General features: G+C 43.3%; 99 protein-coding genes, 2 tRNA genes, 1 other RNA gene and 1 pseudogene (1 of these 103 running past the window's edge). 84 read left to right on the top strand and 19 right to left on the bottom strand.

All coding sequences use genetic code 11. The features are described 5' to 3' along the window. Together N746_RS0107170 and N746_RS0107165 are read right to left on the bottom strand one after the other, a co-directional pair. On the bottom strand, nucleotides 1-2,146 hold the 5' portion of the coding sequence (locus tag N746_RS0107170; protein ID WP_029935262.1) for an efflux RND transporter permease subunit. The gene continues 1,004 nt to the left of window position 1, outside the view; 2,146 of the gene's 3,150 nt are visible here — the first part of the coding sequence; its start codon is at nucleotides 2,144-2,146; its stop codon lies off the left edge, out of view. An 11-nt stretch (nucleotides 2,147-2,157) separates the two neighbouring features. Beyond that, nucleotides 2,158-3,288: an efflux RND transporter periplasmic adaptor subunit gene (locus N746_RS0107165; protein WP_029935260.1), complete on the bottom strand. Its 1,131-nt coding sequence runs from the start codon at nucleotides 3,286-3,288 to the stop codon at nucleotides 2,158-2,160. A 124-nt stretch (nucleotides 3,289-3,412) separates the two neighbouring features. Here N746_RS0107165 and N746_RS0107160 point away from each other — a divergent pair, with 124 nt between their 5' ends. From N746_RS0107160 to N746_RS0107135, 6 genes are all read left to right on the top strand, one after another. Next, nucleotides 3,413-3,661 carry a TetR/AcrR family transcriptional regulator gene (locus N746_RS0107160; protein WP_029935257.1) on the top strand — a complete coding sequence of 83 codons (249 nt, stop codon included), beginning with the start codon at nucleotides 3,413-3,415 and terminating at the stop codon, nucleotides 3,659-3,661. Then, entirely contained in the window at nucleotides 3,646-4,011 is a 366-nt protein-coding gene (locus N746_RS0107155) for a TetR/AcrR family transcriptional regulator C-terminal domain-containing protein (RefSeq protein ID WP_029935255.1), read from the top strand. Before N746_RS0107160 ends, N746_RS0107155 begins: the two co-directional genes overlap by 16 nt. Nucleotides 4,012-4,042: 31 nt before the next feature. After that, nucleotides 4,043-5,440 carry a YcjX family protein gene (locus N746_RS0107150; protein ID WP_051678570.1) on the top strand — a complete coding sequence of 466 codons (1,398 nt, stop codon included), beginning with the start codon at nucleotides 4,043-4,045 and terminating at the stop codon, nucleotides 5,438-5,440. Continuing rightward, nucleotides 5,437-6,345 carry a DUF697 domain-containing protein gene (locus N746_RS0107145; RefSeq protein WP_029935250.1) on the top strand — a complete coding sequence of 303 codons (909 nt, stop codon included), beginning with the start codon at nucleotides 5,437-5,439 and terminating at the stop codon, nucleotides 6,343-6,345. Before N746_RS0107150 ends, N746_RS0107145 begins: the two co-directional genes overlap by 4 nt. Before the next feature lie 85 nt (nucleotides 6,346-6,430). Further along, nucleotides 6,431-6,516: transfer RNA gene (locus N746_RS0107140), tRNA-Leu, on the top strand. A gap of 22 nt (nucleotides 6,517-6,538) precedes the next feature. Continuing rightward, nucleotides 6,539-6,615 (top strand) — tRNA-Val (locus N746_RS0107135). 27 nt (nucleotides 6,616-6,642) lie between these two features. On the opposite strand, the gene N746_RS0107130 is transcribed toward N746_RS0107135, so the two are convergent. Further along, nucleotides 6,643-7,830 (bottom strand): HD-GYP domain-containing protein, encoded by a 1,188-nt coding sequence (locus N746_RS0107130; protein ID WP_051678569.1) that lies wholly within the window; start codon nucleotides 7,828-7,830, stop codon nucleotides 6,643-6,645. Between the two features lie 458 nt (nucleotides 7,831-8,288). Here N746_RS0107130 and N746_RS0107125 point away from each other — a divergent pair, with 458 nt between their 5' ends. From N746_RS0107125 to N746_RS0107110, 4 genes are read left to right on the top strand one after another with little or no spacing between them, the layout of a single operon-like run. After that, on the top strand, nucleotides 8,289-10,481 hold the full coding sequence (locus N746_RS0107125; RefSeq protein ID WP_029935246.1) for an HAD family hydrolase: 2,193 nt from the start codon (nucleotides 8,289-8,291) through the stop codon (nucleotides 10,479-10,481). A gap of 2 nt (nucleotides 10,482-10,483) precedes the next feature. Continuing rightward, nucleotides 10,484-11,320 (top strand): HAD-IIB family hydrolase, encoded by an 837-nt coding sequence (locus tag N746_RS0107120; protein WP_029935244.1) that lies wholly within the window; start codon nucleotides 10,484-10,486, stop codon nucleotides 11,318-11,320. Nucleotides 11,321-11,329: 9 nt separating this feature from the next. Continuing rightward, the gene (locus N746_RS0107115) at nucleotides 11,330-12,220 is read left to right on the top strand and encodes a PfkB family carbohydrate kinase (protein ID WP_029935242.1); all 891 of its coding nucleotides are present in this window, start codon (nucleotides 11,330-11,332) and stop codon (nucleotides 12,218-12,220) included. Between the two features lie 29 nt (nucleotides 12,221-12,249). Further along, nucleotides 12,250-14,205, top strand: a complete 1,956-nt coding sequence (locus N746_RS0107110) for an alpha-amylase family glycosyl hydrolase (RefSeq protein ID WP_029935240.1) — start codon at nucleotides 12,250-12,252, stop codon at nucleotides 14,203-14,205. Between the two features lie 91 nt (nucleotides 14,206-14,296). On the opposite strand, the gene N746_RS0107105 is transcribed toward N746_RS0107110, so the two are convergent. Continuing rightward, a complete protein-coding gene (locus N746_RS0107105; RefSeq protein ID WP_029935238.1) occupies nucleotides 14,297-14,812 on the bottom strand; it encodes a peroxiredoxin in 516 nt (171 codons plus the stop codon). Nucleotides 14,813-14,905: 93 nt separating this feature from the next. Continuing rightward, nucleotides 14,906-16,003 (bottom strand): PQQ-dependent sugar dehydrogenase, encoded by a 1,098-nt coding sequence (locus tag N746_RS0107100; RefSeq protein ID WP_029935236.1) that lies wholly within the window; start codon nucleotides 16,001-16,003, stop codon nucleotides 14,906-14,908. Between the two features lie 482 nt (nucleotides 16,004-16,485). Between N746_RS0107100 and N746_RS0107095 the strand changes: the two genes are divergently transcribed. Both N746_RS0107095 and N746_RS0107090 read left to right on the top strand, forming a co-directional pair. Continuing rightward, the gene (locus N746_RS0107095; RefSeq protein ID WP_029935234.1) at nucleotides 16,486-17,097 is read left to right on the top strand and encodes a 5-formyltetrahydrofolate cyclo-ligase; all 612 of its coding nucleotides are present in this window, start codon (nucleotides 16,486-16,488) and stop codon (nucleotides 17,095-17,097) included. 235 nt (nucleotides 17,098-17,332) lie between these two features. Continuing rightward, entirely contained in the window at nucleotides 17,333-19,528 is a 2,196-nt protein-coding gene (locus tag N746_RS0107090; protein WP_029935232.1) for a methyl-accepting chemotaxis protein, read from the top strand. Between the two features lie 20 nt (nucleotides 19,529-19,548). On the opposite strand, the gene N746_RS0107085 is transcribed toward N746_RS0107090, so the two are convergent. The 3 genes from N746_RS0107085 to N746_RS0107075 are packed head-to-tail and all read right to left on the bottom strand — an operon-like array spanning nucleotide 19,549 to nucleotide 25,308. Next, the gene (locus N746_RS0107085; RefSeq protein ID WP_081835996.1) at nucleotides 19,549-23,232 is read right to left on the bottom strand and encodes a translocation/assembly module TamB domain-containing protein; all 3,684 of its coding nucleotides are present in this window, start codon (nucleotides 23,230-23,232) and stop codon (nucleotides 19,549-19,551) included. Continuing rightward, complete coding sequence (locus N746_RS0107080; protein ID WP_051678568.1) at nucleotides 23,229-25,037, bottom strand: autotransporter assembly complex protein TamA; 1,809 nt, start codon at nucleotides 25,035-25,037, stop codon at nucleotides 23,229-23,231. The genes N746_RS0107085 and N746_RS0107080 overlap by 4 nt, the downstream gene beginning before the upstream one ends. A gap of 1 nt (nucleotide 25,038) precedes the next feature. After that, nucleotides 25,039-25,308 carry a cell division protein ZapA gene (locus N746_RS0107075; protein ID WP_029935226.1) on the bottom strand — a complete coding sequence of 90 codons (270 nt, stop codon included), beginning with the start codon at nucleotides 25,306-25,308 and terminating at the stop codon, nucleotides 25,039-25,041. Between the two features lie 126 nt (nucleotides 25,309-25,434). Here N746_RS0107075 and N746_RS0107070 point away from each other — a divergent pair, with 126 nt between their 5' ends. The 6 genes from N746_RS0107070 (at nucleotide 25,435) to N746_RS0107045 (ending at nucleotide 31,512) form a co-directional block, all read left to right on the top strand. Next, nucleotides 25,435-26,007, top strand: coding sequence for a UPF0149 family protein (locus tag N746_RS0107070; protein WP_029935223.1), 573 nt, complete (start codon nucleotides 25,435-25,437; stop codon nucleotides 26,005-26,007). Nucleotides 26,008-26,036: 29 nt separating this feature from the next. Next, nucleotides 26,037-27,380, top strand: coding sequence for a Xaa-Pro aminopeptidase (gene pepP, locus N746_RS0107065; RefSeq protein ID WP_029935221.1), 1,344 nt, complete (start codon nucleotides 26,037-26,039; stop codon nucleotides 27,378-27,380). Further along, nucleotides 27,356-28,585 (top strand): FAD-dependent monooxygenase, encoded by a 1,230-nt coding sequence (locus N746_RS0107060; protein ID WP_051678567.1) that lies wholly within the window; start codon nucleotides 27,356-27,358, stop codon nucleotides 28,583-28,585. The genes pepP and N746_RS0107060 overlap by 25 nt, the downstream gene beginning before the upstream one ends. Next, nucleotides 28,585-29,826, top strand: coding sequence for an FAD-dependent oxidoreductase (locus N746_RS0107055; protein WP_029935217.1), 1,242 nt, complete (start codon nucleotides 28,585-28,587; stop codon nucleotides 29,824-29,826). Before N746_RS0107060 ends, N746_RS0107055 begins: the two co-directional genes overlap by 1 nt. Before the next feature lie 188 nt (nucleotides 29,827-30,014). Then, nucleotides 30,015-30,977, top strand: coding sequence for a LysR family transcriptional regulator (locus N746_RS0107050; RefSeq protein WP_029935215.1), 963 nt, complete (start codon nucleotides 30,015-30,017; stop codon nucleotides 30,975-30,977). A gap of 253 nt (nucleotides 30,978-31,230) precedes the next feature. Next, the gene (locus tag N746_RS0107045) at nucleotides 31,231-31,512 is read left to right on the top strand and encodes a ComEA family DNA-binding protein (protein WP_029935213.1); all 282 of its coding nucleotides are present in this window, start codon (nucleotides 31,231-31,233) and stop codon (nucleotides 31,510-31,512) included. A 70-nt stretch (nucleotides 31,513-31,582) separates the two neighbouring features. On the opposite strand, the gene N746_RS0107040 is transcribed toward N746_RS0107045, so the two are convergent. The 3 genes from N746_RS0107040 to N746_RS0107030 are packed head-to-tail and all read right to left on the bottom strand — an operon-like array spanning nucleotide 31,583 to nucleotide 34,983. Then, nucleotides 31,583-32,542 carry an LpxL/LpxP family acyltransferase gene (locus N746_RS0107040; RefSeq protein WP_029935212.1) on the bottom strand — a complete coding sequence of 320 codons (960 nt, stop codon included), beginning with the start codon at nucleotides 32,540-32,542 and terminating at the stop codon, nucleotides 31,583-31,585. Beyond that, on the bottom strand, nucleotides 32,520-34,283 hold the full coding sequence (gene msbA, locus N746_RS0107035; protein WP_029935210.1) for a lipid A export permease/ATP-binding protein MsbA: 1,764 nt from the start codon (nucleotides 34,281-34,283) through the stop codon (nucleotides 32,520-32,522). Before msbA ends, N746_RS0107040 begins: the two co-directional genes overlap by 23 nt. Nucleotides 34,284-34,320: 37 nt before the next feature. Next, complete coding sequence (locus N746_RS0107030) at nucleotides 34,321-34,983, bottom strand: fused DSP-PTPase phosphatase/NAD kinase-like protein (protein WP_029935209.1); 663 nt, start codon at nucleotides 34,981-34,983, stop codon at nucleotides 34,321-34,323. A 116-nt stretch (nucleotides 34,984-35,099) separates the two neighbouring features. On the opposite strand from N746_RS0107030, the gene N746_RS0107025 reads away from it, so the two are divergent. The 52 genes and pseudogenes from N746_RS0107025 (at nucleotide 35,100) to N746_RS0106775 (ending at nucleotide 88,428) form a co-directional block, all read left to right on the top strand. After that, nucleotides 35,100-36,716: a phosphoethanolamine transferase gene (locus tag N746_RS0107025; protein WP_029935207.1), complete on the top strand. Its 1,617-nt coding sequence runs from the start codon at nucleotides 35,100-35,102 to the stop codon at nucleotides 36,714-36,716. Further along, nucleotides 36,713-37,096 (top strand): diacylglycerol kinase, encoded by a 384-nt coding sequence (locus tag N746_RS0107020; protein ID WP_029935205.1) that lies wholly within the window; start codon nucleotides 36,713-36,715, stop codon nucleotides 37,094-37,096. The genes N746_RS0107025 and N746_RS0107020 overlap by 4 nt, the downstream gene beginning before the upstream one ends. Nucleotides 37,097-37,150: 54 nt before the next feature. Continuing rightward, entirely contained in the window at nucleotides 37,151-38,119 is a 969-nt protein-coding gene (gene rfaD / locus N746_RS0107015) for an ADP-glyceromanno-heptose 6-epimerase (protein ID WP_029935203.1), read from the top strand. 5 nt (nucleotides 38,120-38,124) lie between these two features. After that, entirely contained in the window at nucleotides 38,125-39,141 is a 1,017-nt protein-coding gene (waaC, locus tag N746_RS0107010) for a lipopolysaccharide heptosyltransferase I (protein ID WP_029935202.1), read from the top strand. Further along, nucleotides 39,134-40,201, top strand: coding sequence for a polysialyltransferase family glycosyltransferase (locus tag N746_RS0107005; protein WP_029935200.1), 1,068 nt, complete (start codon nucleotides 39,134-39,136; stop codon nucleotides 40,199-40,201). The genes waaC and N746_RS0107005 overlap by 8 nt, the downstream gene beginning before the upstream one ends. Before the next feature lie 363 nt (nucleotides 40,202-40,564). Next, nucleotides 40,565-41,407, top strand: coding sequence for a hypothetical protein (locus N746_RS0107000; RefSeq protein ID WP_156018290.1), 843 nt, complete (start codon nucleotides 40,565-40,567; stop codon nucleotides 41,405-41,407). Further along, a complete protein-coding gene (locus tag N746_RS0106995) occupies nucleotides 41,408-42,586 on the top strand; it encodes a dTDP-glucose 4,6-dehydratase (protein WP_029935197.1) in 1,179 nt (392 codons plus the stop codon). It abuts the gene before it with no gap. Continuing rightward, the gene (gene rfbA / locus N746_RS0106990; protein ID WP_029935196.1) at nucleotides 42,583-43,452 is read left to right on the top strand and encodes a glucose-1-phosphate thymidylyltransferase RfbA; all 870 of its coding nucleotides are present in this window, start codon (nucleotides 42,583-42,585) and stop codon (nucleotides 43,450-43,452) included. The genes N746_RS0106995 and rfbA (N746_RS0106990) overlap by 4 nt, the downstream gene beginning before the upstream one ends. A gap of 51 nt (nucleotides 43,453-43,503) precedes the next feature. After that, the gene (locus N746_RS0106985; protein ID WP_029935194.1) at nucleotides 43,504-44,547 is read left to right on the top strand and encodes a TDP-N-acetylfucosamine:lipid II N-acetylfucosaminyltransferase family protein; all 1,044 of its coding nucleotides are present in this window, start codon (nucleotides 43,504-43,506) and stop codon (nucleotides 44,545-44,547) included. Further along, the gene (locus N746_RS0106980; protein ID WP_029935193.1) at nucleotides 44,547-45,116 is read left to right on the top strand and encodes an acyltransferase; all 570 of its coding nucleotides are present in this window, start codon (nucleotides 44,547-44,549) and stop codon (nucleotides 45,114-45,116) included. The genes N746_RS0106985 and N746_RS0106980 overlap by 1 nt, the downstream gene beginning before the upstream one ends. After that, complete coding sequence (rffA, locus tag N746_RS0106975; protein ID WP_029935192.1) at nucleotides 45,103-46,242, top strand: dTDP-4-amino-4,6-dideoxygalactose transaminase; 1,140 nt, start codon at nucleotides 45,103-45,105, stop codon at nucleotides 46,240-46,242. The genes N746_RS0106980 and rffA overlap by 14 nt, the downstream gene beginning before the upstream one ends. A gap of 2 nt (nucleotides 46,243-46,244) precedes the next feature. Next, nucleotides 46,245-47,186, top strand: coding sequence for a glycosyltransferase family 2 protein (locus tag N746_RS10685; RefSeq protein ID WP_051678566.1), 942 nt, complete (start codon nucleotides 46,245-46,247; stop codon nucleotides 47,184-47,186). After that, the gene (locus N746_RS0106965) at nucleotides 47,186-48,100 is read left to right on the top strand and encodes a glycosyltransferase (protein ID WP_051678565.1); all 915 of its coding nucleotides are present in this window, start codon (nucleotides 47,186-47,188) and stop codon (nucleotides 48,098-48,100) included. The genes N746_RS10685 and N746_RS0106965 overlap by 1 nt, the downstream gene beginning before the upstream one ends. A gap of 28 nt (nucleotides 48,101-48,128) precedes the next feature. Beyond that, nucleotides 48,129-49,460, top strand: coding sequence for an O-antigen ligase family protein (locus tag N746_RS0106960; protein ID WP_029935189.1), 1,332 nt, complete (start codon nucleotides 48,129-48,131; stop codon nucleotides 49,458-49,460). A gap of 74 nt (nucleotides 49,461-49,534) precedes the next feature. Further along, nucleotides 49,535-50,377 carry a glycosyltransferase family 2 protein gene (locus N746_RS0106955; RefSeq protein ID WP_081836038.1) on the top strand — a complete coding sequence of 281 codons (843 nt, stop codon included), beginning with the start codon at nucleotides 49,535-49,537 and terminating at the stop codon, nucleotides 50,375-50,377. A 3-nt stretch (nucleotides 50,378-50,380) separates the two neighbouring features. Continuing rightward, entirely contained in the window at nucleotides 50,381-51,562 is a 1,182-nt protein-coding gene (locus N746_RS0106950; protein ID WP_029935186.1) for a nucleotide sugar dehydrogenase, read from the top strand. 140 nt (nucleotides 51,563-51,702) lie between these two features. Continuing rightward, a pseudogene (locus tag N746_RS10780) lies at nucleotides 51,703-51,867 on the top strand (four helix bundle protein). Between the two features lie 115 nt (nucleotides 51,868-51,982). After that, on the top strand, nucleotides 51,983-53,074 hold the full coding sequence (locus N746_RS0106945) for an NAD-dependent epimerase (RefSeq protein ID WP_029935185.1): 1,092 nt from the start codon (nucleotides 51,983-51,985) through the stop codon (nucleotides 53,072-53,074). A gap of 48 nt (nucleotides 53,075-53,122) precedes the next feature. Next, nucleotides 53,123-53,722, top strand: coding sequence for a Wzz/FepE/Etk N-terminal domain-containing protein (locus N746_RS0106940; RefSeq protein WP_029935184.1), 600 nt, complete (start codon nucleotides 53,123-53,125; stop codon nucleotides 53,720-53,722). A 289-nt stretch (nucleotides 53,723-54,011) separates the two neighbouring features. After that, nucleotides 54,012-54,332 carry a MarR family EPS-associated transcriptional regulator gene (locus N746_RS0106935; RefSeq protein WP_029935182.1) on the top strand — a complete coding sequence of 107 codons (321 nt, stop codon included), beginning with the start codon at nucleotides 54,012-54,014 and terminating at the stop codon, nucleotides 54,330-54,332. After that, the gene (locus N746_RS0106930; protein WP_029935180.1) at nucleotides 54,322-55,536 is read left to right on the top strand and encodes a dTDP-glucose 4,6-dehydratase; all 1,215 of its coding nucleotides are present in this window, start codon (nucleotides 54,322-54,324) and stop codon (nucleotides 55,534-55,536) included. Before N746_RS0106935 ends, N746_RS0106930 begins: the two co-directional genes overlap by 11 nt. Then, on the top strand, nucleotides 55,533-56,396 hold the full coding sequence (rfbA, locus tag N746_RS0106925) for a glucose-1-phosphate thymidylyltransferase RfbA (RefSeq protein WP_029935179.1): 864 nt from the start codon (nucleotides 55,533-55,535) through the stop codon (nucleotides 56,394-56,396). The genes N746_RS0106930 and rfbA (N746_RS0106925) overlap by 4 nt, the downstream gene beginning before the upstream one ends. Before the next feature lie 4 nt (nucleotides 56,397-56,400). Beyond that, on the top strand, nucleotides 56,401-56,943 hold the full coding sequence (rfbC, locus tag N746_RS0106920) for a dTDP-4-dehydrorhamnose 3,5-epimerase (protein ID WP_029935177.1): 543 nt from the start codon (nucleotides 56,401-56,403) through the stop codon (nucleotides 56,941-56,943). Nucleotides 56,944-56,964: 21 nt separating this feature from the next. Then, complete coding sequence (locus N746_RS0106915; protein ID WP_029935175.1) at nucleotides 56,965-58,386, top strand: NDP-hexose 2,3-dehydratase family protein; 1,422 nt, start codon at nucleotides 56,965-56,967, stop codon at nucleotides 58,384-58,386. After that, the gene (locus N746_RS0106910) at nucleotides 58,373-59,341 is read left to right on the top strand and encodes a Gfo/Idh/MocA family protein (RefSeq protein WP_029935173.1); all 969 of its coding nucleotides are present in this window, start codon (nucleotides 58,373-58,375) and stop codon (nucleotides 59,339-59,341) included. Before N746_RS0106915 ends, N746_RS0106910 begins: the two co-directional genes overlap by 14 nt. After that, entirely contained in the window at nucleotides 59,325-60,413 is a 1,089-nt protein-coding gene (locus N746_RS0106905; protein ID WP_051678564.1) for a DegT/DnrJ/EryC1/StrS family aminotransferase, read from the top strand. Before N746_RS0106910 ends, N746_RS0106905 begins: the two co-directional genes overlap by 17 nt. Next, entirely contained in the window at nucleotides 60,410-60,559 is a 150-nt protein-coding gene (locus N746_RS10845; protein WP_245603344.1) for a DegT/DnrJ/EryC1/StrS family aminotransferase, read from the top strand. The genes N746_RS0106905 and N746_RS10845 overlap by 4 nt, the downstream gene beginning before the upstream one ends. Further along, a complete protein-coding gene (locus N746_RS0106895) occupies nucleotides 60,556-61,179 on the top strand; it encodes an acetyltransferase (protein WP_029935169.1) in 624 nt (207 codons plus the stop codon). The genes N746_RS10845 and N746_RS0106895 overlap by 4 nt, the downstream gene beginning before the upstream one ends. Nucleotide 61,180: 1 nt before the next feature. After that, on the top strand, nucleotides 61,181-61,600 hold the full coding sequence (locus tag N746_RS0106890; RefSeq protein WP_029935168.1) for a MaoC family dehydratase: 420 nt from the start codon (nucleotides 61,181-61,183) through the stop codon (nucleotides 61,598-61,600). A 68-nt stretch (nucleotides 61,601-61,668) separates the two neighbouring features. Then, nucleotides 61,669-62,430 (top strand): DUF2971 domain-containing protein, encoded by a 762-nt coding sequence (locus N746_RS10680; RefSeq protein WP_029935166.1) that lies wholly within the window; start codon nucleotides 61,669-61,671, stop codon nucleotides 62,428-62,430. Between the two features lie 41 nt (nucleotides 62,431-62,471). Next, nucleotides 62,472-63,002, top strand: coding sequence for a hypothetical protein (locus N746_RS0106880; RefSeq protein ID WP_029935164.1), 531 nt, complete (start codon nucleotides 62,472-62,474; stop codon nucleotides 63,000-63,002). Beyond that, the gene (locus N746_RS0106875) at nucleotides 62,999-64,174 is read left to right on the top strand and encodes a TDP-N-acetylfucosamine:lipid II N-acetylfucosaminyltransferase family protein (RefSeq protein ID WP_029935163.1); all 1,176 of its coding nucleotides are present in this window, start codon (nucleotides 62,999-63,001) and stop codon (nucleotides 64,172-64,174) included. Before N746_RS0106880 ends, N746_RS0106875 begins: the two co-directional genes overlap by 4 nt. Then, nucleotides 64,171-65,595 carry a lipopolysaccharide biosynthesis protein gene (locus N746_RS0106870; RefSeq protein WP_029935162.1) on the top strand — a complete coding sequence of 475 codons (1,425 nt, stop codon included), beginning with the start codon at nucleotides 64,171-64,173 and terminating at the stop codon, nucleotides 65,593-65,595. Before N746_RS0106875 ends, N746_RS0106870 begins: the two co-directional genes overlap by 4 nt. Further along, a complete protein-coding gene (locus tag N746_RS0106865) occupies nucleotides 65,592-66,377 on the top strand; it encodes a hypothetical protein (protein WP_029935160.1) in 786 nt (261 codons plus the stop codon). The genes N746_RS0106870 and N746_RS0106865 overlap by 4 nt, the downstream gene beginning before the upstream one ends. 334 nt (nucleotides 66,378-66,711) lie before the next feature. Then, nucleotides 66,712-68,238, top strand: a complete 1,527-nt coding sequence (locus N746_RS0106860) for a hypothetical protein (protein ID WP_029935158.1) — start codon at nucleotides 66,712-66,714, stop codon at nucleotides 68,236-68,238. 451 nt (nucleotides 68,239-68,689) lie between these two features. Continuing rightward, nucleotides 68,690-69,565 (top strand): glycosyltransferase family 2 protein, encoded by an 876-nt coding sequence (locus N746_RS0106855; protein ID WP_029935156.1) that lies wholly within the window; start codon nucleotides 68,690-68,692, stop codon nucleotides 69,563-69,565. A 33-nt stretch (nucleotides 69,566-69,598) separates the two neighbouring features. Then, nucleotides 69,599-70,645, top strand: coding sequence for an EpsG family protein (locus N746_RS0106850; RefSeq protein WP_029935154.1), 1,047 nt, complete (start codon nucleotides 69,599-69,601; stop codon nucleotides 70,643-70,645). Nucleotides 70,646-70,661: 16 nt separating this feature from the next. After that, the gene (locus tag N746_RS0106845) at nucleotides 70,662-71,831 is read left to right on the top strand and encodes a glycosyltransferase (protein WP_029935152.1); all 1,170 of its coding nucleotides are present in this window, start codon (nucleotides 70,662-70,664) and stop codon (nucleotides 71,829-71,831) included. Nucleotides 71,832-71,833: 2 nt separating this feature from the next. Continuing rightward, complete coding sequence (locus N746_RS0106840) at nucleotides 71,834-72,868, top strand: polysaccharide biosynthesis protein (protein ID WP_029935151.1); 1,035 nt, start codon at nucleotides 71,834-71,836, stop codon at nucleotides 72,866-72,868. 2 nt (nucleotides 72,869-72,870) lie between these two features. Next, a complete protein-coding gene (wbjC, locus tag N746_RS0106835) occupies nucleotides 72,871-73,977 on the top strand; it encodes a UDP-2-acetamido-2,6-beta-L-arabino-hexul-4-ose reductase (protein WP_029935148.1) in 1,107 nt (368 codons plus the stop codon). Nucleotides 73,978-73,989: 12 nt separating this feature from the next. After that, complete coding sequence (wecB, locus tag N746_RS0106830; protein ID WP_029935147.1) at nucleotides 73,990-75,120, top strand: non-hydrolyzing UDP-N-acetylglucosamine 2-epimerase; 1,131 nt, start codon at nucleotides 73,990-73,992, stop codon at nucleotides 75,118-75,120. Continuing rightward, nucleotides 75,120-76,274 (top strand): glycosyltransferase family protein, encoded by a 1,155-nt coding sequence (locus tag N746_RS0106825; RefSeq protein ID WP_029935145.1) that lies wholly within the window; start codon nucleotides 75,120-75,122, stop codon nucleotides 76,272-76,274. Before wecB ends, N746_RS0106825 begins: the two co-directional genes overlap by 1 nt. A gap of 6 nt (nucleotides 76,275-76,280) precedes the next feature. Further along, the gene (locus N746_RS0106820) at nucleotides 76,281-76,874 is read left to right on the top strand and encodes a sugar transferase (RefSeq protein WP_029935143.1); all 594 of its coding nucleotides are present in this window, start codon (nucleotides 76,281-76,283) and stop codon (nucleotides 76,872-76,874) included. After that, complete coding sequence (locus N746_RS0106815) at nucleotides 76,871-77,542, top strand: acetyltransferase (RefSeq protein ID WP_029935142.1); 672 nt, start codon at nucleotides 76,871-76,873, stop codon at nucleotides 77,540-77,542. Before N746_RS0106820 ends, N746_RS0106815 begins: the two co-directional genes overlap by 4 nt. Beyond that, entirely contained in the window at nucleotides 77,539-77,970 is a 432-nt protein-coding gene (locus N746_RS0106810) for a MaoC family dehydratase (protein ID WP_029935140.1), read from the top strand. Before N746_RS0106815 ends, N746_RS0106810 begins: the two co-directional genes overlap by 4 nt. 133 nt (nucleotides 77,971-78,103) lie before the next feature. Then, nucleotides 78,104-79,279: a DegT/DnrJ/EryC1/StrS family aminotransferase gene (locus N746_RS0106805; protein ID WP_029935138.1), complete on the top strand. Its 1,176-nt coding sequence runs from the start codon at nucleotides 78,104-78,106 to the stop codon at nucleotides 79,277-79,279. 68 nt (nucleotides 79,280-79,347) lie between these two features. Further along, complete coding sequence (locus N746_RS0106800) at nucleotides 79,348-81,267, top strand: polysaccharide biosynthesis protein (RefSeq protein ID WP_029935135.1); 1,920 nt, start codon at nucleotides 79,348-79,350, stop codon at nucleotides 81,265-81,267. Nucleotides 81,268-81,290: 23 nt separating this feature from the next. Further along, complete coding sequence (gene rfbC / locus N746_RS0106795) at nucleotides 81,291-81,842, top strand: dTDP-4-dehydrorhamnose 3,5-epimerase (RefSeq protein WP_029935134.1); 552 nt, start codon at nucleotides 81,291-81,293, stop codon at nucleotides 81,840-81,842. Next, the gene (gene rfbD, locus N746_RS0106790) at nucleotides 81,839-82,747 is read left to right on the top strand and encodes a dTDP-4-dehydrorhamnose reductase (protein WP_029935132.1); all 909 of its coding nucleotides are present in this window, start codon (nucleotides 81,839-81,841) and stop codon (nucleotides 82,745-82,747) included. Before rfbC (N746_RS0106795) ends, rfbD begins: the two co-directional genes overlap by 4 nt. Nucleotides 82,748-82,775: 28 nt before the next feature. Beyond that, nucleotides 82,776-84,128, top strand: a complete 1,353-nt coding sequence (locus N746_RS0106785; RefSeq protein WP_029935131.1) for an anti-phage deoxyguanosine triphosphatase — start codon at nucleotides 82,776-82,778, stop codon at nucleotides 84,126-84,128. A gap of 296 nt (nucleotides 84,129-84,424) precedes the next feature. Further along, nucleotides 84,425-85,981, top strand: coding sequence for an NADH-quinone oxidoreductase subunit L (locus tag N746_RS0106780; protein ID WP_029935129.1), 1,557 nt, complete (start codon nucleotides 84,425-84,427; stop codon nucleotides 85,979-85,981). Further along, nucleotides 85,978-88,428 (top strand): YbcC family protein, encoded by a 2,451-nt coding sequence (locus tag N746_RS0106775; RefSeq protein ID WP_051678563.1) that lies wholly within the window; start codon nucleotides 85,978-85,980, stop codon nucleotides 88,426-88,428. The genes N746_RS0106780 and N746_RS0106775 overlap by 4 nt, the downstream gene beginning before the upstream one ends. Before the next feature lie 130 nt (nucleotides 88,429-88,558). On the opposite strand, the gene ssrA is transcribed toward N746_RS0106775, so the two are convergent. After that, nucleotides 88,559-88,915, bottom strand: a transfer-messenger RNA (tmRNA) gene (gene ssrA, locus N746_RS10775). 273 nt (nucleotides 88,916-89,188) lie between these two features. Then, on the bottom strand, nucleotides 89,189-89,668 hold the full coding sequence (gene smpB / locus N746_RS0106770; RefSeq protein WP_029935124.1) for an SsrA-binding protein SmpB: 480 nt from the start codon (nucleotides 89,666-89,668) through the stop codon (nucleotides 89,189-89,191). A gap of 80 nt (nucleotides 89,669-89,748) precedes the next feature. Here smpB and N746_RS0106765 point away from each other — a divergent pair, with 80 nt between their 5' ends. Continuing rightward, nucleotides 89,749-90,189, top strand: coding sequence for a type II toxin-antitoxin system RatA family toxin (locus N746_RS0106765; RefSeq protein ID WP_029935122.1), 441 nt, complete (start codon nucleotides 89,749-89,751; stop codon nucleotides 90,187-90,189). Next, the gene (locus N746_RS0106760) at nucleotides 90,186-90,482 is read left to right on the top strand and encodes an RnfH family protein (protein WP_029935120.1); all 297 of its coding nucleotides are present in this window, start codon (nucleotides 90,186-90,188) and stop codon (nucleotides 90,480-90,482) included. Before N746_RS0106765 ends, N746_RS0106760 begins: the two co-directional genes overlap by 4 nt. 11 nt (nucleotides 90,483-90,493) lie before the next feature. Here the strand turns inward: N746_RS0106760 and N746_RS0106755 are convergent, their stop codons facing one another. Further along, nucleotides 90,494-90,823: an outer membrane protein assembly factor BamE gene (locus N746_RS0106755; protein ID WP_029935119.1), complete on the bottom strand. Its 330-nt coding sequence runs from the start codon at nucleotides 90,821-90,823 to the stop codon at nucleotides 90,494-90,496. A gap of 171 nt (nucleotides 90,824-90,994) precedes the next feature. On the opposite strand from N746_RS0106755, the gene fur reads away from it, so the two are divergent. After that, a complete protein-coding gene (fur, locus tag N746_RS0106745) occupies nucleotides 90,995-91,405 on the top strand; it encodes a ferric iron uptake transcriptional regulator (RefSeq protein ID WP_029935117.1) in 411 nt (136 codons plus the stop codon). 90 nt (nucleotides 91,406-91,495) lie between these two features. Here the strand turns inward: fur and recN are convergent, their stop codons facing one another. Further along, entirely contained in the window at nucleotides 91,496-93,166 is a 1,671-nt protein-coding gene (recN, locus tag N746_RS0106740; RefSeq protein WP_029935114.1) for a DNA repair protein RecN, read from the bottom strand. Between the two features lie 23 nt (nucleotides 93,167-93,189). Further along, a complete protein-coding gene (locus N746_RS0106735) occupies nucleotides 93,190-94,065 on the bottom strand; it encodes an NAD(+) kinase (RefSeq protein WP_029935113.1) in 876 nt (291 codons plus the stop codon). Nucleotides 94,066-94,236: 171 nt separating this feature from the next. Here N746_RS0106735 and grpE point away from each other — a divergent pair, with 171 nt between their 5' ends. The 7 genes from grpE (at nucleotide 94,237) to greA (ending at nucleotide 104,180) form a co-directional block, all read left to right on the top strand. Next, nucleotides 94,237-94,806 carry a nucleotide exchange factor GrpE gene (gene grpE, locus N746_RS0106730; RefSeq protein WP_029935111.1) on the top strand — a complete coding sequence of 190 codons (570 nt, stop codon included), beginning with the start codon at nucleotides 94,237-94,239 and terminating at the stop codon, nucleotides 94,804-94,806. 112 nt (nucleotides 94,807-94,918) lie between these two features. Next, entirely contained in the window at nucleotides 94,919-96,832 is a 1,914-nt protein-coding gene (gene dnaK, locus N746_RS0106725; RefSeq protein ID WP_029935110.1) for a molecular chaperone DnaK, read from the top strand. 157 nt (nucleotides 96,833-96,989) lie between these two features. Next, nucleotides 96,990-98,135, top strand: coding sequence for a molecular chaperone DnaJ (dnaJ, locus tag N746_RS0106720; RefSeq protein ID WP_029935107.1), 1,146 nt, complete (start codon nucleotides 96,990-96,992; stop codon nucleotides 98,133-98,135). Nucleotides 98,136-98,150: 15 nt separating this feature from the next. Then, nucleotides 98,151-98,972, top strand: coding sequence for a 4-hydroxy-tetrahydrodipicolinate reductase (gene dapB, locus N746_RS0106715; protein ID WP_029935106.1), 822 nt, complete (start codon nucleotides 98,151-98,153; stop codon nucleotides 98,970-98,972). A 236-nt stretch (nucleotides 98,973-99,208) separates the two neighbouring features. Beyond that, on the top strand, nucleotides 99,209-100,354 hold the full coding sequence (gene carA, locus N746_RS0106710; protein ID WP_029935103.1) for a glutamine-hydrolyzing carbamoyl-phosphate synthase small subunit: 1,146 nt from the start codon (nucleotides 99,209-99,211) through the stop codon (nucleotides 100,352-100,354). Between the two features lie 25 nt (nucleotides 100,355-100,379). Further along, entirely contained in the window at nucleotides 100,380-103,601 is a 3,222-nt protein-coding gene (carB, locus tag N746_RS0106705) for a carbamoyl-phosphate synthase large subunit (RefSeq protein ID WP_029935102.1), read from the top strand. A gap of 102 nt (nucleotides 103,602-103,703) precedes the next feature. Beyond that, entirely contained in the window at nucleotides 103,704-104,180 is a 477-nt protein-coding gene (greA, locus tag N746_RS0106700) for a transcription elongation factor GreA (protein WP_029935099.1), read from the top strand. Between the two features lie 94 nt (nucleotides 104,181-104,274). On the opposite strand, the gene N746_RS10675 is transcribed toward greA, so the two are convergent. The 3 genes from N746_RS10675 to N746_RS0106685 all read right to left on the bottom strand — a co-directional run bounded on the left by N746_RS10675 (nucleotide 104,275) and on the right by N746_RS0106685 (nucleotide 106,986). Continuing rightward, a complete protein-coding gene (locus tag N746_RS10675) occupies nucleotides 104,275-104,883 on the bottom strand; it encodes a prepilin-type N-terminal cleavage/methylation domain-containing protein (protein WP_029935097.1) in 609 nt (202 codons plus the stop codon). Between the two features lie 192 nt (nucleotides 104,884-105,075). Then, nucleotides 105,076-106,497 carry a PhoH family protein gene (locus N746_RS0106690; protein ID WP_029935096.1) on the bottom strand — a complete coding sequence of 474 codons (1,422 nt, stop codon included), beginning with the start codon at nucleotides 106,495-106,497 and terminating at the stop codon, nucleotides 105,076-105,078. 24 nt (nucleotides 106,498-106,521) lie between these two features. Then, nucleotides 106,522-106,986, bottom strand: a complete 465-nt coding sequence (locus N746_RS0106685; protein ID WP_029935094.1) for a peroxiredoxin — start codon at nucleotides 106,984-106,986, stop codon at nucleotides 106,522-106,524. Nucleotides 106,987-107,212: 226 nt separating this feature from the next. Between N746_RS0106685 and dapA the strand changes: the two genes are divergently transcribed. From dapA to N746_RS0106665, 4 genes are all read left to right on the top strand, one after another. Next, nucleotides 107,213-108,091: a 4-hydroxy-tetrahydrodipicolinate synthase gene (gene dapA / locus N746_RS0106680; RefSeq protein ID WP_038125916.1), complete on the top strand. Its 879-nt coding sequence runs from the start codon at nucleotides 107,213-107,215 to the stop codon at nucleotides 108,089-108,091. Continuing rightward, nucleotides 108,091-109,161, top strand: a complete 1,071-nt coding sequence (locus N746_RS0106675) for an outer membrane protein assembly factor BamC (protein ID WP_051678562.1) — start codon at nucleotides 108,091-108,093, stop codon at nucleotides 109,159-109,161. Before dapA ends, N746_RS0106675 begins: the two co-directional genes overlap by 1 nt. A 93-nt stretch (nucleotides 109,162-109,254) precedes the next feature. Continuing rightward, complete coding sequence (gene purL, locus N746_RS0106670; protein ID WP_029935090.1) at nucleotides 109,255-113,124, top strand: phosphoribosylformylglycinamidine synthase; 3,870 nt, start codon at nucleotides 109,255-109,257, stop codon at nucleotides 113,122-113,124. 176 nt (nucleotides 113,125-113,300) lie between these two features. After that, nucleotides 113,301-115,202, top strand: a complete 1,902-nt coding sequence (locus tag N746_RS0106665; RefSeq protein ID WP_029935089.1) for a 5'-nucleotidase C-terminal domain-containing protein — start codon at nucleotides 113,301-113,303, stop codon at nucleotides 115,200-115,202. Nucleotides 115,203-115,343: the final 141 nt, after the last annotated feature.

Genomic DNA, 115,343 nt, shown 5'->3' with positions numbered 1-115,343 from the left:
GTAATTCTGGGCGGGCATTCGCCGCGCCGACAATTTTGTCCATCAGCTCACTTAAATCCGAGGTACTGGCACCCATCCGGTTTTGAATATAACCTTCAACCCCACCAGTCATGCTCATGCCCGTAATGGTTGGCATCGCAATTGGCATGGTAAAGGCTTCATCGTGCCCCATAAATTGACCAAACAATTGACCCACTACCGCGTCAATTTTCATATCATCCGACTGGCGCTCATCCCAAGGTTTTAGGCCGACAAAGCCCGCCGCCGAATCGGTTTTAAGCGCAAAGGTTTGGATATCAAAACCGGCAAATAGCGTCGCGTATTCAACGGCAGGGTGTGCCATTAACTGGTCGTTAATTTGATCACGCACTTCTTCAGTTCTTGACAGAGACGAGGCAGGCGGTAGATAGCTCACGACTAAAATGCTGCCTTTGTCTTCTTGTGGTACTAAACTTTTTGGCAAGCTTTGCAATTGTTGAACCGCTAAAGCCCCCAACACTACAAATAACAGCAGGCTTAATAAGCTATAACGCATAACCTTGGCGACACCGGTGCTGAATTTGTTGGTTAACCAATCAAAGCTTCGGTTAAACCAGCCAAACCAGCGGTGGGGTGTATGCTCTTCGTCTTTAAGTAAGGTGGCACATAAAGCTGGGGTTAAGGTTAAAGCCACCAGGCCTGATATCGCGACCGATACGACAATGGTAATAGCAAACTGCTTATACATCTCACCACTGAAGCCACCAATGAAGGCTACCGGTATAAATACCGCCGATAACACCAATACAATCGCAATCAGCGGGCTGGTGAGTTCTTTCATCGCTTTGATGGTGGCTTCTTTGGGGCGAAGTTTATCTTGGCGCATAATACGCTCGACGTTTTCGACCACGATAATCGCATCATCGACCACGATACCGATCGCCAAAATCATACCGAAAAGGGTGAGTTGGTTGATCGAAAAGCCCAGTAATTCAAACCCAATAAAGGTGCCGATAATCGAAAAGGTGCCGATAATCGAAACCGGAATCGCAATCAGCGGAATCAAGGTAGCGCGCGCATTCTGTAAGAACAAAAACACGATAAACGACACCAATACCAAGGCTTCAATGAAGGTGTAAATAACCTGCTCAATCGACACCTTTACAAACTTAGTGGTGTCATAAGGCACTTCGTAGTCAATGCCTTGTGGGAAACGTTCAGCGAGTTGTGCTAGTTTTTCATCCACCAATTTTGATACTTCAAGTGCATTCGCATCGGTTTGCAAGAAGATCCCAATCGGCACGGTCGGTTTACCATTAAAGGTGGCATCAAAGTTATAGCGTTCCGAACCTAAATCAACCCGTGCGATGTCTTTAATTTTCAACATCGAACCGTCTTGGTTGGCACGCAATACAATATTGCCAAAGGCTTCTGCAGTATTTAGGCGGCCTTCGGTAATGACGGTGTAGGTAAAATCTTGCTCGTTATAAAGCGGTTCTTGACCGATCTGACCGGCGGCAAATTGAGAGTTCTGATCACGAATCGCCACTGATACGTCGTTCGGGGTCACGCCATATTTGGCCATGCGGTTGGGATCTAACCAAATTCGCATCGAATAATCTTTCGAGCCAAATTGACGCACTTCGCCCACGCCTGGAATACGTTTGAGTTCGTCTACCACGTTAATTAAGCCGTAGTTAGCGACAAACACGGTATCTCGACTTTCATCACCGGAGTAGAGTGCAATCACCTTTAGAATGCTAGGCGAACGCTTATTAACCTGCACCCCAACGCGTTGAACCTCTTGGGGCAAACGGTTAATCGCCGCTTGCACCTTGTTGTTCACGTTCATTACGGCTTCGTTAATATTGGTGCCGACTTCAAAGGTTAAACTAACACTGACACTACCCGCCGAGGAGGCGACCGAGTTAATGTAAAGCATGTTTTCGATGCCGTTTAACTCTTGCTCCAGCGGCGCCGCAACCGTATCGGCAATGGTTTCTGCACTCGCACCCGCATACATGGTGCTCACGGTGACCTGCGGTGGGACAATTTCTGGATACTCGGCGACTGGCAAACCACGCATGGTTAGTAAGCCGACCAGCACAATCACGATCGACATGACGCTGGCAAAGACCGGGCGTTCGATAAAGAATTTAGAGAACATGCAGGGGCTCCTTATTGCGCCGCTTTTTCAGCGTCGTCAGATTGAATGGCCACGGGTGCGTTAGGGCGTAATTTAACCAGGTTATTGGTAATTAATTGATCTCCCGGCTCAAGTCCTTTCTTAATTAACCAGCTATTGCCGACTTGAGTTTGAAGGTCGACTGGTAGCATTGTGGCTTTATCGTCTTTGACGACATACACAAATGACTGTGTCCCGATTTGTAATACGGCTTTTTGTGGGATCTGAATCACATTTACCGCTTCAATTCCGGTTAAATCGACATGCACAAACGCACCCGGTAATAAGCTTTTGTTTGGGTTGTCAAAGCGGGCACGTAGCTTAACGCTGCCAGTAGCCGTTTCTACTTGGTGACCACGATAGTCGAGTTGCCCCTTAACAGTTTCTCCTAAATGGGTGACCGAAACAGTTGGGGATGCGCCATTTTGGTAACGAATTTGACCTTGCTGAATTTGCGTTTCGCGTTCAACAAACTCTTTTTCAACAATTGAAAAATGCACTTCAATTGGATCTAACTGTGTGATGTTGGTTAAATGGGTTGCGCCATAATCGCGCCCAACTAAATCACCCACGCTATGCATTCTTTGTCCAGTTAAACCTTGGGTTGGTGCAGTCACTTGGGTGTAATCCAAGTTAAGCTGAGCTTCTTGTAGCGCGGCTTGCGCACCCACCAGGCCTGCTTGAGCTAACTCGTAAGCCGAAATAGCTTGGTCGCGCTCTTGCTCACTCACCGCTTTTTCACGATACAAGCCTTCCACTCGTTTTTTCTCACGTTCAGCTTGGCGCAATTTAGCTTGCTCCATTAAAACTTGGGCTTTAGCACGGTTAACTGTCGCTTGATAAGGCTTGGGGTCAATTGTATAAAGCAGGTCGCCGGCTTTGACCTGCTCGCCATCCTGATAATGCTTTTCTAATAATAAGCCACTCACACGTGCATGAATTTCAATTTGACTGGCACTTTGGACTCTAGCTGGGTAGGTATAAGACAAAGGCACATTTGTTTTTTCTATGGTCAAAGTTTTGACAGGCAAGGGCGGCGGGGTCTGCGCAAAAACCGAGCTTGAGAACGCAAAAAGGCCTGAAATTAAAGAAGTTTTCAGGAGTGATTGAATAGAGTGTTTCATGGTTCAGCTCTTCCATGTTGATTAAAATTGTTAATAGTGTAGCATACATTACACTTTGGTCAAGCGCATAAACTATATGGTTATAGACTATAATGAATGTAATAAAAGGTTTAATGGAAAGTTTATGGAACAGTGTCAAACCCCCTTAACTAAACGTGGTTATGAACGTCACGAACGAATTTTAGAGGCGGCTGGTGAGGTGTTTGCCGAGCAGGGTTATGCTGGAGCTAGTATTAATGAAATTGTACGTCGATCCGGTGGTTCGCTGGGCACGGTATATAAGTTTTTCGGCAATAAACTGGGTTTGTTTGAGGCTTATTTTCGCAATTCCACGCCGATGAGTTTTGGACGGATAGTTTGCAAGATTCCTTAACTAAATTTGGCCGTGAGATGCAGGAGCTGATGTTTCAGCCGGATGCATTATTAATATATCGACTCGTATTGAACGATAACAGTGGCGATCAAGCTGAAGTTCAGCGCATTTTCCTCGAAAATGGTCCACATAAAATCACGCGGGTGTTATCGAATTATTTACGTAACCAATCGGCTAAGCACGCTTTGCAGATTGAGGATTATGACCTTGCGGCTTATCAATTTATTGAGATGATAAAGGGGCCGATGTATTTTAAAGCTTTGTTTGGCGATGCGGTTTGTAAACAGGAGCGTGAGCAAGCTTTAGCTCAAGCCACGCGTATTTTTTTGAAAGGCATTATGCCTTGTTAGGTTTTTCACTATTGAACGGACAAAACTAGATTTGAATCCAACGACTAAAACTACTCGACTCAATCGCTGGCTATATAAAGCCGAAGCTCGATTGGGTGCTTGGTTCGATCAGCTGGATCGGATTCAAGATCGCGAACACCATATTGTGATTACCGGCTTAAGCCGTAGTGGTAAGTCCATGCTGTTTACCGCCTTAATTGCGCAGCTCAATCAACGAGTCAGTAGTGCGCATGACCCGTTGCCCTTATTAAATGCCATACCACGTGATCGCATTGAAAAAGTGGATTTGCGCACTGAGTTTTCGGGCGTATCGACTTTTCCGTTTGCCGAAAATTTGATGAAACTGCAAAAGCGAGAGTGGCCTAAAGCGACCGATCAAGTGAGCGCATTTCGTTTAACCTTGTGGCTGAAGCAGTCAAATGCCATCAAGCAAAAACTGCTTGGCTCAAAGCGATTGAGTTTGTTTTTTTACGATTACCCGGGTGAATGGTTGATGGACTTGCCGTTGCAACAACTTAGTTACGCACAGTGGAGTGCCCAAGTCTTTGCCCAGTTAGCGAGCGATCCGCAGTCGGCCTTGTCGCAAGACTGGTTAGCTGAGCTGCGTAATTTTGATTTTGACCAAATGCCAAATGATATGGCGTTTGCTAGTTTGGTACAGGCTTATCAAACTTATCTAACCAAAGCTAAGGCAAAAGGTGTGTCGTTATTGCAGCCGGGTGCGTTAATTTTGCCACCACCTGGCCTTGATTGGATGAATCAAACATTTTGTCCTTTGCCCAACAAAGTATTAAGTGATCCATCCCATCCTTGGACGCAAAAAATGACGCAGAACTATACACGTTTTGTTGAAGGTTGGGTGAAACCCTTTCGCCAGGATTTCTTTAACCAAGCTGACAAACAAGTGGTCTTGGTGGACGTTCTGGAAGGCTTAAGCTTTGGGCGCGATTACCTAGAAGAAATGAAAGAGGCAATGAGTCATTTATCGAGCAGTTTTGTTTACGGAAAACGCAAATGGTACCAGCGTTTAGGTCGAAAAAATAAGATTACTCAGGTGGGCTTTGTCGCCACCAAGTCAGACTTGATTCCGGTGCAAGAACGCGCCAATTTATTGCGTTTACTGCAAGCTTTAACCCAAGGCATACGTACGCGTTTAAGCGATTTACCAGAAGTCAGTTTTGAACATTTTCTAATCGCATCGCTGATTTCAACCCAGCCGGAAGATCAAACCGTCATATATAAAGATGCCGAAGGTCAAACCCTGCGTCAGCACTTCGAACCTATCCCAGCTCAGCTACAAGATTTGCCATTAGGTGATTTTTATCCACGTATTCAAGCTTTGCCACCTAAGCTCGAATCGGTACAAGATTGGCAAAGCATGGGGTTAGATCAGTTAATGGATTATTTTCTAAAAGGTGCTTTAACATGACCCAGCGTTCACGTACTAAAACCGAGTCACTCAACCAAGATTTGGATGATTTGGTAACGCGGCCTGAGCCCACATCCGGCATGCCCGCACCGCTTAAAGACGAGACCGTCAATTCGAGAATCGGAATGGGCTTTTGGTTAATCAGTTTTGGTTTATTGGCTTTGCTCAGCTTTATGGCGTTTGATGTGTATTTGACTTTGCAGCAGGCCTGGTTGGTGCACCCGGTTTTATCAGCGGCGTTAGGGTTGGTTAGTTTGGTGTTTTTTGGCTTATTGCTGGGTTTAATAACACGCGAGGTGGCGGGTTACTGGCGCATGGGGCATATTCAGCAGATTGCGGAGAAGTGGCAACAAGCAATAGAACAAGACGATGTTAAACAAGCCAAAAGTCTATTGAATTATTTATTAAGTTTGCATGCCAAAAGCCCAACGGCTAATTCATTGGCGCAGGCCTACAAAAACACAATCAAACCGCACCACGATATCGAACAACAATGGTTTATTTACGACACCATGGTAGCCAAGCCATTATTAGCGCAAGCCAAAGCGATTATTAATAAAGAAGCCCTGCAAGCCGGTGGCGTGGGTTTATTAAGCCCGAATAACATGATCGAAACCTTGATGTTGATGTGGCGTAGCGCGCGCGTGGTCAAACGTATAGCCAACCTCTACGGTTATCGACCAGGCCTAGTGGGTAACATGAAACTACTGCGTATGAGTTTGGAAAACGTGATAATTCAACAAGCAACGGATATGTTGATTGAAGAGGGCGTTAGTGTACTGGGTAAAGGGTTGTTAAGTGGCTTAAGCCAGCAAGCCGGTAAAGCCGCCAGCACTGGAGTACTGGTTAAACGCATTGGTAAGTCAGCCTTACTGCTACTCAACCCCTTTAACGCACCGAAATAACCGCAAAAGAATTTTCACAAACTTAAGCCTGCTAGCTTGACAAGTTGGGGGCGCGTTCCTATAATGCGCTCACGTTTCAAAACATGCCAGTGTGGTGAAATTGGTAGACACGTCGGATTCAAAATCCGATGCCTAATAAGCGTGGCGGTTCGAGTCCGCCCACTGGTACCAAATTCTGCAAGTCCTACTATATACAACCGTAGCTCAGTTGGTTAGAGCACTACCTTGACATGGTAGGGGTCGGTGGTTCGAATCCACTCGGTTGTACCAATTATCTCTTACATCTTTTTTCTGTGACTATCTGTATTGATTTCTTAACGCCGTAAACCGGTCGAAGTTTTGAAGGAAAAGTTCACTCAAGACTGGATCAAACTGAACGCCTTTTTGTTGTTCGAAGAAATCACGAATTCTTGCATCTTCCCAGGCCGGTTTGTACACGCGCTCAAACGATAATGCATCAAATACATCTGCGATAGCGACAATGCGGCCATAAATATGAATTTGTTCACCGGATGTTTGATTCGGATACCCCTGACCATTCCACCATTCATGATGATCTCTCGCAATAGTGGCGGCGGCTTGGAGTAGTGGCTGTTTTGAGGTGCTAAGCAGGTCGTAACCTATTTGGGCATGTTGGCGCATAATCGAGTATTCATACTCGTTGTATTTTCCCGGTTTATTTAATATTGAATCTTCAATAGCCACCTTGCCAACATCGTGAAGTGGTGCGGCATCATGGATAATATCGATATCTTTTTCATCCAGTCCAGCGAGTTGAGCGAGATAACGACTATACTCAGATACTCTTTGCACGTGTTGGCCAGTTTCTTTTGAGCGCACTTCACAAATTTCGCCCAACCTCAGAACCACATCTCGCTGAGAAGCTTCTAGCTGGTCATTCAGTTTTGATATGGTGTTGGTAGCCTGTTCAACGCGGCTTTCCAGTTGTTTTTGAAAGCCGATTTGAGCTTGTTGTAGTTGAAGTTTAAAGCGGAAATTAAACCAGGCAATTAAGCTGATAAAACTGGTCGCAAAGATTAAGTTACTCACGATAAGAGGCGTGTACTCTATATGGTCAGGCGCGATGATGGTTAATCCCATTACGGCGACAAGTCCAAAGATGAAGCTTAGGTGCCAGCCTAGTAGTTGGCGTTGCTCTTCTAGAACAAAGGCCGCCATCGCAGGGAAGAGTGTTAGCCACAATACATCATAGGTTTGAGCGTCACCGACCCAGAAAAAACTGAAGAAGTACACCCACATTACGGCAAGATAGGTTTGTTGTATCTGCTCGATTTTAAACTTATAGGTGCTGATTAGGATCAGTGTAAGTGCGATAAACGCAATAGAGTGAGCTATTAGCAACGGCCAGCGCGCGAGAAAAAAATTAGCGAAAATGGCTAATAGCACGAACACCAAATTTACCCATAGCAACCGGGTCAGGGTATCACGCCACATAACAGGTTTTTGAAAGGTAGAGTAGGGCATAACTATCCGGCTTGTAAATCTTTTAAATCGTTCATGACTTGTTTTACATGCCTATCTAGATCGACATCCTTTAGTGGTGAAGTCAAACTTGGCTACCTAAATATAGATGTTAAATCTATATCATATCAAAGATGACAAAAACCAGACCGATATTTTCAGTTGAATTCAGACTCGAATCCGCTACAGCTTCTAGTGGGGCAGAGAACACTTAAAATACTAGCTGTTTTAGTTTCGCGGTGGCTCGCCTTCAAAATTTTGGTGATAGTGGCACTACAAAACTTTGCGCATTGTATTTATGAATCTGGTATCTTTCTTATAGGGTCAGTTGGCGCAATTATGTCATCTTTGGCGGTAGAGTGTTTTGTGAGGTAACGATCTTTGGGACATTGACCGCCAATTCTAAAATTTTCAAGTGTTGCATTATTTTCTGAATTCACGCAGTTAAAAAGCGAGCAAGTATGAACGAAAAGCAAGCTGATTTTTACATAGCTCTTATTAGTGTTCATGGTCTTATTCGAGGAAACAACCTGGAGTTAGGTCGAGATGCTGATACAGGCGGTCAAACTCTTTATGTCCTTGAGCTCGCTCAGGCATTATCAGAAAGGCCTGAAGTGGGGAAGGTCGAGCTTTTTACGCGCCTAGTTAAAGATAAGGCTTGTGATTCTGAGTATGCACAACCGATTGAAAAGCTAAACGATAAGCTCTCTATAATCAGAATAGAAGCAGGCCCAGAAGAGTATATTTTTAAAGAGCAGTTATGGGACTACCTTGATACTTTTGCTGATAATATGATGGGGTATTTCCGTCATCAAAACCATTACCCAGACATTATTCATAGCCATTATGCTGACGCAGGTTATGTGGGTAGTCAATTAGCGAATCAATTATCAATCCCCCTTATTCATACAGGTCATTCGTTAGGACGTATTAAGCGAGCACGACTCTTTGCAAACGGTGTTCCGTCAAAAGAGATTGAAGAACAGTACAACATGTCCAGACGGATTAACGCCGAAGAGCATGTTTTGGCCACAGCCGAAAGGGTGATTGCCAGTACACACCAAGAAATTGAAGAGCAGTATGAAATATATGATTTCTATCAGCCAGATCAAATGCGGGTTATTCCTCCTGGCACCAATTTAGATCAATTTCAGCCGCCGCGAGGTGATGAATTAAGTTCAGAGCTTTATCAGCAGTTAACCTATTCGCTCACCGACCCAGGCAAACCGATCGTTCTTGCGCTGTCCAGACCAGACCCACGTAAAAATATTGCCGCTTTGGTTGAAGCTTTTGGCCAATCACCTGAACTACAAGAAAAAGCCAACTTAGTGATTATCGCGGGTAACCGAGATGATGTGGATGACTTGGAATCTGGAGCACAACAAGTGTTTCATGAAATCTGGTTAATGATTGATCGCTATGACTTGTATGGAAAAGTGTCTTTGCCAAAACATCATTGTCGTAATGACGTGGCCTTTATCTATCGAATCGCGGCCGCATCGGGCGGCGTTTTTGTTAATCCAGCCTTAACAGAGCCGTTTGGTTTAACCTTAATTGAGGCATCTGCATCGGGCTTGCCAATTGTGGCAACCGAAGACGGTGGGCCAAATGATATTATTGCGAATTGTCAAAATGGAATTCTTATAGACCCATTAGAGCCACAAACCATTACCCAAGCCTTGCTTGATATGTTTAATCAGCCAAAGCAGAAAAATCAAATGATTAAGCATGGGTTAAGTGGTGTGAAGCAACACTATGCATGGAAAGCCCACGCAGAACGTTATTTAGATTTAATAACCCCAATTGTGAAAAACTCAGAACGATTGCCAAGAACACCTATTTCAAGACGCTCGGAACTGTATAGGGATAGAGCCTTGGTAACAAGCCTAGATCACAACTTAGTAGGCAATCCAGAAGCCTTAGCCGAGCTCATCGCATTGTTGAAAAAACACCGTAAATCGACTTTGTTTGTTATTGCGACTAATAGAAGGCTGGATTCAGCTCTGCGTATGCTCAAACATTACAAAATTCCAGAGCCAGACACCTTAATCACCAGTTCCGGTACTGAAATATACTATGCGCCCAAGCTTAATCAAGACCAGTATTGGGCAAAACACATCGATTTTCATTGGGTAAGACATAAAATCAAAGATATTATGGATGGTCACCCGGGCTTAAATATTCAACCAAAGGCTGAGCAAACGCCTTTTAAAATTAGTTATTATCTTAATAAGGATGTAACCGACCTTGATTATATTAACGCCATACTTCATCAAGAAGACCTGTCGGCAAATACACAGCTTTCATTTGATAATTACCTAGACATATTGCCTATGCGTGCATCCAAAGGGATGGCTTTGCGCTATGTGGCTGATCGTTGGCAAATACCAATAGAACATATTCTGGTTGCAGGTGGCTCTGGTGCCGATGAGGATATGATGCGGGGGAATACGCTCGCGGTCGTGGTTGCTAACCGTCATAAAGAGGATCTTTCTCAAATTCAAGAATTTAAGAGGATTTATTATGCAAAGCAAAGCTACGAAGCAGGCATTTTAGAGGCTATTGAACACTATGATTTTTTTGGTAAATGCCGTCCACCAGAAGTGCAAGCAGAAATAGACAGTAGTGACGCCATAGAAGGCAAGGATGTTTAGAGATGAAGTTAATGCTTTGTACAGATATGGATCGCACGGTTATACCGAATGGCATGCAAAAAGAAGCCAAAGATGCACGGAAAAAATTTACTGATTTTTGCCGTTTGCCAAACGTCAGTTTGGTTTACGTGACAGGTCGTCATTTGACATTGATGTGCCAAGCGATTGAAGAATACCAATTGCCTCAAGCCGACTATGCCATTACCGATGTTGGTACTCGTATTTATCATCACAAGCATAATCAATGGCATCCCATAGCCGCTTGGGAAAAAGAGATCGATCAAGATTGGCACAAGGTGGAACCAAAACAAATCCATGGCTTACTCGGTTCGATACTCGGTCTTTCATTGCAAGAAGTTGAAAAACAGAATCCACATAAAATTAGTTTTTATATCGATCTTCAACAACTGGATGAGCAGCAATGTTTAAGTGAAGTAAAAAAGCAACTAGCCCCTTTAAACATACCAACCAATTTGATTTGGAGTGTTGATGAAACCAGTAACACGGGTTTGCTCGATATTTTGCCATCTAGAGCCAATAAACGGCACGCTATTGAATTTCTACAACAATACTTAGGCTATCAAGCTGAAGAGATTATTTTTGCTGGAGACAGTGGGAATGATTTGGAAGTATTAATCAGTCCCATTCAATCCGTTTTGGTCGCTAATGCAACAACGGAGCTTAAAAAACAAGCGTTAGCATTCGCTGACCAACAAGGAACAAAGCAGCAGTTTTATCAAGCCACAAACACCAATCATGATAACGGAAATTACAGTGCAGGTGTATTACAAGGCGTTGTGCACTTTCTCCCAAAATTCAAGCCATACCTAAAGGATTAGAGTGACAAAATGAGTGAATCTCCTGAAACACAAATCACACTGTTTGGCGAAGTTCTGTTTGACTGTTTTAGTCATAAAGAGTTTGAGGAGCAAGTGCTTGGTGGCGCGCCGTTTAATATCTGTTTTCACCTTCAAGCATTGGGAGATAACCCTGTTTTTATATCACGAGTGGGTAGGGACGTTCTTGGCGAAAAAATCATTCAGCAGGCTAAGGACTGGGGCATTTCAACATCAAATATACAAATCGATGAAGAGCATCCAACGGGTAAGGTGCAAGTCACTTTTAAAGATGATGAGCCACACTATGATATAAAAACTGATTGTGCTTATGATTATATCAACACCTCCGAAACGAGGTTGCCTACTAACTCAAAAGGCATTCTTTATCATGGTTCTCTTGCGTTGAGAAGCCGTTATGCAAAAACACAGTTTAAAAAACTGGTTGATTCTAGAGATTGGGATATTTTTTTAGATGTTAATTTAAGAGCCCCTTGGTGGGATCAACAAAGCTTATTTCAATGGATTAAACAAGCAAAATGGGTCAAGCTGAATATTGATGAATTACGTGCGTTAGGATTTCAGCAATCCAATCTTAAAACGGCAATAAAAGCCTTTCAAGATGAATTTAGTTGTGAACAGGTGATCGTGACTCAAGGTGCCGATGGTGTTACTGTGCTGACCCCAGAAGGTTTTTTTAAAGAAATACCTGGCAAAATAAATCAATTTGTTGATTCAGTGGGGGCGGGTGATGCCTTTACTGCAGTTTATATACATGGTTTAATCAATAGCTGGTCGGTTCAAAAAACCCTCACAGCAGCTCAGTCGCTAGCCAGCAAGATTATTGGGATTCGTGGTGCCACGCCAAATAATAAAACCTTTTACCAGTCATTGCTTTCCTGATGATTCAATACAAAAATAGTTAAGAGCCTATGTACGAAGAAGTTTCCCATTCATTACTGAACGACATCCTCAATCAAATCAAACCCGATATCTACCAAAAAGATTTACGCCATTTTTATACTCGTCTTGGTGCTAATTTTTATGCGATTCATGGTTTATTTTCAAAACTCTATGGAAATAGACCTGATTTTGAGCAGCAGACTTTCAAATTGGTAGAGGTCATGGCTCGAAAATACATCAAACGTTCGGACGAGTTGAAGCAACAAGATATAGAGCGTGAGCGTGACTATAACTGGTTCCTCCACCAAAAGTGGGTGGGAATGGCGCTTTATTCAAATGGTTTTGCCAAAAACCTAAAAGATATGCAAGGACATTTGAGTTATCTGCAAGAACTAGGGGTCAACCTGGTGCATATTATGCCAATTATGAAATGCCCAGCAGGGCATAGTGATGGCGGTTATGCAGTCAGTGACTTTCGTGAAATTGATGATCGCGTTGGTTCACTTGAAGACTTAAATAATCTTTCGAAAGAGATGCGTGAGCGCGATATGCTGTTGGCATTAGATGTTGTTTTAAACCACACATCGGACGAACACGAATGGGCAGAAAAAGCACGCGAAGGTGATCCCGTATACCTTGATTACTACTACACGTTTGAGTCTCGTAATATCCCGGATATGTTTGAACAAGGTATGCTGGAGGTTTTTCCAGAAACCGCGCCCGGTAATTTCACTTGGGACGAAAAGATGCAACGCTGGGTAATGACCGTGTTCAATAATTATCAGTGGGATTTAAATTACAATAATCCGGATGTCTTCATTGAAATGCTTGACGTCATACTCTATTGGGCTAACCAAGGGGCTGATATCCTGCGCTTAGATGCGGTCGCATTTCTATGGAAAAAAATCGGTAGCACCTGTCAAAACGAACATGAAGCTCATTTGATACTACAGTTATTAAAAGACTGTTGTCAGGTGACTGCACCTGGGGTTCTGTTTATTGCTGAGGCGATTGTGGCTCCGTCAGAAGTGACTAAATATTTTGGTGAAGATGCCGTAGTTGCTAAAGAATGTGAAATTGCCTATAACGCGACATATATGGCGTTGATGTGGGATGCTGTCGCAACCAAAAATGCCAAATTATTAACCCAAGGGATTAAAAGTCTGCCTAGCAAACTAGAGCGTGCAACTTGGTTAAACTACATTCGCTGTCATGATGATATTGGCTTAGGGTTTGATGATAAAGATATTATCCAAGCAGGCTATGAACCACACTCACACCGCCGCTTTTTAATCAATTACCTGACAGGCCGTTATGAGGGATCTCATGCCCGTGGGCTCCCTTTTGCCGAGAACATTAAGACCGGAGATTCACGTATTTCTGGCTCGATGGCCTCATTGATTGGCTTGCAATACGCGGTTGATTCTGGCGATATTGAAGCCCAACAAAATGCAGTCAAACAGATTTTGCTTTTAAATAGTATGATTCTGTCATTTGGTGGGATTCCATTACTCTATTATGGAGATGAAATTGGGACCTTAAATGATGACTCCTACCTCGATGACCCGAGCAGAGTAGGTGATAATCGTTGGGTACATCGCCCATATATCGACTGGAAAAAGGCCGAAAAACGTCACTCTACAGGAACCATTGAGTATGAAATTTTTAATGGAATTAAAAAGATGATTTCGGTTCGTAAAGAAGTCGGTGTATTTGCTGATTTCAATAACCGTGAATTAATAGATGTGGGCAACCCAAATTTATTTGTCTTTAGTCGGTTTAACTCACAAAAGGCAAGTGATCGAGTTTTAGTCGTAGCAAATTTTAACACCCAACCCCAAAAGTTAGACCTAGAAGATGTCAACAGTTGGGGGAGTTATGATCAGGGCCAATTGTTTGACTTACAAAGCCGGCAAAAACCAGAAATTTATAATAATTCATTGGTCATTCCGGGTTTTGGTTTCTACTGGCTTAGAGAGATGTAAATAGGCTTAAAGCGATCGTTTAAAGTCTTTATTGCGAACTTTAAAGGCGCTAAGCGATTATTACGGATTGATTAGAATGCCTTTTCCATGGTTAATTAGCTTGCAGGGCTTTTAAGTCAGCCATCACCTCTCTAACATGGTTATCTGGGTTTACATCTCGGTAGATTTTTGCAATGCCGCCATCGGGCGCAATAATAAAACTATGGCGTTTAGCAAACTTAATCAATCCCAAGTTAAGCAGGGCGCCATAGTTAGCTGCTACCTCTGCTTTCGGATCGGACAATAAGCTAAAAGGTAAATTGTATTTTTCGGCAAAAGCTTTATGGCTTTCGGCATTATCCACACTGACCCCTAAGACCACGGCTTGCTGAGCAATCAACGCATTAATATTGTCTCGAAAGCTACAAGCTTCGGTGGTACATCCTGGGGTATCGTTTTTGGGGTAGAAATACAAAACTACCCACTGACCACGATAGTCGGACAGTGATATGGTTTCTTCATGTTGGTTGATGAGTTTAAAGTCTGGCGCTTTATCCCCGACTGCTAAATTATTTGCCTGAGCTAATAAGGGTAGAAAGCTGAGAATAGACCAAATAAAAAAGCGCACTTTAGATCTCCTTACACGAGTAGTGTAGAATTAATGTATAAATATTGTACATTAAGGTTAAGCAACATGTATCAAAAGTTGTGAGTTTGTCATTTAAGGTCTTAAGCGCATTATTTTGCCACTGTCGGTTGAGAGGTAGATATAGCCGTTTGTGTCCTGAGTTAATGCCCGAATCCGCTCATTTAAATCTTCCAATAATCGCTTCTCACCTATGACGTCACCTGCTTCATTCAATTCGATCAGATTTAAATGGCGCAACACCAAGGCACCAGCGAAAAGCTGACCTCGCCAGCTGGGAAAAGCATCGCCTTGATAAAGCATAAGGCTACTGGGTGCGATAGAAGGAATGTAGACTTTCACTGGATCAATCATGCCGGGTTTTTGGCGAACACCCACCGCAACCGGCCCCCAATATTCTTTGCCTTGAGACACTTCTGGCCAGCCATAGTTTTGACCTTTATGAACAATATTGAGTTCATCGCCGCCGCGAGGACCATGCTCTATTTCCCATAGGATGTCGCGTTTCGAATCGTAAACAAGGCCTTGTGGGTTTCGATGGCCCACGCTCCAAATTTCATCTAAGTAGTTTGGATTTCCAACGAATGGATTATCTTTGGACAGACTACCGTCAAGCTTTAAACGAATAATACTGGCGGCGTGATTAGTGAAGATTTGACCATTGTCGCGTTGGCCGCGATCACCGATGCCGAAAAATACATGGCCTTGATTATCAAACGCAATCCGGCTACCAAAATGTTGAGTTGACTGGCTGGCGGATTGAGTGATGAGCAGATCTTGCCAATCCGTTAGTTCTGATCCCTTAAATTTTGCACGCGCTAAAGTGGTCGAAGCTTCGTCAGCTTTATCTGCTAGAGGGCGCGAATAAGTAAAATATAACCAACTATCTTGGTCAAAGTTCGGGCCGGTTTGAACGTCTAGTAAACCGCCTTGACCTTGAGCATGTACCTTCGGTAATCCGCTCAACCATCGGATTTTTTTATTATTAAGGTTGAACACACCGGCGCGGCCAGATCGTTCGGTAAACACGAGTTCATTATTGCTAATAAATGTCATACCCCATACCACACCTAAACCTTCGGCCAGTGTATCGAGCTTAAAATCAGTTTGGGCATGGGCACTAGGTAATAAAATACAAAACACTAAACTTAAAGCTAGATTAAATCGGCGCATTCATAACTCCTAAATAAGGAAACGGGTAATTAATCATAGCATGATGAGTAAGTGACCCTAAAGTCGAATAAGTTACCCTGCAAAATAGTATCACCAGGCCTGGTGATATTGCTTATTTGATAGCCTTTTGTTAATGAAATGAATAAAAATATTCAATGAAACCGGCCTATAGTTCGGCTTGTGTTTCTATATAATAGAGCTTGCGGGATGGGGTGATGAGACCCTCGAGCCGATAAGTAAAACTTTGGGGCCAGACGCATTTAATGGTGAGCATCTCGCTTAATTGCCCGAGAAGCCTAAATTTCTTGCGAAGGCCGCCACCTGAACCCTCGGGTTCAGGGACCGTCGCTCCATTCCGTTCCTATTTCCAGCCTTTGTGAGCTTATTAGCTTACAGAGGCTTTTTTGTTTGGGCTGGTATTTTAGCGACGATCGCCTACAATCTTGGATATTGTTCACACTCAGATTAACAGGAATAACTGAATGACACAGGTTCATGTACTTGAGGTCTCTAAAAACCTAAACCAAACTCGGCGCGAATTGCGCGCAAGGCGTAAGGCGTTAAGTGTTTTTCAACAGCGCCATCACGAAAAAGCCGCCAGCCAAGCTTTGTTACGAAGTGCTTGGTTGCAACGCCCTAAACGTATTGCGGTGTTTCTAGACCAAGATGGCGAACTCGCCACTAAAACGTTAATCCAAGCATTGTGGCAACGACATCACCAGGTTTACTTACCCATTATTCAACCTAAGACCGGCCATTTAAGCTTTGGTGTCTATCAACCTGACACGCGACTTGAGCCCAATCGTTTTGGCATAAGTGAGCCGGTTGTTCAACGCGCATCGGATTTGGTAAAAGCACAACAGTTGGATTTAATTATCATGCCGTTGGTTGGTTTTGATTTAGAAGGCCGGCGTTTAGGTATGGGCGGTGGCTTTTACGATAAAACTCTGGAATTTAAACTTAAACAGCCAAAACGCAAACCGCGCTTAATTGGATGGGCGCATGCTTGTCAGCAGGTTAACGGCTTAACTCCTCAACCCTGGGATGTGCCGTTGAATGCATTGGTGACAGAAGCTAAGTTGCATCTGTTTTAGTTTACACATTTGATTCTTTTCTATATATCCCTTCTTTAAGTACGTGTTATTAATATGTTTTGTGTAAATATCAATTTTTTTAGTTGATCTAGGTCAATTATAGTTACAAAAATCTTAATTTTTGCACTATTCTGTTAAAAAAGGCTAAGTAGTTTGAATCTGCGAATACGGCCTTTTTCTTTTTTTAAATTAATAATATAAATATATTAATAATATAAAAAGAATGAGGATACGTATGACACAAAAAATTACACAAAAAGAGTACCAATTACCAGATGACATGATCATCCTATCTACAGCCGATTTAAAAGGGAATATTGTTGATTACAATACCGCTTTTAGAGAGGCGTCTGGCTATGCAGATTCCGAACTAATAGGCAAGCCGCACAACATCCTGCGTCATCCGGATATGCCTAAGCAAGCCTTTAAAGACTTTTGGGATACTATTCAACAAGGTCGTCCCTGGTTTGGCATTGTAAAAAATAAACGCAAAAATGGTGATCATTACTGGGTAGCGGCGAATGCCAGTCCAATAATAGAGCAGGGTAAAATAACCGGCTATTTATCAGTACGTTACCCGGCGAGTCGTAATCAAATTACTGTGGCTGAGACGCTATATGCCAATGTGATCGCGGGTCGAGCCAAGTTTCCCGTCACTAAACTCAAGTCCAGTTATGTTAAGCCCGCATTGGCTTTAGCCTCGTTGCTAGTGATTATTCCTCAGTTAGTGTGGCTTTTATGGGGGATGGGAAATCCCTGGTTTGCGTTTGCAAGTGCTTTATTTGGGGTGGGGATTTTAGGTTACCAGTCATGGTCAAATTCGAGCATTAGTTCAGTATTAAAGCGTGGCAGTGAGGCTATTTCCAACGGAGAGTTCCACGAAAAGATTAATGATGATTCAGAGTGGGGGTTCATGCTGAATATGATTCGCTCACGAGTCGGTGAATCGGCTGCACGCAGTTATGATGCCCTTCGGGCGGCACAAATCATGACCACCGCATTGGATACCGCCAGTACAAACATCATGATTGCGGACCAAAACTTTAACATTATTAGAACGAATCAAAGTCTCAAAAAGATGTTTGATAAAAACCAGGCCAAAATTCAAGAGGTTTTGCCAGACTTTGTTGCTAAGGATGTCGTGGGTTCAAATATGGATGTGTTTCATCGTGATCCAAGTCATCAACGCCAAATGGTGGCGGCTTTGCAAAATACACATCAAACCGAAATTAAGCTTGGTAAATTGGTCCTGCGCCTCACTGTGACGCCGATTGAATACAAGCATGAACGTTTAGGTTATGTCGTCGAATGGTTGGATCGTACGATTGAAGCGCATATCGTTGAAGATATAGGTTTGGTTGTAGAAGGTATGAAATCTGGTCTATTAAGTCACCGGGTTAAAGCTGAAGCAGAGGGAGCGTTCGAGCAAATTAAACATGACATAAACCAAGCAATGGATATTATGGAAGACTTTATGATGGATGTAAAAACCATCAGTTTAGCCCAGTCTGAAGGAGATTTAACTCCTCGTTTAACAGCCGATTATAAAGGCGTCTTTTTTGATGTGAAACAGGCTATAAATAATTCGTTAGAGAACCTAAATGAAACAGTAGCAATGGCCATGCTGTCAGCGGATACGGTGACCGCATCGGCACGAGAAGTTGCACAAGGTTCAGCGGATTTAAGTCAGCGTGTACAACAACAAGCCGCAGCGGTCGAACAAAGCTCTGCAACGATGGAAGAGCTCAGTGAAACGATAATGCATAATGCCGAGAATTCACAGGAAGAGTCGAAGGTTGAGCATGAGGTTGAGGCGAAAGCTAAGTTAGCCGCGGAGGTCATGCATAAAACCATTGAAGCGATGAGCCAGATTCAAGAATCGAGTCACAAAATCTCAGATATCGTCACCTTAATTGATAGCATTGCGTTTCAAACCAACTTGCTTGCTTTAAATGCGGCCGTCGAAGCGGCTAGAGCCGGTGATCATGGAAGGGGGTTTGCGGTCGTGGCCGGCGAAGTTCGTGCTTTGGCTCAAAAATCGGCCGAAGCTGCAAAAGATATTAAAGATTTAATTAATGAGAGTGTTACACGAATAGACCAGGGTACTAAGTTGGCTCAAGATTCGGGTGAATCAATCAGTGATATAACTAACTCAATTGAACAAGTGGCCAAAATGAGTGAAGAAATTTCACAGGCATCACAAGAGCAAGCGCAAGGGATTGGTCAACTTAAGGCCGCTTTGTCACAGATTGACAGTGTCACCCAGCAAAATGCGGCGTTAGTTGAGCAAACGTCCGCGGCGGCCGAAAGTTTAAATGACAACGCATTTGAGCTTAAACAAAAAATGGCCTTTTTTAAAACCCGTCAGCACTCAGTCAAACTCGATAAGCCTGCGTTGGCACTCATGGAAGATAGTGAGAAAAAAGTCTAAGTGCACCTAGCCGTGTGGGCTTATTCAGTTTCCTTTCGAAAGATTAAGTCCACCGAGCTACTACTGTCTCGACTATCGCTTTTTAGTAGCCAGTTGGGGGTCAGCTGGTAGAAAATCTGTACGGCATTATTTTGTTGGCCGGATAAATCACGTGCATAACGCACATATAAATCATCCGTTAAGGCTCGGCCTAATAACAAACTACTAACCTGTTGATCTTGCACGTCAAAATAAATATCTTCAATTCCCAATGTCCGCGTCAGTTGGTTTAAAACCGGTGTATTGTTTTGAATCCCCAGTTTATAGAAGGCCGACAAAATTTGCGATTCGTAATTAGGTTCGGTTTCCAAGTCGCCTGCGCGTCCAAATACCAGCAGATTAATAATGCGCGCTTGAGACAAGGACGGGGTGGAGTAGAACACAAAACCGGGTTGGCTGGTGCTACCAGTAATGTTTAGGCGTGCGGTAGTTTGGTCTACCGTACGAAATAGATTAACGTTTAAAGCTGGGTTGGCAATGACGCCGGTAAAGTTGAAGCTGGAACGGTCAATTTGAACTCGATTACGATGGTCCAAGTTGATATAACCTTCGCGCAACAAGACTTCGCCAAAGGCGCGCATATTTCGGTCTTGCTCAGTTTGCACTAAACGCAATTCACCGCCCAAGTATGCCTGAGCATCGAGTAGATTAATTTTGACTTGCTCCCCAAGCCCCACAGTTAAGTCTAAGTCTAAAGTCAGGTTAGACTCATCTTGTCCGATAGGCTGGTTTTGCTCATTTATGATGATTTCATCACTGTGTGGACGTGCTTGTTGATGTAATGGCATCGAATCCAGATTGAAATAACTGTCATGCAGCTTTACGCCACCGCTCAGCCGAGCCCGACCGTTTGTTAGGCTAAAAGCTATTCCGGCTTGTGTATTCAAATGGGCGAAATTGGTTTTAAGCAATTCAATAGAATCACTGGTTAGCTCAATCTCTATGCGCGGTACAGTTTGTAAACCCGTTAAGTTAAGGCTTAATTCGGCTTGGCGTTTATCCGGTTGTTGCCAGAGACCATGCGCGTTAATTGCTTGCTCGGCCACCTGTGCTTGTAAGTTAATAGATTGCTCCGCCAGGCCTAATATTGGTAAATCAAAATCCATTGCCATGCGCGCGCGCGTATCGTGTGCAATTTCATTAAGCTGCCCAAATAACGCGGTTTCTAAGTTTAGTTGAGTTTTATGTAACGTGATCAGTTCGGCTAAGCGTTCCCCAATTTGCCATTCATTAAGCTGCAAACGTAAATTGCCATCCAGTTCAGCTTGTGACCAGGCCTGCTGGTTGCGTAACGTGATTTTGGCACTAAAACCGCCGCTGTCATTTAAGCCCGCATGACTGGTTAAATCCGCTTGTTGATTGGAGAGATTAAACTCGGTTTGCCAATCGGTTACAGTCAGCGGCCACTCAAAACCTTGTTGCATAAGTCGCACATCTAGTTGTAGCACACTGAGGGTTTGATGTGCTCTGATATCGCTTTGCCAGTTGATTTGGCCTTGCCCATTTAAGCGGCCATCCACTTGTAAATCATTCGGCAACCAAGGCCTAACCCAATCAAAAATCGGTAAGGCATTAAATTGCCAGTTAGCCTCGGGCGCATCGACCTCAAAGCACAGTTGTGCGAGTGGGTCCTGATCTGAATGCAAGCAGGTTTGGGGTAAACGCACCAGATTTGGGGCTTGCCAGTTTAAGTCGGTTGTCTGGTTTAACTGCCAATTACCCGTCGCCTCGTTACTGATTTCTAACCAGTTTAAACGCAGCGTTTGCTCACGCCAGCTCGGGTTGGTTTCAAACCATTGTGCTTCTAGCATGAGTTGCGGATGTTGCCATTGTAAATCTGTGGTTAAACCGGCTTCGGATGGTTGACGTGTTAGATTGAGTTGCTCAATTAACAAGGTGCTGATTTCTGTCTCCGCACTATATTGATTCAGTTGATTTAATTGTAAATCCAGATCCGCCCACTGCGGCTTGTTTAATGGAACGCGCGCGTTGAGTTGTGCTTGATTCAACCTAAAATCTTCAAAACGTAGTTGGTTGAAATCCACTTTCAAATCCGCCCAGCCTTGGGTGAATGCCAGGGTTTCGCTTTGATTGTCGCGTTGTCCTTTTGATTGCAGAGTTAAATTGGCTTGACCACTTAACTCCTTGGCGAGTTGGTTAAGTTGGTTGAGTTGAGCACTTAGGGTTAAATCAAAGCTTTCAGCCCAGCGGCCATTTAGTTGGATTTGGTTATCGCCTAATTGAACCTGAGCGTGCTTGATCTTAATGTCGGATAAATCCGAAGTCGTATTGACGTTAGCGTTAACTCTTCCGCTGTGGGTGCCATAAGTTAAGTCGAGCTTCTGAATCGTGAACGCATAGTCGGTATCGTTAATCAGTTGGCTATCGATTTGGCCACTTATTTGCAGTCGCTCGGGTAAACCTGTTAAATCGAAGGACGTTACAGTCAATTGACTGTCGCGCTCAACCAAATCGTGCAATTGATAATGCAATTGCGTATTGAGCTGATAGTCTAGGTTTGGGCGTAACCAGTCGAGACGGAAATCTTGTGTCGTTAGCTTGATATCTGAGCTGGCGAGCGATAAAAGGGTGTGTCCATTGAGTCGAATTGATCCCATCTGTTCGGATTGGGCTAGCAGATCGAACTGAAGTTGTTGTGTTTTATCTAACTCGGCTTGCCAAGTCAGTTTTGTGCTGGGCAGGTCATTGAATGCCAAACCCAGGTTGGCTTGGCTGTCGAGTTGGTTGGATTCGAGTTGATAGTGAAGCTGGCTTTGACCGCTTAATTGATGCAGTTTCCATTCCGGTGTCAGTTGCGCATCCAACGATAACCAATCCGAGTTGAGGGTAAATTGATCCGAATTTCGCTGAAGGTGATGGTGTGATTCAAGCTGATAGGGGTGAGTGATATTCAAGTCCACACTTAAATCGTCTAATGAGCCTTGCCATTGCGCCTGCCAAACTAAAGTTGGATTGTCTGGATTGAGCTGATCCAAACCAGTCAGCCCTTGTAAGGCCAGATTCATTTCACCCGCAAACTCGCGAGCGGTTTTAAAGTTAATCAAAGCGTCACCCGATAGCTGGTGGGGCGCATAATCTATGTTTAGTTTGCTCAACTGAAGTTGACGATCACGCCATGCTAGCGCGGTCGAAAGATTCGGCAAATTTTGGCTAGGTTGTTGTTCTAACTGCAGGAATGCTTGATCTACACTCAGCTCGTCCACTTGCAGAGCGAAGCCCAAGGCATCAACAAACGCAAACGGCTCGGTGTTTGGCGTATCAAGTTTTGGTGGTTTAGTTGAGCTAACCTGCACTTGCGCCTGTCTAATCGCTAGTCGATTAACATGCAGCTTCGACTTTAATAAAGCCAAAAGCTGCCATTCAAATTCTAGCTGTTCTACTTGAACCTTAGCCTGTGGTGTTTGAATGCGCAGGCCTTGAATTTGCAGTCCATTTATCAGTCGACCCTGGCTGGATTCGACCTGGACTTGGCCATATGTTAGATCGTTGAGATAAGGCCAAATTTGATTGGGTGCTTGTGGCGAAACTATCAACCAACTCAATAAGCCCATTACAGTTAAAGTAGCCAGCCCCAATAGGCCTAATAAGCTGATTAGGCACCATTTGAGTAAGGCATAGCTTAGAGTTTTTAGTCGATTCATCATAAATCCAACCCAATTGAAAAGTGCAATCGCCAATCCGATTGGTCTTCTGAGATCGGCCAAGCGACATCCAGTTTAGCGGTACCAACCGGCGTAAATCCACGTAAGCCTAAGCCTGCGCCGACTTTGAATTCGTTCGGTTGATCGTCAAATACTTGGCCAGCATCACTAAACGCGCCCACCCCTAAGTATTTAGAGAAACGATAGTCAGTTTCAATGCTGCCTAACATCATATTTTTTGCACCCACCAGGCCTGTATCTGTTTCAATCCCGATGGTTTCAAAGCCATAGCCACGCAAATTTTCACCACCCAATAGATAACGATAGGTCGCCGGTAGTGTTTCGGGCGCATTGGTGGCGGTTATTACCGTTCTAACCCGAGCGTGGAATCGCCAAAAATCAATCGGTGAGACAACGCCACGTGCGCCAAGTTCGAGCTGCAAAAACTCCGTGTCCGATAAAACCTGTTTGCTAGCGATTCTAAGCCCACTGTCTAAGCGATAGCCTGAAGACGGGTAGGCTTCATCATTGACCCAGCGCTTTTGGATATTGACGCCTGATAGTAAAGTTTGGCTGGTTTCATCTGGTTGTTCTTGGTAACGATAGGTTTCCGTTTCCAGCGAAATAAACGGGTTGAGGCGCCAAAAACGGTCGATTTGATAAACATATTCGGGCATAAAGGCCGTACGGTATCGTTTCAAGTTGCTGGATTGGGTGGCTTCCCAACCCAGGCCGATGTTCCAACTTTGTTTGCTTGGGCGTTGCCCCGGAATTCGGTAGTTAATGTCAAAAGACTGGGCACGTTCGCCAATCACGCTTTCAATTTGGTAATTGTGCCCTTGTTGATTAACTCGCCGATTTTCAAACCCAAATAACAAACGCGCGCCGGTATCACTGCCAAAACCACCACCCATGTTATAGCGATGGCGCAAATTATCTTCCAGCTCGACTTGAATCGGAATCGCACCATCTTGTTCGTCCGCAAACTGCGGTTCAATTCGCACCAAACCAAAATAGCCGCTGTCAATTAAGCTTTTTTGCAGATCGGATAGAGCGTCACGCTGGTAGCTTTCTCCTGGCTGAAACTCAACAAATTTGGCGAGGAAATCATCATCAAGCGCTTGGTTACCTATAAAGTTGACTTCGCCAAATTGGTAGGGCATGTCAGTATTTAAATGAATTTGAATGTCGACCGCTTTTTCGTGCGGATAAACCCGAAATACGCGCTGCTCAAAATCGGCATCCATATAACCTTGGTCTAAGGCTAAATTGGTTAGATCTCGTAAGGTGGCTCTGTAGTCTTGATGTTTAAATACCTGGCCAACTTTCAAACGCAGATCAAATTGACGGTATTGTTGCCAGATTCTTAAATCACTTCCCGGGCCGAGGATCTGCAAATCAAGCTTACGAATTTTAACTGTGGAACCCAAGTCGATTTCAAACTTGGCTCGCGTCACTTCTTCTAAGCGCTCAAGTTCACTTTGAATTTGAGCTTGATAGTAGCCTTGGGTTTTTAATGTATTCAGCAACTCGGTTTCGCCACGCTCAAACAGAAAGTTGGTCTGAGCCGGATAGGCGTCATTTTTGAGATGCGAAATGGATAAGTTGGCACTCAATTCATTTAATAACTCGGTTTTATTGGAGGCGTTGTGTTTGATTTGCACTTCAATATTTGGCTGCGCGGAAACCGAACTAGCGCACAGAGTCAAGCTCACCCAGTAAACTGACAACCCAATTAATCGAGTGAATCGTCGTAATCGGCGGTTAGTAAGAATGAGAAGGGATAAAGTTAGGCGAAAAAGCCACATGTTAGTTCGTCGTAGACTCTTCGACTAAGCTTTGCATCAAGCCTTCAAGCTGTTTTTCCAAATGGTCGGAATACTGCATAGTATCGCGCTTCATTTGTACATAGTCGTAACATAGGTTGAGAGCAACCATTAGAATCTTGTTTTCGCCTTTTAAGTGCGTAACTTGATCTAGCTTATCTTCGAGCAAAGTAGCAGCTTCAACCAGCGCTTCACGTTCGCTATCCTCACAAGGGACTTCAAAGTGATGGTTCATCAGTGTGAGGTGTAGCATTTTGCGGGCTCCTTAAGAGTCGTGCTGTCATAAATCGCGGGCTAGTTTTGGCGCGGCCAGATAGGCTTTTGCTAAATGCCTATGATATGATTGCGCCTTAATTATTGTAGCAAAAGACTGTTTCAGATGAACACAAAGTTAAGTTTTAACGAATACGCGGACGCGTTTGCGCCTTATTCGCAATTAGAGTCGGCCTCATTTGTACAGGGGATGCTGGTGGGGCAGCTTTCTAGCACACCCAGTATGACCGAGGCGCAATGGATTAAACGTCTGGTTGATGAAGGTGGAATGGGGGCGATTAAAGAGTCTTTTTTGGTCGCATTACACCAGCTTTATATGGATACTTTGGCCGGCTTAAACAGCGCGGAATGTGATTTTGAGATGCTACTGCCAGCTGATGATGATCCTTTAGCTCAACGAGGAAGGCATTTGGCTGAGTGGTGTGAGGGATTCTTATATGGCATGGGCTTAGGCAGTTTAGGCGAGTTGTCGCGCGAAGTGAGTGAGTTGCTGAATGATTTTGGCGAAATATCCTTGTTAGAAGTGCCGGAAGAACCGGATGACAAAGCCGATGATAATTTAACTGAATTAGTTGAATTTGTGCGCATGGGGGCGATTATGGTGTATGACGAACTCAATCCGGTGCCACAACAACCTATTCCAATTCCAGACGAAGATAAAAAACCCACTTTGCATTAAACCGCAACGTCTATTCACGGAAATCGATTATGAACTTTGCTCAACGTCGTCAAGATTTGCTCGAAAAATTGCCTGCCGGTAGTGTCGCCTTAATCCATTCCGGCGAAGAGCAAATTCGTAATCGGGATGTGGAATACCCATTTCGAGCCGACAGTGATTTTATCTATCTCACCGGTTTTACCGAACCGGATTCAGTGTTGGTACTGGTTCGCACTGAAGTATTAGCCGATACGGATTATGAACAACCCCACCACCAGGCCTGGTTATTCTGTCGTCCTAAAGATCCTGAACAAGAAACCTGGCAGGGTAAACGCTTAGGTGTGGAAGATGCCCCGGCTCAGTTAAATATTGACCAGGCCTGGTCGATTGATGATTTGGATGAAATCGCGCCACAATTCTTAACCCATGCCAAGCAGGTTTATTTCAGTTTTGGCCATTTGGCGGAATGGAGTGGCCGCATGGCAGATTGGTTATCCGAGCTTAAAACCCAAGTGCGTAAAGGCGTGACGGTGCCGACTAGCTTGAATGATTTAGATACGGTGTTGCATGAACAACGTCTATTTAAGTCGCCGCAAGAAATTGAGGTTATGCGTCAAGCCGCGCAAATTTCTGTCGCCGGTCATTTAGCGGCGATGCGTGCCACCAGGCCTGGTGCTTACGAATATCAAATTCAAAGTGCGATTGAACACGAATTCCGCCTAGCCGGTTCGCCGCGTGTCGCGTTTAACACGATTGCGGCGGCGGGCGAAAACGCCTGTATTTTGCACTACACCGAAAATCAAACTCAATTACAAGATGGCGATTTGATTTTGCTGGATGCGGGCGCTGAATGGCAAGGCTATGCGGGCGATATCAGCCATACCTATCCGATCAACGGACGTTTTAGCGAACCACAAAAACACTTGTATAACCTGGTGCTTAAAGCCCAGCAAGCGGCGATCAACGCGGTGCAACCCGGGCAGCCTTATAATCTAATGCACCAGGCCAGCGCTGAGGTCATCACCATCGGTTTAATTGAGCTGGAGATTTTGCACGGCGAATTAGATGAATTGTTAGAAAAAGAAGCGTTTAAACGCTTTTTTATGCACGGCACTGGACATTGGTTAGGTTTGGATGTGCACGATGTTGGGCGTTATAAAATCAACGGCGAATGGCGTAGTTTTGAACCGGGTATGGTCGTGACGGTGGAGCCTGGCTTGTATATTCCAAAAGGCTTAAAAGATATTGAAACGCAATGGCAGGGTATCGGCATTCGAATTGAAGATGATGTACTGGTTACCGAAAACGGTCACGAGATATTAACCCAAGGCGCGCTGCGATTGCCGCGCACGGTGGAGGAGATAGAGCAGTGGATGCAAACCAACCGGATTTGAACGCATCATCTAACGCGCAATATGATTGTGACCTCGTGATTGCGGGCGGTGGCCCAGTGGGCTTAACGCTGGCATTAGGGATGGCGCAACGCGGCGCGCAGGTAGATTTAATTGAAGTTTTTGCACCCGACTCCGGTCAGCCCAATTCGTTTGATGGGCGTGTGTTGGCTTTATCTGAAGGTTCGCGCTTAATTTTACAAGACCTGAATGTTTGGGCAGATCTACAGCCTTATGTGACTGAAATTCACCATGTTCATGTGTCGCAACAAGGTTATTTGGGCTTGACCCTGATGCACTCGGATGAGTTAGATGTGCCGGCTTTAGGTTATAGCATTCGCGCCAGCGATTTAGGGCGTGTGTTGTGGCAAAAAGTTCAAGCCAACTCGGAGATTCGTTTGCATTGTCCTGCTAAGATTTTAAGTTTTAAAGAGTTGGCCGACGGCGTGGAAGTGAGTTTGCAGCAGGGTGAGCAAGTTATTGAACGTCGCGCTCGTTTAGTGGTGGGCGCGGATGGCACCGACTCTCAAGTTCGCCAAACTATGGGCTTAACCTTACAGCAGAAAAACTATGGCGCTTGGGCAATTTTAGCGCAGGTCGACACTGAAAAACCGCATCAAAACTGGGCATTTGAACGTTTTACCAATGAAGGGCCGGTGGCGTTATTGCCGCTTAATACGGCGACGCACAAGCTGGTATATGTGGCGTCAGATGCCAATTACCAATCGCTACTGAGTTTATCGGATGCTGAGTTCCTTCAAGCCTTCAGTCAAAAAATGGGTGAGCGTTTTGGCGCCTATCAAAACCTAAGTCCTAGAGTCGCCTACCCGCTGAAAGAAACCTATGTAAAGGGTGTGGTAAAAGGTCATGCGGTGCTGATGGGCAATGCATCACACACTCAGCATCCCGTCGCCGCGCAAGGTTTAAACTTGGGGCTGCGCGATGTCGATGATTTTTTACAAGGCTTGCAACCAGGCCTGGTGAATCTAACCGAGCCATCATTTTTAGCGCATTATGAGCAACAACGCCAAACCGATCATCAAAAGGTGATGGGCTTAACCGACAGCCTGATTCGGATTTTTGAACACTCGTCGCCCTTGGTGGGACATGCGCGTGGTTTAGCCATGATGACCTTGCAAGCCCTACCCAAGCTCAAACGACGCTTAGCCCGGTTTTCGATGCAAGGCGCAAAGCAGGGAGCTAAATAATGACTCAAAACACCGATGCACAAATGGCCCCGTTAAAGTTTGATGTCGTGATTGTGGGCGGCGGCATGGTGGGCGCGGCCACGGCGCTGGGGTTGGCACAAGGCGGTGTAAACGTAGCCTTGTTGGAGCGCAACGAACCCGATCTGAGCTGGTCGGATAACAAACCCTATCAAGCACGAGTGAGTGCGTTAACACGCGCGTCAGAAAATATTTTGCGCCACCTGAATGCTTGGCAAGGCATTGAGCGGCGCCGAGCGCATGCGTTTATTGCGATGCGCATTTGGGAGGACGCTACGGATGCTGAAATCAGTTTTGATGCCGCCTCGTTAAACGAACCGAATTTGGGTTATGTCGTCGAAAACCAAGTGATTCAAGCGGCCTTATGGGAGCAGTTGGAACCGGCCGGTGTGCAGGTGTTTTGCGGTCACAGTTTGCAAAATCTGCGGTTCGATAATCACCAGGCCTGGTTATCAGTGGAAGGCTTGGCCGAGATGCAAACGTCCTTATTAATCGGGGCGGACGGCGCCTTTTCGCAAGTTAGAAGCCTCGCCGGCATTGGGTTGGATCAACACGATTATGCACAATGTGCTGTGGTGGGTTGTGTGCGGACTCAAGCACCGCACCAAGATACCTGTTGGCAACGTTATCAAGCCGATGGCCCGTTTGCATATTTGGCAATGGATGACAATGTCAGCTCGATTGCTTGGTATCTGCCAGTCGAAAAAATGCAATGGGCGCTGGATTTATCTGAAGAAGATTATCGTGCTGAGTTGTTTAAAGCCTCAGATGGGCGTTTAGGCGAAATAACTCAAACCTGGACACGTGCCGCGTTTCCGCTCACGCGTCGTCATGCACAACAGTATGTTAAGCCGAATCTAGCCTTGGTGGGAGATGCAGCACACACGATTCATCCACAAGCCGGTCAAGGCGTGAATTTGGGCTTGTTGGATGCCGCAACCTTGGTAGATGTGCTGTTGCAGGCCAAGCGAGCGGGCGAGTACTTAGGTGACCAAGCTGTGCTACGTCGTTACGAACGTTGGCGCAAAGGAGATAACCTGATTGTACAACGCGCAATGGAAGGCTTTGATTGGTTGTTTAAATCGGATCACGGAATGAAAGATCAATTACGCCAACGTTTATTGCCTTTAGCCAATGTAGCGAAACCTTTAAAAAATTGGTTAATCCAACAGGCTTTATATGGCCGTGACCCATTACCAAACCTGGCTAAAAAGTCACATTAATAAGTTGGTTCAATTTAAGCGGTGGCATGGTGTCGCAAGTCTTGTATAAAGCGGGTGGTATAAAGAAGACACTGAGGCTTGGTAATAGCTAAAAACTAAGTTTACTTTGACATTTTTGTCATTAACGCCTATATTCCTACGATCAATATATTTTATGAAAAACCTATCTAATAGTAAGGGCAAACGCAATGGCCGATAGACGTCTCCAAGTGTTTCATACTGTAGCCAAAGTCATGAGTTTCACCAAAGCGGCAGAAACTTTGCACATGACTCAGCCTGCGGTCACTTTTCAGGTTAAACAACTCGAAGATTTCTTTAATACACGCTTATTTGACCGAACGCACAACAAAATTACGCTGACTGACGCTGGTCGCGTGGTGTACGAGTTTTCAGACAATATTTTAGAGCTGTGTGAAAAAATGAACTCGCAGGTGCGTGACCTAACCGGTGAGGTTTCAGGAAGTTTGGTAATTGGCGCGAGTACGACGATTGCGGAATACATGTTGCCTTGTTTATTGGGTGCGTTTAAAAAACAGTTTAAAGACGTCAATATTCGTCTACAGGTTGGTAACACCGATGCAATTGTATCGATGGTTGAAAACAATATGATTGACCTGGGATTGGTCGAAGCGCCAGTAAACAATAAAAACCTAGAAGTGGAAGTCTGCCGCATTGACGAAATGCAAGTCATTTGCCCAATGGATCACCCGTTGGCAAAACGCACCGAAGTGACAATTGAAGATGTACGTAAGTATCCCTTTATTAACCGTGAAGAAGGTTCGGGTTCGCGTTCTGTGATTGACAGTTACGTACGCGAACAAGGTTTGAGCATGAGCGACTTTAATATCGTGATGGAGTTAGGTGCACCTGAATCGGTCAAAATGGCGGTTGAAGCCGATGTTGGTCTGGCCATTGTGTCACGTACGACTTTGATGAAAGAGCTGAAGCTCGGCACCCTAAAAGCGTTGCCATTGAATCCACCATTACGCCGTCCGTTCTCACATGTGCGTCAGAAGCACAAGTTCCGTCACCGCGCCGTGGGTGAGTTGCTTGATTTCGCGGTGGCTTATTGTAAAGAAAAAGCGGTTGAACAAGGCTTTGAAGTGCCTGATAAGACAGAGCAAAAGCGCTACAGCACGCATTACGACTAAACGCGCGCTTTTTATATAGAGTTTAGCTATCATATTGTTTGAGCGGAAGTCATCTTTCCGTTCAAACTTTCATTTATTTTAGTCGTTCCTCCCTTCAAAAATTGATCGAGATCAATTAAATAGTAAACTATTTACCATCTCTTTTGAATTCATACCGACTTCGTACTTTTCATGAGTGCTGTTTTTTAGTTTGGCTAAGTCTTAGACTTTTAACGAGTTTTTAAGGCTAATCAATAATATAAGGAGCGGTAGGATGAAGAATAAACAAATCAGTAAGTTGTTATTGGGTTTAGCTGGTCTGGTGTTTTCGATCAGTGTTTGGGCGGCACCCGTTAATGTTAACCAAGCGGACGCGCAAAAAATTGCCAGTTCACTGAACGGTGTTGGCATGGTGAAAGCCCAAGCGATTGTTGAATACCGTGAACAACACGGTAATTTTGGAAGTCTAGAGGATCTTGGAAAAGTAAAAGGTATTGGTCCTAAGACGCTAGAAAAAAATGCTGATGATATAAAGCTGGAAGGAAATCTACCTTAGTAGACTGAGTTTGAATCATAAAAAAACCGTCCAAGTGACGGTTTTTTTATGAACTGAGTTTTAGAATTATTTAAGGTTTGCGTGAAATAATCTCACCTTTTCTGTTTAACTTTAAATCCCAGCGATTGTGAACCCATAAATACTGGGTTGGGTTGTTCTTAATAGCCTGCTCATAAATCGCGTGTAAACGTAAGGTATCTTGTTCGGCACTATCGGATGGAAAATTTTCCAGTGCTGGTAAAAACGTCACTATGTAGCGGTTATCTGTTGTGCGTTCGGTTAAGCAAGGCACAACTGCACAATTGGTTAGTTTGGCAATTTTTGAGGTGGCTGGGTTACTACGCGTCATGTGACCAAAAAACGGTACTTTTACATGACCTCGTGCTCGATAACGCTGGTCGGGCAGGATTACCATGCTTTCACCTTTGCGCAAAACCTTTAACATGCTACGAGTGTTGTGATTCGCAATTGGATGCGCGCAACGTCCATCAGCCAATGGGATTGAGCGGCCTTTAGCAATCAAATAGTCCATCAGTGGATTATCATGTGGCCGATAAATCGCGTTAAAGTGAGTTAGAAATGACACAAACAATCCTGTCATTTCGAGCGTGGTAAAGTGCGGGGCAAGGATCAGTACACCTTTGCCACGGGCTTGAGCTTTCTTAAGGTTCTCTATGCCTTCATAATGCACTAGGTTGCGCTCAAATCCCTTATTGGGATGCTTACGATAGTCCCCCCACCAAACAATCGCAGTTTCCATTAAGCTGATGCCTAAAGATGCAAAATGATCTTTTAGCAATTGTTCAGTCTGAGTATCGGAATGATTAGGAAACGCTAAGCGGATATTCTGCCGTGCTAGTTTGCGTCGTCCGCCGGATAGCCAATACATGACACGCCCTAAAGCCGGACCTAGGGAAAATTTAGTTTGGTAGGGCAGAAAACTCAGCAGGCGTAGCAAACCGACACCCAACCAAATTCCCCAATAACGAGGGCATAAAAATTGTTTCTTAAATTGAATGGCTTGAGACATGCGTTGTTTCCTCAAGTGCACCTTGTTGATATAAGCCGGCATACATTCCGTTAAGGGCTAACAGTTGTTGATGGCTTCCTAATTCTTTGAGTTCGCCGTGCTCCATTACTACGATCTGATCCGCATTTTCAATCGTGCTTAAACGGTGAGCGATGATGATCACGGTTCGATCACGACGTAATTTATCCATCGCAATCTGAATCATGGTTTCGCTTTGATTATCCAAGGCTGAGGTGGCCTCATCTAGAATTAGAATCGGCGCATTTTTCAAAAAGGCACGTGCAATCGCCAAACGCTGGCGTTGTCCACCGGATAAAAGCGCGCCATTATCCCCAATGGTTGTATCCAAACCTTGTGGTAGCTTTTCAATAAACTCCCAGGCATGCGCATCTTTAGCGGCCTGAATGATGGCTTGTTCATCATATTCAGTATGACCATAAGCAATATTGGCGCGCACCGAGTCATTAAACAACACTACGTTCTGGCTAACAAATGCAATTTGTTGGCGCAGATAGTTCAGATCAAACGCGTTTAAAGGCGTGTCATCTAATAAAATCTCACCATCGCTGGGTAAATAAAAGCGTGCGATCAAATTGACCAAGGTGGTTTTTCCGCTGCCAGATTGGCCGACTAAAGCGGTAGTTTTGTAGGGCGGAAAATCTAAACTGAAGTTTTTTAATGCCAAATTATCACTATTGAGATATTGAAAGTTGACATTTTTAAATTCAATTTTACCTTGAATAGCGGGGCGTAGTTGCCCTGGGTTGGCTTCTTCTGGCTGATCCAGCATCTCAAAAATACTTTCAGAAGCCGCCATACCTTTTTGTATCACAAGGTTCACATTGGTCAATCGACGAATTGGCTCAAAAGTTAACGCCATCGCGGTAATGTAGGACAAGAGTTCACCGGGCGTAAAAGCATCTTGCGCGGATAGTTGCATCGCGATGTAAATCACACCAGATAGGGCGAGGGCGGCTAAAACTTGTACCAAGGGCACATTTAACGCCGCTACTTTTGTAACCCGAAGGGTGTGTTTAAACAGTTCGTTGGCCGTGTAGTGGAAACGGGCTTGTTCATAACTTTCAGCGCCATACATTTTAATATCACGATGGCCAACTAGGCCTTCTTCTAGCTGGTGGGTGAGTTGACCCATGTTACTTTGCATGTGTTTACTTGACTGGCGCATCAACTTACTGGCTTTATTAATAATCCAGGCCACGACTGGGCCAACTAGCAGCATCAGTAAAGTCAACTCCCAAGAAATATAAAGCATGTAGCCGAATAGAGCTAACACAATCAAAGAATCACGAATAATCACAATCCAGGCCTCGGATAGGGCGTTACTGGTTTGGGCAACATCATAGGTAATCTTCGACATTAAGGTACCAGTCGAATACTGTTGAAAGATCGGTAATGGCAAAAACTGCATTTTGCGATGCATATCAGCTCGAATTTGCAGAATCGCTTTTTGCGCAATCCATTGGCTCGCCACTTTACTGAAGTATTCAGCGACACCCTTAACAATAAATACCCCAGCAAGCATTAACGGCAAAATTAAAAAACTATCTGGGTCTTTTTCAATCAAGCTTCGATCCACCAGGTCTTTTAAAATAGCGGCAGTCGCTGGTTCCATGGCTGCAATGGTTACCAACATAAATAATGTAAGCGCAATCATGCCTTTATAAGACTTGATGTAGCCTAATAACCGACGGTAGAGAGTGAGGGTGTGTTTATCAAACATATAAGTTGGAGCGTTGCCTTTTTAGTTTTAGGTGGATTTATTCACGCTTTAGAATTTTATTGACCACAATGTTGGCCCAGCCGGCACTTTTAAATTGTGCATTCAACCTGGGTTTATCATAGACCGTTTGTAGCCAAGTTAAAAAATCGATTTCAGGATGGATGGCTTGGTAGGCGAAAAAACTATCAAAGAAGAAATCTAGTTTGCCTGTGTCCGCCCAGCGAAAATGCCCGTATTTCATGCTCAATTGTTTTACCGCTAGCTCAAGTGGTTCTTTTTCAATAAAGTGTTTGTAAAAAACACTCAATAATCCGGCGCGGTCTGCGCCTGATTTACAATGGATTAAAATCGGGTATTGGGCGGTTTCTAAAATCTGTTTAGCCGCTAATACTTTATCTACGTCGGGTAAACTTCTTGATGACATAGGATGATTTATTAAGGTTATACCTAGTCGATCACAAGCCTCTTTCTCTAATAAATAGGGCCCAGATTGGTCGGCTCGACGTAAACTGATAATGGTTTTTAGGCCGTGTTTTTTTTGAAGCTTAGCGATAAAAGCGGCAGAGGGATGATTGCTACGAAAGGCTTGGTCAGATAAGGCGTAAAAGTTCCGATAAATCATGCGTAAAATTTCATGATCGACAAACCATGCGTCTAAATAAGCTTTTAGTCTTCCCCAGCGGGTGTTTAACCTGTCCATTCGAAAATATGACCCTACAAAATGACGCTATTTTACCTTTTTTAAAGGATAAGTTAGAGGAAATGTTAGAATGCTGTTTTTGACTCAGTGTATCAATAAATCTGTGGAACAATTTTATGTCTAAATTTCTTGCGTCACACTGGTGGGCGACCTTTTTTATATTGTTTTTTCCTTTAGCGGTTATGTACGGCTATGTCGACTTTATTCGAGAGTCGGAAGTTAATGCAAGGATCGGTTGGTTGCTTCTCATTGGTGGGATGGCGTATATATTTCGCCATACTATTTTGCAAAAGTTTTTTCTTGCCATATTAATTGCATTTGTTGTGTCCGGAGCGTTAGATGTTTTATATGCCGTGACCTTTGGTGGGGTTTTTCAAAGTGCTTCGTTAGAGGCGTTAATTTATACTGACTCATCAGAGAGTTGGGAGTTTCTCATGGCCTACATAAGCCTTGAAAACACATTGTTGTTTTTAGCTTATGTCATTCTCTCCTATGTCTCTTTACGCCAGGTCGTTTTTCAATCCGCTATCACGAAATATCAGAAATTCTTAGTTTTAATAGGCGTTGTCATGCTGGTATTCGCCGTCCAGCAAATAAATGATCGCGGCCGCTACTTTGACGTGATTCCCGGCTTTGTTGGCGTGGCACTGGATTACTCCGGTGGACGTGAATCCTTAGAGGAAGTGACTTTACTTAGAAAGAAGCTTTACGAGGAGAGCACGTTTGTTTCTGAAAAACGATCAGAAACCCCTCAAACCTATGTGGTGGTAATTGGTGAATCGCTGAACAGAAATCACATGTCGTTGTATGGTTATGAACGCAATACCACACCTAACTTAACCAGGCTGGCACCACAAAGCATTGTCTTTACGGATGCCGTATCTGCATTTGCACAAACGCGACCTTCATTAAGTGTCAGTTTGACTCAGGTAGCGAGTAATAAACTTGAGCAAACCCATTCGGCCATGAGTTTAATGGAGGTATTTAAACGAGCCGGTTTTGAAACCTGGTGGATTTCAAACCAACAGCCGTTGCGTTACCCAACCTCAGCCATTGCATCGCTTTCAGATCACGAGCACTTTATTAGTCATGATTTTTATGGTGTAGAAAACTATCGTTACGATGGTTATATGACACCCTATTATGAAAAGGCCTTAGCGTCTGATGCCAAGCACAAGGTGATATTTGTGCATATGATGGGCAGTCACCTTCATTATGAGAGTCGTTACCCCATAGAGGAACATGAAATTTTTAAAGATGAAAAAGGAATTAAAGCTTATACCGATGATCTGTCTGGCGGTCAGATAAGTGATATCAATAATTACGATAACTCTGTGCATTACACGGATAGCTTGCTAGGAAGTTGGGTCGATAAACTTGACCAACTTGAAGGTGTTTCGGGGTTATTGTTCTTTGCCGATCACGGTGAAGAGGTGTTTGATGTCAGGGACTTTAAGGGGCATGGGCCAGATGGGGTCACACATAATATGGTGGATATCCCATTGATTTTTTGGCGTAACCAAGCTTATCAAGCTGAGTTTCCACAGGTTGATCGTCATCTACAAAAAAGTACAGGTAGTCCGTTTATGCTTGATGAATTATTCCACTTAACCATTTGTCTAACCCAGGTAAATACGGAGCTTTATGATCCAGCTCGATCTTTATGCAGTTTAGACTACAAGCCTAAACAGCGTATAATTTACGGGCAGGCTTATGAGGATCTTATTCGATGAAGTCGCCCCACACTGGTTTAAAACGAATTGTTTATGCCGGCCTTTATTCATGGAAAGGTTTTGCAGCCACATGGCGTGAAGAAGCGGCGTTTCGTCAAGAAGTGATCCTGGTTTTGATTATGATGCCATTGGCACTCTGGCTTGGTGAAACGGCCTTTGAGCAAACAATTTTAATTAGCGTACTATTTATTGTATTGATAGTTGAGTTGTTAAATTCGAGTATAGAAACGGTGGTGGATCGGATCAGTGAAGATTATCATCCACTATCCGGTCGAGCAAAAGACCAAGCATCAGCGGCGGTTTTTTTAAGTTTTGCTGTCGCGATTATAGTTTGGTGTGGTTTTTTAATATCAAAGTTTGCGAGTTACTTAAATGCCTAAGAGTTTGGCAGAATAGAAAATTAATACTTAGTAAATAACAAGTTGGAGAAAGTTGTGATCGTCGTAACCGGTGGAGCAGGATTTATAGGCAGTAATATCGTCAAGGCCCTTAATGCACAAGGTCGCACCGACATTTTGGTGGTGGATAATTTAAAAAACGGTAAAAAGTTTATCAATATAGCCGATTGCGATATTGCAGACTATCTAGACAAAGAAGATTTTCAAGCGCGTATTTTTGCCGAAGAAGGCTTGCCGGATATTGATTGTGTGTTTCATGAAGGCGCGTGTTCGGCCACCACGGAGTGGGATGGCAAATATGTCATGGACAATAATTACGAATACTCCAAAGACCTACTGCATTTTTGTCTCAACAAGAATATTCCGTTTTTGTATGCCTCGTCGGCCGCCACTTATGGCGATGGCCCTGTGTTTATTGAAGAGCGCCAATACGAAAAGCCTTTAAACGTGTATGGTTACTCAAAGTTTCAGTTTGACCAATATGTTCGCAGCATTTTGCCGAAAGCCAAGAGTCAGGTTGTTGGGTTTCGTTATTTTAACGTCTATGGCCCACGCGAGCAGCATAAGGGCGATATGGCGAGTGTCGCGTTTAAGTTGCATAACCAAATCCTTCGTGGCGATAAACTCAAACTATTTGGTGCTTATGACGGTTATGAAGCCGGTATGCAAACGCGCGATTTTGTGTATATCGAAGACGTGGTTAAAGTCAATCTTTGGTTTATGCAGCATCCAGATAAGTCCGGTATTTTTAACCTAGGTCCCGCCGCGGCCGAACCGTTTAAACATATTGCCGAAGCCGTTATTAAATTTCATGCAAAAGGCGAGATTGAGTATATTCCGTTCCCGGATCATCTAAAAGGCGCCTATCAAAGCTTTACCCAAGCGGATAACAGTCGTTTACGCCAAGCGGGTTATGCTGAAAAGTTCCACACAGTAGCGCAAGGGGTTGAAAAGTATCTAAGCTGGTTGACAGAAAATAAACACTTTTTAGATTTTACTAAATAAAGCCCGTGCGAATTCTCATCATCAAAATGTCGTCAATGGGGGATGTGTTTCATACATTCCCAGCCTTAACCGATTTAATGCAGGCTAAACCAGGTCTGGTGGTCGATTGGGTGGTGGAAGAGGCGTTTGCTGAAATCCCGGCTTGGCATCCACTGGTGGAGCGAGTGTTGCCGATTGCTTTGCGACGTTGGCGTAAACAACCGTTTTCCCAGCAAACGCGCCAACAAAAAATTGATTTTTTTGCGCGGTTGAATGAACAAAAGTACGACATGGTATTAGATGCGCAAGGTTTGTTAAAAAGCGTTTGGGTAGCTCGACAAATTGACGCACCTAAGGTGGGGTTAGATTGGCCATCTGCCCGAGAAAAACTCGCCAGTTTATTTTATGACCGCAAAATTCACGTCGCTAAAGATCAGCATGCGATTAGTCGTCTGCGAGAATTATTCGCTAAAGCGTTAGACTATCCTGTTCCAAGTACACCGATAGACTATGGGCTAACTCACCAGGCCTGGTCATCACTTACAGAGCTGAAACAACAAGCTTATGTAGTGTGTTTGCATGCAACTACTTGGGAAACTAAATACTGGCCGGAAGAGCACTGGCAAGAGCTCATTAGTAAACTGAACCAACAAGGCCTGAAGGTTGTATTGCCCTGGGGCAATCTGGAAGAAAAAGCACGCTCAGAGCGATTAGCCGGCAACCGCCAGGCCTGGTGCCCGGATCAACAACTCAAACTGACGGATATGGCACGCTTACTTAAACACGCCCAAGCTGTCGTTTCGGTGGATACAGGCTTATCTCATGTGGCCGCCGCCTTAGATGTACCCATGGTGGTGTTGTATCGCGTTACAGACCCCAGATTGGTCGGTGCGCTTGGTCAAAAAGTAGTGCACTTATGCTCACCCTTGGCGCCCAATTACATTAAAAAATTTAAATCTGGTCAAGCTCAGCAATCCTTACAGGGTTTATCGGTAGACGATGTTTTGCAAACACTCACAGCGCAAGGCATTGACCATGGCTAAAGTTCTTTATATGCCCTCCACGCCACTCAATGTGCTGGTCTGCGCGGCGCTAGCAAATTCGCGACGCGAAACTGATCAAGCTGAGCTTTGGTTGATTGACCAAAAGCAGCTGGATGATAACCCTTATTTACAAGCTCTACAAAACTGGCCGCATAGTCCGTTTAAGAAAATAAAAGTTTTGCCAGGAAAAGCAAAAGGGCGGGGCAAGCTCTTAGAGCGTAAAGCTAACTTTGGCGTGATCCGCCAAGGTTTAAAGCTTTTCCAGCCCGATGTGATTGCAGTAGGCAGTGACCGACGAATCGAATTTCAATACGCTATGCACCAGTTAACAAGGCATCAATCAACTACTCAAGGTTGGTATTTAGATGACGGTCTGTACTCTTATGCGGGTCGTCCATACCATCCTATTAAAGATAGTATTAATCGTTGGTTGAAAAAGCTTACTTATGGTTTTTGGTGGGATGAACCGAAAACCGTGGGCGCTTCTCACTGGATTAACCAGGCCTGGTTGTTCCAGCCGGAGCAAGCTCACCCATTATTGAAAAATAAAACGATGGATAGATTGCAGTCTAAATGGATCTCAGGCTCAGTGACTCAAGAATTTAGTCGATTGGTTACGGATCAATTTGATTTTGATGGACAAGTTCTCGCTTCTGTTGATGTTGTAATTATTATCCCGCACCCGAATAATCAGCTAAAAATGAAGGATTACGCATCGCGCATCCATGCGTTTGTTGAGCAATTAACTGCGCAAGGCAAACGCATTGCGTTAAAATACCACCCGCGTCAACAAGGTGAAGACGCACTGGGCTTAGCGCAATCCGATTTGGTAAGTGTCATTCCAACGGCATTAGCATTTGAGTTTGTACTTCCGTTATTGCCTAACGGCGCCAAGGTGATTGGTGATGTAGGAACCGTGCTTCTGACTACGAAATGGTTGCGTGAAGACTTAAAACCTATAGCCGTATTGAATAAACAAGACGAGTTCCAGCAAAGATTTGTGCCGATGTTCGAAGAACATGGCATCACAGTTTTTGAGGGTTTTAATTTTGATCTATAACTTAGATAAGATTTAAGAGCTAAATAGCGGCCTAAAGCTACAATTCCAAAGGAATGGATGATGACATCAGCTTCAAAAAAGTCATTTTTAATTTTTGCATCGCTCGTTTCACTAGTGATGTTCATCATCGGGTATTACATAGCCCCAACCCATGATTATTTAGGTTATTTCAAACACTGGGATCTTGTTCTATCCGGTGGTGATCCTTGGGCACGAATTCATGGTGCCAACGCCTACGGCCCAGCCCATAATCTGTTCGCTTTTATTTATGCCATTAATATTCAAGGGCCTAAACTCATTTTTATCGCCAGCTGGCTGTTTATTGGTTGGTATACCCTATATAAGTTGATTGAAAAGTCGAATATGCAGCGGTTTGAAATAGGCTTGTTGTTTTTTATTTGGTTTCTAAACCCGCTATTCTTAGTCGGAATGCTTGCCTACGGCTTTAACGATGCATTTGTTGCGCTTTTGATGTTTTGGGGGTTGATATTGGCAACCCAAGCTCCGCAAAAGATGAAGCAGGGGGTTAGCTTATTGGCCATTGCCTTCGTCACCAAGCTTTATCCATTATTCTTATTGCCGTTTTTAACGCGAGAAAAGCGAACAATTAAAAACAATGTATTGTTATTTTTGGGTGTAGTGGTCTCTGTATATTTAGTCGCGTATCTGATTTGGGGGAGCTCAGTTTTTTACCCCTTTGGTAAAGCAAACGGCCGAGATCCTGCAATGTTCTCGTTGATGGCGTTTGTATTCAATAGCTATTTTCCTTTTGGTCAAGTTACTGCAGAGATCGTTATCTTATTAGGCAATTTATTTATTTTAGTTTCTATGGGATATGTCTTTTACCAGCTATTAAAAGGCCGGTTTGCTGTTCATACTGCGTTATTGTTAGGCTTTACTTTTTTGTTCATGTTTTACAAAGTCGGTAATTTCCAATTCTACATTTCCTATTTCGCGGTATTTCTTTTTTGGGTATTGTTAGAGTTTCAATCTGATACACCTAATCGTAAAGCGTTCTATGCTGTGGTTTTATTTGCCTTGTGGTTCGGAGTCATGGCCGGATTGGTTTATCCGCTGACGGGTAGAATGCAAGGCGAATATGAATGGTTGCGAGAAGTGATCGGTCTTCCGACCTTTGTATTCCAGTTAATTATCGTTGTTTTTTTGATTAAAAACAGTACGATAAAAGCGAAAATAGAGGCTTAAATGTTCAAGATTCTCGTAACTGGCGGTGCCGGTTTTATAGGCTCTGCAGTGGTGCGGCACATTATTAACGATACTGACGACTCAGTCGTCAATGTCGATAAACTCAGCTATGCGGGCAATCTTGAGTCACTTGTAAGCGTCAGTGATAACCCGCGCTATGCATTTGAACAAGTTGATATTTGCGATGCACCTGAACTCAAGCGGGTGTTTAACGAACACCAACCAGACCTAGTCATGCACCTTGCCGCAGAATCGCATGTGGATCGTTCGATTGACGGTCCGGGTGAGTTTATCCAAACCAACATAGTTGGTACATATACTTTATTGGAACAAGCTCGCGCCTACTGGGATCAGTTAGAAGGCGACAAAAAAACCAACTTCCGCTTTCATCATATTTCAACTGACGAAGTTTATGGCGATCTACCGCATCCTGATGAAACAACACTTGGTCATCCTGAACAAAGCGAAGGATCTCCAACAGATGCCCATAATTCAAAATTAAACATTCAAAATTTAATATTGCCTCTATTCACCGAAACTACGCCTTATGCACCCAGCTCCCCCTATAGTGCGTCTAAAGCGGCCTCTGATCACCTCGTGCGGGCTTGGCAAAGAACCTATGGGTTACCAACGTTAGTTACCAATTGCTCAAACAACTATGGTCCGTATCACTTTCCGGAAAAACTCATCCCGTTAATGATTCTTAATGCCCTAGAAGGCAAACCACTCCCTGTGTACGGAAAAGGTAATCAAATCCGTGATTGGTTGTATGTAGAAGATCACGCTAGAGCGCTCGTGTTAGTGGCAACAAACGGTAAGGTAGGTCAAACCTACAATATCGGCGGCCACAACGAAAAACAAAACATCGAAGTCGTGGATAAAATCTGTGAGATTCTCGATGAACTTGCCCCAATTGCGCAAAACGAAACCATTAAAAATTCAACATTAAAAATTAATCATTACAAAGACCTAAAGGTCTTTGTAACTGACCGCCCCGGACACGACATGCGCTACGCCATCGACGCGAGCAAAATCGAACATGAACTCGGTTGGACACCACAAGAAACCTTTGAATCGGGCATCCGTAAAACCGTACAGTGGTATCTCGACAACCAGGTCTGGTGCCAACATGTGCAAGACGGCAGTTACCAAAGAGAACGATTAGGAAGCAAACAATGAAAGGTATCATCCTCGCTGGCGGTTCCGGCACACGTTTATACCCGATAACACGCGGCGTATCCAAACAGTTGTTACCGGTTTACGACAAACCGATGATCTATTACCCGCTATCCGTGTTGATGCTCGCGGGCATACAAGACATAATGATCATCACCACGCCAGAAGACCAAGCCGGTTTTCAAAGAATGCTCGGCGATGGCAAAGATTTTGGCGTCAACCTAACCTATGCCATTCAACCCAGCCCAGACGGCCTTGCCCAAGCTTTTATCATTGGCGAAGAGTTTATTGGCAACGATAGCGTATGTTTAGTGCTAGGAGATAACATATTCTGGGGACAAGGCTTCTCACCGATTCTAAAGCGCGCCGCCGCCAGGCCTGCTGGAGCCACCGTATTCGGTTATCAAGTAAAAGACCCCGAACGTTTTGGTGTGGTCGAATTTGACCAAAACCAAAAAGCCATCAGCCTAGAAGAAAAACCAGAAAACCCAAAATCCAATTTTGCCGTCACCGGCCTATATTTCTACGACAATGATGTCATTGATATTGCCAAACAAGTTAAACCTAGCCACCGAGGTGAACTCGAAATCACCACCATCAACCAAATGTATATGGAGCGGGGCGACCTTAATGTCGAATTGCTAGGTCGAGGTTTTGCCTGGCTCGACACAGGCACCCACGAAAGCCTGTTAGAAGCGGCTATGTTTGTGGAAACTATCGAGAAACGCCAAGGCTATAAAATTGCCTGTTTAGAAGAAATCGCCTGGCGCAATGGGTGGTTAAGTAATGAACAAGTTATGCAAACCGCTAGAGCTTTATCCAAAAATACCTATGGGCAATATTTGAAAGAGATCGTTGAAGGTAAATGACAGTATTTTATTTAACTTATACATGTTTCAAATTTAATATAAGGCTATAAAGTGGGTAGTAAGATTTTACATATTGGTCACTTAGATAAGTTTATTTCAGATTTTATTAATGTTGTTGAGGATGATTTTGACATATCTCAGCATGAGTACCGTTTTTTTGGAAAAAAAGAAAAGTATTCTATAAAAACTAGGTCACGTGTTTATATTGAACATGATTTATCATGGTTTAATCTAGTCGTGATGTTCAATTTAGTTCGTGCAATGGTGAAGGCCGATAAAATTATTGTGCATGGTTTGGTTAGTAATGATTTAGTGAAATTGCTGTGGTTAATGCCCTGGATTTTAAAAAAAACTTATTGGGTAATACTTGGATTAGATTTATATCGATATCAAAAAAGGAATACAAACTTTTCCTCAAAGTTTAAAGAGTTTTTTCGTCGGCCTGTGATTAAAAATATGGGGCATTTGGTTACCTATATCAAAGGCGATTATGAGCTGGCCCAACAATGGTATGGTACAAAAGGGCAATACCATGAATGCTTTATGTATCCCAGTAACCTTTATAAAGAATATGATGTACCGAAAAAACAACACACAGGCATCAATATTTTGGTTGGTAACTCTGCCGACCCGAGCAATAACCATTTAGATGTGTTTGATAAACTTGAAGCCTTTAAAGCTCAAGATATAAAAATCTATGCGCCTTTGACTTACGGCAATCCAGATTATGCGAAAACGATTATTGAACAAGGAAAACAGCGCTTTGGTGATAAGTTCGATGCATTCATTGAACACATGCCGTTTAATCAATATCTTGATGTCCTTGGCAAAATTGATATAGCTATATTTAACCATAAACGACAACAGGCGATGGGTAATACTATTACGTTGTTGGGCTTGGGAAAGAAAGTGTTTATGCGCAGTGATGTTACTCAGTGGGAGTTTTTTAAAAGCCATGACATTGTCGTTTATGACATCGAATATTTTGAAATTAGCCAGTTTGATCAATCAATACTAGATAGAAATAAAGAAACCGTCAAACAATTTTTTTCATATGAAAATTATATTGTTCAATTACACGAATTATTTAACTAATGGCATATTTAACAGAATTACAATTGGCTGACCTGGGTTTTAAATCGCTGGGAAAAAATGTCAAAATCAGTGATCGGGCCAGCATTTATAATGCCGACCAAATAGAAATTGGTGACTATTCACGAATTGATGATTTTTGCGTTATTTCAGGCAATATAAAAATTGGACGAAATGTGCATATAACACCTCAATGTTTAGTTGCTGGTGGAGAGCTTGGTTTAGTTATAGAGGATTTTGTGGCGCTAGCTTATGGAGTTAAAATTTTTACTCAATCAGATGATTACTCTGGTGTGACGATGACAAACTCGACAATTCCAAAAGATTTTAAAAATGAAATTATGTTGCCGGTAAAAATTGGTAAACACTCCATCATTGGTGCCGGATCAATAATTATGCCGGGTGTTGAAGTTGGGGATGGTGGTTCAATTGGTGCAAATTCATTAGTTTTAAAATCAACAGAAGTTTGGTCAATTTATGTAGGTTCACCAGCTAAGAAAATTAAAGACCGTAAAAAAGATTTGCTTGAATTAGAGAAGAAGTATTTAGAGAGTGAACATGATTCCATTTAATAAGCCGCCTTTAACCGGTAATGAGCAGCAATATGTTTTACAGGCGATGCAGAGCAATAAAATTTCGGGAGATGGATTTTTTGGTAAAAAGTGTCAGGCCTGGTTTGAAGAAAAGTTGGGTTGCCCCAAAACCTTGCTTACCCCTTCTTGCACAGCGGCGTTGGAAATGGCAGCGATTTTGATTGATATTCAGCCGGGCGATGAAGTCATTATGCCCAGCTATACCTTTGTCAGTACTGCCAATGCATTTGTATTGCGTGGCGCAAAGATTACGTTTGTGGATATTCGCCCCGATACCCTGAATATCGATGAAACCAAAATTGAAGCCGCGATTACTAACAAAACCAAAGCGATTGTGCCTGTACATTATGCAGGTGTGGGGTGCGAAATGGATACAATTATGAGCATCGCTAATCGTCATGAGTTGTTTGTGGTGGAAGATGCTGCACAGGGCATGATGAGCCAATACAAAGGTAAGCCACTGGGAACGATTGGACATCTGGGGGTGTTTAGTTTTCACGAAACCAAAAACTACACCAGCGGCGGTGAGGGCGGGTTGTTATTAATTAACGATGAACGTTTTTTACAACGCTCCGAAGTGATTCGTGAAAAAGGTACTAACCGTAGCCAATTTTTTAGAGGGCAGGTAGACAAATATACCTGGGTGGACCTAGGAAGTAGTTATCTGCCTAGTGAGTTACAAGCCGCTTATCTTTGGGGGCAATTAGAAAAGGCCAATGAAATTAACCAAAATCGTTTGGCGACGTGGAATGCATACCACGAAGCTTTTAAGCCACTACAGCAAGCAAGCCTTGTGGATTTACCAATCATTGCAGAATATTGTCAGCATAATGCGCATATGTATTATCTAAAGTTAAAAGACCTGGAACAGCGCACAGCCTTTATCGACTACCTAAAAGCCAAGGATATAATGGCGGTATTCCACTACATTCCACTCCATTCGGCTCCTGCGGGTATAAAGTTTGGCCTATTTAATGGTCGAGACCGTTTTACAACTAATGACAGTGAGCGATTAGTTAGATTGCCGATGTATTTCGGGATGCAAGGTTTTGAGTCTGCAAGAGTTATAAGTAGTGTAATTCAATTTTTTAGTCAGGTTGAATAAATATGTTTTTTTCGATTGTAATCCCTGTTTATAACAAAGGGCCTCATATTGCTAGGGCGCTTAATTCCGTTTTTTCGCAGAAATTTGACGATTTTGAAGTCATCGTAGTTTGTGACCCCTCAACGGATAATAGCAATACTGAAGTTGAAAAGTTTCAAGACCCCCGCATTAAGGTGTTTTATCGAAATCAACCAGGGCCGGGAGGTTATGCGGCACGTAACTTAGGAATTGAAAAGGCTCAGGGTGAGTGGATTGCGTTTTTAGATGCAGATGATGAGTGGTTACCTTGTCATTTAGAAAAAATGCATGCGTTAAGTCAGAAATTTCCTGGTGCAATGATGTTGGGAGCGGGTTGGGAGTCGAGAAGTGCTAAAAAAAGCTCAATCGATAAATATAGCCGACAGCACCCAAATGCTGCTTCTCATTTGGTTACACTTTCGGAATATTTACAGAAAGGATTGCATGGTTCTCGGCCAATTCACACTAGTGTGGCATGTGTAAAAAGATCATCTCCATTGCTGAGTGAGCTGTTTATTATTCACCCAGAAGTAAAACGAGGTGGGGATTTATTTGCGTGGCTAAAGATGCTGTGTTTTCACAAGCAAATGGCGTGGAGTAACCACATTGGTAGTTTATACTATACCGATGCGTTAAATATGGTCACTAAATCAGCACCATCAACGGGTTATTTAATGAGTGAAGATGTTTTTAAATCTTTGGCATTATCGTTGAAAACAGATGAAAAATTATTGTTACAAAAGTATTTTAATCGTTGGCTGCGAAATGATTGGAAGTCGAATATTCATCGCGGTTGTCAAAATTTCAATTTAGCCGCTAAGCTATATTGGCGCGGTGATTTTCTATATGCACTTGTTTTGTATATAACAACTGTTTGGCCGCAGAACGTAAGAAAACTATTTGGTTTTAGTGGGCGGAAATATTAATGTCAGAGCATGAACCTATAAAAAAAGTAGAAACTATATCTATGCTTAAAGTATCGGTAATTATCCCAACCTATAAAGATTGGAATCGGGTTGCGGTATGCTTGGACGCCTTAAGTAGACAAACGTTTCCAGAAAACGATTTTGAAGTCATTGTCGTGAATAATAATCCAAAAGATAATAATCCAAAAATGGATTTATCACCAAATGTGATGGTTATAGAAGAAGCTCAACCTGGTTCTTACGCGGCTCGTAATACTGGTATAAGTCATGCAAGTGGTGATGTTTTGGTTTTTACCGATGCTGACTGTATACCCGATGTTAATTGGTTAACAGAGGGTTTACAGGTGATTGAAAAGGGAGCTGATAGGGTGGCAGGGCATATAATTTTGGAGCAGAGTCCTAAAAATAAGCAAACGGTAGCTGAAATTTACTCAAAGGCCTTTGTTTTTGACCAGTTTAAGCGAGTGAAGAAAGGCGTAGCGGTAACGGCTAATTTGTTTGTTAAGAAAGAATTATTTGAAAAAGTTGGATTGTTTAACGAACAATTAATGTCGGGTGGTGATTTTGAATGGAATGAGAGAGCAACCAAATTGGGTTGTAATATTGTTTATGCTCCAAGTGCAAAAGTTACACATCCTTCTTTAAAGACCATTCGTGAATTACTGAAAAAAGAACGACGGATTGCGGGCGGTGTAATTACACTTAAGAAAATGCGAGGTGAAGGGATTTCATTTTTCTCACTGATTCGAAACTTACTTCCGCCAGTTAAGGTTTTGTTTAGGTTATTAAAAAGAAAAGATTTAACAGCTTACGAAGCAGTCTTAGCATTTTCGATTCATTACTTTCTCAATGGTTATAAGCAATACAGTAAATTTTTGATATATAGCGGATTGCGTGGTGTGACGAGGTGCTAAAAATTATAAAGCACATGGAAAAAACTGTATGACTATTAACTCCCTAAAACCAATGCTAAGTGAGTTGACTAAAATATTTATTATTTCAGTTTCATTTTGGTCAATTTTTCTATCGAAGCTGATTTCATTCGAAGCCATTTTTACACTATTACTCGGTTTAGCTATTTTGGTCTATAGAAGACCTTTAAGAGAAGCGTTAATTTTGCCTTGGCAATGGTTATTTGTATTAGTGAGCTGTTTTATTTTCCTCGCCCTTGCTCCCATGGTTTGGTTTTTACCGTTAGGAGAGTCATCGTTAAATCTAGTCAATGCAAGATTTACTGCACTTTTAGTCTTTATTTATATTTGGGTTATGTTCTGGCAATTACGACCTTCGGAGGATGTGATTTGGTGGGGGATAATCGGTGGTTCGTTTGCTATCATTTTTGCGCTGGGTTATGAGCTTTATTTATTGGGTGATTTTGCAAAGTTATTTACACACCGATTTGGTTCGGCGGCGACTCCTCATGTATTGCGCTTTGGCATCTATAGCAATTTATTTTTAGTTGTGTTGTTAGGTGGTTTTATTTGGGCGATCAAAAAAGGCAGTTTAACGACCCTAATACTGATTTTTTCTATATTTGTGGCGCTTAGTGCTGTAATTCTTTCGAACACGCGTTCAGCTTGGGCAGGACTAATTGAGGCATTAATTGTCTGGGCCGTATTTTATTGGCTCCACTTTAAACAAAATAAGCCAAAAAATACAAAAAAAACCTTAATAATGATGTTATTTATTGCAGCTAGCTTAATGACTATTGTGACTCAATTTGGTGATCGATTTGAAAAACGATGGGATGCAATGGTTGTGGATTTTAACAATTACCTTAGTGGAAGTGGTACGGGCGGAAGCGTTGGGTTGAGATTGGTGATGTACGAAGTAGGTATAAAAGGCTTTTTAGAGAATCCGTTAACGGGTGTTGGGGTTGATAATGCTGAACAAAAACAGCAAGAACTCTCGGCCCCAATTATGCAAAGAATCTATGGTTCGCCAAGAGCCTTTTCAAAAACGCACTTACATAATCAGTTTATTCAGGAGGCCTATACCCGAGGGGTTCTTGGTTTGTTATCTTTTGTTATCACACTTGGTTTTCTGCTGGTGTTTTTTGGGAAAAATTTAAAACATCGCGTTAAACAAAATAGTAATTTAAATTCTCCTTGGGCATTAATTGGACTGCTGTTTGTTGTCAGTTCATCTATTTCAATGCTTACTGAGGCTTGGTTGCATTTACGCTCAGGCGTGGTGTTCTTTATATTTTTCGCGACCTTTTTTGTGTTTTTAGTTCAGCAAAAAAATGCAACGCGCTTGACTGCAGATTCATAGGGAGCTATTTAGTGCACTGGCTTAAGTACATAAAAAATTATAAAAAAGTCAAAAGCGGCAATGAGCGCTTATTTATGACTATATTGTGTCGCAATGAAGTGGATATTATTGGCGCAAATATTAAAACCCACGCGGCATTGGGTGTGGATACATTTATTGTGATGGACAACGGTTCAACCGATGGTACGCGTGAGTTGTTGAATCAGTTAGCTAAAGATTACCATGTTGTGATTATTGATCAGCCATCGCAAACCTATCAGCAAGCTTTGTGGATGAAGCAATTGGTTCATACAGCGCGGGACTTAGGTGCGGATTGGGTGATTAGTAATGATGCGGATGAATTTTGGATGCCGCAGGATTCAGCTAAAACATTAAAAGATTATTTAAATTATGCCGACTCGGTTGTAACCGTGCCAAAAAGTAATATGTTGCTTACGGAAGAATCATTGCGTGATGACTTTCATTTTTCTCAGTTAAAGTTGCGTATAAAATATCCCATGCGTTATCCGGTTGAGGCGAGAGTTGAAGAGCAAGATGTGTCTATTTTCTTTAACGAAACTCCGGCTAAAGTCATTGTTAATCCGAATGGTTTTATAAAAATTAGTGGCGGAAATCACCGTGCGAAGCATATTGGAAATCTAGCGACCGGAAGAGTTGAAAATGGTATTCGGGTTTACCATTATCCGGTTCGTTCATGGGCGCATTTTGAAGACTCGATCAAACATCGTCGTGAATTGTTAAAAAACCCGAATGCTAAAATGGGGCAACATTATCGTCGTTGGGTAAAGTTGTTGGATGAAGATTGTTTATATCAAGAGTATCAACGTTTTATTATTCCCTCTGATGATATTCCAGTGCTAAAAAAATATGGATTGGTGACAGAAGACCCTATCCCAAGTTTAAGAATGAAGGTGTAAATAATGAAAATCGCAGTAGCAGGAACAGGGTATGTAGGCTTGTCATTAGCCGTATTGTTGGCTCAACATCATGAGGTTGTGGCGCTCGACATTATTAAGGAAAAAATTGACCTACTTAATAATAAAAAGTCACCGATTGTGGACGCAGAAATTGAAGATTTTCTGGCTAATAAATCACTTAACCTGATGGCCACCTTAGATAAAAACCTAGCGTATAAAGACGCTGAGTTTATAGTCATAGCCACCCCGACGGACTACGATACTGAAACCAACACTTTCAATACAAAATCAGTCGAAGCGGTAATTAAAGATGTATTGGCGATTAATCCGAAAGCAATAATGATTATTAAATCAACGGTTCCGGTGGGTTATACCACATCGGTTAAAACTAAATTTAGTACCGATAATATCTTGTTCTCACCAGAGTTTCTACGCGAAGGCAAAGCGCTTTGGGATAACTTGCACCCATCGCGTATTGTCATGGGCGAGCAGTCAGAGCGAGCTAAAGGCTTTGCTGATTTGTTGATTGAAGGGGCTCAGAAACCAGCAAAAGACATTTCAGTATTGTTTACGGACTCAACTGAAGCGGAAGCGATAAAGCTTTTTTCCAACACATACTTAGCCCTTCGTGTCGCCTACTTTAACGAGCTTGACACCTATTGCGAAACCCATGGTTTAAGTAGCAAACAAGTCATTCAAGGGGTCGGTCTCGATCCGCGCATTGGTGATCACTACAATAATCCAAGTTTTGGTTACGGTGGTTATTGTCTGCCAAAAGACACAAAGCAACTGCTTGCTAACTATAGTGACGTCCCGCAGAACCTTATAAAAGCCATTGTTGACTCTAATACAACCCGTAAAGAGTTTATTGCCGACCAGGTAATTAAACGCAATCCCAAAGTTGTGGGTATTCATAGATTAATTATGAAGCAGGGCAGTGATAACTTCCGTGCTAGTGCCATCCAGGGTGTTATGAAGCGCATTAAGGCCAAAGGTATCGAGGTCGTTATTTATGAACCGGTACTGAGCGAACAAGGAGAGTCCGAGTTTTTCCGTTCTAAAATCATAACAGACCTACAAGAGTTCAAAAAAATGTCCGACGTAATAATAGCCAACCGCCTAACAGATGACATTATGGATGTTAAAGACAAAGTCTATACACGTGACTTATTTGGAAAAGACTAACCCAATTTTCAATGTTAAATTTTTAACTTTGAATGATAGTTGGTAGGTGCTGAGTTTGAAAACTGAAAACCTCATTTTGGATAAGTCCGTTACTTTTTCTATTCGCATTGTGAAGGTCTATCAGTTTGCATAATGAGTATGTGCTTTCAAAGCAATTGCTTAGAGCAGGTACTTCCATTGGAGCCAATATAAATGAAGCTCAAGCTGCTTAATCAGAAAAGGATTTTATTGCCAAGCTTAGTATTGCGAATAAAGAAGCGAGGGAGACCAATTATTGGTTACAACTTCTGACTGAAACGGGTTAACTAAACAACAAAGAACAGCATGTTGTTAGTTTATTAGAAGAAAGTATCGAACTGATTAAGTTGTTGACAAGCATTATCAAAACCACGCAATTAAAAAACAAGAAATAACTCAACTATGAAATTAAACATTCAAGATTCAAAACTAAAAATTTTAGTGACCGGCGCCGCAGGCTTTATCGGCTTCCACCTAATCCAAGCCCTAAAGCAATACAATCACAACATCGTCGGCATAGACAACCTAAACGATTACTACGACCCCCAACTAAAACTAGACCGCCTAAAAGCCCAAGGTTTCAAAAATGACGAAGTCGAAACAATGGCCGCAGGCCATAATTCAACATTAAAAATTAATAATTTAACATTCTATCGGCTTGACCTTGCTGATAGGGTGTCCATCGAAACCCTATTTCTACAAAACCAATTCGATATCGTCGTCAACCTGGGTGCCCAAGCCGGGGTGCGCTACTCCATTGACAACCCACATGCTTATGTCGATTCAAATTTAGTGGGGTTTGTAAATATCCTAGAAGGTTGCCGCCACAACAAAGTCAAACACCTTGTATATGCTAGCTCCAGCTCGGTTTATGGCATGAACATCAAACAACCCTTCAGTACCGAAGACCGTGTTGATTACCCAATCAGCCTATACGCTGCCACCAAAAAATCCAATGAATTGATGGCGCATACCTACAGTCATCTGTATGGTATTCCAACAACAGGACTCAGGTTTTTCACCGTATACGGCCCAATGGGTCGTCCAGACATGGCGTATTTCTCCTTCACAAAAAAAATCCTAAACGGCGAAATCATTGACGTCTTCAATAATGGTGAAATGCAAAGAGACTTCACCTACATAGACGACATAGTAGAAGGCATCACCCGTGTAATAGAACGTCCACCAACGCTTGAAGACGAATTAAAAATTAAAAATTCAAGATTAAACATTACGACGGCGAAGGCTCCCTATAAAGTTTACAACATCGGCAACAATCAACCCGTCACCCTGCGGCGCTTCATCACCGCCATTGAAACCGCCTGCGGTAAAAAAGCCAAAGAAAACTTGCTCCCCATGCAACCGGGGGATGTACCTGTAACATTTGCAGATGTTGATGAATTGATAGCCGTTACCGGCTTTAAACCGTCTACGACCATCGAAGAGGGTATCGCAAAATTTGTCGAATGGTATAGAAGTTATTATCAAAAATAGCCTTAAATAATGGCATTAAAAACATAAGTAATTTTTGGAGGAATACTAATGCAGAACCAACAACCGATGAATTACCAAGACGATGAAATAGACCTATTTGAGCTGTTTCAAACATTGTGGCAGCAAAAGTGGTTAATCTTGGCCACTACTCTAATTGCGCCGATATTGGCTTTTGTGTTTACGGTTAGCCAGCCTGTTAAACCTGATACGTTTCAAGGCAAAGCTTTAATCGAAATCGGCGCCTATGCATCACATGATGGCGTGATCCATACGATAGAACGTCCTGAGGATCTGTCACTAATCATCAGTAAACAATTTAATGCTGAAACTAATGTTCCTAGAACGTCGGTCAAAGTATTAGAGATCGAAACATCAAGCATAGATAAAGAGAGTTCGGCTGATAAACTGCAAGAGGCGATAGATTTTGTTTTGCAACGTCACGAAAAATTTACCTCTAGCAAGTTAAAAGAAAATGTAATTCAACCAACCCAGGTAGTCGGGCAGGCCAGCGTTGAACGGGTGTCGCCCAAAGATAAGTTAAAACTCATTTTGGCAGTAGCCTTTGTCTTAGGGTGTATGTTGGGTGTGTTTATAGCACTTATTCGCTCTGCTATTCGCAAACGTAAACTACAAACCGCTGCAATCTAAAGCATCCATACACACTCCCAGCTACCAGGCCTGGTGACTGGAAGTGTGTATAAAACATTTACAAAAAACAACCATGTTTTTCCTGGTTTCCTTATGTATAATCTCGTAAGGTTCAAAAAATGAACAGGATGACGGCCTTCTTGAATAGAAGAACTAGGTGCTTAATACATATCATCCTAAACGTAGTGAAGTATTTTTAATAAGTTTGTCATCCTGAGTGAAGCGAAGGATCTCTAACCCAAAAGACTAATAATTCAATATTAAAAACTCAATATTAAAAATTAAAGAAATGGATTCAGAAACCCGCCTAAAAACCTTGCGACACATAAGCACAGAGCCAAACCAACGTACGCTGGCACAAAAGCTAGGATTCAGTATCGGCAAAACCAACTATGTGCTCAAAGCGCTTATAGATAAAGGCCTAGTCAAAGCCGAACGCTTTGCACAAAACCCTAATAAACTTGGTTATCGTTATGTGCTCACGCCGCAAGGCATTCGTGAACGGATTGAACTCACCGAAAGCTTCATCCAACGCAAACGCGAAGAATACGAACTTTTGCAAAAAGAATTAGAGCAGATTGCAGGAACTGCGTATAAAAATGAATCGTAAAAAAATTCTCGTAACTGGCGGTGCCGGTTTTATAGGCTCTGCAGTGGTGCGGCACATTATTAACGATACTGACTACTCAGTCGTCAATGTCGATAAACTCAGCTACGCGGGCAATCTTGAATCACTTGTAAGCGTCAGTGATAACCCGCGCTATGCATTTGAACAAGTTGATATTTGCGATGCACCTGAACTCAAGCGGGTGTTTAACGAACACCAACCAGACCTAGTCATGCACCTTGCCGCAGAATCGCATGTGGATCGTTCGATTGACGGTCCGGGTGAGTTTATCCAAACCAACATAGTTGGTACATATACTTTATTGGAACAAGCTCGCGCCTACTGGGATCAGTTAGAAGGCGACAAAAAAACCAACTTCCGCTTTCATCATATTTCAACTGACGAAGTTTATGGCGATCTACCGCATCCTGATGAAACAACACTTGGTCATCCTGAGCGAAGCGAAGGATCTCTGGCAGGCCGACAAGATTCAGGCTTACGCGCTGACTTCGTTGTTTCGTCTGTGCCTCAAAATGACAAAAGTATATTGCCTCTATTCACCGAAACTACGCCTTATGCACCCAGCTCCCCTTATAGTGCGTCTAAAGCGGCCTCTGATCACATCGTGCGGGCTTGGCAAAGAACCTATGGGTTACCAACGTTAGTTACCAATTGCTCAAACAACTATGGTCCGTATCACTTTCCGGAAAAACTCATCCCGTTAATGATTCTTAATGCCCTAGAAGGCAAACCACTCCCTGTGTACGGAAAAGGTAATCAAATCCGTGATTGGTTGTATGTAGAAGATCACGCTAGAGCGCTCGTGTTAGTGGCAACAAACGGTAAGGTAGGTCAAACCTACAATATCGGCGGCCACAACGAAAAACAAAACATCGAAGTCGTGGATAAAATCTGTGAGATTCTCGATGAACTTGCCCCAATTGCGCAAAACGAAACCATTAAAAATTCAACATTAAAAATTAATCATTACAAAGACCTAAAGGTCTTTGTAACTGACCGCCCCGGACACGACATGCGCTACGCCATCGACGCGAGCAAAATCGAACATGAACTCGGTTGGACACCACAAGAAACCTTTGAATCGGGCATCCGTAAAACCGTACAGTGGTATCTCGACAACCAGGTCTGGTGCCAACATGTGCAAGACGGCAGTTACCAAAGAGAACGATTAGGAAGCAAACAATGAAAGGTATCATCCTCGCTGGCGGTTCCGGCACACGTTTATACCCGATAACACGCGGCGTATCCAAACAGTTGTTACCGGTTTACGACAAACCGATGATCTATTACCCGCTATCCGTGTTGATGCTCGCGGGCATACAAGACATAATGATCATCACCACGCCAGAAGACCAAGCCGGTTTTCAAAGAATGCTCGGCGATGGCAAAGATTTTGGCGTCAACCTAACCTATGCCATTCAACCCAGCCCAGACGGCCTTGCCCAAGCTTTTATCATTGGCGAAGAGTTTATTGGCAACGATAGCGTATGTTTAGTGCTAGGAGATAACATATTCTGGGGACAAGGCTTCTCACCGATTCTAAAGCGCGCCGCCGCCAGGCCTGCTGGAGCCACCGTATTCGGTTATCAAGTAAAAGACCCCGAACGTTTTGGTGTGGTCGAATTTGACCAAAACCAAAAAGCCATCAGCCTAGAAGAAAAACCAGAAAACCCAAAATCCAATTTTGCCGTCACCGGCCTATATTTCTACGACAATGATGTCATTGATATTGCCAAACAAGTTAAACCTAGCCACCGAGGTGAACTCGAAATCACCACCATCAACCAAATGTATATGGAGCGGGGCGACCTTAATGTCGAATTGCTAGGTCGAGGTTTTGCCTGGCTCGACACAGGCACCCACGAAAGCCTGTTAGAAGCGGCCATGTTTGTGGAAACTATCGAGAAACGCCAAGGCTATAAAATTGCCTGTTTAGAAGAAATCGCCTGGCGCAATGGCTGGCTAAGTGATGAACAAGTCATGCAAACGGCCAAAGCCCTATCTAAAAACAGCTATGGTCAGTATCTTGCTGACTTGTTGAAGTAAATAAATGAACTTTATACCTCAGTCCATACCTGAAATCATACTAATTGAGCCTCAAATACTTGGCGATCATCGTGGTTACTTTGTGGAAACCTTTCGACAAGACAAGTTTGAACAAGCCGTCGATTACAAAGTCAACTTCTGCCAAGACAATGAATCTAAATCCACCAAAGGCGTGTTGCGAGGTTTGCATTACCAATTACCACCCTATGAGCAAAGCAAATTGGTAAGGGTGATTGAGGGAGAAGTTTTGGATGTCACGGTAGATATTCGTCAGGGTAGTCCGACTTATCTTCAACACATTGCAGTAAAATTGGACTCGATCAAGAAACAGCAACTGTTTATACCACGCGGTTTTGCGCACGGCTTTGTCGTGTTAAGTGAGCAAGCCGTTTATACCTACAAAGTGGATAACTATTTTTCCAGTGAAAACATTCGCGGGATTGCCTTTGATTCAGACAAATTAAAAATTGACTGGATTCTGCCCCATGACCAATTAACTTTATCGGATAAAGATCGGAATCATCCCGATTTACCAGTGCAACACTAAGATAAACGAAGCTGACAGTATATGAAGAATAAACAATACGCCTTTTTAAAAAGCGCCCTAACAACCAAAGAAATTACAACGGTAGTCGATTGGGTCAAACACCAAAACGACATCGTCAATGTATCCATCAACAAAGTGCCGTTTAAAAATTTACAAAAATGGTATTTTGACGAAGAACTTGGCAACCTTAGACATGAAACCGGACGATTTTTTACCATCGACGGCATTCGGGTTGAAACCACTTGGGGAAGCCAGCCGACCTGGGATCAACCGATTATCAATCAACCCGAAATAGGTTTTCTAGGGTTTATCGTAAAAGAAATAAACGGTGTTTTGCATTTTTTGGTACAAGCCAAGATTGAACCGGGCAATGTCAACTTTGTTCAACTTTCGCCGACGCTTCAAGCGACACGAAGTAACTACCTGCAAACACACGGTGGCAAAAAACCCCTTTATCTTGAATACTTCCAAAACGCCAGCAAAGACCAAATACTCCTTGACCAACTCCAGTCCGAGCAGGGAGCAAGATTCCTAAGAAAACGCAATCGAAACATCATTATTAAAATAGACCAAGAAATAGAAGTTCATCCAAATTTTATCTGGCTAACGCTTGGTCAACTAAAAAAACTCATGCAAATCGATAATCTTGTAAACATGGATGCAAGAACCGTTGTATCCGGCATTGAATTTGGCGGCTACGACCAACAAACTGTTGAATTTTTTAGCTACCTTAATCAAAGAAAATCGATAGAGCAAAGCTTCCTACAATCTGCGCTAATCAATAACAAAGCACAGCACACGATTGAAGAAATTATTACCTTTATGACTCAAATCAAAAGCGTTAATGATCTAACCGTGAAACAAATCCCCTTATCGCAAATGCACGGCTGGCAAGTAACCGAAACCGAAATCACCAGGCCTGATAACAAATACTTCAAAATCATAGGGGTAGATGTAGAAATCGGAAACCGTGAAGTCGTCACCTGGTCACAACCCATGGTCGAGCCAGCACAAGAGGGATTGTGTGCCTTTATTTGCAAACCCATTGATGGAGTAATGCACTTTGCCGTTCAAGCCAAAGTCGAATGCGGCAACCACGATATTGTTGAATTTGCCCCTACAGTGCAAACCCTGACAGGGGATTACAAAGCCTCACCCCAAAACACCATTCCATTTTTAGACTACATCCTCAATGCAAAACCCGAGCAAATATATTTCGATACCCTGCAATCCGAGGAAGGCGGGCGCTTTTACAAAGAACAAAATCGCAACACCATTGTCATTGCAGACGAAACCTTCGGTGAACAATTACCCGATAACTTTATTTGGATGACACTCAATCAACTGCATACCTTTATAAAGTTTAATAACTATTTAAACATTCAAGCACGCAACCTAATAGCCACGATCAGTTACACGCGAGGCGAAAATGAACAAAATTAAAATCGGCATCCTAAGCTGTGCAAGCATTGCAAGACGCTTTGTTATTCCGGCTATTAAACAAACACCAAGCTTTGAATTATACGGAATAGCCAGTCGTAACCCGGAAAAAGCAAAACAAGCCGCAAGCGACTTTGAAACCAAGGTCTTTGAGAGTTATGACGAACTGATTAACGCGACATTAGACGCCGTTTATATCCCTCTGCCGAATAGCCTGCATTATGAATGGATAAAAAAATCACTCAATAACAACCTACATGTTCTAGTTGAAAAATCCATGACCTGTAGCCTAGAGCAAACACAAGAACTTAATACCTTGGCACAATCGAAAGGGCTTGTGTTGATTGAAAATTTCCAATTTCGTTTTCACACACAAATGGCGTACATCCAACAAGTATTAAAATCAGGCAAATTAGGCGAATTAAGAAATATACGTGCCAGCTTTGGCTTTCCACCGTTCCCAGATGCCGATAATATCCGATACCACAAACAACTCGGTGGTGGGGCGTTGCTAGATGCTGGCGCCTACCCAATAAAAATCAGCCAAATCTTTCTCGGCAACGATATTTATGTTGATAGTTCAAGCTTAGCCTTTCCCGCCGACAAACAAGTCGATATTTGGGGAAGCGCTTTTGTTAAACAAGAAAATGGCAAGCTAACTTCACAAATCGCGTTTGGCTTTGACCATTTTTACCAAAACAACCTGGAATTATGGGGCACAAAAGGCAAACTTACTGCTACAAGAATTTTTACAGCTGGCCCAGGCGTAAAGCCCGAGGTGATTATAGAAACCCAAGAAGGCAAAGAAAGCATTGTGTTACCAGAAGACAATCACTTTGTTAATATGCTCAACCACTTTGCAAACTGCATCAATACCAAACAAAATTTAAACGATGAATACCATCAAAACATTAACCAAGCCAGGCTGATAGGTGAATTAAGTGAACGCGCAAAATAATCAACCCATTTATGTAACACAACCTTCATTACCGCCACTCGAAGAATATGTGGATTATTTAAAAGGCGTATGGCAAAGCGGCATACTCACGCACAATGGGCCATTGGTGCAAGAGTTGGAAAAACAACTCTGTAATACATTAAATATTAAAAACTTCGTTACCGTCACCAATGGCACCATTGCCATTCAAATGGCGATCAAAGCCTTAGAGTTAAAAGGCGAAATCATCACCACGCCATTCAGTTGGGTAGCCACCATCAGCGCCATAAAATGGGAGGGCTGTACCCCTGCTTTTTGCGACATAGACCCGGAAACCTTAAATATCAACCCGGCTAAAATTGAAGCCTTAATTACCGATAAAACTGTGGCGATTATGCCGGTGCATGTATTCGGCAATCCATGTCATGTCGAACAAATCGAAGCCATAGCAAAAAAACACAACCTCAAAGTCATTTATGATGGCGCACACGCCATCGGCACCACGGTAAACGGCAAAAGCGTTTTAGAATGGGGTGATATTTCCGCAACCAGCTTACACGGCACCAAACTGCTTAACACCGCAGAAGGCGGCGGCTGTATAACCACCAACTTAGACCTGCACGAAAAACTAAAACGCATACGTTTTTTTGGACACGATCAAAACAAAGACATCGTTGAAGATGGCTTCAACGGCAAAATGACTGAAGTTCATGCTGCATTAGGTTTAGCGAATCTAAAGTATTTTGATGAAGTCTTAGCCGACAGAAAACACAAATACCTGCTTTATCGTGACGCACTGCAAGCCAACTCAAAGTTAAGCTTCCAAAAATTAAACGGAGATGGGTGCAATTATTCCTACTTTCCCGTTATTTTTGAAACCGAGCAAACATTATTGGAGGCAGAGAAAAAATTAAACAAGCAAAAAATCTTCCCTAGAAGATATTTTTATCCTTCATTAAACACACTAGGTCATATTGTCGAATATCAACCGATGCCTGAATCAGAAAGTATTGCAAAGCGAATACTGTGTTTACCGTTATATAAAAACCTACAGATTGACGATATCGAAAAAATAATAAGATTGATTGCATGATACTTTGGATCCCACAAATTCAAAACAATCAGGCCTGCTTAGTTTCAAGAGATATTGCCAGCCGGGTTTTATGTTTGCCGATTTATCCGGATTTGAATGATGAAGAACAGAAACAAGTTATAAATGCTTTAAAGGAAGGTTTATGAAGAAGCTAATTATCATCGGTGCTAGTGGTTTTGGAAAAGAGGTTTTGTGGTTGGCACAGCGACTTGGGCTTGTTGTTAAAGGGTTTTTAGATGACACACCAGAAAAGCAGGGCGCTATTATCATGGGTGTACCCGTTATTGGAAAAGTTTCAGATTATAAAAACTACCTTGAATGTGACTTTGTTATTGGGGTAGGTTCGCCAAATGGTCGCCGCACTATTTTTGAAAAGTTAGGCGGTAGTGTTGAATTTACAACCTTAATTGACCCTTCTGCAATTATTGATGCCAGTTTTGTTGGTACTGGTTCAATTATTTGTGCGGGTGTAATAGCGACAGTTGATGTTCAAATTGGTAAACATAGTATTGTTAATCTTAATACAACGCTTGGACATGATGTGAAAGTGGGTGATTTTGTGACAATTGCACCAAATTGTTCAATTTCAGGAAATATAACTATTGGTGATGGTGTCAATGTAGGTACCGGTGCAACTTTGGTAGAAAAAATAACCATTGGTGAAGACTCTATACTTGGAATGGGAAGTGTATTGAGTAAGGATTTGGAGTCCAACAAATTTGCGGTGGGAAACCCAGCTAGAGTTATCAAAACACTAGGAGAATAAAGTGGCAAAAGTTTCGTTTGATGACATAGAGGTTGGAATGATGCGAAGTTATAGCCAGACTATAACAGATGCCGATGTTAAAACCTTCGCAGGTTTATCTGGTGATAATAACCCCGTTCACATGAGTGATGAATATGCAGAGAAATCGCAGTTTAAGAAAAGAATCGCGCATGGAATGATTTCAAGCAGTTTTTTTTCAGCGTTGTTTGGCAAAGAGTTGCCAGGCGAAGGTTGTGTTTATGTTGGCCAAAACTTGAGGTTTTTAAGACCCGTTTATCTTAATGACACAGTGACGGCTGAAGTCACCGTAACCAAAAAAGATGAAATAAAAAGAAGAGTATTTTTTAAAACAGTTTGTTATGTGAGTGGAAAGATAGTGATTGTTGGTGATGCAGAATTGTATGTACCTGAACCTGCATGATGTGAATCAAAACCACCAGGCTTGGTAGTTTTGTATATGGATTGCTTGATAAAAAAAGTAGGTTTGCAGTGAATACTTTATATCGTTACACCCCGCACACAAATGAACATCGTGACGAAGTGATTTTGAATGCTCAGTTGTGGTTTACAAAACCTGAAAATTTCAACGATCCATTAGATTCAAGACTAGATTATCGACAAGAATACTCTCAGGCAGAGATTAAATATTTTTGGGGTGGTTTTTTGCAAAGCAAACCGGATCATCCGCAAACAATCGATGAAATAATGCAACGCTGGGGCAGCAATGAAAGGTTTGTTGACCAGCAGAATCTGATTTTCAATCAATTCAGAAGCCAAATGGGGGTGTGCTGTTTTTCAGTATCACCGTACAACATTTTGATGTGGTCGCATTACGCTAACAATCATAAAGGCATTGTTTACGAATTTGAACCGGATTTATTTTTAGGTTCAACCACCGCTAGTTTTAAAGGTCATCCATTAAAAGTCGATTATGCAGAAAATAACGAATATGAATTACTTTCTTATGCCTTGGTAGGTAAACCTAAACAAGAACAGTTTGTAACCGAGCAATTAACAAAAGCGACCGACTGGGCTTATGAGCAGGAATACCGTTTTATAGATCTGAACGGTAACGGTAATAAAACTTTTAAAAAAGAGTCGTTAAAAACGATTATTGTCGGTGCTAAAACGCCTGAATCTGAAATTGCAAGAATACAAAACCTGTGCAGGCAAAACGGTTTTGGTCATGTGGCATTTAAACAAGCTAAGTTTAAAACAGGCAAATTTGAGATAGAACTGGTGAATATTTAACAAAACCACCAGATCTGGTGGCTGAAAGGGATGGCTGTAAGATGAGTTGGGATTGGATAATTACTTTTGCTGTAAGTGCTGTTACTGGTGCGCTTAGTGGATTAGCAGTGCCAATGTTTATTGAACGATACCGCTCAAAACTTGTTATTAGACAAGAGGAAATCAAAAATCAGCTAAAGAAGTCAGAGTTTTTCTTTGAGCATCAATATTTGGCCGCTCAAGAGTTTAGTTCGTTTTTCTATGGGCTGTTACCCCAAAAGCATCATTTTGCTGATAAGTGGGATGATGTAATGAAGCATCTATCATCACAGTTACCGGATCACGGTGAGTTTTTGAGCTATTTTTTAGAAAAGTACGATGTGTTATTAAGCGAAGTAACAATTGCGCAAATAGCCAAGGCGAAAACTGTTGTTTATGCTTACATAGATGAAGAGACCGAAGAGGCAGAAATAGTACAAAATTACCCCATTTGGCTTGAGAAAAAAGCACTGGGCTTCGGTGACCAGTTTTACCAAGCTGTTGAGCAAGCACACAAAGCGTTGCGCAATGAATTAAGAAAGCAGATTAAATGAAAAAGATTTTACACATAACCACAGACAACAAATTTATAAGCCATGCCTTAACGACCTTCGAAAATGTGTATCCAGGCCAAAACACAGTTTGGATGTTTGCGAATGGGCATGATGGCCATGTATCTAAAAATCACCGCGATTTAGAGTTTACTTTTTTTGATACCTTGAAGCCGTCTTTTTTAAAAAAGTTGAAAGCCTTTGACTTGGTCGTGATTCATGGTTTTGACTTGTTTAAGTTCCCATTGGTGGCGTTGGCACCAGCAGGGGTTAAGTTTGCGTGGTTGGGTTGGGGGTATGATTATTACAGCTATATTTACAAAAACGAAGATGCGTTATTGTTATCCGAAACCTTGCCATTAAAAAAATCTTGCAGAAAAACATCATTCGCTGATTTTTTACATCCAGTCAAATTAGCAAAAAAGGTGGCGCGAAAGCTGACAGAACTCGCTTTTAAAAATAAAGCCTTAAAACGCATTGGTTCTTTTTCGCCTGTGTTATCTGAAGAACACAAACTGGTTGCAAACGCGGGGTTGATTACGCATTTGCCAGCTTTAATGCCTTGGAATTACGGTTCGCTGGAAGAAAGCCTAGTCAAAAACTTTATCGGTGAAAGGGTGAATGGCGATGCGATTTTATTGGGTAATAGCGCCTCGTTTACTAATAATCATCTTGAGGCGTTCGAGCTAATACAAGCTAATGAAGATGTAATTGGACTACATTCAAAAATTGTCGCACCGTTAAGTTATGGCGATGCGTGTTATAAAAAAGCGATGCTTGAACAAGGTGAGTTAAATTTTGGTGAACGTTTTCATCCGGTTGTCGATTTTATGGCGATTGATGACTATGTGGCGCTTTTAAAACAATGCGGATTTGCGATTATGAATCACAAACGCCAACAAGCCGTAGGGAACATCGTGATTATGCTTTACTTAGGCGCTAGAGTGTTTTTGCGTGAAGAGAATCCTACCTATCAAATGCTAAAAAACGATGGTGCTATTTTGAACACAATAATGGAATTAGAACAACAACCAGACCTGCTTAAAGCACCTTTAACAGAACAAGAGATACAAACGAATATCGCAATACTATATAAGCACTGGTCAAAACAAGCGATAGACCTGAAAACCAAGAACTTGGTGAGTTTTCACCTTGACCTTGGAGAGCATGCTTGAACCCCCGTAAAGTCTTAGCCTTTTCAGTTGGGCCGATTGGCGCGGCGGTATTGGGGTTGATCACCTTGCCGATTGTGGCGTGGTTGTTTTCGCCAGAAGATATTGGGCGTTTGACTATGCTGAATGTAACAATAAGTTTTGCGTTGCTATTATTTAGTTTGGGTTTGGATCAGGCCTATGTTCGCGAGTTCCACGAGGTGCAAGATAAACCTGGCCTGCTGAAAGCGGTCTTTATTCCAGGGTTTTTGATTCTACTGGTTGCGCTTGTTGCGGTGATTTTAAGTCCTTGGTCGATTTCTGAAGTGTTGTTTGGCATGGATTCGCTTTTATTAAGTGGCTTAATGGTGTTAGCGATTTTGCTCAGCTTCTTTTCGCGTTTTTTGAGTTTGATTTTGCGAATGCAGGAGCGTGGTTTGGCTTTTTCTATGAGTCAATTATTGCCAAAATTATTATTTTTGGTGATTGTGCTGGGCTATATGTGGCTTGGTGCCGCGGCTATTTTTGAAAACCTGATGCTTGCTAATGTGTTGGCTTTATCGTTGGTGTTTATGGTTTATGCGTGGAATACGCGTAAAGACTGGATACCCGCGCTCACGGCGACCATTGATAAAGCCAAGCAAAATCAAATGATCCGCTATGCCATTCCGTTGATTGGTAGCGGTGTGGCGTTTTGGGGTTTAACCACTATGGATAAGGTCTTTTTAAGAACCATTTCCTCGTTTGAAGAGTTGGGAATTTATTCCGTTGCTGTGAGTTTTGCAGGTGCGGCTTTAGTCTTTCAAGCTATTTTTTCGACGATTTGGGCGCCAGTAGTGTATAAATGGGCGTCTGAGGGCGTTGACCCAAAGAAAATTAAAAATGTGATGGATTTTGTCACTCTGGCGGTGATTTTGATTTGGTCTTTGGCAGGTATGTTTTCTTGGGTGGTTCCCTATATATTGCCACCTGAATATATAAGTGTTCAGTACATACTATTGGCGGCGATGGCCTATCCGTTGCTTTATACCTTGTCAGAATCGACCGGTGTGGGAATTGGTATTCAACGCAAGACGATGTTTTCTTTGCTTGCCGCAATGGTAGCATTAGTGTTCAACGCGATTGCAAACTGGTTTTTGATTCCGATATACGGGGCAGCAGGCGCTGCAATGGGTTCGGCTTTAGCTTTTTTTATCTTCTTCACCATTCGTACCGAAGCGAGCTCAAAGCTATGGGTGAATTTTGAACGCTGGCGGATGTATGGGTTTATTTTACTGTTGTTAGTTTTGAGTCTTCTGATTAATTTAATCGATGTGGGTTTGCTTCAAATCATCTTTTATTCAACCGTATTGTTGATAGGGCTGATTGCTTTCAAAACCCAAAGCACACAGGCGTATAGTTTTGTGGTAGAAAAAGTTATTAAGAGATTAAAGAATAAATCATGACCCCAACCCGCGCGATTCAATTATCCCTTTTGCCGGCTGATGCAAAACCGGTTGCGAATTCGCATAAGTTTTTGCAGCCTAGTTTGTTGGTGGATGTGAAGTTTTATCAAGATGCGAAAAACCGTGAGTATATCGGCTTTTTTGGTTGTATTTATTTTGCGCTGGTTGCGAATGGTGACGCGGGGCAAGCCTTAAATGATTACAAGGCCAAGCCGAGTTTGATATTCGATTTTTATCAAGCGGATAAAGATGCCGTACCAGAGGCGATCTCACAATCGTTGCGCGGTAGTAGCACGTTAGCCGTTTGTGAAGCGAATACCTTTGAAAGCACAACGGTAAAAGCAGTGTTTGCTGAAAAGGGTGCATGGATTTGGCCGAAGTTTGGCAAGCCGGATGTATTTGTACGCTATCAGTTACTGTACTTGCTGGCAAGAAGCTATAACTTATATGCTGAGATGCAATTGCAAAAAGTCGCACAGGCCTATGATTCCAAAGATTTAGAAAAAATGATTGATTACCGCGAGGCGATTTTAGCGTTTGACTTAAAAAACTACTACAGCAATCCAGTGTTAATTGATCGCCACGAACTCCGCCAGGCCTGGCCGATTCTGTCGAAACTATTTGAATTGCCGCAAGTGCATGATGAAATGAAAACCCAAGTGCAAGACTTGTCCGACCTAATCACTGCCAAACAGCACACAGCGCAAAACGCGCGCTATAAACGCATGGAAATCGCGTTTTGGATTATCGGCGCAGGCGTGGGCTTGGTGGCGCTGTTTTAGATAATCTGGGTCTTTGAAAACTGCGTATAAGTTAAGGATGAAGAGTGAGCAAATATAAATACCAACTTATTACAAATATGATGGGCCATCGCGGGCACAGGCATTCCGCGATGAATTAACACCCAATGAAGTTGAATATAACTTGGCGTGTTTTTTTGATGCAGTGGATCGGTACTATGAAGACGACACAGCGACTTTCACCAAGACTGCAGATGATTGTATTGAAATAACGACAATGCTTTCTGAGGCAGAATGCGATGAGCGCGTTAAAGGATGTCTAAATAGTTTGGATTTGTATGCTCGTAAAAAATAAACCAGGGAAGTGAAGTCGATAATGTCTGAACTACTTCAACAAATAGCGCAGGATGTGTTTGTTTCCTTTAAGCGTGCTTATCCGACGTCGGCTTTAACAGAAGTCGAGGTGTTGGATTATTTAGGTCGAGATCAGTTTGTTGAGGGTGGTCAGGCCTGGTTGACGAGTGAAGAATATCGCACTCGGACGGTGTTAATGCATGATGAAAAACCTAGCCCATTATTAGAGTTGGTTGATTTTTTAAGAAATGACCAGGTGGTTGTTGCTGGTTTGAAGATTTCCAATGATTCTGAGGATGAGATTTTTAACGCGCTAAAAAAATGTGCTTGGGTGGATTTTAAAAATTACACGATTGAAGTTGAAGATTTTCCAACTTTGCCTTTTTTCTATACCTTCATTGATTGCACCTTTACTAAAACCTATCGTCTCGGATTGCGTGCGCTGGAAGTTAATGATATAGCACGCAAGCACGCTAAAGATTCGCAGATTTTCAGAGATTGTACTTTTACTTCGTGTTTGGTGGTTGATCATAATTTGACCGATGAAAACCTGTTGAATCTGTTTGGCGGCCTGATTGTTGAATGTGAATTTAACAGTTTAGTTGTCCGCGGAATTCGGGTTAAAAACCAACTTATTATGGTAACAAGTGATAAAGATGATCCCGATAAGCGATCTAAAGCCGAAAACATTACCTTATCGGATGTCACATTTGAATCCGATTTTGAATTAAGCAGGATGGAAGTGGATAGCTTTTCGCTTTCCAATTGTGTTTTTCTTGCCAAGGTTGATTGCAAGTTTTTGCATTCTAAAATGTTTTTGATTTCTGATTGTCAGTGTGAATTTTCCTTTAACTTGGATGGTTTATATGCCGATAAGCTGATGATTTCACAAACCAGTTTTAATCATTTTTGTTCAATCAAAGGCGCAAACCTTGGCGTGCTAAATGTGTCGCAAGCGTCATTTCACTATTCGCTGGATGCGAGTGGTGTTGATATTCAGGAATGTTTAACCTTGCATGGTGCAGTTTTTAATCAACCCTCGAATTTTTTAGGCATCACCTTTACTGAATCGGCACTAAAACAGATCGACCGTGAAACCTTCCGCATTATCAAACATTCGTTCGACGCGGTTGGTAACCATATTGAAGCGAATCGTTTTTATGCCTATGAAATGGAAGCCTATCGGCGCGAGTTGAATCAGCCAGGGCAGGGCGTGTTTTGGGAAAAGTTGTTGTTAGGCTTTAATAAGGCAGTATCGGATCACGGGCAAAGCTACTGGAAACCTGTCGCTTGGATTCTAGGCGCGTTGGTGGTCTTAAAGACTTTGCACTTTGTACAACAAGAAAACTGGCTTTATCAAGTTTGTGAACCATGTAATCCGTGTTTTGAATGCTTGGACTATTTTTTTAATGGTTTCGTTAAAGAGATTCCTTTATTTAAACACCTCACCATTCCCGGTATCGAATTTTTAAGCCTACTCATTGGATTATTTATTTCAGCTTTTATCTGGCAAGCTCTGGTCGTCTTTAGAAGGCACGTAAAACGCTAATACCACCAGTCAGGTCCATGGGTATGTTGCGCAAAGGGTTGAGCATTAAAAAGGACAAGCAGTGAAGCAAACAAACCGCTGGTGGGAAGTCTATATCGTGCGTTATGCCGTAGGCACGGTGGTCGGCGCGTGTGGTACACAAAGCGCGAAAATGAGGTTGTTTTGATCCAGACAGCTATAAACACCTTAGAGAACACAGCAATTTTTTTATTGGTACTGCATAATGTCATGCTACTGGGTGTAATTTTGCCATAATGCACCGCTTTTGCTCGCTATCCTCTGGATACTTCCTGCCGCGGGCGTATATATACTCGGCCACAAGACAGAAGAACAAATGGTAAGCGACAGAATACATTGTAAACAAATTAAAAAACTAAAAACTTAAAATTAAGCAATAAGACCACTAGGCCAAGTGCCCGATAGATATAGTGGTTGAGGAAATAAAAACAAGATGTCAGAAAAACTTAAAATTAGCGTGATTATTCCAACTTATCACGATTGGCCAAGATTGCAGCTCTGCCTGAATGCATTAGAAGCGCAAACAATAAGACAACAAGACTTTGAAATTCTTGTTGTAAATAACGATCCACAAGATACACCACCAATAGAATTAAAATTGCCAACAAACTGTCAATTATTAAGTGAACAAAAACCTGGTTCTTATGCGGCACGGAATGCGGCATTAGGCATTGCAAAAGGTGAGGTTATTGCATTTACCGATTCTGATTGTATTCCTGAAGAGAATTGGTTAATCAATGCGGTTGAAAGGTTGCAAAAAGGAGCAGAGCGTATTGCAGGAAGAGTAGAGTTGTTCTTTAAGTCAGATAAACTAACCTTAGCTGAAATTTATGAAAAAGCCTTTGCGTTTGATCAGGAATCGAATGCCAAAGCCGGTGGATCTGTAACGGCAAATATGATCACTTGGCGCAAGCATTTTGATACGGTGGGGTGGTTTAATGATTCGCTCATGTCAGGCGGCGACAACGAATGGGGCTGGCGAGCAAAAGACTTGGGGATTCCAATACAATATGCACCTGACGTGGTTGTTAAGCACCCTGCTAGAGATAGTTTAAAAGAAATTTTTCAAAAACAAAAACGTGTTTCAGGTGGTGCCGCTGCACGAAGTCGAAGCAAGTTCTACGGATTGACGAGGAGTATTATTATGGGTTTTTTGCCCCCCCGTGCTATTTTGCTTCAATGGCGTGCACATAGATTAACAGTGAGTGAAAAGCTGACGTTAACCATTTTGGTTTATATTGTGAAAATTTATGGAACTATTTTTACTATTGGGGTTTTATTTAATTTAGTAAAAATTGCTCGTTCTTAAATCAAGAATAAATTTTAAAGGGCTTTTTTCTTCATGTACTTATCAGTTTTTTTTTACACGGCCAGTGTTGTGCTAGTACTCTTTTCTGCATGGATTTTCAGGAATAGATATTTTTCCTTTATCCCAATTGCTATAATAATTTTTATTTTTGGATTAAGGGTAGATGTCGGAACCGATTATCAAAACTATGTTGATATATATCAACGTATTTATTTAGGCGATACATATTTTCTTCAGGAAAAGTTGGAGCCAATTTTTTATTATTTTACTTTGATTTTCACAAAGTTAGGTACGGGTTCAGAAGTTTATATATTATTTACAGTTCTATTTACATATGTCATGTTATGGTTAACATCAAAAAAAATTAACTTAAACTATTTTATATTTATTTATAGTTTTATCATTTTTGGATTTTTATTTAGTTTTAATAATATTGTTAAGCAGGGTATTTCAATTGTTTTAGTTTTATATGCTTTTATATCATTTTCAAATGATAAAATAATAATAAAATATTTACTTATTTTAGCTGTTGCGTCGTTTATTCATTATTCCGCCTTGATAGGGGTCTTCCTGATATTTTTTTACTTTTATCCAGTTTTATCTTTTTTAGCTTTGGCTGCTTCATTATTTTCCTTTAGTTTTTTTATAGATATAGTTTTTGCTAGTGGTTATGTGCCAAATAATCTACATGGTTATTTTATGAATATAGAAAAAAACGTTCAAGGTGGTCTTGGAATGAGGCCTGTATTTGAAGTTTTAATATTTTTAATTTTATTTATTTATTTGTTTTTAATAAGGGGTTTTTATAAACATAAAGAGGTATTGTTGTATTTTTCTGTAACATTCTCGGGTGTTTTGTTGAATTGTATGCTTATAGATTATGGTTACTTTATAAGGTTGGCTAACTATTTTTATATATTTATAATAATTTTTTTTTCAATAGTTGTTTTTTATTTATCTGCCTATGAAAAATTTTTTTTATATGCTTTTTTACTACTCTATGGTTCTATGCTTTTTTATAGAAACATTACATCTGAACAGTATTTACCATATTCAAATGTTTTTTTGGGTGTGTTTTGAAGAAAGGGTTTAAACGATGAAGATATTAGTCATTACTGGATACTATAAGCCTGCATACAAGGCTGGTGGTCCAGTAAAAAGCATAAGTAATCTAGTTGAGAATTTAGAAGATTTTAAGTTCAATGTTGTTACGAGTGATCGTGATTTAGCTGATGTTTTACCTTTTGAACACGTAATTCCGGGTTCTTGGCAAAATTATGGGGGTGCTAGTGTTATGTACTTGTCGCCAAAGCAACTTTCTTTCAATGCAATAGCAAAGCTCATAAATGAAACCTCTTTTGATGTTCTCTATTTAAATAGTTTTTTTGACTCAATTTTTTCAATAAAACCCTTGTTGGCAATGAGAATTGGGAAGGTCAAGCCGTGTCCAGTAGTCTTAGCGCCACGCGGTGAATTTTCTAAAGGCGCTATGGAAATAAAACCTTTTAAAAAAAGATTATTTATAAGGGTTTCTTCCTGGATCGGTTTATATCAGGGTGTTTTATGGCAGGCTTCTAGCGAGTTTGAGCGTCAAGATATTATTGATGCTTTATCTGTTAAGCCAGATAGCGTTCTTGTAGCTAAAAACTTGTCTTCTAGGTTAACGAACTCTGACCTTAAATTTAACTATCGACCGTCTAAGGTTTTTAAGATTGTTTTTCTTTCACGTCTTTCACCAAAGAAAAACTTAGATTACGCACTAAAATGCTTGGCATTTGTTACAAATGAAGCTGTGTTTGATATTTATGGTCCAAAAGAAGATGAAGCTTACTGGAAAATTTGTTTAAAACTAATTGAGGCATTGCCAACTAATATTACGGTTAATTATTATGGTTCCGTTAAATCTGATCAAGTCGCTGAGATTTTTTCAAGATATGATTTATTCTTTTTTCCAACGCGTGGTGAAAACTATGGCCATGTAATTGCTGAGTCCTTATCCGTTGGTACACCAGTTTTAATTAGCAATCAAACTCCTTGGCGAGATCTTGCAGATGATAATATTGGTTGGGATTTACCTCTTAATTCAATGAAAGAGTTTGTAAAAAAAATTGAGATTTTTGCAAATTTAAGTTCAGAAGAAAGAGCGTCTAGTCGTCAGATAATTTTTGAAAATGGATTAAAGCGTGTCAATTCTAATGCTGATTTAGAGGCTAATAGAAGATTGTTTGAGTTTGCAGTCGAACGATTTAACCTAGATAAGGTTTAAGTATGTTTAAAAATAAAGTATTAATGATCACCGGCGGCACAGGTTCGTTTGGTAACGTGGTGTTAAAGCGGTTTTTGGAATCGGATTTGAAAGAAATTCGTATTTTCTCGCGTGATGAGAAAAAGCAGGATGATATCCGCAAGAAGTATGCGCATCCAAAATTGAAGTTTTATATTGGTGATGTGCGGGATTTCCGTTCTGTGTTGAATGCGACGCGTGGGGTGGATTTTATTTTCCATGCGGCTGCTTTAAAGCAAGTGCCTTCGTGTGAGTTTCACCCGATGGAGGCGGTGAATACGAATGTTTTGGGTACGGAAAATGTTCTTGAGGCGGCGATCCAAAATGAAGTGAAGCGTGTTGTTTGCTTGAGTACCGATAAAGCGGTTTACCCAATTAATGCCATGGGTATTTCTAAGGCAATGATGGAAAAGGTGATGGTCGCCAAGTCACGCAATGTGGATGATGAAAAAACCGTTATTTGTGGTACAAGATATGGCAATGTAATGGCATCGCGTGGTTCGGTAATTCCGTTGTTTATTGAACAGATGCGAGCAGGTACGCCTTTGTCGATTACTGATCCGAATATGACACGCTTTATGATGACCTTGGCAGATGCAGTGGATTTGGTGTTGTATGCATTTGAGCATGGTAACAATGGCGATATTTTTGTGCAGAAAGCTCCCGCCGCCACAGTTGAAACCTTGGCAATCGCCTTGCGCGAAATGATTGGTTTGCCAGATCATCCGATTAATATTATTGGGACACGTCACGGTGAGAAATTGTTTGAAGCCTTGTTAAGTCGTGAAGAAATGGCTTGTGCCGTGGATATGGGCGATTATTATCGTGTGCCACCAGATTTGCGTGATTTGAATTATGCTAAATTTGTGGAAGAGGGCGATAAAAAAGTCTCGGAATTGGAAGATTACAATTCGCACAATACACAACGTTTGGATGTGGAAGGCATGAAGCAGCTATTGCTTAAACTTGAATTTATGCAAAAAATTGCAAACGGTGAACACGCCACACCGGAGGAGTAATAATGAAAGTTTTAGTGACCGGTGCGGATGGCTTTATTGGTAAGAACTTATGCGTTACTTTGCAGCGCCGTGCTGACATTGAGATTGTTAAATTTACACGAGAATCGAATCCTGCCGACTTACCAGGCCTGGTGGTTGGGGTCGATTTTGTTTTTCATTTGGCGGGGGTTAATCGGCCAAAAGAAGAAAAAGAGTTTTTTGAAGGCAATGCAGATTTAACTAAATTGCTATGTGATGCGATTCGCGCTAGTGGCAAAAAAATACCGGTCATTTTATCGTCTTCAATTCAAGCCGAACGCATGAATCCCTACGGACGCAGTAAGTTGCAGGCCGAAATGCATTTGTTGAATTTGTATATTGAAACTGAAAACCCAGTTTATATCTACCGTTTGCCAAATGTGTTTGGTAAGTGGTGTAAGCCTAACTACAATTCAGCGGTAGCGACATTTTGCCATAACATTAGCCATGGTTTGCCCATTCAAATTAACGACCCAGATGCACCGCTAAATTTGGTACATATTGGCGATGTAGTGTCCTCTTTTATGCACGTGATGACGGAACTACCCAAAGAGACTTTGCACATTGATGTAGAACCTGTTTATCAAACCACAGTAGGTGAGTTGGCGGATCAGTTGATTCAGTTTAAAGAGAGCCGCGAAACTTTGATCACTGAGGCAGTTGGTGATGGCTTTATGCGTGTACTTTATGCCACTTATATCAGCTATATTTCGCCTAATCAGTTTAATTATCCGTTGAAAAAGAATGAAGATCCGCGCGGCGTGTTTGTTGAAATGCTTAAAACCAAAAACTCCGGTCAGTTTTCGTTTTTTACCGCGCACCCAGGGATTACTCGTGGCGGGCATTATCATCACGTGAAAACTGAGAAGTTTTTGGTTATTAAGGGTAAAGCACGTTTTGGTTTTCGGCATATCGTGACTGATGAAACCGTTGAAATTTATACCACCGGTGAGCAGCCTGAAATCGTTGAAACTGTGCCTGGTTGGTCACACGACATTACTAATGTGGGTGATGATGAAATGGTGGTGATGTTGTGGGCGAATGAAAATTTTAACCCGGCTAAACCTGATACGGTTGCTTATAAAGTTTAAGAGATGTTTTAAATGAAAAAATTAAAAGTGGTTACGGTTGTTGGCACGCGTCCAGAAATAATCCGTTTGTCTTGCGTGATGAAAAAACTGGATGCGCATTGTGAGCATATTCTGGTGCATACCGGCCAAAACTATGACTATGAACTCAATGAGATTTTTTTTAATGATCTAGGTATTCGTAAACCGGATTATTTTTTAGGCGCGGCGGGTGCTTCGGGTGCTGAAACCATTGGTAATGTCATTATTGCTGTCGATAAGGTTTTAGCCGAAGTTCAGCCAGAAGCTTTATTGGTCTTGGGCGATACTAATAGCTGTATGTCGGTGCTACCAGCCAAGCGCAGAAAGATTCCGACTTTCCACATGGAAGCGGGCAATCGTTGTTTTGATCAGCGTGTGCCAGAAGAAATTAACCGCCGAATAGTGGATCACATGGCGGATATAAACTTAACCTATAGCACAATTGCACGTGATTATTTGTTACGCGAAGGTTTACCAGCGGATATGGTGATTAAAACCGGCAGCCCGATGTTTGAGGTATTGAATACGTATCGTGAAGGCATTGAGGCGTCTGATGTTTTAGAGTGTCTGAAGCTGAAAAGGCATCAGTTTTTTGTAGTTAGTGCGCACCGTGAAGAAAATGTCGATTCGGATAAAAACTTTTTAAATCTGGCAGAGTCTTTAAATACGATTGCGGAAACCTATCACATGCCCGTAATTGTCTCAACGCATCCGAGAACGCAAAAGCGAGTCGATGCGATGGGGATTAAGTTTAATCCTTTGGTACAGTTATTAAAACCGCTGGGTTTTAAAGATTACAACAAGCTACAGTTGTGTGCCAAGGCCGTACTATCTGATAGCGGCACGATTAACGAAGAATCCTCGATTATGAATTTCCCGGCATTAAACTTGCGCGAAGCCCACGAACGCCCTGAAGGCATGGAAGAAGCGGCGGTGATTATGACCGGTTTGCAAAAAGATCGTATTATGCAAAGCTTGGCGATTATTGACAGTCAACCACGCGATGATAAACGTTTGATTCGTCAAGTTTATGATTACTCCATGCCTAACGTGTCTGACAAAATGGTGCGCATTATTCATAGTTATACCGATTATGTTAATCGTGTGGTTTGGAAAAAGTATTGATGACTAAACGTTGCGATTTCGCCATTATTAACCGTAGTTTTTGGCCAAAGAGCAAAATTATTGGTGAAGCATTATTGCAGTTGGCTGAAAAGTCAGCTGAAAATCACAAGGTTTCTGTAATTACCCAGTCGGATGTGGATTTGAAGGCAGAGCTGGCTAATGCTGGGCGCGGTGAGTGCGTGGTGCTTAGAGCGTGTAAAGCCCGTTCAAATTCAGCTACTCATTTAGTTTGGCGCATAGTGGATGCATTAATTTTTATGTTGTGGACGTTTTGGTCGTTGGTTTTAACTCGTCCCAAAAAAGTTTATATTTCGACAGACCCACCTGTTTTAGTGCCGTTTATCGTGTTTGTTTATGCCAAGTTGTTCCGTGCAAGTTATGTTTATCATTTACAGGACATTCACCCTGAAGCCGCCAATATTATTATCCCTTTAAATAAGTGGGTCTATAAGGTTTTGCGAAGGATGGATGCGATGGTGATGCGCAATGCTGAAGCTATAGTGACACTGACCTATATTATGCGTGAGGTGATTATCGAACGCTCTAAAACCAACGCACCGATTTATCTAGTTGATAATCCAGCGACGTTTGGTGAAGGTTCCAATGATTCGATTGAGAAACAACCAGGCCTGGTATTTACGGGTAATGCGGGCAGATTGCAACGTATTCCGTTATTGTTGGATTCAATTAGGGCTTATTATCAGCAAGGCGGAAGTTTACCGTTTGTGTTTGCAGGCGGCGGCGTGTTTAGTGGTGAAATCGCCAAACTGTCGGACGAGTTTGAGCAGGTTAGTTATTTGGGTGTTATCTCTCCCAATGAGGCTCAAGCGTTAAATTCGTGTTATGAATGGGCTTTATTGCCAATTAATGATGAGGTGACAAAATTTGCCTTTCCAAGTAAGACTTCGGCCTATTTGACTTCAGGGGTAAGTATTTTGTCTATATGCTCAAGCGATACCAGTGTCGGGAAATGGGTTAAAGAAAACGGCTATGGCTTTAATGTTGCCCCAAATCCGACTGAGTTAGTGAAGGCGTTATTTGCCATAGAAGGAAGAGAAATTGAGCCAGCCAAGTTTGACAACACAGAATTAATACAAAAGCTCAGTATTGATAGCTTTGTTGAATCGTTAAACCGCATAGTTTTTGAGAAGTAGAGAAAAATGAAACGTGTATTTGATGTGTCTTTGATTTTATTAAGCCTGCCGGTGTTACTGCCGGTTTTGGTGGTGGTGGGGTTGTTGGTGCGGGTTAAGCTGGGTTCGCCGGTGTTGTTTAAGCAGGTGCGACCAGGCCTGGCGGCTAAGCCGTTTACTTTGATGAAGTTTCGTTCGATGACGGATGCGCGCGATGCGCAGGGTATTTTGTTACCGGATGCGGTTCGATTGACCAAGTTTGGGCGGTTTTTGCGCTCGACCAGTTTGGATGAATTGCCAGGGCTGTGGAGTGTGTTAAAAGGCGATATGAGTTTGGTGGGGCCGCGTCCGTTGTTGATGGATTATTTGCCGTTATATTCTGCCGAACAAGCCCGCCGCCATGAAACCAAGCCTGGTATTACCGGCTGGGCGCAGGTAAATGGTCGCAATGCGATTAGCTGGGAACAAAAGTTTGAATATGATGTCTGGTATGTCGATAATCAATCGCTGTGGTTGGATATCAAGATTATCTTTTTAACGCTAAAAAAAGTGTTTGTTCGCGATGGGATTTCTGCACAAGGCGAAGCAACAATGCCAGCATTTAGGGGGACTCAAAAATGAGTAAAAGTATTTATGCGGTTTATGGTGCAAGTGGTTTTGGGCGTGAGGTTATGCCCTTAGTGCGTGAAACATTTTCTAATGGACTAGCGGCAGAATTTGTTTTTATTGACGATGGTGTGACTGACGAATTTGTAAATGGTGTAAAGGTTTGTACGTTCGATGCTTTTTTGAAGCTTGAGGCGGATGCAAAATATGCAACGCTCGCTATTGCTAACAGCAAAACCAGAGAGGTGTTGTTTGAGAAGTTAGAAAAAAATAGAATCAACCATCTTTCAATAATTGCTAAGAATGCGGTAGTTTTAGATGAGGTTGATACTGGTGAAAATTTAATCCTTACATCATTTACAACATTAACGTCTAATGTTCAAATCGGTAAGGCATTTCACGCCAACATTTATAGTTACGTAGCACATGATTGCGTTATTGGCGATTTCGTTACTTTTGGACCTGGTGTGAAGTGTAATGGTAATGTTCATATTCGGAGTCATGCTTACATCGGTACAGGTGCAATTATTAAGCAGGGTAAGCCTAATAAGCCTTTAGTTATAGGTGAAGGGGCTATTGTTGCAGCCGGTGCTGTTGTTACTAAAAATATTTCTGCGGGTATTACAGTATTCGGGAATCCAGCTGTACCTTTAACTAAAGAAAACATGAGAAAAATGCGATGACTGACAATTTTAAAGAGTTTGATATACATGAAATTGAAGTGGGCATGAAAGAGTCTTCATCTCATACTATTACGGATAATGATGTTGTTGCCTATGCTGAGATATCAGGTGATAAAAATCCTGCCCATCTTGATGAGGAATTTGCGGCTTCTACTCGTTTTAAAAAAAGAATTGCTCATGGTTTGATGTCGGCGTCATATTTTTCTGCTTTATTTGGTACTAAATTACCTGGGCGCGGTTGCGTGTATGTTAGTCAAAACTTAAATTTTAAACGCCCTGTTTATATAGGTGACGAAGTAATTGCGACTATTGAAGTTGTAGGAATTGATGTTGTAAAACGTAGAGTCTTTTTTAGCACGACCTGTAAGGTAAAGAACAAAGTTGTTATTGATGGTGAAGCTGAAATGTATATACCTCCAAAGGGTTAATAAAGTCAGGTGCGACCTAACTCAAACTAATTGTGGCGGAATTTGCCGCTGCGTCTTCGTAATTGCTGGCGGTGTTTGGGCAGCAGGCCTGGTTGTACAGAATGAGCAATGAATTTTGAATTTGGGGTTTTAGATGTTGAATACTAAGTTTTCGCCTTGGCCGTCGTTTACTGTTGAGGAAGCGGATGCGGTGCGAGATGTGCTGTTGTCGAATAGAGTGAATTATTGGACGGGGCAAGAATGCCGTAAATTTGAGAAAGAGTTTGCGGGTTGGTGCGGCTCCGAGTATGCGGTGGCGTTGGCGAATGGTACCTTGGCATTGGATGTTGCGTTAAAAGCCTTGGGGATCGGCGTCGGCGATGAGGTGATTGTGACTTCGCGCACCTTTCTGGCGTCTGTATCGAGTATTGTGAACGCGGGCGCGACGCCGGTGTTTGCGGATGTGTCGAGTGATTCGCAGAATATTACACCGGAATCGGTGCGGGCGGTGTTGTCGCCGAGGACTAAGGCGATACTGTGTGTTCATTTGGCGGGTTGGCCTTGTGAGATGGACGGCATGATGGCGCTGGCAGATGAGTTTGGGCTTTATGTAATTGAGGATTGTGCGCAGGCGCATGGTGCGAAGTATAAGGGCAAGCCGGTGGGTTCGATTGGGCATATTGGTGCGTGGAGCTTTTGCCAAGATAAGATTATGACCACTGGTGGTGAAGGCGGGATGGTGACGACCAATGACCGTGAGTTGTGGTCGAAAATGTGGTCGTATAAGGATCATGGTAAGTCTTGGGAAGCAGTGTATGAGCGCGAGCATCCGCCGGGGTTTCGTTGGCTGCATGATTCGTTTGGTACGAATTGGCGCATGATGGAAATGCAGGCGTTAATTGGCCACATTCAGTTAAAACGCATGGCGGATTGGACGGCCAAGCGCGTGGCGAATGCGCAGCGGATTTGGGATGTGTGTCGCCAACATCCAAGCCTGCGTGTACCGGATGTGCCAGACTATATCGACCACGCGGCCTATAAGTGTTATGTGTTTGTTGAGCCAGCAAAGCTTAAGTCTGGCTGGGATCGTGATCGGATTATGGCGGAAATTAATGCGTTAGGCGTGCCGTGTTTTTCGGGTTCTTGTTCTGAGGTGTATTTGGAAAAGGCATTTGACGATACAGGTTTTAGGCCTGCTGAGCGTTTAACCGTGGCAAAAGAGTTGGGTGAAACATCGTTGATGTTTTTAGTGCATCCGACTTTGACCGAAGCAGAGATCGATTTGACTTGTAAGGTGATAGAACAAGTAATGGCAAAGGCTCAGATTTAGCACCAGGCCTGGTGGTATAATTGCTTGCGATTCATTTTGAATACAAGAAGCATTAGAGAAAAGAATTTATGAGGATTGTTCGTCAATTGGTTGATTTGCCGCGTTGGGCTAAGCGCACGGTTTCTGTTTCGTTGGATGTCGTGGGGCTTTTATTTGTCGCGGTGTTGGCGATTTGGTTGCGGTTGGGTGATACGGTTTTTCCGTTAACGACTTACGCGCCAGCTATTTTATTGCTGCCATTGCTTGCCGTGCCGGTATTTATTAATCAAGGTTTGTACCGTGCCGTGATTCGTTATATTGGGTCGCGATTTGCTTTTACGGTGTTTGTGTCGGTTTCAGTCGTGTTTGCGGTTTGGGCGGCGGCGATCTTTATGTTGGATCTTAAATATCCACGTTCGTCGATTGTGATTAGCTGGTTGTTGGCCTTGTTGTTTATTGCGGTGACGCGGATGAGTATGCGCTGGCTGTTAACCCAGGGTGTAAAAAGCTCGTTTGGTCGCAAACGAGTGGTGATTTTTGGTGCGGGCTCGTCTGGCCAACAGTTGTTAAACGCGATTGTGCGCATTCCGGGTTTAAAGGTGATAGGTTTTATCGATGATGATAAGGCCTTAAAAAAACATGTTATTGGCTCGGTTAAGGTTTATGGCCGCGCGGATTTGCAGCGTTTGATTAATGACTATGATGTGTCGGAAGTGTTTTTGGCGATTCCGTCTTTACGTGCTTCACGTCGTAAGGCCATTTTGGAATGGTTGGAACCGTATGCGGTGAAGGTGTCTACCTTGCCAGGCATGGACGAGATAGTCGCAGGCAAGGTCAGTTTTTCGGATATTCGCGAAGTTGAAATTGAAGATTTGTTGGGGCGCGATTGTGTGCAGCCGGTTCAAGCCTTGTTAGATCGTTGTATTAAAGACCAAGTGGTGATGGTGACGGGTGCGGGCGGTTCGATTGGCTCGGAGTTATGTCGTCAGATTTTAAAGCAACAGCCGAAAGAGTTGATCTTGTTTGAGGTCAGCGAAATTGCGCTTTATAACATTGAACATGAATTACGTTGTTATCCTGAGTGGCGAGATAGTTATCTAACACCGATTTTAGGCAGTGTGTTGGATGAACGTAAGTTGACGCGAGTGTTTGTGACGCGTGGGGTCGATACGGTGTATCACGCCGCGGCTTATAAGCATGTGCCGATTGTGGAGCACAATATTCAAGAAGGCATTTATAACAATGCGTTTGGTACCCATGTTTGCGCGAAAGCCGCGGCGGAAAATGGGGTGCGTAATTTTGTGTTGATTTCGACTGATAAGGCCGTACGCCCGACTAATTTTATGGGCGCAAGCAAGCGTTTAGCGGAGCTGGCGTTGCAAGCTTTACAGGTTGAATATGCTAAAACCCGTTTTTTAATGGTGCGGTTTGGCAATGTGTTGGGCTCTTCTGGGTCGGTGATTCCCTTGTTCAGAAAGCAGATTGCTGAAGGGGGGCCAGTAACTGTTACCCATAAAGATATAACTCGTTATTTTATGACGATCCCCGAGGCGGCATCTTTGGTGATTCAGGCGGGCTCTATGGGCGTAGGTGGTGATGTGTTTGTGTTGGATATGGGTGATCCAGTTAAAATCGACCAGTTAGCACGCCGCGTGATTAAGTTGTCTGGTTTGGACGTAATAGATGAGCAGGGTAACGGCGATATTGAGATTCAATATACCGGCCTGCGCCCAGGCGAAAAATTGTATGAAGAATTGCTAATTGGTGAAAACGTCGATGGCACCGACCATCCACGCATTATGAAAGCCCACGACGACTTTATCCCTTATACGCAATTAACCGAAGCCTATATTGAGCTGGAAGCCAAATTGGAAAGCTATGATTATGATGCGGTGTTAGTGTTGTTAAAACAGCTAGTACACGGCTTTAACCATACATCGGGTATTGTAGATTACTTGTATGCACAAGAAAAATCTGGCACTGAATCTTTAATAAAGCTGGTTAAATAAAAACGAGTTCAGGACGAGGTTTTATGCAGTTTGTTGAGCAAGCCATAAAAGGCCTTTTTTTGATTAAGCCGCGCTTGTTTAAAGACGAGCGCGGTTTTTTTATGGAAACGTTTCGGGAAGAGGCCCTGAATAAGGCCTTGGGTTATGACGTGCATTTTGTGCAGGAAAACGAATCGGGGTCCGATTTTGGTGTGTTGCGGGGTTTGCACTATCAGCAAGGCGCGTTTGCGCAGGCGAAGCTGATTCGGGTGTTGCAAGGTCGAGTTTTAGATGTGGCGGTGGATTTGCGCCAGGGTGGTAAAACGTTTGGGCAACATTTAGCGATTGAATTGACAGCCGAGGCCGGTGAGCAGATGTTTATACCGAAGGGTTTTGCACATGGCTTTGTGGTGTTAAGTGAGTTTGCGCGGGTGAGTTATAAAGTGGATGCTTATTATGCGCCAGAACGTGAAGCAGGCGTGCGCTTTGATGACCCCGATTTGTCAATTGATTGGCGTTTACCAGTGGAGCAACTGATTGTGTCCAAGCGAGATTTAGACTTTCCCGTTTTATCAGACTTGGATCGGTCTGAATGAAAATCTTGATTTTAGGAGCGAATGGCCAGCTGGGGCAATGTTTTAAGCAGGTGTCGGTTGGTTTTCCTGAATTCGAGATTCAAGCTTTTGGCCGAGAACTGGATATTACACAACCAGGCCTGGTGGCGGAAGTGTTGCTCGCTTCGTCGTATGATGTCGTGATTAATTGTGCGGCTTGTAATCAGGTGGATTTAGCCGAAGTCGAGGCGGATAAAGCAGAAGCCGTTAACCATATAGCGGTTGAACTCTTAGCTAAACTAGTAAAGCAACAGGGCGGGTTTCTGGTGCATTTTTCGAGCGATTATGTGTTCAATGGTTTGAACCCGCGGCCTTATATTGAAACTGATCTAACTTTCCCTCTAAATGTTTATGGACAAACTAAATTAGCGGGTGAGCAAGCGTTGTTTGCCGTTAATCCACCAGGCCTGGTGATTAGAACATCTTGGTTATTTTCGCCTTATGGCTCCAACTTTTTAACTCGCATGCGCCAGCTCGGTGCCATGCGCTCGTCTATACAAGTCGTAAACGATCAAATCGGCTCACCGACTTCGGCATTAGATTTAGCCCAAGCGGTATTTGAAATTCTGCAGTTTCGCCAAACAGCACTAGATAAAAACTCAAACAACCAGGCCTGGTGGTCGACACAAATTCGCCACTTTGCCAACCAAGGCCAAGCCAGTTGGGCGGAATTGGCGACGGAGATTATGAGGTTAAGTGGGTTGGATTGTGAAGTACTTCCGGTTTCAAGTGCTGACTATGGCGCGAAAGCATTGCGCCCTGCGTATTCGGTTTTGGATGCCACACAAATCCAGGCCTGGTTGCCTGCACCAATTCGACCTTGGAGGGAAGCTTTGGTGGATTCCGTAGGAGCGTCGTCTGCAGGAGTGTCTTCAATTCGGTTATGATAGATAAAAATTTCAATTGGATAATGTTATGAGCGCGCAACAGCAAGAACCGATTTGGACACAGAAGTACACGGAGTTTTTAAATGATTCGCCTGCTCGCCCAGCGCGGATTGTGTATCAGCGAGATCGGGCGCGGGTGATTCACTCGGCGTCATTCCGCCGTTTGCAGTCTAAAACCCAGATTTTCGGGTTACATGAGTCGGATTTTTATCGCACGCGTTTGACTCATTCGATGGAAGTGGCGCAAATTGGTTCGGGTATTGTCGAGCAGTTAATTACCGATGGTGAAGGTCAGGCGTATATGGATTGGTTGCCGTCGTTTTATTTGATTGAAGCGATTTGTTTGGCGCATGATTTAGGTCATCCGCCGTTTGGACATGGTGGAGAAGTGGCGTTGAATTATATGATGCGTCATCACGGTGGCTTCGAGGGCAATGCGCAAACCTTGCGTATCTTAGCGAAGTTGGGTGAATATACGCCCGCGAATGGGGTAGATTTATCGCGTCGCGCGACCTTGGGTGTATTGAAGTATCCGGCGATTTATGAGGATGTGGTGAGTGTTAATGCGGCTTATCAGCAGCTTTTATCTGAGCCGGAAGTGACTGATTTTAAGACGTGGAATATGCGTGCTTGGCATCCGCCAAAAAGCTTATATCAGGAAGAAGAAGCGGTGTTTAATTGGGTGTTAAGCCCGTTCAGTTTGGCCGATCGTCAGCGTTTCACTCAGTTGACTCCAAGCGAGACTGGGCATGCGAGAACACAATATAAATCCTTAGATACCACGATTATGGAGCTGGCGGATGACATTGCTTATGGCATTCATGATTTGGAAGATGCGGTGGCGATGAAAATGGTATCGCGTGAACTTTGGCAAGCTGAGGTCATGGAAAACCCAGCCTTTACCGAAAATGCGTTGTGGGATGATGTGATGACCGAACGTTTATTCAGTGGCAGCTCAAAGTCGCGTAAGCATGCCGTCAGTAAGATGGTCGGGATTATGGTGGAACATGTGTATATTGCTGAACAAGACGAGTTTGAGCATCCTTTATTGCGCTACCAGGCCTGCTTGCCGGAAGCTCAGGCTCGTGTATTGGATCTGTTAAAACGTTTTGTATTTAAAAACGTCATTACCATCCCAGAAGTGAAAGGCATGGAATACAAAGGTCAATTGATTGTGATGGATTTGTTTAAAGCGTTAGAAGCCAATGGGGACCGCTTATTGCCAAGTAATACGGTACGCAAGGTCAATGAAGCTAAAACAGAACGTGAACGTAAGCGTGTGATTTCCGATTATATTTCTGGCATGACCAACACTTATGCGTCGCGCATGTATGAGAAGTTCTTTATGCCGATGAGTGGTTCTATTTTTGATCGTTTGTGATAGATTTGCCTGAACGGCCTTTCCGTTAAAAGCCCGATTTGTTTCGGGCTTTTTTATAGATCTTTTAACAGGGTAGTGAGTGATCTAAATTGCCCAAAGAGCCTTCTTTTAGATTTAAAACTATTAGCTTGGGTGAGTTATGAGTCTTCTATGTATTCACTAGAGTCTATGGAATCTATCCCATTTTTCAATTTTACATGCCTAGACACATGCCCTAGTATTCTAGTCGGGATTTGTTTGGTGGATTTGTGTGCCAGCATTTATTGTCTTCCGACAGATTGACTTAGGAGAAAAGTATGAGCGTACAGACGATTGCTGTACTCATGGCGAGCTTGGTTCCGGTGAGTTTTTTCTTGGCGGCTTTAGCCAATGAAAAACAAGCACGCTGGAAACTGGCTGAGCGTTTGAGTTTAATGGGCCTGCTGGTTGCGGTAGTGTTAAGCATTGGCGTGGTATCGGGTTGGTTTAGTATTAGCGAGTATCACCATTGGATTGGTACGTCGCTCGCCAGCTTGGTGATGTTGGGCTTAGTCAGTTTAATTGCCTTTATCAATATTCGTTTTTCCAGTGCTTATATGGCGGGTAATGTTGAGGAAGAGAAACGTTATCTGCGCTGGTTATTGATTACACTTGGCAGTGTTGCGACCGTTGTGATTAGTAATCACATGATTATTTTTATGCTGGCGTGGGTTGCGATTAGTTTAAGTTTGCATCGTCTGTTGTTGTTTTTTCCACATCGCCAACGTGCCGTGCTAGCGGCTTATAAAAAAGCGATTTTTGCGCGCGCGGCGGAAGTATTCTTATTTGCCGCCATGTTGTTGCTGTTTCTACAGCACGACACTTGGTTTATCAGTGAAATTTATCAAAACATATCCCAAGCCAATGAGCTCAGCACACTAGATCAGGTAGCCGCGGTCTTTATTGCGTTGGCGGCCTTAATTAAATGTGCGCAGTTGCCTTTGCATGGCTGGTTGATTCAGGTGGTTGAAGCCCCGACACCGGTTTCGGCTTTGTTGCACGCCGGTATTATCAATTTAGGCGGTTATTTGCTGATTGCTTTTGCGCCACTCATTATGTTGTCGGATGCCGCGCAGTGGTTGTTGCTGGTGGTTGGTGGTCTCACAACCGTATTGGCGGCCTTAGTGATGATGACGCGTGCGACGGTTAAAGTTCGGTTGGCGTGGTCAACCATGTCGCAAATGGGTTTAATGATGGTGGAGTGCGCTCTCGGATTATTTGAATTGGCTTTATTGCATCTTGTGGCTCACTCTTTCTACAAAGCATACGCGTTTTTAAACTCAGGGTCTGAGGTTGAAACAAGCATGAAACGTCGTATGGCGCCTTCGAAATCTCCAACGCTTATTGATTGGACATTGGCCACCGTGTTTTCAGCCGGCTTGGTGTTCGGGTTAGTTTGGTTGGCGGATATCGAAGGGCCTTATAGTCCGTGGTTGTTGTTTGCGCTGGCGCTGATTCTGTTGATCGCTGAACGTCATGGGCGTTTAAGCGCGAGCTCCTTGTTATCCATGGTGGGATTAGGTGCGGTATTGCTAGCGGTTTATACGTTACAAAAGGCCGGAGCGGGTTTTATTGTGCCTGGCATGCCAGCCAGCGTAGGTTGGCTGGGAGATGCTTGGATCGCTTTGTTGTTTGGCCTGTTTATGCTGGTTTATATTTTGTTGCGTTATCACACAGAACGCCCGGCTTTACAAAAGATTCGCCGTGCTTTCTATGCCGGGTTTTATTTAGATGAACTGGTTACACGTTTAAATCTGCGTATTTATCCGACACGTTTACCGGTTCGCCAGAAGCCTAAAAAACTTCAAGTCGCGAAAGAGGAGTTTTTACAATGACCACCCAATTTTCTCCAAATCAGAACTCAACGGATTCGGTTTTGGCTTTAACTTCCGCGCAACAAGAAGCCTTACGTGATGCTTGTGGGCGTATTGCCCCGACCTGGCCGTTAGATGAGTTGATTGCGGTTAACCCTTGGTGGGAAATGCGTGACCAGCCTATTGAGGCGGTTTCAGCAAAGTTGAGCGCGCTGAGCCAGGTGCATTGTGTGATGCCAAAATCATACTTTCAAGAAGTTTGGATGGAAAGCCTGAAGCCTGAGCATTTAGAGCGAGCGATTGCCGAAAGTGGACAGGACTGTTCGGTTGAGTTATTAGTGAAATACTTGCTTGAAGACGATGAATATACACATTGGCACAATGTGAGTGACTTTGTCGATAGTGGGCCAAATCGCAAGTACAAAATGGCATGGCGCGACGAAATTACCCATCAAATCAGTCAGTTTTGTGCGGACTTTTTCCGCCATAAAGATTACAAAGATTCCTATGCTAATACTTATAGCGGTTTGTATAGCGAATGGTTGGCGACCACGCGCCAGGATAAAGGCATTGAGATTTTAATGGTGGAGGACGGGTTAACCGAAAAGTTTTTAGACTTGCCCGAAACCAGCGAAGCTTTGTTAGCTCAAGCTTTTAGCGAGTTGCATGTAAAGGAGTCCAACTTAGCCGATTACGCTCATGCTTTATTGTTGGATGTGAACGGTTGGGCTTCATGGGTGGCGTATTTAAATTGGCAAGACGGGCTTGATGGCAAAGAAAATCGTTTAATGTTGGATTTCTTAGCGATTCGTGTGGCTTGGGAATGGGTGTTATGGCGTCATCAAAAAGATAATGATCGCGGTGTGTTTAATGAGCTCAAAGTGCTGTGGGCGCATCAAATGAATATCTTACCCAGATTGATTGAAACCCATCAGGCCGCACAAGCCAAAGCCTGGCTTTGGCAAAGAGCGGCTGAAATGGCTTATCAAGAAAGTTTGTTTCAACAGTTAGCCAGTGTAGAACAAGCGCAGCGTTCGGCTGATCAACCTCGTTTACAAGCGGCGTTTTGCATTGATGTGCGTTCAGAAGTAATGCGTCGTGCGCTTGAAGCCCAAAGTTCAGATATCGAAACCTTTGGCTTTGCCGGTTTTTTTGGGTTGCCGATTGAGTATCACCCAGTGGGTGCAGACTTGAGTCGTCCTCAACTACCAGGCCTGCTTAAAGCGTCGATTAAAGTTCGCCCAATGGTTGATGACCTGAAGGTTAAATCGATCCAAGATAAGCTTAATTTTAAAGCGCGTTGGAGTGAATGGAGTTATGCGCCACCCGCGGCTTTCAGCATGGTGGAATCAACCGGCTTGCTTTATGCTTTTAAAATGTTACGAAACTCGCTGTTTCCAGCTGATCATCAGCATCCGGTGAATAATTTACCTGCGACGGATGCTTATGAGATGACCGAGTCAGGCGAGGCCTTAACACTCGAGCAGAAGGTGAATTTAGCCGCCGGCATTTTGCATGCGATGGGGCTGGATAAAAATCTAGCACAAACCGTTTTGCTAGTTGGGCATGGCAGTAGTAGTTGTAATAACCCACACGCGGCCGGATTGGATTGTGGTGCTTGTGGTGGCCAAACCGGTGAAATAAATGTGCGCGTACTGTCTTACTTGTTAAATCAGCCAGAAGTTCGAGCAGGCCTGGTGGATAAAGGTATTCGAATCCCTGATAACACGCAGTTTGTCGCGGCTATGCATAATACGACAACGGATGAGTTTACTTGTTGGGGGTTGGTGGATGCGGAAAACACGATTCAACACTGGTTGTCACGTGCGGGTGAATTAGCGCGTCAGGAGCGTGCTGTACGTTTAGGTGTGGATAGTGCGGATAAACGTTTAATGCATCAAACAATCAAACGTCGTGCTAAAGACTGGTCTCAAGTTCGTCCAGAATGGGGCTTGTCCAATAACGCGTCTTTTATTGTCGCGCCACGTTATCGTACAAAAGGTTTGGACCTTAATGGGCGAGCCTTTTTGCATGATTATGATTGGCAAGAAGATGAAGATCGTTCCTTGCTAACTTTGATTATGACCGCGCCTATGGTCGTAACCAATTGGATTAACCTGCAATATTATGCCTCGGTATGTGATAACTATATCTATGGCAGTGGCAATAAAGTTCTTCACAATGTGGTGGATGGGTGCATCGGTGTGTTTGAAGGCAACGGCGGCGATTTGCGGATTGGTTTGCCCATGCAGTCTTTACATAATGGCAATCAATGGATGCATGAACCCTTGCGTTTGAGTGTATTTATTGATGCGCCGCGAGAAGCGATTGAACAGGTGTCACAGCAACATGAAGTGGTGCGTCAACTGATTGATAATCAATGGTTATATTGCTTCCGGTGGGATCGAAATGGCGATATTGAGCGTTACTCTAATAATCAATGGGTCAAAGCGAGTGGTGGTGAATAACCGCGATTGATTTGACACCAGTTTCAGTTTTGCTTAATAGTCACTAAACAAGTTTTAGTTGGCTATTGAGTCATATTGAACCGATGTTTAGATATAAAAAAACCGCTTGTTAGCGGTTTTTTTATTGGTTTGGTGGAGCTGGGCGGGGTCGAACCGCCGTCCGGAAAGCCTCCATCCAAGAGTCTACATGCTTATTCAGTCTATTAATTTAATCTTAACGTTTCCCGACTGTCAGGGAGCACGCAAGACGAGTTTGTCCTGTTTAGTATTTACCTACCCAAACACGCGGTAAATACGATTCCGTGTAAGTCGATACGGCGTCAGGCGCCACGAACAACTGCCCTGAGCCGCACCAGCGGGATTAAGCCGCTAGAGCGTAGTTATCGTCGTTTGCAACTATAACAATTTGAACTAAGATTTACGTGCATCATTCAGGCACGACATGCATCTTAAACTTCGATCTCCCCGTCGAAACCAATGCAGCCCCGATATTCGGTGAGTTTGTCTATTATAGAGATAAAGTTTTTATTTTAAAGGGGAAGCGGGATTTAATTTTTAAAGTTGTATTCTGGTTGGGAGATCTTTCGCTACGCTCAAGATGACAGAAGAGCGGGATGGGTTGAGAAACAGGGTTTAGGATTGCAATACACCCGTGTCATCCTGAGCAAAGCGAAGGATCTCTTGAGGTTTTGCACAGTCGGTAGGAGATCCTTCGCTATGCTCAGGATGACAGGATAGGGTTTAGGGTGACCGTGTGGAACTAACGATTGGTTTTTAGAATGCGATGTTTATCGCGGTTCCAATCGCGTTCTTTTTGGGTCGCGCGTTTATCGTGCAATTTTTTACCCTTAGCTAAACCAATTTCGGCTTTGACTTTGCCTTTGCTCCAATGCAGGTTTAGCACCACTACGGTGTAACCTTTTTGATCGACTTGGCCCATTAAACGATCAATTTCTCGGCGATGTAATAGTAACTTACGGGTGCGCATGGGATCGTGTTGGTCGTGGGTAGAGGCTGTGACTAAAGGCTGAATATGCGCGCCAAATAGCCAAGCTTCGTTGTCTTTGAGTAAAACATAGCTTTCATTGATACGACCTTTACCAGCGCGCAGGCTTTTAATTTCCCAGCCTTCAAGTGCCAGGCCTGCTTCGATTGTTTGTTCAATAAAATAGTCGAAGTTCGCTTTGCGGTTATCGGCGATACGGTTGCTGTGGTTTTGTTTTTTGGGTTTTTTTGCCATAATGTCGCGCATTATAACGGAATGAGTGGCATAACGGAATGCACTTGGGCAACTCGATTAATTAAAGGGAACTCTTTAACATGAAAAAAATTAGCCGCACGGCTTTGTTAAATTATTCAGCACGTCAGATGTATGATGTAGTGAATAATGTGTCGGCGTACCCTGAGTTTTTGCCTTGGTGTGGCGGTGTGCAGGTTTTGAGCCAGTCGGAGCACGATTTAGAAGCCAGTATCTTGATCGAAAAACTGGGCGTTCGCAAAGCTTTTAGTACACACAATCATATGGAGCCGGGTCAGCGCATTGAGATGCGTTTAAAGGACGGGCCGTTTTCACACTTAGAAGGTGAGTGGGAATTTAAGGCGTTGGATGAATCGGCTTGCAAGGTGGTGTTTGACATTGAGTTTGAGGTTAGCAGTGGTCTGGTAAATTTGGCACTGGGTAAACTCTTTGAGCAAATCGCTAATACGATGGTGGATAGTTTTATTAGTCGGGCGAATCAGTTATACGGTGAACAAACATGAGTGATGCAGAATTAATTAATGTTGAAGTGGCTTATGCCTTGCCGACCCAGCAATATTTATTTGCTTTGCAAGTACCAAAAGGTACCACGGCGGAACAAGCGATTGATTTGTCGCCTTTGTTAAAAGAGCAACCGGATGTGGTGATAGAGCAGGTTGGCATTTTCAGTCGGCCTGTGCCGAAAGACACGCTATTACGAGAAGGGGATCGAGTTGAGGTTTATCGCCCGTTAAAAGCGGACCCGCGCGAACGACGTCGTAAAGAGGTGGAAACGCAACGTGCACGATCAAACTAGGAACGTTATTCTTAGTTAAGTTGTTTCCACTCGGTTAGATAACCGTCTTGATCAAACGTAATGACAATATGCTTAACCGCATGAGCATGAAGTTGGTCGTCTGTACTATTGTAAATGTATTCCCAATGATTGGCTTTAAATGGGTTGGCACCATAGTTAGGGCCGAGCAGCTGGCGAACTTGGTCTTTATGCAGGCCTGGTTGCAAGTCTTCTAGCATTTGTTCGGTTATGACTACGCCTTGGGTTACCGGCGCTTTATAAGGTTTGACGCCGCCACAGCCTAACAGTAGCAAGCTGCTGATTAGAACAAGAATGGTGTGTTTAGCAAAGGATAAGGTCATAGTTTTATGTCTAAATTATTTGTGAGTGAAAGCGCTTTGGGCCATTTCTAATGAAATAAACGGTTCGCGTGTAACTTTTGGTCGCGCAGCGGCCAGATTTTCGTTTATTATAACGAGCAAAGCACACGAGTGTAATGGATTGTATAAGAAGAATAATGAAATGGAGTTTTTATGAGCGGCGTGGAGTTGAAAAAAGTCGGTTTGAAAGTAACCTTGCCACGATTGAAGATTTTAGAAATTTTAGAAAAAGCGGGCGACCAGCATCACTTAACAGCCGAAGATGTCTATAAAGTCTTGCTAGAGCAGGGTGAAGAAGTTGGGTTAGCCACGGTTTATCGCGTTTTGACGCAGTTCGAGCAAGCTGGAATTGTGCGCCGTTTAAACTTTGAAAACAATATTTCTATTTTTGAGCTAGATACCGGTGATAACCACGATCATTTGGTTTGTTTAAAAACAGGCCATGTTAAAGAATTTGTTGACCCGGTGATTGAAGAGCGTATTCGTGAAATCGCTAGAGAAAATGGTTATAACTTGTCTGGTCACAACTTGGTGATCTACGGTACGTTGAAAAAAGAAGAGTAAGGTAGCAGCTTTTTTAAAGGCTTATTAGAAAGGCGTGAGATAAATGATTTATCTCACGCCTTTTTTGTTTGTTTTAATATCGTGCGCGCGTTAAGTACGTTTCGATTGTGCACGTTCGAGCATTTCTTGGGCATGCTTGAGGGTTTGCTCAGTGATTTCCAAACCGCCCACCATGCGTGCGATTTCTTCAACCCGGGCTTGTGGGTCAAGCGGTGTCACTTGCGTTAGGGTTTTGCCTTTGGTGGTTTGTTTGCTGACATTTAAATGTTGGTTGCCATAAGCGGCTACCTGGCCTAAATGCGTGATGGATAAGACCTGACGGTGCTGGCCTAATTGTTGCATTTTTTGTCCGACTACTTCGGCAATGCCACCGCCAATCCCCACATCGACTTCGTCAAAGATCAAGGTCGGAATTTGCGCGACCTCTGCACTCGCGACTTGAATTGCTAAACTAATACGCGACAGCTCGCCACCGGAGGCCACTTTAGCTAGAGGTTTGGCGGGTTGGCCTGGGTTCGCGCTGACTAAAAATTCAATTTTATCTAGTCCTTGCGCACTAGGTTTGTCGAGTGGCGTAAGATCTATTTTGAATTCACCTTTTTCCATACCCAATGTTTGCATGCTGCTGCTCACGGTTTGGCTAAGTTTTTTGGCGCTGGTTTTACGTTGTTTGCTTAGAGCTTGCGCGGCTTTTTCATAGTCTAACCAGGCCTGGTCGATTTGAAGTTTTAACTCATCTAATGAGCCACCATCCATATTTAGGTTTTCAAATTCTTGTTGCAGCTGTTGGTGTTTGTTGGTTAGATCTTCCGGGCTCAGATGGTATTTTTTCGCGAGTGCATAGAGTGAACTTAGGCGTTCATCCAGTGAGTTTAAACGTTCTGGGTCCAGTTCGACCGATTCGGCAAAGTGGTGAATGTCGTTGGCGGCTTCTTGCAGATCAATTAGTGTGCTTTGCAGTTGTGACAGTTGTGCGTTTAAAGCTGGAGTATATTCACTTAGTTGTTCCAATTGCGCCATCGCTTCGCTTACCAAATGGGTGGCACCCACTTCTCCGTCTAAGGCTTCGTAGCTTAAAAGTCCGTTACGTTTTATTTCACTCGCATGCGCTAGCGTGCTTTGTTCATCAGACAGGGCTTCAAATTCACCGGTTTGAGGGCTGAGTTTGTTGAATTCATTAAGTTGAAATTCAATCAATTCAAGTTTGCTTTGGTGTTCGGCTTGGTTGGCTTGTAGATCATCATAGCGATGCTTAAGTTTTTGCCAGTGTTTAAAGGCTTGTTTAACTTGTTCGAGCTGGCTTTGGTGATGGCCATAGGTATCTACTAAGTTCTGTTGATTACTGTTGGTTAGGAGTGATTGGTGTTCATGTTGACCGTGAATGTCAACCAATAGGTCACCGAGTGATTTTAAGCTGCTGGCGGGTACCGGGCGCCCGTTTATGTAGGCCTTAGAGCGGCCATCGGCATTCACAATGCGGCGCAATAAACACAGATCCTCGTCATCCAAGGCTTGTTCTTGTAACCAGGCCTGCACTTGTGGCAATAACTCAATATCAAACTGTGCGCTGACTTCGGCACGTTCTTCGCCATGACGTACTAGGCTGGAATCAGCGCGTTCGCCCAATACCAAACCTAAACCATCTAATAAGATAGATTTACCCGCACCAGTTTCACCGGTCAGACTGGTAAAGCCTTGAGTAAGATTGAGTTGTAAACGTTCAATTAAAGCGAGGTTTTGAATATGGATTTCTTGTAGCATAATAAATTCAGTGGTATCCGTGTTTAAAGTTTTTCGCCCCAGTGGAGTTTGGCGCGTAACAATTGAAAGTAGTCGTGACCACAAGGGTGAATCAGTTTAATAAAGTGTGGGTGTCGAATCACGCGTGTGCGATGTTTTGCGTTGATCTCAAAGGTGATTTGACCATCACAAGTAATGCGCGCGACGCCGTTGCAGTTTTCGTGAGCGCGTAATTCAATTTCGCTGTCGCCATCGACCACAAAGGGGCGGTTGCTCATCGTGTGCGGGTTAATTGATACTAGACTGATGACATTCAGGCTCGGATCTACAATTGGACCACCAGCGGATAGAGCGTAAGCGGTGGAGCCGGTTGGGGTGGCGATAATCATACCGTCAGATCGCTGACTCTTTAAAAACCGACCGTTGATAAAGGTCTCAAATTCGATCATTTTCGGGGTGTCTGGCTTGTGAATCACCACGTCATTAAAGGCGAGGTGTTTAAACACTAAGTGATCATGTTCGTAGATTTCCACATGCAAAAGGTTGCGTTCTTCGCAGTCATACGTGCCGTTTAACACGTCTTCCATAGTAGCCAGCATGGTTTGAGGCGAAACATCCGCTAAGAAACCAAGCCGCCCTAAGTTGACACCTAGGATTGGAATTTGTTGGTCCACCACATAGCGTGCGACATCTAAAAATGTACCATCTCCGCCGACGACAATCGCAATGTCAATTTCGCCTTGCATACTTTCGCGGTTCATTAAGCTGACGCCATAGCGCTCGATCGGGAAATCTTTGCATGAGGTTTCATCTAGGTAAACAGTTAGGTGTTTATCTAGAAAAAATGTAATCAGCTTGTCAATGCTTTTCCATGATTGAAAACCGCTATATTTGCCGAAAATACCAATTCGTTTAAACATTTGCCTGCCTTTTTAACGGAGTATTCTTGGATTATACCTGAAAACTTTTGTAGCCGATTAGCCCAGCGGTCGGAATTATTTGTATGAAATATCCTAGTCAAGGGTTGAAAATAAAAACCGGGTCACTATGTTTAGCTAAACCCATTTAATTAGACGTATGTTGGAGACAGTATGAGCGAGCAGAAACAAGCGCAAGATCCGCTTAAAGATCAAGGGAATTTGGATGCCGCATCTGAAAGTGAAGAGCTTGAACAGGCTGAGCAGACGGTCGAAAAAGATTTAGAACAACTGTTGGCTGAGGCGCGCAGTCAAGCGGATGAGCATTGGGATTCGCTATTGCGTATGCAAGCCGATATGGAAAACTTACGTCGCCGCACACGTATTGATGTCGAAAATGCACATAAATACGGCATTGAAAAATTGATTAATGCGCTAGTGCCGGTAGCTGATAGTTTAGAGTTGGGTCTAGAAGCGGCAAATAAATCAGAGGCCTCTTTAGATTCAATTCGTGAAGGCGTGAATATGACCTTTAAGCAACTATTAGATGTGTTGGCGGACTTTAATGTCGAGCGCATTGATCCGGCGGGTGAAAAATTTAATCCGCAGTTGCATGAAGCTATGACGATGGTGCCATCACCTGCGCATGAACCAAACACGGTAATGGAAGTGTTTCAGAAAGGTTATGCGTTAAACGAGCGTTTGATTCGCCCAGCTCGCGTGATTGTGAGCAAAGAATCTTAAGGTTATAGATTGTTTTAAACAGAATTTAATAAAAAAACTTTTAGCAAGTCCTTGAAATGTAGTTGTCAGGACTTATATAGCAAGCAAGATTAATAAAATTGGAGATGCAAACATGGCGAAAATTATTGGTATCGATTTAGGGACAACAAACTCTTGTGTAGCCGTAATGGAAGGCAAAGAAGTGAAAGTTATTCCTAACGCAGAAGGTGCACGTACTACTCCTTCAATCGTCGCTTATGCGGCTGATGGTGAAGTGTTGGTCGGTGATTCGGCTAAGCGTCAAGCGGTTACTAACCCAAAAAATACACTATTCGCAATTAAGCGTTTGATCGGGCGTCGTTTTGAAGACAAAGAAGTGAAAAAAGACATCGGTATGGTGCCTTACAAAATTATTGCGGCGGACAATGGTGATGCATGGGTAGATGTGGATGACAAAAAAATGTCACCACAAGAAGTCTCAGCACGTACGCTACAGAAAATGAAAAAGACCGCTGAAGATTATCTAGGTCACGAAGTCACCGAAGCGGTTATTACCGTGCCGGCTTACTTTAATGATGCGCAGCGTCAAGCGACTAAAGATGCGGGTAAGATTGCTGGCTTAGAAGTTAAACGTATCATCAACGAGCCGACTGCGGCGGCGTTAGCTTATGGTATGGATAAAGCCAAGGGCGATAGCAAAATTGCGGTTTACGACTTAGGTGGCGGCACCTTCGATATCTCAATTATTGAAGTGGCTGATCTAGATGGTGAGAAGCAGGTTGAGGTATTGTCAACCAACGGTGACACCTTCTTAGGTGGTGAAGACTTCGATAAGAAGATTATGGACTACTTGGTTGACGAATTTAAGAAAGACCAAGGTGTGGATCTAATGAATGATCCGTTGGCGTTACAGCGTCTACGTGAAGCGGCAGAGAAAGCGAAAATTGAATTGTCATCGCGTGAGCAAACTGACATCAACCTGCCTTACATTACAGCGGATGCATCAGGTCCTAAGCACTTAAACATTAAAATGACGCGTGCTAAGTTCGAATCATTAGTAGAAGACTTGGTTGCACGTTCAATCGAACCTTGTAAGATCGCGTTGAAAGATGCCGGTTTATCAGCATCAGAAGTAGACGACGTTATCTTGGTGGGTGGTTCAACTCGTGTGCCAATGGTACAAGCACGTGTTAAAGAGTTCTTTGGTAAAGAGCCACGTCGTGACGTAAACCCAGATGAAGCGGTAGCTATGGGTGCGGCGATTCAGGGTGGTGTTTTGTCTGGTGATGTAAAAGACGTATTGTTGTTAGACGTTACGCCTTTGTCACTGGGTATTGAAACCATGGGTGGCGTGATGACCAAATTGATTGAGAAAAACACCACGATCCCGACTCGTAAGTCGCAGGTGTTCTCAACCGCGGAAGACAATCAGACGGCCGTAACGATTCATGTATTGCAGGGCGAGCGTGAAATCTCATCAGGTAACAAGTCGTTAGGTCAGTTTAACTTGGAAGACATTCCACCAGCTCAGCGTGGTATGCCACAGATTGAAGTAACCTTTGATATCGATGCGAACGGTATTTTGAACGTATCAGCCAAAGATAAAGCGACCAATAAAGAGCAAACCATTACGATCAAGGCATCTTCAGGTTTATCTGAGGAAGAAGTTGAGCGTATGGTAAAAGATGCCGAAGCGCACGCGGAAGAAGATCGTCAAATGAAGGAGTTGGTTGAAGCTCGTAACCAAGCCGATGCGATGGTTCACGCAACACGTAAAGCCATGACCGATGCTGGTGATGATGTGGATGCGTCTGAAAAAGAAGCGATTGAAGCTGCGATTTCTAAGGTTGAAGAAGCGATTAAGTCGGACGACAAAGCCGGTATTGATGAAGCGGTACAAGCTCTAGCCGCGGCGAGTCAATCTATGACTGAGAAGATGATGGCCAAGCAACAGCAAGGCGCAGACGCTCAGCCGCAAGCTCAGAATGAGAAGGCGGATGACATCGTTGACGCTGAGTTTGAAGAAGTTGACGACAACAAGAAGTAAGGTTTTGATTTTTTAAAGCCTATATAATGCAACGGCTCTCTTCTGAGCCGTTGTTTTTTCTATCACGCAAGTGGTTTAGCTGAAACTTATTAGACGACATGATTCAGTCGTATTAGTGGTTTGAGCTAATTCACTTTTTAAAATATGTTATGGATCTATGAGCAAAAGAGACTTTTACGAAATATTGTCGGTTTCACGCACGGCCTCAGAAGCAGAAATCAAAAAAGCCTATCGTAAGTTGGCGATGAAATTTCATCCAGACCGCAATCCTGATGATCCTGAAGCGGATCACAAGTTTAAAGAAGCCACTGAAGCTTATGAAGTTTTAACGGATGATCAAAAACGAGCGGCTTACGACCAGTTTGGTCATGCCGGTGTGGATGGCTCGCAAGGCGGCGGTGGATTCGGCGGCGGTTTTGGTGATGCGTTTGGCGATATTTTCGGCGATATTTTCGGCGGTGGCCGACGTGGCCCGCGTCCGGGTGACGATTTGCAGTATGAGCTCGATATTACTTTGGAAGAAGCAATTTCTGGCACCGAAGTCGATATTCGCATTCCGCGTCAGCAAGATTGTGACGCCTGCGATGGTTCAGGGGCTGAGCCAGGCACGAGCGCAAATACTTGTCCGACCTGTCATGGCGAAGGTCAGGTACGCATTCAACAAGGTTTCTTTGCGGTGCAGCGTGCTTGTCCGACTTGTCATGGTCGCGGTAAGATCATTAAGTCGCCATGTAAGAAATGTCACGGCGATGGTCATGTCACGGTACACAAAACCTTGTCGGTAAAAATTCCGGCCGGGGTCGACTCAGGGGATCGTATCCGTCTGCAAGGCGAAGGTGGCATGGGCGAAGCTGGTGCACCACGCGGCAATTTATATGTGCGTATTCGTGTGAAGCGTCATGCCATTTTTCAGCGTGATGGTGATACCCTGTTTTGTGAGTTACCTTTATCCTTTGCAACCGCTGCTTTAGGTGGTGAGATAGAGGTGCCGACCTTAAATGGCAAGGCGCGCTTAAAAATTCCGGCGGGTACCCAGTCCGGTCAACGCTTTAAATTGGGTGGTAAAGGGGTTAAGTCGGTGCGTTCATCTCGTGTAGGGGATTTAATTTGCGAGGTGAATATTGAAACGCCCGTTAAATTGACCGATGATCAGAAAGATCTGCTAAAAGCTTTTGATGAAAGTTTAAAAGGTAAACCTGGCAAACACAGTCCAAAAGCGCATTCGTTTTTTGATTCGGTGAAGTCGTTTTTCACCTCTGATGACGATAACAAATCGAATAATAAAGAGCCCTGGAACTCTTAATTCAAAGGATAACCTATGTTGGATACTCAAGAAATGATTCGGATCGGTGTAATGGGGGCTTCTGGGCGCATGGGTAAGCACCTGATTGAAGCCACTAATGCGACACCAGGCCTGGTACTGGGTGCGGCGATTGAGCGTCCGGGTTCGAGTTTAGCGGGTGCGGATGCAGGTGATTTAGCCGGTCTAGGTAGTTTAGGTGTGAAGGTGGCCGACAATTTGGCCGATGTGTTAGATGACTTTGATATTTTGATTGATTTCACACGTCCACAAGTGAGTCTTGAAGCGCTGGCTTTATGTGTGCAAGCCAATAAGCGCATCGTAATTGGCACTACCGGATTTGATGAGGCGGGTCTAGCGGCGATTGATGAGGCGGCGACTAAAATTCCAGTGGTGTTTGCACCTAACATGAGCGTAGGGGTAACTTTGAGTTTAACTTTGCTAAAAATGGCCGCTGAAGTTTTAAATGAAGGGTTTGATGTCGAAATTATAGAAGCCCATCATCGCCATAAAGTAGATGCGCCTTCGGGCACAGCTTTACGTATGGGTGAGGTGGTCGCAAAAGCGCTGGGTCGTGACTTAAAAGCCTGTGCGGTTTATGGGCGTGAGGGCGATACTGGCGAGCGTGACCCGCAAACGATCGGATTTGAAACTATTCGTGCTGGTGATATTGTGGGCGAGCATACGGTGATGTTTGCTGGTATTGGTGAGCGCATTGAAATTACTCATAAAGCCTCAAGTCGAATGACGTTTGCGAGTGGTGCGGTGCGCGCTTGTCAGTGGTTAGCCAACCAGTCAAATGGCTTATATGATATGCAAGACGTTCTAAATTTACGTTAATCAATTAGCCGTCCTGATAGGCTAGTAAATACCGTGAAATAATATAGACAATAGGTCTGAAATGCTTTAAAATCCGCCTAATTTAGAATTTTGATTTTATGATGCGAAATTTAAGGGTGGCATGAAGTCATTTAGCAAAAAAATAGAGACGGAGTAAGTTCTTGTTAAAAGAGAGCTGGCTCCGTTTTTTGTATGCGCATTTTAAGAAGTATTTAAGTATCTAGGCGGACGATTAAATGAATTACACAGCTTTGTTAGCGCTTGAAGATGGGACGCTTTTTTGGGGAACTTCAATTGGTGCTGAAGGCGAATGTGTCGGTGAGGTGGTATTTAATACCTCACTTACGGGTTACCAGGAGATTTTGACAGACCCTTCTTATTACAAGCAGATAGTTACCTTAACTTATCCGCATATCGGAAACGTTGGGGTGAACGCAGAAGATGCCGAATCATCAGGTATTATGGCGCAAGGCTTAGTGGTCAAAGACTGTTCTCGTTTGATGAGCAATTTCCGCGCTCAGCAAAGTTTACCGGACTACTTAAAAGATCAAAATGTGGTGGCGATTGCCGATATTGATACTCGCAAACTAACGCGTATTTTGCGTGAAAAAGGCGCGCAGAACGGTGTCATTGTTGCCGGTTCAGATATTGATGCCGAAAAAGCCGTGAACACCGCTAAAGGTTTTGCTGGCCTAAACGGTATGGACTTGGCCAAAGAAGTGACCACCAAAAAATCTTATAGCTGGACTGAAGGCAGTTGGCAGCTTGGTAAAGGACATATTGATTTTGCTGGGCAACAGCCTTATCACGTGGTGGCCTTTGATTACGGAATTAAAAACAACATTTTACGTATGTTGGCTGAACGCGGTTGTCGTTTGACAGTGGTGCCGGCTAAAACGACGGCGGCTGAAGTATTGGCTCTGAATCCAGATGGTGTGTTTTTATCTAATGGCCCAGGCGACCCCGCCCCTTGTGATTATGCCATTGAAGCGATCCAAGGTATTTTAGAAACGGATACACCAGTATTCGGTATTTGTTTAGGTCATCAATTATTGGCTTTAGCGAGTGGCGCTAAAACCGTGAAGATGAAATTTGGTCATCATGGTGCTAACCATCCAGTACAAGATACAGAAACCGGTCGTGTATTCATTACGGCGCAAAACCATGGTTTTGCGGTAGATGAATCTACTATGCCAGCGAATTTGAAGTCCACGCACAAGTCTTTGTTTGATGGTTCCTTACAAGGCATTTCGCGCACCGATAAATCGGCATTTAGTTTTCAGGGACATCCAGAAGCGAGTCCTGGCCCGCATGACGTCGCGCCTTTGTTCGACCAGTTTGTCGACAATATCAAACAATTTAAACAAGCTAACGCCAGCTAAGACCGCACAGAATTAAGGGAAGACTATGCCAAAGAGAACAGACATTAACAGTATCCTGATTATTGGTGCTGGCCCCATTATTATCGGACAAGCGTGTGAGTTTGATTACTCAGGCGCACAAGCCTGTAAAGCGTTAAAGGAAGAGGGGTATCGAGTTATTTTGGTGAACTCAAATCCGGCAACGATTATGACCGATCCAGAGTTGTCGGATGCGACTTACATCGAGCCCATTACTTGGCAGGTAGTCGAGCGCATCATCCAAAAAGAGCGTCCTGATGCCATTTTGCCAACCATGGGCGGCCAGACCGCATTGAACTGTGCGTTAGATTTGGCGCATAACGGTATTTTGGAAAAATATAATGTTGAGTTGATCGGCGCTAAGCAAGACGCGATTGATAAGGCTGAAAACCGAGACCGTTTCCGTCAAGCCATGACCAAAATTGGTTTAGATATGCCGACTTCAGCCGTCGCGCACAATATGACAGAGGCTTGGGAAATTCAAGCGCAAGTTGGCTTCCCAACCGTTATTCGTCCGTCCTTCACTTTAGGTGGTTCAGGTGGCGGCATTGCGTATAACCGTGAAGAATTTGAACAGATTTGTAAGTTTGGCTTGGAGTTATCACCCACCAACGAATTATTGATTGAAGAGTCGATTTTGGGTTGGAAAGAATACGAAATGGAAGTGGTGCGCGACACCAAGGATAACTGCATTATCGTATGTTCAATCGAAAACTTTGACCCGATGGGTGTGCATACGGGTGACTCGATTACGGTGGCTCCCGCGCAAACTCTAACCGATAAAGAATACCAAATTATGCGTAACGCTTCTATTGCAGTGTTACGTGAAATCGGCGTTGAAACTGGCGGCTCGAATGTGCAGTTTGCGGTCAATCCAGAAAACGGTCGCATGATCGTAATCGAAATGAACCCGCGTGTTTCGCGTTCATCAGCTTTAGCTTCTAAAGCGACTGGTTTCCCGATTGCTAAGGTGGCCGCTAAGTTGGCGGTAGGTTATACCTTGGATGAGTTGCAAAACGACATTACCAATGGTGCGACACCAGCATCGTTTGAACCGTCCATTGACTATGTGGTCACTAAAATTCCACGTTTTACGTTTGAGAAGTTCCCGCAAGCTCAACCACGTTTATCGACCCAAATGAAGTCGGTGGGTGAGGTGATGGCGATGGGCCGTAACTTCCAAGAGTCGATTCAAAAAGCTTTGCGTGGCTTAGAAACAGGTCATGATGGCTTTGATGAAATGATCGACTTGTCGAGCGTAGATGAAAAAGACGTGCGTGATATTTTACGTCGCGAATTGCGTGATCCTGGACCCGATCGTGTTTGGTATGTGGCGGATGCGTTTCGTGCGGGCTGGACATTGGAACAAGTGTTTGATGTATGTAAAATTGATCCTTGGTTCTTGTCGCAAATTGAAGAGCTGGTAGAACTGGAGGCTCAAATTGTGGCGAAAGGGTTGGATACTTTGGAAGAAGGCTTCTTACGCCAGTTAAAGCGTAAAGGCTTCTCTGATAACCGTATCGCGAAGTTGTTAAAAACCGACAGTGCGTTGGTGCGTAAATACCGTCATACGCTAGGCGTGCGTCCGGTTTATAAGCGTGTTGATACTTGTGCGGCCGAGTTTGCGACTTCAACTGCTTATATGTACTCAACCTATGAAGAAGAGTGTGAAGCCTATCCAACCGATCGTAACAAGATTATGGTGCTTGGAGGCGGGCCAAACCGTATTGGTCAAGGTATTGAGTTTGATTATTGTTGTGTGCATGCGGCGATGGCGTTAAGTGATGATGGTTATGAAACCATTATGGTTAACTGCAATCCGGAAACCGTTTCCACCGACTATGACACCTCTGATCGTCTGTATTTTGAGCCGTTAACGCTTGAAGATGTGTTGGAAATTGTTGAAGTTGAAAAACCCAAAGGGGTGATTGTGCAATATGGCGGTCAAACACCTTTGAAATTAGCGCGTGATTTGGAGGCGGCTGGTGTACCGATTATTGGAACCAGTCCCGATTCAATTGACTTGGCGGAAGACCGTGAGCGTTTCCAACAGCTATTGAATAAGTTAGGTTTACGCCAGCCACCAAATCGCACCGCACGCCGTGAAGATGAGGCGATTATTTTAGCTAAAGAAATTGGCTATCCGCTAGTGGTACGTCCGTCTTATGTATTAGGTGGGCGCGCGATGGAAATCGTCTATTCAGAAGAAGACTTGATCCGTTATATGAAATATGCGGTGCAAGTATCGAATGATTCGCCAGTATTGTTAGATCGCTTCTTAGATGACGCGGTGGAACTAGACGTGGATGCGATTTGTGATGGTGAGCAGGTGGTGATCGGTGGCTTGATGGAGCACATCGAGCAAGCCGGTATTCACTCAGGTGATTCAGCCTGTTCCTTGCCGCCATACAGTATTTCAGCGAAGATTCAGGATGAGATTCGCGACCAAGTCTCTAAAATGGCTAAAGCCTTAAATGTCATCGGTTTGATGAATACTCAGTTCGCTGTGAAGGGCGAAGACATTTATGTATTAGAGGTCAATCCACGTGCATCTAGAACCGTGCCATTTGTATCCAAGGCGATTGGTCGTCCATTGGCTAAAATTGCGGCGCGTTGCATGGTCGGCCAAAGCTTAAAGCAGCAGGGGTACGAAGTTGAAATTATGCCGAAGCATTGTTCGGTAAAAGAAGCGGTGTTCCCTTTCATTAAGTTCCTAGGAGTAGACCCAATTCTAGGCCCAGAAATGAAATCGACCGGTGAGGTGATGGGTGTCGGTGAAAACTTTGCGCAAGCTTATGCAAATGCACAGTTAGCGGCTAGCACGGTATTGCCTCGGGAGGGTAAAGCCTTCCTCAGCGTGCGAAAGGCTGACCGAGTTAAAGTCATCGACCTTGCGCAGAAATTGTTAGCAAAAGGGTTCACGATCGTGGCTACGCGTGGTACCGCCGCGTCCTTGATTGAGGCTGGCATTGAATGCGAGTTGGTTAACAAGGTGACCGAAGGGCGTCCGAACATTGTTGATGCAATCAAAAATGAAGAGATTGCTTTGATCGTCAACACCTCGGACGGCTCAGTGAGTATTAAAGATTCTTCCGGTATTCGTCGTGAAGCTTTGATGCATAAGATTTGTTATACGACGACTATGGCCGGTGCATTTGCTACGGTCGCCGCGATGGACTACTTGGATAATCAACCAGTGCATCGTTTACAAGATTTACATAACGCTTAAACCTTGATATGTTTAAGTAACTAGAATATAAATTCGTTAGTTGCATAAAAGAAGCTGGTACGTTGACGTGCTGGCTTCTTTTCTTTTATGGAGTAAGACATTATGCAAAAACATCCTATGACAAAAGATGGAGCCGATAAATTACAAGTCGAGCTTCAACGTTTAAAAAAAGAAGAACGCCCAAGAATTACGCAGGCGATTGCCGATGCGCGTGAACACGGCGATTTAAAAGAAAATGCCGAATACCATGCGGCGCGTGAGCAACAAGGCTTTATAGAAGCACGCATTAAACATTTAGAAGGTGTTTTAAGTCATGCCCAGATTATTGATGTGGCGAGCTTAAATGCCAACGGTAAAATTGTATTTGGTGCGACAGTGAAGCTGTTGAACTTGGATACCGATGGTGAAGTGATTTATCGCATTGTCGGGAATGAAGAATCGGATTTAAAACAGAATAAAATTTCGATTAACTCACCGATTGCACGAGCGTTAATTGGTAAGGAAGAGGGTGAAGAGGTCGTGGTACAAGCTCCAAGCGGCGAAATCGACTATGAAATCCTTGAAGTCAGTTATGTCTAGAGCAATCTGGCTCTAAACATTAAGCACCAGGCCTGGTGCTTATTACAGACAATAAAAAAACCCGCAAAAGCGGGTTTTTTTATTAGCTTCAAAGTTAAATCTCAAAACACACGGTTGTATTTGCAGGTGCGTATTCGTTTGGTGCAGAGGTTAAGTCATCAATAACAAGTCGTGCGCGACCAGTTTGATAGGCTGTTGGCGTTGTTATAAAATCAGAGCCTGCACCATCGATTGCACGAATTAATGCTTGGACATTATCTTCAGTTGTTATATCTCTATAACAAACTGCCCAGCTAAATGATTGCGGGGCAACTGTAGTGTTAGCGGCTGTAGCAAGCCCGATAACTGTACCTGTCGTATCGCCATTTTTAGCCAATTCGACTGCACCACCTAAAGCATGTTGGTTTTTTTGTGAAATTAAACCACGATCCGCTAACTCTTTTAGCATGTCATTGCTATCAGGCTCCGTTCCATCTGTGACAGGTACTGTGTAGTTTGCTTTATTGAATAAATCACCAAAACGATCTTGATAGCTAACTAGTGCCACTGAGTAAGCGTTTACATCACTTGCAGCGGCTTTAGTTTTCGCACTTTTAATTAATTCTTGACCTTTTAGAACGCCGCCAAGTAGCAAGCCGATAATGACCAGTACAATGGCGATTTCGATGAGGGTAAAGCCTTTTTGTTTGTTTTGGTGTTGCATGAGCTATCCTTTATAAAATTCTAAATTGATCGTTTAGGTCAAATTGTTCCAAATGATTTTATCAAACAAATTGTTCTAATACCTTGTCTTTTTAACCATTTTTTATTAGTCGTTTTTCCATTTTAACCAGTTAAGCACCAGGCCTGGTAGTTATCTCGTCGTTATTTATTGAATTAACAATAAGTTAGTTGATTATAGTGCTTCAGATGCAAATTCAGCAAGACGAGAACGTTCGCCTTGTTTCAGTGTAATGTGTGCACCGTGTTCCCAGTTTTTAAAGCGATCAACCACATAGGTTAAGCCGGTGGTGGTTTCGGTTAAATAAGGCGTATCAATTTGGCCGATGTTACCTAGGCAAATCACCTTTGTTCCTGCGCCGGAGCGGGTAACTAAGGTTTTCATTTGTTTAGGGGTCAGGTTTTGGGCTTCGTCGATAATGATGTACTTTTTCATAAAGGTACGGCCGCGCATAAAGTTCAGCGATTTAATTTTTATGCGTTTGTTTAGTAGCTCTTGGGTGGATTGTTTTTCCCAATCGGCACCGTGTTCATCTGACATGGTGAGCACTTCTAAGTTATCCATAAGCGCGCCCATCCAGGGCGTCATTTTTTCTTCTTCAGTGCCGGGCAAAAAGCCGATGTCTTCACCAACTGGAATGGTGGCGCGGGTCATAATGATTTCGTTATAAATACCTTGATCCAGCGTTTGTTCAAGGCCACAAGCCAGCGCTAACAAAGTTTTACCGGTGCCGGCGATACCCAGTAGGGAAACAAAGTCAATATCTGGGTCCATCAAAAAGTTCATCACCATGTTCTGTTCACTATTGCGTGCATTTATGCCCCAAACGCTGTGTTTGCCAATAGTGTAATCGCGCATGGTTTCGAGGGTGATTTTATGCTCTTCCACTTTGCGCACAATCGCGCTAAAGCCTGAGTCGTTGGCGCTAATTAAACATTGATTAGGGTAGTAGTAATGCTGTTGATCACTGTCAATGTTTAGCTCATAAAAGCTGCGCGCCTCCACTTGCCAGGCTTTCATGTCTTTGCCGTGGGTTTCAAAAAAGTCATCGGGCAAAATTTCGTAACCGGTATAAAGTAGGTCAGCGTCTTCGAGTACACGGTCGTTATAATAGTCTTCTGAATGTAAGCCAACGGCTGAGGCCTTGATGCGCATATTAATGTCTTTGGTAACTAGGGTGACATTGCGCTCAGGGAATTTAGCTTTCAGAGCTAAGCCGGTTTGTAGGATTTGGTTGTCGGCTTTATGGCTGGGAATACTGGTAGGTAACTCCGCTTTCAGGATTTCGGTTTCAAAAAATAGCTTACCAAGATGCAAAGATGTGTTTTCGTCATTTTTACGAGGGTGAATGTTTTCTAGCGCTAAACCTTTTCGAATGGTTTCAAAATCCGCACCGTCGATAATTTTGTCCATTAATCGGTTGGTTTCACGCACGTTGCGTGCGACTTCTGATACCCCTTTTTTACCGGCATCAAGTTCTTCCAATACGGTCATAGGGATAAATAAGTCATGCTCATCAAAGTTAAATAAGGCCATCGGATCGTGCATCAATACGTTGGTGTCTAAGATGAAGAGGCGTTTGGTATTATCTGACATAGCCGTTCCTTGTGGTGGTTTCGATTAATGATTTTTAAGGGTGTCTAAAACATCTTGCGCGTGGCCGGTCACTTTCACTTTGCGCCACTCTTTAATCAGATTTAGGTTGGGATCGAGTAAAAAGGTACTGCGTTCGATGCCCATATACTCTTTGCCAAAGTTCTTTTTAAGTTTGATGACATTAAACATTTTGCACAAAACTTCATCAGGGTCGCTTATCAGTTCAAACGGGAATTGGTATTTTTCTTTGAAGTTTTGATGTTTTTGTAAGCTATCTTTGGATACACCGTAAATTTCGGCATCTAGTTTTTTGAAAGACTCGTACAGGTCACGAAAATCTTGGCCTTCTTGCGCGCATCCAGGCGTATTATCTTTAGGATAAAAATATAAGATCGTGTAATGACCCTTTAAGTCATTGAGTTGAATTGTTTGGTCTGCCGTGGCGCTGAGTTCAAAATCGTTGATTTGTGACGCGAAGTTTGATGACATTATGGCCTCCATTTTCTTGGTTTTGGTTCTAGTATCACCATAAATCTAATCGTGCGCAACCGCTTTTGGGGTTGGATTGCAATAATCAATCGCAAGCGCAATAACAAGTTGAACAACCAGGCCTGAAACGGTAAGATTACGCCTTTACGGCTTGCTCATTATTTTGGCGTGAGATACGTTGCGGTTTGATGACAGGTCGGCAAATTATTATTGTGGAGAATGGGCCGTGTTTAGAGGCAGTATGGTGGCATTGGTAACCCCAATGAACGAGGACGAAAGCGTTGATTATGCCGCGTTGGAACGTTTGCTCGAATGGCATATCCAATCCGGTACACAAGCAATTGTAGCGGTCGGCACGACCGGCGAGTCAGCCACGCTTGATATGAAAGAGCACTGTGATGTGATTCGTTTTGTAGTTGAGCGTGTCAATAAACGCATTCCGGTGATCGCTGGTACTGGTGCCAACTCAACCACCGAAGCCATTCAACTTACCCAGTGTGCTAAACAAGTGGGTGCTGATGCGTGTTTGCTGGTCACCCCTTATTACAATAAGCCGACTCAAGAAGGCTTGTATCTTCACCATAAAAAGATCGCAGAAGCGGTCGATATTCCTCAAATTCTCTACAATGTTCCTGGGCGTACCGCATGTGATATGCAGCCAGAAACCATTGGTCGATTAGCCAAGGTTGCGAATATTGTGGGCGTGAAAGAGGCAACTGGAGATTTGTCACGCGTGAGTAAAATCCTTGAATTGGTTGATGCTGATTTTGATTTATATACGGGTGATGATGCGACGGCTGTTGAGTTTATATTGTTAGGTGGACATGGCGGAATTTCCGTTACGGCTAATGTCGCACCAGACTTGGTGGCTCAGGCTTATAATGCGGCGTTGGCTGGCGATGCGGATAAAACGCGCCAGTTGGACTCGCCTTTAATGGAATTGCACCAGAAGTTGTTTGTTGAAGCGAACCCGATTCCCGTTAAGTGGGCCATGGCGGAAATGGGATTGATTAAACCTGCAATTCGTTTGCCTTTAACGCCGTTATCTGAGCCATATCATGACATAGTGCGTGGCGCGCTGATTCACGCAGGAGTGTTGTCATAGTGGCATTATTAAAGTTAGTGGGGTTTGGTGTCCTGTATTTAACCCTGGCAAGTTGCTCAAGTTTGTCGAACATCTATAATGGCGAAGATGATCACCGTATTCATGAAGCTGAGTTGGCCAAAAAACTCGAAATGCCACCTAACTTTATCGAACCTAAGGATACAAATTCATTATTAACCCAATCACTTAGCAGTGTCGATCTGTCAGAGGTTGACACGATTCCAAGCTATCAAGTTGAACAGATTCAAGTTAAATCGAACCTAGTTGAGCGCTGGATAGAGTTTGAAGGGGTGGATGTGAAACAGGTTTGGGCGGGTTTGCGCCAATTTGTTCAGCAGCAAGGGTTTGACATAGCCGAAGAACGCTTAGATTTGGGTTTAATCGAAACCCAATATGCTGCGAGAATAGAGCATGCGCCGGTTGAGAAAGAGTTAGGCGCACTATCACGAATGCTAAACAGTTGGCGTCCTGAGTTGGTATCGGGTATTTATGATCGTTATAGTTTGCAAGTTATTGACGACACCGCTAATAAAAAAGTCAAAGTCTACATTCGACACCACATGATGCAAGCCGATTCGAGTCAAAATACAACCGATTGGCTTATACGTCCATACGATACGATGATGGAATCACTTGCACTTTATCGAGCGATGGTTTTCTTCGGTGCAACTCAGCTTCAAGCGATTAGCGAAGTTGAGACAGTGGCTTATTACCAGGAAATTTATGAGGGTGAAGAGTTGGCAGGCATCGTTCTCGCGGCACCGCGGTCTCAAGCTTGGGATTATTTGCAGGCGATGGTTTATCGTGCTGATTGGTATGTAACCGCCACCAGGCCAGCTTTATACGAAATTTGGCTGAAAACGCCTGAAAATACGCCATCATCAAAAGGTTTTTTTGGTCGACTATTTTCCGGGCGTGATCTGCCTGAATTGGTGCGTTTAAAGTTAACACCGTCCGAATCAGATGCCGACAAAACTATGTTGAGCTTAAATGTAGAAGAGGGGGGGGCTCCTCTTAATGCAGAGCAACGCCGCCATATCTTAACGACGTTAGGATTGCTCGAAAAATAATGTATTAAATATCATTAGCCCTCTTAACGAGGGCTTTTTCTATTAGTTTTAATAAAGTTTTCATTCCGTATCTTCATTTTAGGAACCAGAGTTATGCAAATCATTTGGGGGCTTCCCGCTCATTCTGACTATCGTTTAAGCCAACTGAACGCCAAGCTTGCTTCGCTAGGTAAAATTGCCGGTGTGGCCTCGCAAAACGTTTACTTTTACGAGGCTGAAGTCGACTTGACGCCTGAGCAACTGTCACAGTTACGCCAGTTGCTAAATGCAGATAGTGTTGACCTAACCCCAGCGCAATCAACCACTTGTTTGATTACGCCTCGTCCAGGCACGATTTCACCTTGGTCATCCAAAGCGACGGATATTATGCATACCTGTGGTTTGCCGCAAATCAAACGCATTGAAAAAGGCATCGCTTATTTCTTAAAAGGTATTAATCCGGATCAATTGGACGCATTTATGCCAGCTTTATACGACCGTATGACTTCAGTTGCTTGGGCGGATTTGACCAAAATTAGCGCGTTGTTTGAGCAGCATAAACCGCGAGATTTACGCAGCGTGGACGTGTTAAAAGGCGGTCGTGAAGCGCTACTTAAAGCCAATAAAGAGTTAGGCTTGGCTTTGAGTGAGGATGAGATTGATTATTTGGTTGAGAACTTTGGTCAGCTAAAACGTAACCCAACCGATGCGGAATTGATGATGTTCGCCCAAGCCAACTCAGAACATTGTCGGCATAAAATTTTTAACGCCGATTGGGTTGTAGATGGCGAGCCAAAAGCCAAGTCTTTATTTGGCATGATTCGCAACAGTTTTCAATCTAATCCGGCGGGTGTCTTGTCTGCTTATAGTGATAACGCAGCCGTGATGCAAGGACCAAATGCGGTGCGTTTTTTCCCGCAGTCTGGTAGCGCCGAATACGCTTATAGCTCAGAACCGGTGCATGTGCAGATCAAGGTTGAAACCCACAATCACCCCACTGCAATTTCGCCTTTTCCAGGTGCGGCTACAGGTGCTGGTGGTGAAATTCGTGACGAAGGTGCAACTGGCCAGGGCTCGAAACCTAAGTCGGGCTTAACTGGTTTTACTGTGTCGAATTTGAATATTCCCGGCTTCAAACAGGCTTGGGAACGTGAGTATGGTCGTCCAGCACGTATTGTATCGCCTTTGGATATTATGATTGAAGGTCCGTTAGGTGCCGCTGGATATAACAACGAGTTTGGTCGTCCGGCGATTAACGGTTATTTTCGTACCTATGAAAACCCTTTGTTAACCCACGATGGCGAAGAAGTTCGTGGTTATCATAAACCGATAATGTTGGCCGGTGGTCTGGGCAATATTCGTGACATGCACGTACAAAAACAAAACATTCCGGTTGGTGCAAAACTCGTGGTGTTAGGTGGTCCGGCCATGTTAATTGGTTTGGGCGGCAGCGCGGCATCGAGTGTGGACTCAGGCTCAGGTTCGGAAGCTTTGGATTTTGCTTCAGTGCAACGTGATAATCCAGAAATGGAACGTCGCGTTCAAGAAGTGATTGATCGCTGTACTTATTTAGGGAGTGATACGCCGATTGCCTCCATACATGACGTGGGCGCGGGGGGGTTGTCGAATGCGTTTCCAGAACTTGTAAATGACAGCGGACGTGGTGGACGCTTTGATTTACGCAAAGTGCCAAATGATGAGCCGGGTATGTCACCTATGGAAATTTGGTGTAATGAATCGCAAGAGCGTTATGTGATGGCGATTTATCCTGACAAAATTGAACAGTTTGAAGCCATTTGTCAGCGCGAACGTTGTTTGTATGCGATTGTGGGTGAAGCCACCGCTGAACAAGAGCTTGTGGTAAATGACACGGTGCTAGAAGGCACACCGGTGAATTTGCCGTTGAATGTATTACTAGGCAAGCCGCCTAAAATGCTACGTGACGTTAAAACTTTAAGCATTCCGCAACCGGGTTTTGAAACCGCCGTTTTGGAACTGGAGGAAGTCACCGAGCGTTTGTTAAAGCTGCCAACTATTGCGAGTAAATCTTTCCTAATTACGATTGGCGACCGCAGTATTACCGGTATGGTTACACGCGATCAAATGGTTGGACCTTGGCAGGTTCCGGTCGCGGATGTGGGCGTAACCGCATCGGATTACAAAGGTTACACTGGCGAAGCGATGGCGATGGGTGAGCGCCCTCCGGTTGCGTTAATTAACCCAAAAGCCTCAGCACGTTTGGCAATTGCTGAAGCCATTACGAATATTGCGGCGGCTAAAATTGGCCAAATTTCAGACATTAAAATGTCGGCTAACTGGATGGCCGCGGCTGGGCATCCCGGTGAGGATGCCGCCTTGTTTGCAGCGGTTGAAACCGTGGGTATGGAGCTGTGTCCAGCCCTAGGTATTTCGGTGCCGGTTGGTAAAGATTCCATGTCGATGAAAACTGTTTGGCAGGACCAAAGCCAAGATAAAGCGGTAATTTCACCAGTTTCACTCAATATCACGGCTTTTTCATGTGTGGAAGATGTGCGGAAAACCTTAACTCCGCAGTTGCGCACCGAATTAGGCGATACTCAGTTATGCGTTATTGATTTAGGCCGCAAGCAGAACCGCATCGGTGGCAGCTGTTTAGCGCAGGTTTATAACCAAGTGGGTGATGTGGCGGCCGACTTGGATGAGTCGCAAGATCTGGTGAATTTCTTTAATGCCATTCAAGCCTTAAACGAAGCTAACTTAATTCAGGCTTACCACGATCGCGCCGATGGTGGTTTGTTGGTGACCTTGCTTGAAATGGCGTTTGCCGGTCATTGTGGTATTGATATTGATGTGAGCGAGCTAGGTGCGGAACCAATCGCGGCACTCGCGGCTGAAGAGCTGGGTGCGGTGGTTCAGGTCAAAACTCAGGATATCGAACAGGTTAATCAAATTTTAGCGAAACACCAGTTGGCTGAGATGTCGCATTGGATTGGCGGCATCAATACCACCGATGAAATTTTGATTCAAACTCAGGGTAAAACCCTATTAAAAGGCGCGCGCGCTCACTACCAGGCCTGGTGGTCTGAAACCTCTTATCGCATTCAAGCGATGCGCGATAACGAAGTTTGCGCCGAACAAGAATTTGAAGCGATTAAGGATTCTGCCCATACGGAGTTGGTTGCTAAGCCGAGTTTTGATATAAATGACGACGTTTCTGCGCCCTACATTCAAACAGGTGTTAAACCTAAGGTTGCGATTTTGCGTGAGCAGGGCGTTAACGGTCAGCAAGAAATGGCGGCCGCTTTTGATCGCGCAGGCTTCACCTCTATTGATGTTCACATGAGCGATATTCTAGAAGGTCGTGTGACATTAGACGAGTTCAAAGGCTTAGTGGCTTGTGGCGGCTTTTCTTATGGCGATGTATTGGGTGCTGGCCGTGGTTGGGCAAACTCCATTTTGTTTAACCCGCGCGCACGCGATCAATTTGAAGCTTACTTTAATCGCCAAGATACCTTCAGTTTGGGTGTGTGTAACGGTTGTCAAATGATGTCGAATTTAAAAGACATTATTCCGGGTGCGCAACATTGGCCAGCCTTTAAACGCAACCGCTCTGAGCAGTTTGAAGCGCGCCTCTCACTGGTCGAAGTGACCGAGTCACCGTCGGTATTATTAGCCGGCATGGCGGGCAGCCGCATTCCAGTGGCGGTCGCGCACGGTGAGGGCCGCGTGGATTTTGGTGACGCATCAGCTGAAGCGGCACAAGGTTTGATTGGTTTGCGTTATGTAAATGCACAAGGTTTAGCGACTGAGCGCTATCCGTTCAATCCGAATGGATCGGAACAGGGTATTACTGGCTTAACCACTCAGGACGGTCGCGTTACGATTATGATGCCACATCCTGAGCGTGTGTTTCGAGCCGCGCAACATTCCTGGTGTCCAGATGATTGGATTGAAGATGCGCCTTGGATGCGTTTATTCAGAAACGCGCGTAAATGGGTAGGTTGATTGGTTTAATTGCGAAGCATTTTTTAATGACGTTATAAAAAAAACTTTATTAGCTATAAGATAATTCTTGTGCAGCTAAGGGCGCTGAATTTGACTTTAATCATCAATTTAGTTAACTTAGCTGGACTTTTTTGAACGGCTTTAGGGCTTAATTTTAATTAGAACGGAGAGACCTCATGTCTTTAAATCGTCGCGAATTTCTACACGTAATGGCTGTAGCCGCTGCCGCTGGTATGTTGCCAGCTGGTGCTCGTGCAATGGGTGATAAACCAGGTGAATGGTCTGGTGATGCCAGCATGTATAACGTGCCAATGAAAGGCAAAGTTCGTTTATTACACACTACCGATACTCACGCACAGTTAAAGCCAATTCACTTCCGTGAGCCAAACGTCAACCTTGGTGTGGGCCCAGCTTATGGTAAGCGTCCACACATTGTTGGTAAAGCATTGCTAGAAAACGTCGGTCTTAAAGAAGGTACACCTGAGTCTTATGCTTTTTCTTACCTTGATTTCGAAGATGCGGCCGCTCGTTACGGTAAAGTGGGTGGTTTTGCCCACCTAAAAACTTTATTAGACATGCTACGTGACCAGGCTGGTGGACGTCAAAATACGATCTACATGGATGGTGGTGACTTGTGGCACGGTTCAGCAACCGCTCTTTGGACACGTGGTATGGACATGGTTGAAGCGTCTAACCTATTAGGTATGGATATTTTGACTGGTCACTGGGAATTTACCTATGAAGAACACGAAGTTCTGAGAAACCTACAAGCGTTTAAAGGTGAGTATGTTTCTCAAAACACGCGTATTCGTGAAGACGCTTTATTTGGTGACGCCTATTATGACGTAACTGAAAAATACGGTATTGGTTTATATAACGAAGATGAACTACGTCCGTTTAAGCCTTACACCATTAAAGAAGTGAATGGTGAGCGTGTTGCGGTTGTTGGTCAGACGTTCCCACGTTTATCTAATGCAAACCCACAAGCTAACTTCCCTAACTGGTCATTTGGCTTACGTGAAGAAGACTTGCAAGAAACGGTTGACCACATTCGTGCAAACGAAAAAGTAGCCGCGGTTATCATGATTTCGCATAACGGTATGGACGTTGACATTAAGATGGCTAGCCGTGTAAACGGTATCGATGCAATCTTCGGTGGTCACACTCACGATGGTATGCCGATCCCAACTAAGGTTAAAACACCAGAAGGCGGTGTTTGTTATGTAACTAACGCCGGTTCTAACGGTAAGTTTGTTGGTGTAATGGATTTAGATATTCAAGAAGGCAAGTTAAAAGGTATCGATTACCGTTTGTTGCCAGTATTCTCGAATGTATTAGAAGCCGACAAAGGTGTTAATCAATTTATTTCTGATCTATATCAGCGTAAATATGATGAAAACGTGGTTGAAGCACGTAACGCTAAGTACAAGAACAATAAAGATCGTTTAGGAAAAACCTATGGTGAAATCTTAAGCGAAGAGTTTGGCGAAGCGGAAGATACGCTTTACCGTCGTGGTAACTTCATGGGTACGTGGGACCAGATTTTGGTGAACGCGTTACGTGAAGAGCATGATACTCAAATTGCCATGTCTGCAGGTGTTCGTTGGGGTACCTCAGTTATCCAGGGTGAAATGATCACTATGGAACGCGTTATGGATGAAACGTCGTTAACCTATGGTGAAACCTATCGTACAGAAATGACGGGTGCTGAGTTGAAAGACGTGTTTGAAGGGATTTGTGAAAACCTATTTGTGGTTGATCCTTACCTTCAATCAGGTGGTGATATGGCACGTATCGGTGGTTTGGATTATGTTTGTGATCCTAACGAAACTTTGGGTCGTCGTATCACCAACATCACGTTGGACGATGGTACCCCAGTTGAGCCGAACAAAACTTATACTGTAGCTGGTTGGGCGCAAGTTGACCAAGTTGGTGAAGGTCGCTTGATGTGGGACGTAGCAGCAGATTACCTACGTAACCACAAAGGTAACTTGAAGCTAAACAAAGTTAACCACCCAACATTGAAAGGTGTGAGCGATAACCCAGGTATCGCGGATTACGCAGGTAAGTTGATCTAATCAACGCTTACGGTGTAAGTAGATAAAAACCCAGCTTCGGCTGGGTTTTTTTATGTCTGTTGTAAACACAGCACCAGGCCTGGTAGTTGTTATTTAAGGCTTATACAGCTAGAATACAATCCGTTTTTACATACCTTAAAG

The organism is Thiomicrospira pelophila DSM 1534 (assembly GCF_000711195.1).
Taxonomy (GTDB): domain Bacteria; phylum Pseudomonadota; class Gammaproteobacteria; order Thiomicrospirales; family Thiomicrospiraceae; genus Thiomicrospira; species Thiomicrospira pelophila.
This window is presented reverse-complemented; position numbering and strand designations above follow the sequence as displayed.

Coding starts and splice junctions, on each gene's coding strand:
- N746_RS0106800 (WP_029935135.1), top strand. CDS start 79,348: ATGAGGATTGTTCGTCAATTGGTTGATTTGCCGCGTTGGGCTAAGCGC.
- N746_RS0106940 (WP_029935184.1), top strand. CDS start 53,123: ATGCAGAACCAACAACCGATGAATTACCAAGACGATGAAATAGACCTA.
- rfbD (WP_029935132.1), top strand. CDS start 81,839: ATGAAAATCTTGATTTTAGGAGCGAATGGCCAGCTGGGGCAATGTTTT.
- N746_RS0107115 (WP_029935242.1), top strand. CDS start 11,330: ATGAGTGAATCTCCTGAAACACAAATCACACTGTTTGGCGAAGTTCTG.
- N746_RS0106950 (WP_029935186.1), top strand. CDS start 50,381: ATGAAAATCGCAGTAGCAGGAACAGGGTATGTAGGCTTGTCATTAGCC.
- wecB (WP_029935147.1), top strand. CDS start 73,990: ATGAAAAAATTAAAAGTGGTTACGGTTGTTGGCACGCGTCCAGAAATA.
- N746_RS0106760 (WP_029935120.1), top strand. CDS start 90,186: ATGAGTGATGCAGAATTAATTAATGTTGAAGTGGCTTATGCCTTGCCG.
- rfbC (WP_029935177.1), top strand. CDS start 56,401: ATGAACTTTATACCTCAGTCCATACCTGAAATCATACTAATTGAGCCT.
- N746_RS0107110 (WP_029935240.1), top strand. CDS start 12,250: ATGTACGAAGAAGTTTCCCATTCATTACTGAACGACATCCTCAATCAA.
- N746_RS0107070 (WP_029935223.1), top strand. CDS start 25,435: ATGAACACAAAGTTAAGTTTTAACGAATACGCGGACGCGTTTGCGCCT.
- carA (WP_029935103.1), top strand. CDS start 99,209: ATGAATTACACAGCTTTGTTAGCGCTTGAAGATGGGACGCTTTTTTGG.
- N746_RS0106865 (WP_029935160.1), top strand. CDS start 65,592: ATGACCCCAACCCGCGCGATTCAATTATCCCTTTTGCCGGCTGATGCA.
- N746_RS0107025 (WP_029935207.1), top strand. CDS start 35,100: ATGTCTAAATTTCTTGCGTCACACTGGTGGGCGACCTTTTTTATATTG.
- N746_RS0107125 (WP_029935246.1), top strand. CDS start 8,289: ATGAACGAAAAGCAAGCTGATTTTTACATAGCTCTTATTAGTGTTCAT.
- N746_RS0106930 (WP_029935180.1), top strand. CDS start 54,322: ATGAATCGTAAAAAAATTCTCGTAACTGGCGGTGCCGGTTTTATAGGC.
- N746_RS0106880 (WP_029935164.1), top strand. CDS start 62,472: ATGAGTTGGGATTGGATAATTACTTTTGCTGTAAGTGCTGTTACTGGT.
- N746_RS0107160 (WP_029935257.1), top strand. CDS start 3,413: ATGGAACAGTGTCAAACCCCCTTAACTAAACGTGGTTATGAACGTCAC.
- N746_RS0106815 (WP_029935142.1), top strand. CDS start 76,871: ATGAGTAAAAGTATTTATGCGGTTTATGGTGCAAGTGGTTTTGGGCGT.
- N746_RS0107055 (WP_029935217.1), top strand. CDS start 28,585: ATGACTCAAAACACCGATGCACAAATGGCCCCGTTAAAGTTTGATGTC.
- N746_RS0106775 (WP_051678563.1), top strand. CDS start 85,978: ATGACCACCCAATTTTCTCCAAATCAGAACTCAACGGATTCGGTTTTG.
- smpB (WP_029935124.1), bottom strand. CDS start 89,668: ATGGCAAAAAAACCCAAAAAACAAAACCACAGCAACCGTATCGCCGAT.
- fur (WP_029935117.1), top strand. CDS start 90,995: ATGAGCGGCGTGGAGTTGAAAAAAGTCGGTTTGAAAGTAACCTTGCCA.
- N746_RS10845 (WP_245603344.1), top strand. CDS start 60,410: ATGATACTTTGGATCCCACAAATTCAAAACAATCAGGCCTGCTTAGTT.
- N746_RS0107130 (WP_051678569.1), bottom strand. CDS start 7,830: ATGCCCTACTCTACCTTTCAAAAACCTGTTATGTGGCGTGATACCCTG.
- N746_RS0107030 (WP_029935209.1), bottom strand. CDS start 34,983: ATGGACAGGTTAAACACCCGCTGGGGAAGACTAAAAGCTTATTTAGAC.
- N746_RS0106785 (WP_029935131.1), top strand. CDS start 82,776: ATGAGCGCGCAACAGCAAGAACCGATTTGGACACAGAAGTACACGGAG.
- N746_RS0107020 (WP_029935205.1), top strand. CDS start 36,713: ATGAAGTCGCCCCACACTGGTTTAAAACGAATTGTTTATGCCGGCCTT.
- dapB (WP_029935106.1), top strand. CDS start 98,151: ATGTTGGATACTCAAGAAATGATTCGGATCGGTGTAATGGGGGCTTCT.
- N746_RS0107120 (WP_029935244.1), top strand. CDS start 10,484: ATGAAGTTAATGCTTTGTACAGATATGGATCGCACGGTTATACCGAAT.
- N746_RS0106825 (WP_029935145.1), top strand. CDS start 75,120: ATGACTAAACGTTGCGATTTCGCCATTATTAACCGTAGTTTTTGGCCA.
- N746_RS0106875 (WP_029935163.1), top strand. CDS start 62,999: ATGAAAAAGATTTTACACATAACCACAGACAACAAATTTATAAGCCAT.
- N746_RS0107165 (WP_029935260.1), bottom strand. CDS start 3,288: ATGAAACACTCTATTCAATCACTCCTGAAAACTTCTTTAATTTCAGGC.
- rffA (WP_029935192.1), top strand. CDS start 45,103: ATGATTCCATTTAATAAGCCGCCTTTAACCGGTAATGAGCAGCAATAT.
- N746_RS0106910 (WP_029935173.1), top strand. CDS start 58,373: ATGAACAAAATTAAAATCGGCATCCTAAGCTGTGCAAGCATTGCAAGA.
- greA (WP_029935099.1), top strand. CDS start 103,704: ATGCAAAAACATCCTATGACAAAAGATGGAGCCGATAAATTACAAGTC.
- N746_RS0106685 (WP_029935094.1), bottom strand. CDS start 106,986: ATGTCATCAAACTTCGCGTCACAAATCAACGATTTTGAACTCAGCGCC.
- N746_RS10675 (WP_029935097.1), bottom strand. CDS start 104,883: ATGCAACACCAAAACAAACAAAAAGGCTTTACCCTCATCGAAATCGCC.
- N746_RS0107050 (WP_029935215.1), top strand. CDS start 30,015: ATGGCCGATAGACGTCTCCAAGTGTTTCATACTGTAGCCAAAGTCATG.
- dnaK (WP_029935110.1), top strand. CDS start 94,919: ATGGCGAAAATTATTGGTATCGATTTAGGGACAACAAACTCTTGTGTA.
- N746_RS0106840 (WP_029935151.1), top strand. CDS start 71,834: ATGTTTAAAAATAAAGTATTAATGATCACCGGCGGCACAGGTTCGTTT.
- N746_RS0106850 (WP_029935154.1), top strand. CDS start 69,599: ATGTACTTATCAGTTTTTTTTTACACGGCCAGTGTTGTGCTAGTACTC.
- N746_RS0106980 (WP_029935193.1), top strand. CDS start 44,547: ATGGCATATTTAACAGAATTACAATTGGCTGACCTGGGTTTTAAATCG.
- N746_RS0106915 (WP_029935175.1), top strand. CDS start 56,965: ATGAAGAATAAACAATACGCCTTTTTAAAAAGCGCCCTAACAACCAAA.
- N746_RS0106805 (WP_029935138.1), top strand. CDS start 78,104: ATGTTGAATACTAAGTTTTCGCCTTGGCCGTCGTTTACTGTTGAGGAA.
- N746_RS0106965 (WP_051678565.1), top strand. CDS start 47,186: ATGTCAGAGCATGAACCTATAAAAAAAGTAGAAACTATATCTATGCTT.
- N746_RS0106945 (WP_029935185.1), top strand. CDS start 51,983: ATGAAATTAAACATTCAAGATTCAAAACTAAAAATTTTAGTGACCGGC.
- N746_RS0106855 (WP_029935156.1), top strand. CDS start 68,690: ATGTCAGAAAAACTTAAAATTAGCGTGATTATTCCAACTTATCACGAT.
- pepP (WP_029935221.1), top strand. CDS start 26,037: ATGAACTTTGCTCAACGTCGTCAAGATTTGCTCGAAAAATTGCCTGCC.
- N746_RS0106960 (WP_029935189.1), top strand. CDS start 48,129: ATGACTATTAACTCCCTAAAACCAATGCTAAGTGAGTTGACTAAAATA.
- N746_RS0106755 (WP_029935119.1), bottom strand. CDS start 90,823: ATGACCTTATCCTTTGCTAAACACACCATTCTTGTTCTAATCAGCAGC.
- msbA (WP_029935210.1), bottom strand. CDS start 34,283: ATGTTTGATAAACACACCCTCACTCTCTACCGTCGGTTATTAGGCTAC.
- N746_RS0106935 (WP_029935182.1), top strand. CDS start 54,012: ATGGATTCAGAAACCCGCCTAAAAACCTTGCGACACATAAGCACAGAG.
- carB (WP_029935102.1), top strand. CDS start 100,380: ATGCCAAAGAGAACAGACATTAACAGTATCCTGATTATTGGTGCTGGC.
- N746_RS0106845 (WP_029935152.1), top strand. CDS start 70,662: ATGAAGATATTAGTCATTACTGGATACTATAAGCCTGCATACAAGGCT.
- N746_RS0107145 (WP_029935250.1), top strand. CDS start 5,437: ATGACCCAGCGTTCACGTACTAAAACCGAGTCACTCAACCAAGATTTG.
- rfbA (WP_029935179.1), top strand. CDS start 55,533: ATGAAAGGTATCATCCTCGCTGGCGGTTCCGGCACACGTTTATACCCG.
- N746_RS0107040 (WP_029935212.1), bottom strand. CDS start 32,542: ATGTCTCAAGCCATTCAATTTAAGAAACAATTTTTATGCCCTCGTTAT.
- N746_RS0106690 (WP_029935096.1), bottom strand. CDS start 106,497: ATGTCAGATAATACCAAACGCCTCTTCATCTTAGACACCAACGTATTG.
- N746_RS0106995 (WP_029935197.1), top strand. CDS start 41,408: ATGTTCAAGATTCTCGTAACTGGCGGTGCCGGTTTTATAGGCTCTGCA.
- N746_RS0107100 (WP_029935236.1), bottom strand. CDS start 16,003: ATGCGCCGATTTAATCTAGCTTTAAGTTTAGTGTTTTGTATTTTATTA.
- N746_RS0106810 (WP_029935140.1), top strand. CDS start 77,539: ATGACTGACAATTTTAAAGAGTTTGATATACATGAAATTGAAGTGGGC.
- N746_RS0107080 (WP_051678568.1), bottom strand. CDS start 25,037: ATGTGGCTTTTTCGCCTAACTTTATCCCTTCTCATTCTTACTAACCGC.
- recN (WP_029935114.1), bottom strand. CDS start 93,166: ATGCTACAAGAAATCCATATTCAAAACCTCGCTTTAATTGAACGTTTA.
- rfbA (WP_029935196.1), top strand. CDS start 42,583: ATGAAAGGTATCATCCTCGCTGGCGGTTCCGGCACACGTTTATACCCG.
- rfbC (WP_029935134.1), top strand. CDS start 81,291: ATGCAGTTTGTTGAGCAAGCCATAAAAGGCCTTTTTTTGATTAAGCCG.
- N746_RS0106820 (WP_029935143.1), top strand. CDS start 76,281: ATGAAACGTGTATTTGATGTGTCTTTGATTTTATTAAGCCTGCCGGTG.
- N746_RS0106735 (WP_029935113.1), bottom strand. CDS start 94,065: ATGTTTAAACGAATTGGTATTTTCGGCAAATATAGCGGTTTTCAATCA.
- N746_RS0106765 (WP_029935122.1), top strand. CDS start 89,749: ATGAAAAAAATTAGCCGCACGGCTTTGTTAAATTATTCAGCACGTCAG.
- N746_RS10685 (WP_051678566.1), top strand. CDS start 46,245: ATGTTTTTTTCGATTGTAATCCCTGTTTATAACAAAGGGCCTCATATT.
- N746_RS0106665 (WP_029935089.1), top strand. CDS start 113,301: ATGTCTTTAAATCGTCGCGAATTTCTACACGTAATGGCTGTAGCCGCT.
- N746_RS0107000 (WP_156018290.1), top strand. CDS start 40,565: ATGCAGCGGTTTGAAATAGGCTTGTTGTTTTTTATTTGGTTTCTAAAC.
- N746_RS0107090 (WP_029935232.1), top strand. CDS start 17,333: ATGACACAAAAAATTACACAAAAAGAGTACCAATTACCAGATGACATG.
- N746_RS0107045 (WP_029935213.1), top strand. CDS start 31,231: ATGAAGAATAAACAAATCAGTAAGTTGTTATTGGGTTTAGCTGGTCTG.
- purL (WP_029935090.1), top strand. CDS start 109,255: ATGCAAATCATTTGGGGGCTTCCCGCTCATTCTGACTATCGTTTAAGC.
- N746_RS0107085 (WP_081835996.1), bottom strand. CDS start 23,232: ATGATGAATCGACTAAAAACTCTAAGCTATGCCTTACTCAAATGGTGC.
- N746_RS0107005 (WP_029935200.1), top strand. CDS start 39,134: ATGGCTAAAGTTCTTTATATGCCCTCCACGCCACTCAATGTGCTGGTC.
- N746_RS0107095 (WP_029935234.1), top strand. CDS start 16,486: ATGACACAGGTTCATGTACTTGAGGTCTCTAAAAACCTAAACCAAACT.
- N746_RS0107075 (WP_029935226.1), bottom strand. CDS start 25,308: ATGCTACACCTCACACTGATGAACCATCACTTTGAAGTCCCTTGTGAG.
- N746_RS0106780 (WP_029935129.1), top strand. CDS start 84,425: ATGAGCGTACAGACGATTGCTGTACTCATGGCGAGCTTGGTTCCGGTG.
- N746_RS0106860 (WP_029935158.1), top strand. CDS start 66,712: ATGTCTGAACTACTTCAACAAATAGCGCAGGATGTGTTTGTTTCCTTT.
- N746_RS0106955 (WP_081836038.1), top strand. CDS start 49,535: ATGACTATATTGTGTCGCAATGAAGTGGATATTATTGGCGCAAATATT.
- wbjC (WP_029935148.1), top strand. CDS start 72,871: ATGAAAGTTTTAGTGACCGGTGCGGATGGCTTTATTGGTAAGAACTTA.
- N746_RS0106895 (WP_029935169.1), top strand. CDS start 60,556: ATGAAGAAGCTAATTATCATCGGTGCTAGTGGTTTTGGAAAAGAGGTT.
- grpE (WP_029935111.1), top strand. CDS start 94,237: ATGAGCGAGCAGAAACAAGCGCAAGATCCGCTTAAAGATCAAGGGAAT.
- dnaJ (WP_029935107.1), top strand. CDS start 96,990: ATGAGCAAAAGAGACTTTTACGAAATATTGTCGGTTTCACGCACGGCC.